Consider the following 111,198-nt stretch of genomic DNA (forward strand, 5'->3'; position numbering starts at 1 on the left):
TTGGCGGACAGCACCGTGGCGATGGCTGCCGTCAGTGTGGTCTTGCCATGGTCCACGTGGCCGATCGTGCCCACGTTTACGTGGGGCTTGGTGCGTTCAAACTTACCTTTTGCCATTTCAATTCTCCAAAGAGCAATCCCTGTGTAGTGGTTTTACGTCTGCATCTGGTTGCTGAATCACCCCGCACAGGAAACAGGGTGGCACCGGATCGCAGACAAAACAAAGCCCGGGCCACTGGGGCCCAGGCGAAGTGCTTACTTACTTAGCGCGTGCTGCCATGATGGCTTCAGACACGTTGCGAGGTGCTTCGCTGTAGTGCTTGAATTCCATCGAGTACGTAGCGCGGCCTTGCGTTGCGGAACGCAGGGTCGTGGAGTAGCCGAACATTTCAGACAGCGGCACTTCAGCGCGGATGGCCTTGCCACCGCCCGGGATGTCGTCCATGCCCTGCACCATGCCGCGACGGCTGGACAGGTCGCCCATCACGTTGCCGGCGTAGTCTTCAGGCGTTTCCACTTCCACGGCCATCATGGGTTCCAGAATGACCGGACCGGCCTTCTTGCAACCTTCCTTGAAGCCGAAGATGGCAGCCATCTTGAACGCCAGTTCGTTCGAGTCCACATCGTGGTACGAACCGAAGTGCAGCGTGACCTTGACGTCGACCACGGGGTAACCGGCCAGCACGCCTTGCGTGACAGCTTCGTTGATACCCTTTTCCACGGCGGGAATGAACTCGCGAGGAACCACACCGCCCTTGATCGCGTCCACGAACTCGATGCCCTTGCCGGCTTCGTTGGGTTCGATCTTGAGCACGACGTGACCGTACTGACCCTTACCACCGGACTGACGCACGAACTTGCCTTCGGCTTCTTCCACGGTCTTGCGGATGGTTTCGCGGTAAGCCACTTGGGGCTTGCCCACGTTGGCTTCCACGCCGAATTCGCGCTTCATGCGGTCCACGATGATTTCCAGGTGGAGCTCGCCCATGCCGGAAATGATGGTCTGGCCGGATTCTTCGTCGGTCTTCACGCGGAAAGAAGGATCTTCAGCAGCAAGACGCTGCAGAGCGATGCCCATCTTTTCCTGGTCGGCCTTGGTCTTGGGTTCCACAGCTTGCGAAATCACAGGCTCAGGGAAAATCATGCGCTCGAGAATGATCTGCGAGCTCACGTCGCACAGGGTTTCACCCGTGGTCACTTCCTTCAGACCCACGCAAGCAGCGATGTCACCGGCGCGGATTTCTTCCACTTCCTGGCGTTCGTTGGCGTGCATCTGCACGATACGACCGATACGCTCTTTCTTGCCCTTGATGGGGTTGTAAACGGTATCGCCCTTGGTCAGAACGCCCGAGTACACGCGTACGAAGGTCAGCTGACCCACGAACGGGTCAGTCATCAGCTTGAACGCCAGCGCAGAGAACTTCTCTGCGTCGTCGGCCTTACGGGTGACGGGATTCTCGTCGTCGTCCGTGCCGGTCACATCAGGAATGTCCGTCGGTGCAGGCAGGTAGTCGATCACGGCGTCCAGCATGCGCTGCACACCCTTGTTCTTGAACGCGGTGCCGCACAGCATGGGGTGGATCTCGGTGGCGATCGTGCGCGTACGCAGGCCCAGCTTGATCTCGGCTTCGGAGAGGTCGCCCTCTTCGAGGTACTTGTTCATCAGGTCTTCAGAGGCTTCGGCAGCCGCTTCGACCATCTTCTCGCGCCATTCCTTGGCGGACTCCACCAGGTCAGCTGGGATTTCTTCGTAGCTGAACTTCATACCCTGAGAAGCTTCGTCCCAGATGATGGCCTTCATCTTCAGCAGGTCCACCACGCCGGTGAACTTGTCTTCGGCGCCGATCGGGATCACGACGGGCACAGGGTTGGCCTTCAGGCGCAGCTTCATCTGGTCGTAGACCTTGAAGAAGTTGGCACCGGTGCGGTCCATCTTGTTCACGAAGGCCAGACGAGGCACCTTGTACTTGTTGGCTTGGCGCCAGACGGTTTCCGACTGGGGCTGCACGCCGCCCACGGCGCAGTACACCATGCAGGCGCCGTCCAGCACGCGCATGGAACGTTCCACTTCGATCGTGAAGTCCACGTGGCCGGGGGTGTCGATGATGTTGAAACGGTGCTCGGGGTAGGTATTGTCCATACCCTTCCAGAAGCAGGTCGTGGCAGCCGAGGTGATCGTGATGCCGCGCTCTTGCTCTTGCTCCATCCAGTCCATGGTGGCAGCACCATCGTGCACTTCACCAATCTTGTGGCTCACGCCCGTGTAGAACAGGATACGTTCGGTGGTCGTGGTCTTGCCAGCGTCAATGTGGGCCGAGATACCGATATTGCGGTAGCGCTCGATGGGGGTATTGCGAGCCATGGTGGATCCTTGATGGGTCGTATTGGAGAGGGTGTCGGGCAGCCATACTGGCAAGAAAGCCCGTCAATTTTGTGACTGCCTGAAATCGACACAAGGCTGCGGGCAAAACGCCAGCAGCCTTGGACCTATATCAGGGCAAATCCGCGTTTTAGAAGCGGAAGTGGCTGAATGCCTTGTTGGCTTCGGCCATGCGGTGCACTTCGTCACGCTTCTTCATGGCGCCGCCACGGCCTTCGGTGGCTTCCAGCAGTTCGTTGGCCAGGCGTTGGGCCATCGACTTCTCACCGCGCTTGCGGGCGGCTTCCTTGATCCAACGCATGGACAGAGCCAGACGACGGACAGGACGCACTTCCACGGGCACCTGGTAGTTGGCACCGCCCACGCGGCGGGACTTCACTTCGACCATGGGCTTCACGTTGTTGATGGCAACGGTGAAGGCTTCCAGCGGGTCCTTGTCAGGGTGCTTCTTCTCGATCAGTTCCAGGGCGCCATAAATGATGCGCTCTGCAACCGCCTTTTTGCCGCCTTCCATGATCACGTTCATGAATTTGGACAGCTCTACATTGCCGAACTTGGGATCCGGCAGGATTTCACGTTTGGGGACTTCGCGACGACGTGGCATTTTTTACCTCTATCTTTGCTTCAGTTGGCATCTTTTCAGACACCGCGAGAGCCAATCAAGGACTCCCACTTACTCGACCCGCGCAGAACACCTGCGTTTGGGGCCACTACGCTGCTTCACCGCGCCACGCGGGAGACAGCACCGAAAATTCTTTTGTGCAAAAGCGCAGGGCTTACTTGGCCTTGGGCTTCTTGGCACCGTACTTGGAGCGGGCTTGCTTGCGGTCTTTCACGCCTTGCAAGTCGAGCGAACCGCGCACGATGTGGTAACGCACACCAGGCAAGTCCTTCACACGACCGCCGCGAACCAGCACCACGCTGTGTTCCTGCAGGTTGTGGCCTTCACCGCCGATGTAGGAGATCACCTCAAAACCGTTGGTCAGGCGCACCTTGGCGACCTTACGCAGAGCGGAGTTAGGCTTCTTAGGCGTCGTGGTGTACACACGGGTGCACACGCCACGGCGCTGTGGAGAGTTTTCCATCGCAGGGCTCTTGGACTTGGTCTTTTCGACCTCGCGCCCCTGACGGACCAGTTGATTAATGGTTGGCATGAAATACGTCCCTAAACGTGAATTTGCTTCGTGAAAGCGAAAACGTGAATCCCTTCGGAAATTCCGAAAAGCCTTCTAATGTAGCAGCAAGCCCCCAAACGGGCAAGCGCTACGCGGTTTCCCTTGGAAACCCAGGCACAAGACAGAGGCGGGCAGCCGTCGAAAGCGCGCGGCCCAAGCCGAGACCGTCGCGCAAGGGCCGCCAAGCCGCGAAGGGGTGAAAACGCGACAGCACCTCAGGGGGATGCACCTTATTTAATCCAGAGGCGAATGGCGTCCCAGGCACGGCCCAGAATGCCCGCCTGCTCCACAGCCTCCAGCGCCACCAGAGGCACTTCGCCCACAGACTGGTCACCCAGCATGACCTTGAGGGTGCCGATGGCCTGGCCCTTGGTGTAAGGCGCCACCAGCGGGTCGGGGCGGGCGATCTGGGTGGTGATCTTGCCGGCGCTGCCTGCGGGCACGGCGACCACGATGGCTTCCTCACGGCCGATTTTCAGCACGCTGTCCTTGCCCTTCCAGACGGCGGGTGTGGCCACGGGCTTGCCCGCGTCGAACAGCTTGACCGCCTCAAACGCGGTGTAGCCCCAGTTCAGCAGCTTCTGGCTTTCGTTCGCACGCGCGTTTTCACTCGCCGCACCCAGCACGATAGACAGCAGGCGGCGCTGGCCCACCCCGGGGAATTCACGCTTGGAGGTAGCCACCAGGCAATAACCCGCCGCAGCGGTGTGGCCGGTCTTGAGGCCGTCCACCGTGGGGTCGCGGAACAGCAGCGAATTGCGGTTGCTGCCATTCGATACCGGGGTGCCGGGGTAGCTGTACTGCTTGGTGGAGTAATAGTGCATGTACTCCGGGAAGTCCTTCATCAGCCGCATGGCCAGCACGGAAAGGTCGCGCGCCGTGGTGATGTGGCCGGGCTCGGTCAGGCCTTCGGGGTTCTTGTAGCTCGTGCCCTTCATGCCCAGCGCCTGGGCCTGGTCGTTCATGAGCTTGACGAAGTTCTCGGCCGTGCCACCCACGCCTTCGGCCAGCGCCATGGTGGCGTCGTTGCCAGACTGCACGATCATGCCTTTGATGAGGTCTTCGACCGGCACCTGCATCTTGGGGTCGATGAACATGCGCGAGCCAGGCATCTTCCAGGCGCGCACGCTCACAGGCAGCTTCTGGTCCAGCGCTATTTTCTTGGAGCGCAGTGCGTCAAACACCAGGTAGCCCGTCATGAGCTTGGTGAGCGAGGCCTGCTCCACCGGCGCGTCAATGTCCTTGGCGGCCAGCACCTGGTTGGCGGTGACATCCACCAGCATATAGGTGCGTGCGGCGATTTCAGGGGGCTGGGGCGCCTGGGCATATGCACCGAAGGCAGCAGGGGCCACCGCAGCAAAGACGGCCAGGGATCGCAACGCAGACAGGATTCGTTTCATGGGGCAGGAAGGGGCTGGAGAGGCTCAAAAAAATGGAGTGGAAGAAAAGGCAGGCGAGGGAGGATGGCGGGCGGCCGGAGCCAGTCCGGGCGGCGCCCCTCAGGCGCCCGATTGCAGGTGGCGGACCACCAGATTCTTCAGAAGCGGCAATTGTCCGTGAAAGAAATGCCCCCCCGCAGGGACGACTGTGACAGGCAGTATCTGGGGCCGGGCCCAGTCCATCACGGCAGACAGCGGCACGGTGTCGTCCTGCTCGCCGTGCACGACCAGCGTGCGCAGCTGGGCTTCGGGTGGCACCGGGGCCACGGTGAAGCGGCTGGCGGCCGTGCCGACCAGCACGGCTTTTTCCACGCGACCTGTAGGCCAAAGGGCGGCCAACGCATGGCTGGTAACAAACGCACCGAAAGAAAACCCCGCCAGCGCGATGGGCTGGCCCTGAGCGGCGGGAGCCACCTGCTCCACCACCGCCAGCAGGTCCTGCAACTCACCCCGGCCTTCGTCGTACACGCCGGCCGTGGCGCCCACGCCGCGGAAGTTGAAGCGCACCGCCGTCCAGCCACACTGCACAAACGCGCGCGCCAGGGTCTGCACCACCTTGTTGTCCATGGTGCCGCCAAACAGCGGATGCGGGTGGGCAATGATGGCGACGCCACGGGGCGCTGCGCCATCGGCCAGGGTGGCGCTGTCGCGCACGGCCTCGATGGCGCCTGCGGGGCCGGACAGGGTCAGGCGTTCGGTCTGGGCATTCACGGATTTGCTACTCAATCAATAGCAACAGGGGCATGATCCACTAGCGCCTGATGCCAAAATCGTTCCAAGACAGGGATGGAGCCGCGCTCAGCGGCCAAGTTCCGCCGGCGTGACCAGACGTTCCACCACCTGGCCGTTCTTGAGGTGCGATTCGACGATTTCGTCGATGTCCGCCGCATCTACGTACGTGTACCAGGTACCCTCGGGGTACACCACGGCCACGGGGCCGCCCACGCAGCGGTCCAGGCACCCGGCCTTGTTCACACGCACCTTGCCGGCACCCGCCAGCCCAGCGGCCTTGACCTGCGCCTTGCAGCGGTCAAAACCCGCCTGCGCGTTGTGATGGGCACAGCTGTCTTCACCGTTGGTGCGCTCGTTGAGACAGAAAAAGATGTGGCGCTGGTAATAACCGGACGCTGCGGCCGGTGCGGAAGGGGTGTCGCTCATCCCTGCATTTTACGGACCCACGCCCCACGGAACCGTCGGAGCTTAGCCCCAAGGCCCTGCGCGGCAATACAAGCACGAGAAGCTGCCGCTCTGCGACTCAAGGGGCGCCCTCTCGCCGGGACACCCGAAACACCACATACAGCAGCGCCACATAGGGCCACAGCCAGCCCAGCCACTGGCCCAGGCCATAAAAGCGGATGAAGCGGCCCTGCTCCCAGATCTGCAGGGTCTGGGCAAAGTAAGCGCTGGTGGGCGCCTGATTCAGCAGCGCCAGGTGCCAGGTCAGCGCCAGCAGCAGCACGGCGGCACAGGCCCGGCGCGGCAGGGCCAGCATCAACAGGGCCAACGCCAGCGCCGCCCACACCCCCACGCGCACGGGCAGGTCCATCCATTCCCAGGCATGCACCGGCCCCCAGCTCAGTGCCGCAGACAGCGCGGTGAGCGTCACCCCCGCGCCCACCACCGCCAGCGCAAACAGGGCGCGCCGCCCCATCTGGCGGATCACGCAATACCCCAGCAGGCAAGGGATGAGCAGCCCCAAGATGACGCAGAGCAGCTCGCCACTGGGTGACAGCGGGTCCAGCTCCGTCTCGCGCAGGGGCAGCCAGTCCAGAAATGGGGTGTCGGCCAGCAGGTCGATGAGCGCGGCCTCCAGCCGCTCCAGCACCTGGCCCAGGCCAAACGGCACCGCAGCCGGAAACAGCAGCGCCAGCGGCCACAGCGCCAGCAGCACCATGCCGCCCGAAGCGTCGGACACGAACCAGCGCGCCCGAAAGTCGCTCCAGCGGTCCAACGCCCCCAGCCGCTCCAGCAGGGCGGCACTCAGCGCCCCGGCCAGCGTGCCCAGCGCGTTGAGCGCCAGGTCCAGGTTGGACGGCACGCGCCGGGGCAGGTAGATCTGCAGGAACTCCATGCACAGCGACAGCAGCGTGCCCGCCAGCGTGGCCAGCGCCACCGCCCACAGCACACGCCGCCAGCCCGAGCGCAACATGCCCAGCGCCAGCAAAAAGCCCAGGGGCGCATAGCCCACCAGATTGGTGACCACGTCAAACCCCGTCCAGTACGGCGGAGGCAACCGGGCCAGCAGGAAGACCAGGGGGTCGATGCCCTGCTCGCGCCACCCGTCAAACGGGAACAGGCTGGCAAAAACGATCAGCGCCGTGTACGTCAGCGCGAGCGGCCAGGCAGAGGTTTTGTGCATGCGCCCTCTGCGTCTCCATCAAAAGGGTTTGACCACCACCAGCACCACGGCCACCAGCAGCAGCAGCACCGGCGCTTCGTTGAACCAGCGGAACCACACATGGCTGCGGCGGCTGGTGCCGTCGGCCAGCTTGCGCAGCAGCACGCCGCAGGCATGGTGGTAGCCGATGACCAGCACCACCACGGCCAGCTTGGCGTGCATCCAGCCATTGCCAGGGCCCCGGCCGATGCCGTAACCCAGCCACAGCCACAGGCCCAGCCCCAGCGCAGGCACCGCCAGCAGGGTGGTAAAGCGCATCAGCTTGCGCGCCATGAGCAGCAGGCGGTCGCGCTCGGCGGCCGAGCCGGGCGCCACCATCGCCAGGTTGACGAAGATGCGCGGCAGATAGAACAGACCAGCAAACCAGCTGGCCACGAAAACGATGTGAAAGGCTTTGACCCAGAGCATGGGGGCAGTTTACGGTGCCCTGCCTGCTGGCCGGCGCTGCACCAAAAAAAAGCCCGGCAGATCCGCCGGGCCGGGAAAGCCTGTTCCGCATCGCTGCAGCCCAGGTCCCGCTCAGGGAGGAAAAGCGGGGGGCGGCAAGCCGCCCGGCACCAATCTAGCACTCGCCACGGGGGGTTACAAGCGGCTTTTCCACAGCGCGCAGGAGCGCCAACGACCACCGCCCCATCCCCCGCGCAACCGGGGCTCCGGCTTGGCCCTTCCAGAGCGTGGCGCCGCCCCCATGCCAGGCGCACGGTGTCCCAGGGAGGGCTTCATAATCTGGTGATGCATCTCCAAAGCCCTGCCCCCTTCCCCCAGAACCGCCCCCGTCGCCTGCGCCGCGATGCCTTCACCCGCCGCCTGGTGCGCGAGAACGTGGTCACCGCCGACGACCTGATCTACCCCGTGTTCGTGCACGAGGGCCAGGGCCGCAGCGAGGCCGTGACCTCCATGCCCGGCGTGGACCGGCTGAGCCTCGATCTGCTGCTACCCGTGGCCGCGGACTGCGTGAAGCTGGGTATTCCGGTGCTGGCGCTGTTCCCGGCGATTGACCCGTCGCTCAAGACACCGGACGGCAAGGAAGCCCTGAACCCCGACGGCCTGATCCCGCGCGTGGTGCGGGCGCTGAAGAAGGAGTTTCCCGACCTGGGTGTGATGACCGACGTGGCGCTGGACCCCTACACCAGCCACGGCCAGGACGGCGTGCTGGACGAGACCGGCTACATCATCAACGACGAGACGGTGGAGATCCTCACCGGCCAGGCGCTCACACATGCCGAGGCGGGCGTGGACATCGTCGCCCCCAGCGACATGATGGACGGCCGCATCGGCGCGATCCGCGAGGCGCTGGAGGTGCAGGGCCACATCCACACCCGCATCATGGCCTACAGCGCCAAGTACGCCAGCGCCTTCTACGGCCCGTTCCGCGACGCGGTGGGCACGCGCGGCGCCCTGGGCAAGGCCGACAAGAACGTCTACCAGATGGACCCAGGCAACAGCGACGAGGCCCTTCGCGAGGTGGCCATCGACATCGCCGAAGGCGCTGACATGGTGATGGTGAAACCCGGCATGCCCTACCTGGACATCGTGCGCCGCGTGAAGGACGAGTTCAAGGTGCCCACCTTCGCTTACCAGGTGAGCGGCGAGTACGCCATGATCAAGGCCGCCGCAGCCAATGGCTGGCTGGACCACGACGCCGTGATGATGGAAAGCCTGCTGGCCTTCAAGCGCGCGGGCGCCGACGGCGTGCTGACCTACTTTGCCCGCGACGTGGCACGCAAGCTACAAAAATAATAGCTGCCAGCGCATATTCCACTAGCGCTACGTGCGCTTTTGACTGAAAACCACGGTGTCCATGCGCATCTTTCATATCCACAGCAGCGGCGTACAGGAGCTGACGGCCCTGCCCCACCACCTGCCAGAACAGGGCTTTGTGTGGATTGCCTGCGCACGCCCGGCCTTCCAGCTGCGGCTGGCCGAAATTCAGCAGCACCTGCAGCTGCTCACGGGCCTGCAGCTGGTGGACCTGCACGTGTCCGACCTGCTCAACGCCCAGCTGCCCTCGCACTACGACTACACCTCGCAGTACGACCTGCTGGTGTTCCGCCGCCTGGCCACCGCGCAGGGAGATGCCGCGCAGCCTACCCCTGCCCCACCCGCCGTTGCGGCAGAGCCCGACAACCCCAACGCACCCGTCAAACGCAGCGGCCCGCCCGTGCTGCGGCGCATCGACACCAGTCCCGTGGGGTTTGCGGTGTTTGACCAGTTGCTGCTGACCGTGCACCCCACCGACTGCGCGGTGCGCGATGCCTACGCGACGCGACTGCTGGCCGCGACGCCGGCCAATGGCACCAGCGCCAGCCACGCTGCGCACGGCAACGCCCACGCCAGCCCCGGCATGGGCGAGGGCCGCAGCAGCCCGATCTCGGGCGCCCGGCTGCCCACCAGCCCGGCCGACCTGATGCTGCGCGTGGTCAACCAGATGGTGGACGGCTACCTGGACCTGCGCCGCGAGCTCACGCGCCAGCTGGACCACTGGCAGACCGAACTGCTCAAGCCCCGCGCCCGGTACGTGAACTGGACCTCCCTGCTCGAAGCACGCCTGTCGCTGCACATGCTGGACGAGATCTGCGAAGACCAGCGCACCGCCGTGCAGGACTGGATCGACGCGCTGGAAACCTGGGCCCTGCCCGACACACCGGCAGGCCTGCGCGAGCTGGACCTGCTCAAGGTGCGCAGCCGCGACGTGCTGGAGCACATAGAGCGCGTGGTGCACCACGTGCGGCGCCTGGAGCAAAGCACCGAAACCGCCGTACAGATGCACTTCTCGGTGCAGAGCAACCGCACCAACGACATCATGCGCACCCTCACGGCGCTCACGGCCGTGTTTTTGCCGCTGAACCTGATTGCGGGCATTTTCGGGATGAACTTCGAGTTCATTCCACTGGTGCACAAGGCCGATGGCTTCTGGTGGGCCATGGGGTCGATGGTGTTCATCGCGCTGTCGCTGGTGCTGCTGTTCTGGCGCAAGCGGTATCTGGCCAGGACAAGATAGGAACATCCCCCTGAGGCCCTTCGGGCCTTCCCCCTTCTCTCGGCTTCGCCGGGAAGGGGGACGATGCCCTCGCTGCGGGGCGGCCCTTGCTTGGCATCCCTGGCTTGGGTCAGCGCCCGTATCAGCGTGCGTCACCCAAAAACAGGAAGGGTCATGCGTTCCAGTGCCTTATGGCCGGGCCACCCCAAACAACCCCGCCGCGTTGTCCCACGCCACCTTGCGCGCCACATCGGCGGGCAGGCCGCCCAGCCACTGGCGGTAGCCCTGCATCAGGCTTTCGTAGTGCTGCCAGCGCTGGTTGACCCAGGTGTCCGAGCCGACCACGAAGCGCGTGGGGTACTTGAGCAGCAGCGCGCGCCAGGCGGGGCACAGCTGGTTGTCGTCGCACACCAGGCCGGGGCGGTACGAGAGTTCGCCCACCAGGCCCGGGTAGCGGGCCATCAGGGCGTCCACCCGCTCCACAGGCGCGCCGCCAATGCCGGTGTGGGCCCAGATCAGCCGGGCCTTCTGGCCTTGGGACGGGGTGTTGGCCATCAGCAGGTCGATGGCGGTGTCGTCCACATGGGCCAGCACCACCAGGTCACGCTGTTCGGCCAGGGCCATGAGCTTTTTGGCCACGGGGCCGTTGGCGTTGGCACTGTCGTAGAGATGGAATTCGCCCAGGCCCCGGTACGGGCCGGCCGGTGTGCCCCGGGCCAGTTCGGTCTGCACCATGTCGTAGATGGTGTCGTCGGCAAACCAGCCGGTGTAGTCGGCACGGTTGCGGTACAGCCGCACAAACGGCACCACCATCACACCGGCCTCACGGGTCTGCGGCAGGCCCGCCAGGGTGAGCGACCCGGCATTGGGCCGCGAGTTGGCCACGATGGCGCGCACGCCGCTGGCCTTCATGCGCGCCAGCACATCGGCGGGTGGGTGCGGGCCTGAGCGGCCGTCCCAGGCTTCCTCGTTGTAGTGCAGGTGGGCGTCGAACAGGGGGCCGGTGTAGTCGGCCGCGTGGGTGGTGGTGCATAGCGCTATCAAACTCATAGCTGCCAGCGCATGACGGACTAGCGCTTGGGACCAAAAACGCCTGAAATCCGCCATGATCACCCCCGTTGGTCGTTCGCTATCGTGTCGCGGTCACTGGGGCGGTCTCAGCCCAGGTGCTTGGCAAAAAAGGCCAGGGTGCGCTCGCGGGCCGTGTTGGCGGCGGCCTCGTCGTAGCTGCCGCGCTGGTCGCAGTTGAAGCCGTGGTCGGCGGCGTACACATGCACTTCGACCTCCGGGTGGGCCTTGCCGAAGGCCTGCACGCTATCGAGTGGAATCCAGTGGTCGCGCTCGCCAAAGTGGGCCAGCACCGGCACCTTGGGGGAGCGAGCCACTTCTTCTGGTGTGGTCACGCCACCGCCGTAGTACGGCACGGCAGCCGACAGGCCCTGCAGCTGGCAGGCCGAGCGCCAGGTCAGCAGGCCGCCCCAGCAGTAGCCCACGATGCCCACCTTGCCGCCGCTGTGCTGCGCGGCGTAGTCGATGGCGGCCTGGATGTCGGGCATCACGCCCGGCGCGGGCAGGGCCTCGACGGCGGCCTTCAGGCCCATGCCGGCCTGCATGTCGTCACCGGTGTAGCCCAGCTCCACCCCCTGCTGGACGCGGTGGAAGGTGGACGGCGCCACGGCCAGGTAGCCGCTGGCGGCATAGCGGTCGGCCACCGAGCGGATGTGCGAGTTCACGCCAAAAATCTCTTGCAGCACCACCACGGCGCCACGGGGGGTGCCCTCGGGCCTGGCCACCCAGGCGGGGGCCACAAAACCGTCACTCGATGTCAGATCAACAAACTGTCCCATGCTGAATGCTCCTTGGATTTGGTACGTATGGTGCGCAGAGGCTTTGCGCTATGGGTGAGGGCGCTGCGCGGCGGGGTGCAGAACCTGTTCCAATGCGCCATTCTTGCAGGAGACCCCACCCCATGGAGAAGATCGCACTAATCACCGGCGCCAGCCGGGGCATTGGCGCCGCCACCGCACGGCTGGCCGCAAAACATGGCTGGGCCGTGGCCGTCAACTACCTCGCCAACGAGGCGGCCGCCCAGAGCGTGGTCGATGCCATCCGTGCAGATGGCGGCACCGCCATCACCGTGCAGGCCGATGTGGCGAACGAGGCCGACATCCTGGCCATGTTCCAGGCGGTAGACACGCAGCTGGGCCGCATCAGCGCCCTGGTCAACAACGCCGGCGTGGTGGACGTGACCGCCCGGGTGGACGAGATGGGCACCGAACGCCTGCGCCGCATGTTCGACACCAACGTGATCGGCAGCATCGTCTGCGCCCGCGAGGCCGTGCGGCGCATGAGCACGCGCCATGGCGGCAGCGGTGGCGCCATCGTCAACGTGTCCAGCGCCGCCTCGCGCCTGGGCTCGGCCCACCAGTATGTGGACTACGCGGCGGCCAAGGGCGCCATCGACACCTTCACCATCGGCCTGGCGCGCGAGGTGGCGGCCGAGGGCATCCGTGTGAACGCCGTGCGCCCGGGCCTGATCGAGACCGACATCCACGCCAGCGGCGGCCTGCCCGACCGGGTGCGCGACCTCTCGCACCAGGTGCCCATGCAGCGCGGCGGCACGGCCGACGAGGTGGCCGAGGCCATCGTCTGGCTGATGTCCCCTGCAGCGAGCTACACCACCGCCACCTTGATGGATGTGTCGGGCGGGCGCTAGGAGAGAAGGCCCGGAGCCACCCGTGGCAGGCACGCTGCAATGCAGCATGCTTGGCCGCCAAACGGCGCAGAAAACACCGCATACTCGCGCACAGCCCGGGCTGCGCCACCCTCATCTGCCGTTGGCCTGAGCCCCCCGAAGAACCACCCTGCCCACTTGCCCTTGGGAGCGCCCTGATGGACCTCAAACCCCTGATCACCCTGCTGGCCATCGTGAACCCGCTGGCCATCGTGCCGTTCTTCATCCACTACACGCAGGGCTTCTCGTACCCGCAGCGGCGCCGCACCATCCAGGTGGCCAGCTTCAGCGTGTTCTGCGTGATTGCAGCCTGTGCGCTGCTGGGCCTGCAGATCCTCGACTTCTTCAACATCTCGCTGCAGAGCTTCCAGGTGGGTGGCGGCATGTTGCTGCTCATCAGCGCGATGAACATGCTCAACGCCCAGCCCGCCGAGGCCAAGCCCAGCACCAACGAATACGAAGAAGGCGCCGAAAAGGCCGCCGCCGGCAGCAGCATTGCCGTAGTGCCGCTCACCATTCCGCTGCTCACCGGCCCGGCCAGCATGTCCACCGTGGTGATTTATGCCGACCGCGCGCAGACCTTCTGGCAGCACGCCGCGCTGGTGGGCTACGGCGTGGTCATCGCGCTGGCCACGGCCGTGTGCTTTGCGCTGGCCGACCCCATTGCGCGCGTGCTGGGCAAGACCGGCATCAATGTGATGACCCGCCTGATGGGCCTCATTCTGGCTGCGCTGGCCGTGGAAGTGATGGCCGACGGGCTGGGCAAGCTGTTCCCCATCCTCGTCGCACGCTGACCCTCCATGTCCGCCCGCCTGCTGCTGCTCGAAGACGACCCCGCCATCGCCCGCACCGTGGCCTATGCGCTGGAGCGCGATGGCCTGACCGTCACGCACAGCCTGCTGGTGCACGACGCGCGCCAGCAGCTGCAGAGCGCACGGTTTGACCTGCTGGTGCTGGACGTGGGCCTGCCCGACGGCAGCGGCCTGGACCTGCTGCGCGATGTGCGCAACACCGCGCCCACCGCCGCCCTGCCCGTGCTGATGCTCAGCGCCCACGGCGAAGAAATCGACCGCGTGCTGGGCCTGGAGCTGGGTGCGGACGACTACCTGACCAAACCCTTCAGCCCCCGCGAACTGGCGGCGCGCGTGAAGGCGCTGCTGCGCCGCGCCGGCCACGGCAACGGCAACGGCCACCCGGCAGCGCCCGCCGCCACGGCCGCCGCGCTGTTCCACGACGACGAGACGGGCCAGCGCATCAGCCTGCGCGGCCAGGCCCTGCCGCTGACGCGGCGCGAGTACCGCCTGCTGTCCCACCTGCTGCGCGGCGCAGGCCGCATCCACTCGCGCGACGCCCTGCTGGCCGCTGCCTGGGGCGACGACAGCGAAAGCACCGACCGCACAGTGGACACCCACATCAAGACCCTGCGCGCCAAGCTGCGCGAGCTGGACCCGGCGCGCGAGTACATCAGCACGCACCGGGGCATGGGATATTGCCTCGATTTGCAATAAAAAGCGGCCCTACCGCTCGTCGGTATTGGGTTTATAGCTATCTATTTTTATGAAGTACTTGCGCCGTTGCTTGAAAGCACTGGGCTGGCTGATGCTGGCCCTGGGGGGATTGGTCGCCGTGTGCCTGGTGGCCCTGATCGCAGCCAACTGGAACGATGACGCCCTGAGCGAAGCTGCCCTTCGGGCGCTGCAGTACACGCCGCCCACAGAGCAAGCCCTGGAGGGCAACGGCTATTTAATCTTGATGGGGCTGGACGCACCCGCCGGGGGCGATGCCATCGGTGATGCCATGGCACTGGGCCGCCAGCGCCTGGCGCGCGCAATCGAGCGCAGGCGCTGGGTGGAGGCCCATGGTGACCGGCAGGAAGGGACGCCCGCAAGGATTCCGCCACCACACGATGCGGGTGAAGACGTTTTGCCGACGCGCTTGCGTTGCCCTACGGAGGCTGCGGACTGCTTCGCCTGGTACGCAAGGCATGAAGTGGAGATTGCCAGCTTGGCGCACACGCAGTCCGCCGTCTTGCAGCGCTTAACGGGGATCACCAGCGCAGCCCGCTTCAGCAATCCGGCGCCCGCCTACTTGCATGCCGAACACGCGCCCTTCGGAGTGCTGGTACGCGCTCATGAACTCTGGCTGGCCCAAGCCTCTCTGGCATGGAACCAAGGGCAACAACTGCAGGCCATGGACATGGTAGGGCAGGCGGTTCAACTGCGCCGCCGCTTGGCCAGCGGAGCCGATACTTTGGTAGCCGCCATGATCGCCATCGCCATGCAGCACCGCGAGCTACGCTGGTTCAGCGCTGCAAGCGCACTGAGTGCGCAGCCCCCACCAACGGCGGTCACCGAAGCCATCGAATCTCTGCTTTCGGTACCGACAGAGTCTCTGGCACCGGCGCTGGCGGGCGAGATGCGTTTTATTGCCACTGCCTTCTATCTGTACCGAAACGCTGGCTTGACCGCCGAACCTGCTCAGGCACCCCCGACGTGGTGGCAGCGAACGTTCCATAAGATGAGCAACCTGGGTTTTCTCCCGCATCACACCCTCAACTTATCGATCGAGAATAAGCAGCAGGTGCAGGCCCTCAGCAGCCTGCCTGCCCACCAGCTGCAGACGGCGTTTTCTGAGGCATCAAGGCAATGGGCAGAAGACGGACCCTGCTCGCTCTGGATGCATTTTCGCAACCCTGTCGGCCGATGCTTGGCGGTCATCGAAACGCCCAGCTACCAAGGATATGCGCAGCGGATTGCCGACATCGATGGCTATCGCCGCCTTGTCCTGCTGCAGCACCGCGTCGCCGTAGAACAGGTCGCCCCGCCCGACATGCCCGCCTGGCTGGCGAAGTCAACCGAGGCGCTGCGCAATCCCTACACCCTGCAGCCTATGCAATGGGACGCAGCCACCAGCAGCCTCGTGTTTGAAGGCCGCGAGAAGCAGAACCAGAACCCTGGCCGATCCTCGACCTATCGCGTCCGCTTGCGGGGGTGACACCGGCGTGAAATCTGCCGCCTGCGCTCGCCCAGCAATACCCTGCAACTACTGTTTTTATAGAAGGCCCCGCTGACCCATGCGCCTCGGCATCCGCCTGCTGTTCGCCTTCTTCCTCATCAACGGCATCGCTGCGTTCTTTGTGCTGCGCGTATTCATGGCCGAGATCAAGCCCAGCGTGCGCGAGGTGATGGAGGACATGATGGTGGACACGGCCAACATCCTGGCCGAGCTGGCCAGCGAGGACCTGGCCGCCGGGCGGCTGGCAGTGGATGCCAACAACAGCAGCACCAGTCCGTTTGCGCAGCATGTGCGCCGCTATGCCACGCGGCCCATCGACGCGGCGATCTGGGGCTTTTCCAAACAGTCGCTGGACTACCGCATCTACGTGACCGACACCACCGGGCGCGTGTTGTTCGACTCCGAAAACCGTGCCATCGGTGCCGATTATTCGCAGTGGCGCGACGTAGCCCGCACGCTGCGCGGCGAGTACGGTGCGCGCTCTACGCGCGACGTGGAAGATGACGACACCAGCGGCGTGATGCATGTGGCCGCGCCCATCTACGTCAACAGCCAGATCGCGGGCGTGCTCACAGTGGCCAAGCCCACGCGCACGGTGCAGCGCTTTATCGACCGGGCCGAGCGCAAGGTGTTCATGGGCGGACTGCTGCTGCTGGCGCTCTCGGCCGCCGTGGGCGTGGCGGTGACGCTGTGGATGGTGTGGAACGTGCGCCGCCTGCGCGACTACGCCCTGAGCGTGCAGGGCCCGGCCGACGGCGAACGCCACGACCCGAACCTTCCGCCCCCCACGGCCCTGGCCGTTCCCGAGGTGCCCGGCGAGCTGGGCGACCTGGCCCGCGCCATGGACCGCATGCGCGCGCGGCTGGAGGGACGCGACTACATCGAAGGTTATGTGCGTGCGCTGACGCACGAACTCAAAAGCCCCGTGGCCGCCATCCGGGGCGCAGGCGAGCTGCTGCAGGACGAGCTGCCCGCCGCCGACCGCACCGAGTTTGCGACCCAGGTGGTGCAGCAAAGCGAGCGCCTGCAGCGCATCATCGACAGGCTGCTGGAGCTGTCCAAGCTGGAGCAGCGCCAGCACGCCGAAGGCCGCGCGGCGGTGGCGCTGCACGACTGCGCCGAGGCCGCCATTGCCCAGACCCGCGCCCGCGCCGGGCAACGCGGCATCAGCCTGACACTGGAAGGACACGGCAGCAGCGGCCCGTGGGAGGCCGAGCTGGTGACGCTGGCGCTGACCAACCTGCTGGACAACGCGATCGACTTTGCGCCCGCAGGCAGCACGGTGCGGGTGGAACTGGACGGCGCCACGGTGGCCGTGCAAGACAGCGGCCCCGGCGTGCCCGACTACGCGCTGCCGCGCCTGGGCGAGCGCTTTTTCACCACCGCACGGCCGGGCGGCGAGCGCAGCGGATCGGGCCTGGGGCTGGCGATTGTGCAGCGCGTGATGGCGCTGCACGGCGGCCAGATGGTGGCGCGCAACACGGCGCCAGGGCTGCGGGTGGAATTGGTGTACCGCGCGGCCTGAGCAGCGAAAGCCACCGCCAGCGGTCCCCACTTCACACTGGCCTCACAAACTTCATAGCGCCCTCACAGCGCGCCACAACACTGCCTCCACAACATCATTTGTGGAGGAACCCTTGCTCAAACACCCCTTGTTCACCAAGCTGGCGGCGCTGACCGCCATCACCGTGTTGCTGCTCTTTGGCCTGGGCCTGATCGAAGACGTGGTGCGCGACCGGCTGCGCTACCGCAGCATCACCGCTCAAAGCGTGGCCGAGAGCCTGGCCGGGCCGCAGACGCTGATGGGGCCCATGATCCACAGCGCCTGCGTGGAAAGCTGGGACGAGGAGGCGGGCAAGGGCGACGAGCGCCGCATGGTCGAAAGGCGCCGCGAGTTCATCCTGACCGCCATGCCCGAGCAGCTCAAGCTCGCCACCGGCGCCGCGATGGAAGAACGCGCACGCGGGCTGCACAAGGTGAACACCTACAACCTCAAGGCCAACGTGACGGCGCAATGGGGTTCGCTGGCCAGCCTGCTGCCCCAGAGCAGCATGAAAAACTCACGCATGCACTGCGGCGCACCCATTGTGATGATGGCTGTGGGCGACGCGCGCGGCATCCGCACCGCGCAGTTCGCGATGGGTAGCCAGACGCTGGCCCTCAAGCCCGGCACCTTCCACCCCACCTACAGCCGGGGCCTGCACGCGGTGCTGCCCGAATCCGTGCGTGGCAAGGCCGATGGCCTGACCGCCACGCTGGACCTGGAACTGGTGGGCACCGAGCGCCTGGCCATCGTCCCGCTGGGCGGCAACACCGAGGTGCTGATGACCAGCAGCTGGCCCCACCCGTCGTTTGCCGGACGCTTTCTGCCGTCGGAGCGCGAGGTCAAAAAGACCGGCTTTTCGGCCCAGTGGCGCCTGTCGTCGCTGGCCACCACGGCCCAGGCCGACATTGCGAACGGCAAGCGCATCTGCCTGGGCGCGGATGAGGGCAGCGACTATGCACACAGCGGGGCCACGCCGGGCGACTGCGCCGACAGCTTCAGTGTGGCCTTCATCGACCCGGTGAACCCCTATTCCCTCTCGGACCGCGCGACCAAGTACGGCGTGCTGTTCATCGCCCTCACCTTCGTGGCCGTGGGCCTGTTCGAGCTGATGAAAAAGCTGCGCGTGCACCCGGTGCAGTACCTGCTGGTGGGCAGCGCGCTGTGCAGCTTTTTCCTGCTGCTGGTGAGCCTGTCGGAGCATCTGCCGTTTGGCATCTCGTACGCAGTGGCCGCCAGCGCGTGTGTGCTGCTGCTGGCCTATTACGCCAGCCACATGCTGGGCGGGCTCACGCGCGGGATTCCGCTGGGGGCGGGCATTGCGCTGCTGTATGGCCTGCTGTACGTGCTGCTGCAGCTGGAGCAGACAGCGCTGGCGGTGGGTGCGATTGCGCTCTTCCTGGTGCTGGCGGCTGTGATGGTGCTGACACGCAAGGTGAACTGGTACGGCCTGTCGCAAGGCGGCACGCCCCCGCGCGCCACCATGCCGCCCGTGCAGCGCCCCGCAGCCCCCCCCGCGGAGGCTGCATGAACGCCACCGCGCAGACCACCCGCTGGGCCCAATACCTGGCGCAGGCCCAGGCACTGGCGCCGCCCGCCAGCACCGGCCCCGCAATGGGCCCTGCGCTGACCGCCGCCGAAGCGGCCCGGGTGCAGCGCCACCGCGACCAGTTGATGGCGGCCCTGCGGTCGCAGGACCGGCTGGCCTTGCACTGCGCCAAGCAGCAGGTGCTGGACGCAGCCTTTTGCCCCCACCGTGCCGAGGCGGACCACGACCATGGAGGGCCTGCGGGCGGCGCTGCAGATTCGCCCGCCCTGCGCAAGGCGCTGCGCGACCTGGCGTGGCGCACCGCAGCCTTGCTTTTGCCGCGCCGCCCGGAGTTCTGAAGGTGTCCCAGGGGGCCGCGCACAGGCCTCTGGGGCAAAATTTCTAATAGAAATGGCCGATAGCGCTAGTGCAATATGCACCAGCAGCTATCAAAAACAGAGCATCTACACCACCACGGTGCGGCTGCGCCCCTCGCGCTTGGCGGTGTAGAGCGCGGAGTCCAGCAGACGCAAGGTGATGTCCAGCGGCCGCAGCGGGTCGAACAGGGTGAGACCCATGCTGACCGACAGCACCAGCGCCGGCTCAATGCCGGGCAGCGGGTGGGCTGCCAGCGCCGCATGCACACGCTCTGCCACCACCTGCGCCTGGTCGATCCCGGTGGCGGGCAACAGGGCCAGAAACTCCTCGCCGCCCCAGCGCCCCAGCACATCGGCCGCACGGAAGACTTCGCGGCACAGCGTGGCAAACAGCTGCAGCGCCTGGTCGCCCACGTGGTGGCCGTACACGTCGTTCACGCGCTTGAAGTGGTCCAGGTCCATCATCAGCAGACAAGCGGGCTCATTGCCCCGCTGCAGCAGCGCCCATTCCTGGCGCAGGCGGTCGGTGAACGAGCGGCGGTTGGCCAAGCCGGTCAGCACATCGGTGTGGGCCAGCACGGCCATCTGGTGGCGCGCCGCCTCCAGTTCCACCAGCATCTGGCCCTGGCGGTCGTTGGCACGCTTGAGCTCCAGCAGCCGGATCACCTGACGCGCCAGGGCGGAGAGCAGGTCCTGCACCTTGGCAGACAGCTCGCGCGGCCGGTGGTCCAGCACGCACAGCGTGCCCAGCACATAGCCATCGGGCGTGACCAGCGGTGCCCCTGCATAAAAGCGCAGCGGGTTCTTTTGCGTGACGATGGCGTAGTGCGCAAAACGAGGGTCTTGCGCCAAATCGGGCACGATGAAAACGCCCGACTGCCGGATGGCGTAACGGCACACGGACTCGCTCAGCGGGGTCTCGCGCAGCGCAAACCCACGGGCGGCCTTGAACCACTGCCGCCGGTTGTCCAGCAGACTGATCAGGGCCACGGGCGCTTCGCAGATGTAGCCCGCCAGGTCGGCCAGCTCGTCGTAGGCGGGCTCCATGGGCGTGTCGAGAATTCCGTAGCGCTGCAGTGCTTGCAGGCGGTCGGTGTCGTCGCAGGGGTCGTCAGAAGGGGTGGTGTCGGCCATGACGCGAAGCGGCCGCGCCGCCCCCATTTGCCTTGAGATGGATCAGCATGCCACACAAGCCGGACGGCTGCACGGGTGGAAGCCCGATGGCCCCCGGGAGCACGCCAGGGCGGTGCTCTGGCCGTGCGTGCCTGCCTCTCGTTTGTTCGTTCAGCGTTCGCTGAGCCTGCCGCTGCGGGCAGGCCGGGAAGGTGCGCCGGTCAGGCAGCCACAGCGGGCGCGCTATCACGTTGGGCAGCGGGCTCGCTGGCACCCGGGGCATCGGCGTCCGAACACGTGGCCCCACCGCAACCGTGTATCAGCGCACCCGGCAACGCACCGGGAGCGTGCACCACGCCCGTTGCGGGGTCAAACCCCACGCGGCGCAGGTGCAGGGCCAGCGATGCATCCATGCTCTGCGCGTGCTGCGGAAACCACAGCGCCAGCTCGCTGGCCATGACGCGCAGCACCTTCAGGTCGCCCTGCTCGGCGCGTGCCGTGCCTTCACGCATCACCTGCAGCACCACCTTGTGCTGCATGCTGTGGCAGTTGCCCGATGCAAAGCGGGTGGAGGCCATCCAGTCGTCTTCCTGGCCAAAATGCTGCTCGGTGTGCTCCACCAGCGCGCGCCAGCGGGGCAACAGCTCCGCGTCGCTGGCCTGGTCCACAGCGGCCAGCAAGTCGACGAACTCCCGGTGGGTGTCATCCATCAGGGGCAGGTCGAGGTTCAACGCATCAGACCATTCGAGGTGGGCCATGGGACTCCTTGGGCGGGCAGATCAAACGAAGGTGCGAGCTTAGAAGCCCCGGCCTGGCTGGGCGTTGATACAGGTCATGACATGGCGCCATGCGATGGCCGGGCGCGCCGGGCCGCGCGCATCGCTTCTCCAGAAACAGCAAGACCCTGCACCGCGCAGCGGGCAGGGTCTGGTCATGCTCAGCCTGGGATCAGGTCAGGCGCCCAGCGCCCACACCCGATCAGCTTTGGCCGTACATGCGCTTGGCGTCGTCCACGCACTTGGACTTGAGGTCGCCAGTCATGGTTTCGCAACGCTCTTTGGCAGCCTTGTAGTTGGCCTCGTTCTTCTCGGCCGCAGCGTCCTTGCGTGCCTCGGCCACGTTGGCGGACTTCTCGGCAGCGCTATCGGCAGGCTTGGCCTGGGCGGCTGCCACCTTGGCGTTTTCCTTGGCCTTCACATGCTCAGCCTTGGCGTCCTTCACACACACGTCCTTGGCGTTGCCGGTCAGGTCGTCGCACTTTTCCTTGGCGACGGCGTAGGCAGCGTCGGCACGGGCTTCGGCGACCTTCTGGCTGGCCTTGGCACTGGGCTTGTACTGCGCTTCGAGTTCGGCCTTGGCCACGTCCTCGGTGCCCTTGGCTTCCTTCACACAGATGTCCTTGGCGTTGGCCTTGAGGGCGTCGCATTTTTGCTTATTCATCTTGTAGTCCGCCGAAATGCTGTCCTTGGAGGCCTTGTGCTCTGCAGGGGTCATGGCAAAAGCGGTGGTGGCCATCAGACCTGCGGCGCAGGCGGCGATCAGGGTGCGTTGGAATGTCATGGGTTTCTCCTCGGGTTCGATTGAGTGCAATCGGATGAAATCTTGGGGGACGGTGTGCCAGGGCAACCCTGGCGGGGGCGCAGGGTGCGAAGCGCGGAGTGCGCGCGCCGCAGCGGCGCTATCAGTCGTTGAAGCGGAAGTCAGGATGGCGGTCCTGCCACTCCTTGAGCTGCTTTTCGGCCACGTCACGGGCAATGCCCTGGCGCTCCTGTAGCTTGCCCAGGAACTGTTCGCGCTTGCCGTCAATGACATCGAAGTCGTCGTTCGTGAGCTTGCCCCACTGCTCGATCATCTTGCCCTTGAACTGCTTCCAGTTGCCCTTGATGGTGTCTTCATTCATGGTGTAACTCCTCATAAGAACTTCGCTTCAGCCATCCACTCGGAGTGCGTGGAACATTTGCGTGATGCGATGGAGCCCACTGTAGAAATGAATCTGCCCAGCCCCCGTAGTCCAGGCAAGGCAGCCCGCGTCAGCACAGGACTACGGACGTGACGGACATCGCCGATGCAACGGCACCCGCCCTCTGGCGGATGCCCGACAAGAGCTCACCGGGGGTACAAAGTGTTGCAATCGCCCATCAGTCAGCGCATCGCCTGCGGGCCCCTTACCATGGCATGTTTCGCTTGGTAACACTTGTGTTTCCAGAAGGGCACAGCCTGTGATTTAGTCGTGGCTGTGCCTGCGCGACTGCGCACTTTTCACCACGACCAACATGACACATCCATACGAGGCGACTCTGACAACTGCGGTTGCAGAGGCACCAGAGGGCCTGCCCCTCCCCCCCGAACAAACCCACACCGCCAGCAGGGACCACGCGCCCTTGTTGACCGCGCTGTTTGCATCCACTGCCCTGGCCGCCTGCGGTGGTGGCGGTGGCGACGGCGCGCCGGGTACAGGAGCACCCAGTGCGCCGACGCCATCCACCCCCTCGCTGGGCAACTACGCCCATCCATCGGCCACGACGGACAACGAGGCCGCCCGCTTTCTGCTGCAGGCCCAGTTCTCGGCCTCGACCGCCGAGATCGCAGCCCTGCGCGCCACCACCTATGCCGACTGGCTGGACAGCCAGTTCAGCGCGGGTCTCAGCCAGGGCGGCTGGGACTGGCTGAACCAGCGCGGCTACGCAGACATCAGCAACGACACGGCCTACTACGACAACTCCTACCCCGCCGACTACATGATCTGGTACCAGCTCATGAAGTCGCCTGACGGGCTGCGCAAGCGTGTGGCGCTGGCGCTGTCCGAGATCTGCGTGGTCTCGCTCAGCGGCGTGGACATCACCTGGCGCTGCCATGCCATGGCCTGGTACTGGGACCAGCTGGTGAACAACGCCTTCGGCAACTACCGCTCCGTGCTGGAGAACATGACGCTGAACGCGGCCATGGGCTACTACCTCAACACCCGTGGCAACCAGAAGGAAAACCCCGCCACGGGCCGCCAGCCCGACGAAAACTATGCCCGCGAGGTCATGCAGCTGATGTCCATCGGGCTGGTCGAGCTGAACCTCGACGGAACCCCCAAGAAAGACGGCGCTGGCAAGCCCATCGACAGCTACACCATGAACGACGTGACCAATCTGGCACGGGTGTTCACGGGCTACGACTACGACCAAACGCAGAACGTGCCCACCACCGTACCAGGCACCACACGGGTGGTCTCCAACACCACCTTTGCGCGGCTGCCCATGGCGCTCAATGCATCGCGCCATTCCACGCTGGCGGCCACCTTCCTGGGCACCACCGTGCCCGCCAACACGCCGGGCGCTGCGGCGCTCAAGACCGCGCTGGACACCCTGTTCAATCACCCCAATGTGGGGCCCTTCATCGGCAAGCAGCTGATCCAGCGCCTGGTCACCAGCAACCCCTCGCCCGCCTACGTGGCCCGGGTGGCTGCCGCCTTCAATAACAACGGCGCAGGCGTGCGGGGTGACCTGCGCGCAGTGGTCAAGGCCATCTTGCTGGACGACGAGGCACGCTCGCCCGCCGGGCTGACCCAGCCTGGCTTTGGCAAGCTGCGCGAGCCCATGCTGCGCTTTGTGCAGTGGGGCCGCACCTTTGGCATCAACTCAGTGCAGGGCAGCTGGAAGATCGGCGACCTGAGCGACCCTGGCTCGCGCCTGGGCCAGAGCCCGCTGCGTTCGCCCTCGGTTTTCAACTTCTTCCGCCCAGGCTACGTTCCGCCGTCCACGGCGCTAGCGGCTGCGGGCGCCGTGGCACCCGAGTTCCAGTTGGTCAACGAGAGCAGCGTGGGGGGCTACCTCAACTACATGCAGGGCGTGATCCGCAACGGCATCTTTGTGAATGCCCCGGAGCTGCCCAACAACGGCAGCACCTCCAACAACGGATACGACATCAAGGCCAGCTACACCAACGAACTGGCCATCGTGGCGGATGCGGACGCGCTGGTCGCACGGATCAACCTGCTGATGTGCGCAGGCCAGCTGTCCACCGCTACCGTCAAGCTCATTGCGGACGCACTGAAGGCAACGCCCGTCACCGCCGCAAGCACCGACGCTGTCAAGCTCGACCGGGTGGCAGCAGCCGTCTTCCTGGTCATGGCTTCGGCCGAGTACCTCGTTCAAAAGTAAGCCCCGCCATGCACCTGCTTCAACCCGAACTCCACACCCGCCGCGCGTTCCTGCGCCGCTCCACCCAGCTGGGCCTTGCGGGCACAGCCCTGCCCTTCGCGCTCAACCTGGCTGCCATGGGCGAGGCTGCGGCCTTCAACGCCACCGACTACAAAGCGCTGGTCTGCGTGTTCCTGTACGGCGGCAACGACTATGCCAACACCGTGGTCACCTACGACGACGACAGCTACAACCGCTACAACACCATCCGGGGCGGTGGCTCAGGTCAGGCGGCAGGTGGCATCGCGCTGGCCAAGGCAACCCTCACCCCCACGCTGCTGGCACCCACCACGCCGCTGCCGGGCGGCCGCCAGTACGCGCTGCACCCGGCCATGACGGGGCTGGCGGGCCTGTTCAACAGCGGCAAGGCGGCCGTGCAGCTCAACGTGGGCCCGCTGGTGGTGCCACTGACCCGCGCGCAGTACAACAGTGCCGACCGCGCCACCTACCCCGTGCCGCCCAAGCTGTTCTCGCACAACGACCAGCAGTCGGTGTGGCAGTCATCCTCGCCCGAGGGCTCCACCGTGGGCTGGGGCGGCAACATCGGAGACTTGGCACTGTCCTCCAACGGCAATTCGCTGTTCACTTGCATCTCGGTCACGGGCAATGCGGTGTTCCTGTCGGGCGACTCGGCGCTGCAGTACCAGGTCAGCACCAACGGGGCCGTGGCCATCAACGGTGTGAAGAACCGGGTGTACGGTTCTTCAGCGGTGCAGAGTGCGCTCGCGTCGCTCATCCAGCAGCCACGCACGCAAACGCTGGAGAACGAATACAACCGCGTGACCACCCGCGCCGTGACAGCCGAAAGCCAGATCACCAACGGGATCGCGGGCGTGACGCTGGCTACCACCTTCCCCAACAACAACTCCCTGGCCAACCAGCTCAAGATGGTGGCGCGCCTCATTGGCGCGCGCACCAGCCTGGGCAGCAAACGCCAGGTGTTCCTGGTGTCGCTGGGGGGCTTTGACCTGCACGACAACCTCATCGCGCAACAGCCGGTACTGATGCAGCGCGTGAGCGAGGCCATGACCGCGTTCTACAACGCCACGGTGGAGTTGGGAGTGGCCGACAAAGTCACGGCGTTCACCGCGTCCGACTTTGGCCGCACGCTCAGCTCCAACGGCGATGGCTCGGACCACGGCTGGGGCAGCCATCACCTGGTGGTCGGCGGAGCCGTCAAAGGCAAGGCCTTCTACGGCAGCGCGCCGCCGGTCAGCATCACCAACACGGCCGCCCCCGAAGACCAGTGGCACGTGGGCCAGGGCCGCCTGCTGCCGTCCACCTCGGTGGACCAGTACGCCGCCACCCTGGCCAAGTGGTTTGGCGTGGCCGACAACGAAATGGCGGGAGTGCTGCCCAACATCACGCACTTTGGCGCAGCGGCAGGCCGGCCGGACTACCCAGTGGATCTGGGGTTCCTGTAACTCGATGGAGCCCCCGTGACCCGGGGGCCTGCAGGTCGCGAACACGGCAGGGGCCTGGGCCACCACCCGGCTCCCCAATAATGGCAGCATGACGACTCCCTCTGCTTCCCCGCTTCGCCCCCGCGTGGTCATCATCGGTTGCGGGTTCGGCGGCCTTGAAGCCGCCCGGGCTCTCAAAAGCGCGGCGGTGGATGTGACCCTGGTGGACAAGACCAACCACCACCTCTTCCAGCCCCTGCTCTACCAGGTGGCCACGGCCGGGCTGTCAGCCCCGGCCATTGCGGCGCCCATCCGGCACCTGTTCCGGCAGCAGCGCAACGTGACCACCTTGCTGGGCGAGGTCATCCGCATCGACGTGGGCCAGCACTCCGTGCATCTGGCAGACGGCGCCACGCTGCCGTATGACCACCTCATCGTGGCCGCCGGCGCCACGCACAGCTACTTTGGCCGCGACGAGTGGGCGGCCTATGCGCCCGGGCTCAAGACGCTGGACGACGCGTTCGAGATCCGCCGCCGCGTTCTGCTGGCGTTCGAGGCGGCCGAGAAGGAGCCCGACCCCGTACGCCGCGCAGACTGGCTCAACTTTGTGGTCGTGGGCGCAGGCCCCACGGGCGTGGAGATGGCCGGCACGCTGGCAGAGATTGCGCGCCACACGCTGCCTGGCGAGTTCCGCCACATCGACCCCGCGAGCGCGAAGATCATCCTGCTCGAAGGCGGTGCACGCGTGCTGCAGGCCATGCCTGAGGCCCTGAGCCAGCGCGCCAAGGAACAACTGGAAAAGCTGGGCGTGGACGTTCGCCTGGGCGCCCGCGTCACCGCCATCGACAGCGATGGCTTGAAGGTCGAATCGCCTGCAATCGCTAGTACATCAAGCGCAAGCAGCTATCAAATAAATAGCAAATGCATTGTATGGGCAGCGGGTGTAGCTGCGTCACCCCTGGGCCGCCACCTGGCGGATGCCACCGGTGCCAGCACCGACCGCGCGGGCCGCGTGGTGGTGGAGCCCGACCTGACGCTGCCGGGCCACCCCGAGATCAGCGTGATCGGCGACCTGGCGGCAGCCAAGAGCCACGTGGCAGGCCATGAGCCCACGCCCGTGCCCGGCGTGTCGCCGGGCGCCAAGCAGATGGGCCGCGCCACGGCGGCCAACATCCTGCGCCGCCTGGCGGGCCAGCCCACCCAGCCGTTTCGCTACCGCGACTACGGCAACCTGGCCACCATCGGCCGCAACTCCGCCGTGGTGGACCTCACATCGCCCGCCGGGCCAGTGCGGTTCTCAGGCTACTTTGCGTGGTTGTTCTGGCTGTTTGCGCACGTGTACTTCCTGATCGGCTTTCGCAACCGGCTGGTGGTGCTGCTGGACTGGGCCTGGGCGTACTGGAGCTTTGCACGCTATGCGCGGGTGGTGACGGGCATTGAACGCCATGAGACCGCGCCCCCGTCCCCGATACCGCCGGGCACCTGACGGCCACGCGCGCTGCGTGGCGCAGCGGCCAAAGCCAGTGCCTTGCCTGCAGGCTCTCGCCACAAAGACCTGTTGCGTTACTGCCCCACCTGCTCCACCCACGCTGCCAGCTCACTGGCCAGCTGGCCCGACGCCGCTGCCAGAGCGGCCACGCCGCCCGCCGCATCGGCCGACTTGGCGGGCTGCTGCACGATGAACACGCGCTGGCCGCGCAGCGATTCGCCCGCCGGGGTCAGCTCGACCACCGTGGCGCGCAGGCGCACCACCCCGGCGCTGTCGCTGGGACTGGTGAACAGGTGGCTGAACTCCTCCAGCTCGGTGCGCAGCACCAGGGGCAACTTGTTGCCCTGGGCGGGCTCGCGGGCCTGGGCGGCGCCGTCGTCGGCCTTGAGCACGGCGCGGCGCTGGCCCAGTTGCTCGCGCAGGCGCTGCTGCAGCAGCTGTGCAGGCGGCTGGCTCCAGCGGGCCTGGCTGTAGGGGCGCAGCTGCTGGGCGTCGGCATAGGCCAGGCGGTACAGCACGGCGTTCCCCCCCTCGGGCAGGCCGGGGGCATCCATATCGGCCATCGCCAGCGGAGGCAGGGGCGCACGGCGGTCGGTAGGCACGGTGGCCAGCGGGCCGGGGCCAAAGTCATACAGCACGGGGCGGGCCGGAGGCGCTGGCAGGGCTGAGCAGCCCGTGAGCAGCAGCACCGCCGCCAAACCACAGCCCCACAGCACGGTAGCGCTAGATGAATATGGCTTGGTTGCTATATTTTTAATAGTATTCATGTTCACTCCTCACAGAGGGCCTGCGCCAACAATGCAGCGCGGGAGGGGGTCCAGCTCACGGGGCGCTGCCAAAACCTGGCTCGCCCGGCCCGGGCGGGATGCGGCCCGAGCCGTAGATGAACAGCTGCGGGTTGTCGCTGATGCCCCCGGCCGCGCGGCCCATCTGGCGGGCAGCGCGGGCCGTGTCGTCGGCGGCGCGGTTCACCCGGGGCAGGGTGGCGGTGCTGAACTGGTCGGCGGCGCGCGCCAGGGACTGGGTGCCAGCGGTGATCTGGTCGATGGCGCCGCCCTCGGCGTTGAGCCGCTGGTTGGTCTTGCCTAGGTCCACCGCCAGGGCCGACACACTGGCGCCCGCCTGCTGCAATGACTGCAGGGTCTGGCGCGCATCGCTGGCCAGGGGCGGCAGCGCGGCCAGGGCCGGGTCCAGGCGCTGGGCCACGGTGGCATCGAGCCGCTGGGTCAGGGTGTTGACGCTGCCGGCGGCCTGGCCGATGCTGGACAGCGCCTCGGTGAGCTTTTGTTGGTTGTTGTCGCCCAGCAGCTGGTTGATGCGGCGCGTGGCCTCTTCGACCTGGCCGAGGATGGCGGGCGCCTGTTCGGCCAGCTTGCCAAAGGGCGAGGGCTTGAGCGGCAGGCGCGGCAGGCCGCTGGGGCCGGGGGGCAGCTCGGGGTAGGGCTTCTCGGCATCGTCCAGTTGCACGTGTGCCAGGCCGGTGACGCCCTGGTAGCCCAGCACCGCAAAGGTGGTGGGGCTGATGGGCGCCTGTTCGTTGACCGCAATACGGATCAGCACGTTGCCGCTCACCTGGGGGTCGAACCCGATGCGCGTGACCTTGCCCACGGCCACGCCCTTGTAGCGCACGGTGGCCTGGGGCTGCAGGCCACTCACGCCGTCGCGGGTGGAGAGTTCGTACTGCTCGTAGTTGGCGTTGTCGCGCGTGAGCCAGATGGCCAGGCCTGCCAGCATGGCGGCCACCACCAGCACAAAGATGCCTGCGGCGAGGGCGTGGGATTTGTTTTCCATCAGGGATGTTCCTTGTCAGGCGCAGGCACGGCGGCGGTCTGCACCGGGGCCTGCTGCACGGGCGGCACGGGGGCCATGGCGCGTTGGCCACGTTCGCCCATGAAGAAGTGCTCGATGAACGGATGCGAAAAGTGCGCCACCTCGTGCGGCGGACCAGTGACGATGACCTTCTTGTCCGCCAGCACCGCCACGCGGGTGCTGAGCGCGAACAGCGTATCCAGATCATGCGTGACCATGATGACCGTGAGCCCCAGCGCCGCGCGCAGCTCTCGCAGCAGCGCGCAGAAGTCGTCAGAGCTGCTCGGGTCCAGGCCCGCCGTGGGCTCGTCCAGCAGCAGCAGCGGTGGGTCCATGATGAGCGCGCGGGCCAGCGCCACGCGCTTAACCATGCCCCCCGACAGGTCGGCCGGCATGCGCGTGGCGTGTTCGGGCTGCAGGCCCACCATCTGCAGCTTGACCAGCGCGGCATCGCGCACCAGGTCGTCGGGCAAGGTGCCCTGCTCGCGCAGCGCAAAGGCCACGTTGTCGAGCACGTTGAAGGCCGAGAACAGCGCACCGTGCTGGAACAGCATGCCCACCCGGCTGGCTGCCCCCTCGCGCCCCATCTCGGACGCGGGCCGGCCCAGCACGGTGACCTGCCCGCGCGTGGGCCGGGCCAGGCCCAGGATCTGGCGCAGCAACACCGTCTTGCCCGTGCCCGACCCGCCCACCAGCGACAGCATCTCGCCGCGCTGCACGGTGAAGTTCAGGTCCTGGTGCACGGTGAAGGTTTCGTCGCCCTTGCCAAACTGCGTCCAGAGGCCTTGCACATCCACGATGGGCGGCTCACCGGGCGCGACGGCGATGTGTTCGGGCTTGGCGATGCGCTCAGTCATATGCCGATGTTCTTGAACGCTATGGCAAACAGCGCGTCCACGATGATCACCATGGTGATGGACGACACCACCGACGCCGTCGTGCCTTCGCCCAGGCTCTGGGTGTTGGGCTTGACGCGCAGGCCCCAGTGGCAGCCGATCAGCGCAATGAACGCGCCAAACACCACCGACTTGGCCATGGCCAGGCCCAGGTTGCCGATCTTTACCGCTGCGGGCAGTGCCTGCACAAAGTACGACGGCGAGATGTCCATGGAGATGTCGGCCGCCAGCATGCCGCCCGCCAACGCCGCCAGCGTGGTCCACACGCTGATGAGCGGCATCGCCAGCGCCAGCGCCAAGGTGCGCGGCATCACCAGCCGGAACCCGTGCGGGATGCCCATCACGCGCATGGCGTCCAGCTCCTCGGTCACGCGCATCACACCGATCTGTGCGGTGATGGACGAGCCGGAGCGGCCCGCCACCAGGATGGCCGCCAGCATGGGCCCCAGCTCGCGGATCAGCGAGATGCCCAGGATGTTGACGATGAACGACTCGGCACCAAACTGCCGCAGCTGCAGGCTCATCAGGTAGGCCAGCACCACACCGATGAGGAACCCCACCAGCGCCGTGATGGGCAGCGCCGTGGCGCCCATGCGGTACAGATGGCCGGACACATCACGCCATGGCCCCTTGCGCGGTGCGCGTGCCAGGCGCCCCAGGTCCAGCACCAGCTGGCCCACCATCTCCAGCAAGTGGCGGGCGTGGTCCACACCGTGCAGCACCAGCACGCCCAGGTGATCGACCTGTTCGCCCAGGCGCCAAGGCTCAGGCGGCGGTGCAACACAGGTGAACTGCGCCACCCGTTCCAGCATGGTGCGCTGGCTGTCGGTGCAGGCCAACTGCACGGGCCAGGCGTGCTGCCAGTGGTTCCACAGCAGCTGCGCGCCCACATGGTCCAGCCACTGCAGCTCCCGCAGGTCCCAGCCCAGCGTGGGGGCGGGGGGTGCGCCGCGCAGTTGGTCCGACACGGCCTCCCATTGCGCCGCGTTGCCCAGCTCGGCCGCACCCCAGCGCCCACGCAGCTGCGCACACGGCCCTTGGGGCGTATCGGCGCGGACGATGTGGGGAGCGTGGTCGGTCATGGGTCTGGCCGCCAGGGCAGCCGCAGGGGTGGGGTCGTCAAGAAGCAGCAAGGAAGAGCGTGCATGGTAGCGGAGCGAATCCTGCGCGCCCTGTCGGACATCAGCCTGTCAAGCACAGACAGGCCGCGATGGCGTGTAATTATTATCAAATCGGCGTCAAGCGCAATCAATACAAGCACCAGCAGCTACTAAAAGTGTAGCAATAGGCACACACCCTATCGACAGGGCCTGCCCCATCCGCACAATGGCCCACCGTTACCACCCTTGATCTGCACCGCCCCTCCTCCATGAGCGACACAACGTTTGACACCATCATCATCGGCGGGGGCACAGCCGGTGCCCTGCTCGCCAACCGCCTGAGCGCTGACGGCCGCCACCGCGTGCTGCTGATCGAGGCGGGCCGCAAGGACGACTACCACTGGATCCACATCCCCGTGGGCTACCTGTACTGCATCGGCAACCCGCGCACCGACTGGCTCTACAACACCGAGCCCGACGCCGGCCTGAACGGCCGCACGCTGCGCTACCCACGCGGCAAGACGCTGGGTGGCTGCAGCAGCATCAACGGCATGATCTACATGCGCGGCCAGGCGCGCGACTATGATCAGTGGGCTGAGCTGACGGGCGACGCCAGCTGGCGCTGGGACAACGCCCTGCCCTACTTCCGCCGTCACGAGGACCACTGGCGCCTGGACCAGCCTGGCAGCGTGAACGAAAATTTCAAACGCCTGCACGGCAACAAGTCCACCGGCAGCACCGGCGAGTGGCGGGTGGAAAAGCAACGCCTGCGCTGGGACGTGCTCGACGCCTTTGCCCACGCCGCGCAGCAGGCCGGCATCCCCGCCACCGACGACTTCAACAGCGGCAGCAACGAAGGCGTGGGCTACTTCGAGGTCAACCAGAAAAGCGGTTGGCGCTGGAACACCGCCAAGGCCTTTTTACGCCCCACCTGCTATGGCCGGCCCAACTTCGAGATGTGGACCAGCGCGCAGGCGTCCAAGCTCATCCTCGAAACCCAGCCCGACGGCACCCAGCGCTGCACCGGCGTGGTGGTGTGGGATGGCCACGAGATGGTCACGGCCCGCGCGGCGGGCGAGGTGATCCTGAGCGCAGGCGCCGTCAACTCGCCCCAGCTGCTGCAGCTGTCGGGTATTGGCCCGGCTGCGCTGCTGCGCCAGCACGGCGTGGATGTGAAGGTGGACCTGCCCGGGGTAGGCGCCAATCTGCAGGACCACCTGCAGATCCGCGCAGTGTTCAAGGTGCAAGGGGTGCAGACGCTCAACACCATGGCCAACTCGCTGGTCGGCAAAGCCAAGATCGGGCTCGAATACGCGCTCAAGCGCAGCGGGCCCATGAGCATGGCGCCTTCGCAGCTCGGTGCGTTCACCCGCAGCAGCCCCGACCAGCTCTATCCCAACATCGAATACCACGTGCAGCCGCTGTCGCTCGATGCGTTTGGCGAGCCGCTGCACGGCTTTCCGGCCTTCACCGCCAGCGTGTGCAACCTCAACCCCACCAGCCGGGGCACGGTGAACATCAAGAGCGCCGATTTCAAGGCCGCGCCTGCCATCGCGCCCAACTACCTCTCCACCCCCGAAGACCGCCAGGTGGCCGCCGACAGCCTGCGCGTCACGCGCCGCATCGTGGCCCAGCCCGCGCTGGCCAAGTACCAGCCGCAGGAGTGGAAGCCCGGCGTGCAGTTTGAAAGCGACGAAGACCTGGCGCGCCTGGCGGGCGACATCGCCACCACCATCTTCCACCCCGTGGGCACCACCAAGATGGGCCGCGACGGCGACCCCATGGCCGTGCTGGATGCGCAACTGCGGGTGCGCGACGGACGCGGCGGCGTGGTGGCCGGCCTGCGCGTGGTGGATGCGGGCGCCATGCCCACCATCACCAGCGGCAACACCAACTCGCCCACGCTGATGATGGCGGAGAAGGCGGCGGAGTGGATCATCCAGGCAAGGCGGGCGGCGTGAGTACCATCGCGCCGATGTACTCCTCCACTTTCATCTTTGCCACCAAACAGTTCGACGACGCCTTTCACCGCCTGGACGAGGCGATTGCCACCGCCGCCCGTTCCATCGACGGCTACCTGGGCGAGGAGTCCTGGACGGATACGGGCAACGGCCTGGTGTCCAACGTGTATTACTGGCAGTCGCTGGAAGCCTTGCAAACGCTGATGCAACACCCCGCGCACCTGAAGGCCAAGGCCGCGCAGGCGCAGTGGCTCAATGGCTACCAGGTGGTGATTGCGCAGGTGCTGCGCACCTACGGCGACAACCAGCTGACCGGGCTGCTGCCCACGGCCGGGCTGTTCACGCAAGGCACTGCGCCCCACTGATCTTTGCAAGCCCCGGCGCCCAGGTCGCTGCAGCGTTCAGCGGATGCCGCCCACATAGCGCGGCACCTCGGGGGCGGGCTCAGGCGTCGGTGCGGGGCGCGAGCGCACAGCCTGCGCCGCCACATCCAGCAGCGGACGGCGCGGCGCTGCAAGGGGAGTGGCGTGCAGGGCGTGCTCCAGGCGGTCGGCCCACTCGGCCAGATCGGGCGCGTTGTCGTCCACAGCGCGCTGGCGCGCAAACCGCACGATCTCTAGCGCATATTCCACATTGGCCGCCATCCATTCGGTGTCGGTCACACGACCCGTTTTGCGCCGCAACAACACATGCAGGTGAGCGGCAATTGCCAGCTTGTCGGAATCGGACATGGTCGGCTCCTTAATGCATTGGGGTCATCCATCGGACTGCACCTGCTTGCCCGCGTTGCGCAACGATGCAGGAGCGGGGAAGGCCTGCCGGGTCTCTCGAGGGCCCATTCAGGCGCCCAGGCGCTCGCGGTGCTGGGCAATGTCCAGCCCCGTCTGTTCGCTCTGTTCGTCCACCCGCAGGCCCATCGCAAAGTTGATGACCCACAGCAGTGCGGCCGTCACCACCAGGCTGTAGGCCGCCACGGCGCCCACGCCGATGGCCTGGGTCAGCAGGCTACCCGCCACCCCGCCCACGGTCTTGCTGGCCAGCACACCGGTGAGCAGTGACCCCACGATGCCGCCAACGCCATGCACGCCAAATACGTCGAGCGAGTCATCCACCCGCAGCAGCCGCTTGAGCCCCGTCGCGCCCCAGTAGCAGGCCAGCCCGGCCACCAAGCCAATCACCACCGCCGAGCGCAGCGTGACAAAACCAGCGGCGGGTGTAATGGCCACCAGCCCCGCCACCAGGCCGGAGCACAACCCCAGCAGCGACGGGCGCCCGCGCACCACCCACTCGCCCAGCATCCACGACAGCGCCCCGGCCGCAGCGGCCAGGTGCGTCACTGCCATGGCCAGCCCGGCACGCCCATCGGCCGCGACAGCAGAGCCTGCGTTGAAGCCAAACCAGCCCACCCACAGCATGCCCGCACCCGCCATGGTGAGCCCCAGGTTGTAGGGCTCAAACGGCTCGCGCCCATACCCCGCGCGGCGGCCCAGAAACCAGGCGCACACCAACCCCGCCACGCCCGCGTTCACGTGCACCACCGAGCCGCCCGCAAAATCCAGCGCGCCCATCTGCGCCAGCCAGCCGCCCGGCTCCCACACCCAGTGCGCCACCGGCGCATAGACCACGAGCGTCCACAGGCTGATGAAGACGAGCATGGCCGAAAACCGCATGCGCTCCACGAACGCGCCCACCAGCAGCGCGGCTGTGATGATGGCGAACGTGAGCTGGAACATCGCGTACACAGACTCTGGGATCAGCGGCGCAATGTGGCTCACGGACAGCTTGCCCGCCTCCAGCTGGAAGGCGAGCCCGGCAAAGCCAGCACGGTCCCAGCCGCCAAGCCAGGCGCTGCCCGGTGTGAACGCCAGTGAATACCCCAACGCAAACCACAACAGGCTGACCAGCGCTGCAATCGCGACCACGCTGGCCATGGTGTTGAGCACGTTCTTCCTGCGCACCATGCCTGCGTAAAACAGCGCAATGCCTGGCAGCGTCATCAGCAGCACCAGGGCGGTGGAGGTCATCATCCAGCCGGTATGGGCGGCATTCACCGTGTCCTGCGCCACCAGGGTGGGGCGTGTGAGGGCCGCCGCTACTGCGGGAGCCTCTGGCACGCTCTGGGCCAGTGCACAAGTGCGCAGCCCCAGACACAACGACACGACCGCAAACACCCGGTGGTTGACTGCACGCATGCACGCTCCCTTTCGCAATTTGTTACAAGCGCATTGCACGAGCCATGCCAGCCAGGTGCCACCGAATCGGAACACCGGGCGCCCCCGCAACTCGTCCGGCGCCCAACAACGGGGGGCGGGAAACCCCCAATGCACCAGCAGGGTGCAGCCGTTACAGTTGCGGCACTCGAAAGCGCGCTTCGGTGTGCCAAGCGAGGGGCCCGAGGAGACAACCTTTCTACCAACAACCACATTCCAAACACCCAATGAGGTGTGCACCCTTTCAGGCGCTGGCGATCCCAGCGCCTTTTTCTTGCCCGTTCGATCCTGAACAGTCCTGAATCGATAGCAGGCCCGGTGCGACAATCCTGCGATGGAATGGATTTTGATGACCCTGGCCTCGCTGCTCGCGGGCTTTGTGGATGCGATCGTGGGAGGCGGTGGACTGGTGATGGTGCCCGCGCTGTTTGCAGCTTTTCCGGGCGCGCCCCCAGCCACCCTGCTGGGTACCAACAAGGCGGCCTCGGTGTGGGGCACCGCCATGGCCACCTGGCAGTACAGCCGCAAGGTGCAGATCCGCTGGTCCGCCATGCTGCCTGCTGCGGCTGCTGGTTTTGCGGGCTCGTTCGTGGGCGCCTGGGCCGTCACCGTGGTGTCGGCCGACTTCCTGCGCAAGCTGCTGCCCCTGGTGCTGCTGGGCGTGTTGCTCTACACCCTGGCCAAGAAGGAACTGGGGCGGCACCACACCCCCCGGTTTGCGGGCCGGGCCGAGGTGATCGCCGCCTGCCTGATCGGCGTACTCATCGGCTTTTACGACGGGTTCTTTGGCCCCGGCACGGGCAGCTTCTTCGTCTTCTTGTTCGTGCGGCTGCTGGGCTATGACTTTCTGAATGCGTCGGCGTCGGCCAAGCTGCTCAACTGCGCCACCAACATTGCCGCGATTGCGCTGTTTGCCGCCAAGGGCCATGTGTGGTGGCACTTTGCGGTGACGCTGGCCGTGGCCAACGTGCTGGGCAGCCTGCTGGGCACCCACATGGCACTCAAGCATGGCACCGGCTTTGTGCGGGGCATCTTCATCGTGGTGGTGAGCACCCTGATCCTGAAGACGGGGTACGACGCTTTTCTGCGGTAGGCCTGCACGTCCCCCACCAGATGTCGGTTGCCAGGGTGGCACCCAACTTGCAACGCCCTGCAAGGCCTACCACCAGGGCGCTCCGAGGTCATCGGGGTTGCCCTGCATGGCCCGAATGTGAACGCGCGTCCTATAATTTCCGCACGTTTCCGTTTGATGACGAGGCCCATCGCCAATGGCGATGTCCGCATCCACCCGCTCCGGCCTGCCTACCCGCAGGCCGGATTTTTTGTACCTGAACCACCCCCACAGGAACCTGTCATGCAATTTTTCAAGTCTGCCGTTGTCACCGCCGTGGCGCTGTGCGCTGCCCTCGCCGTCCAGGCCCGCACGCTGGACGAAGTCAAGAAGGACGGCAAGATCATCGTGGCCACCGAGGGCCAGTTTGCCCCCTTCAACTACTTCGAAGGCACCAAGCTCACGGGTTTCGAGGTGGAAGTGGCGGAGCTGGTGGTCAAGAAGATGGGCCTGAAGCTCGAATGGAAAACGCTCGGCTTTGACGCCCTGCTGACCGGCCTGGGCCAGAGCCGCTGGGACGCCGTGATCGCCTCGCACGGTGTGACCGACGAGCGCTCCAAGGCCGTGACCTTTGCCAACCCCCACTACTGCTCGGGCGGCATCATCGTGGCCATGGACGACAAGATCCGCAACGCCAAGGACCTGACCGGCAAGGTCGTGGCCGTGCAAACCGGCACCAGCTACCTGGAGCAGGTCAAGAAGGTCAGCGGCGTGAAGGAAGTGAAGAACTTCCCGCAAGACACCGACGCCCAGCGTGCCCTGATCTCCAAGCGCGTGGACGCCTGGGTCAGCGACAAGTTCGTGGCCAAGGAAGCCGCTGCCAAGAACGCCAAAGCCGGCTTCAAGCTGGGCGACATGCTGTTCATCGAGCGCATCGCCCCCGCCATGGCCAAGGGCAACACCGGCCTGGCCGATGCCTGGAACAAGGCGTTCACCGAAGTGCTGGCCGATGGCAGCTACGCCGCCGTCTCCAAGAAGTATTTCAACGAAGACGTGCGCTGCAACTGATGTGATGGCACATGGGGTGCGCAGAGGGCTCGGGCCAGCTGCGCACCCTTTGCCGTTTCTGGTGGCGGGCGCATGATCGCCCTGCCCCAGTCCGATTTCCAACCAAGACCTTCTGGTCGTCTGATCCATGCTTCTCGCTCTTTGGCCACAAAGCTGGTCCCGACAGCAGCGCAGCAATGCCACGCTGGTCGCTGCACTGGTGGTGATGGTGCTGGCCCTCTCGTTGCTGGGCCAATTGCTGTCGTTCTTCCCTGACCCCATCGGCCCCAATGCCCAGGCGTTTTCTGAAGGTGCGCGCACCACGCTGTGGCTCACGCTGGTCAGCGGTGCCGTGGGCCTGGTGCTGGGCACAGCTGCGGCGCTGGCCCGCACCGCCCGCTGGACGCCCGTGCGCTGGATTGCTGGCGTGTACATCTGGGCGATTCGCGGCACACCGCTCTTGGTGCAGATCCTGTTTGTGTACTTTGCGCTGCCGGTGCTGGTGCCAGGGCTGAACCTGCCCGACTTTGCCGCCGCCGTCGTGGCGTTGGGACTCAATGTGGGCGCCTACAACGCCGAAGCCCTGCGCGCGGGCCTGCTGGCCGTGCCACGCGGGCAGACCGAGGCCGCCCGGGCGCTGGGCCTGGGCCGCATGCATGTGTTCATGGACGTGGTGTTTCCGCAGGCGTTCAAGATCTCGTTGCCGCCGCTGGTGAGCAACTTTGTGGCGCTGCTCAAGGACTCTTCGCTGGCCTACGCCATCGGCGTGGTGGAGCTGACCAACGTGGGCAACCGCATCCAGTCGGCCACGTTCCAGCCCATCGCCACGCTGACCACGGTGGCCATCACCTACCTGCTGCTGACCACACTGGTCACACAGATCTCCAACGCCGTCGAGTACCGCTTTGACGTGGAGGGCCGCAACCAATGAACTCCAACGTTCCACCCAAGCCCTACATCGTGGCCGAGCGCGTGTGCAAGTCGTTTGGCGCGCACCAGGTGCTCAAGGACGTGTCCACCGTGTTCCACACCGGCGAGGTGACGGTGATCATTGGCGCCTCGGGCTCGGGCAAGAGCACGCTGCTGCGCGCCATCAATCGCCTGGAGCCCCACGACAGCGGGCGCATCACCATCGATGGCGTGGAGGTGTGCGACGACCTCACCACCCTGCAGCGCCAGCGCTGCGAGGTGGGCATGGTGTTCCAGCAGTTCAACCTGTTCGGCCACATGAGCGTGCTGGACAACGTGACGCTGGCGCCCCGCCGCATTCGCCGCACCCCGCGCACCCAGGCCAACGACGAGGCCATGCAGCTGCTGCGCCGCGTGGGCATGCAGGACCATGCGCACAAGTACCCCTGGCAGCTGTCGGGCGGGCAGCAGCAGCGGGTGGCCATTGCCCGCGCACTGGCCATGCAACCCAAGGTGATGCTGTTCGACGAGCCCACCTCGGCGCTGGACCCCGAGATGGTCAAGGAAGTGCTGGACGTGATGCGCGGCCTGGCCCGTGGCGGCATGACCATGATCGTGGTCACCCACGAAATGGGCTTTGCGCGCGAGGTGGCAGACCGGGTCATGTTCTTCGACCAGGGTCGCATCGCGCACGATGCGCCGCCGCAGGAGTTCTTCAGCAACCCGGCCAACGACCGCATCCGCGCGTTCCTGGGCCAGGTCAGCCACTGAGCCCCGTCCGCACCGGACTGCACTGCAACGCAGAGGCCGCCGGGCAACCGGCGGCCCTTTTTTCTTTTTTGGTATTTAGGAATTTGTCGATGCGTACTGAACGCTGGGGCCTGATGGCCCTGCTGGCTGTGACCGTGGTGTGGGGCACCACCTTCCCGGCGATGAAACTGCTCTCGGCGCACCTCGACGCACTGCAGATCATCTGGCTGCGGTTTGTGATCGCACTGCTGGTGCTGGCGCCGCTGTGGCGCGGCATGCTGCGCCACGAGCGGCGCTGGGGCTGCGCGCTGGGGTTGCTGCTGTTCCTGGCGTTCTGGCTGCAGATCGAGGGCCTTGCACGCACCAGCAGCAACCGCAATGCCTTTGTCACCGGGCTCAACGTGCTGGTGGTGCCGCTGATCGCCATGGCAGCGCTGGGGCGGCGCTACGGCTGGCGCCTGTGGGGCGCCTGCGTGATGGCGCTGGCAGGCATGGCGCTGATGTTCCACGAGAACGAGCCCTGGAACCTGGGCGATACGCTGACGCTGGCCAGCACCGTGTTCTATGCGCTGTACATCCTGGCGCTGGAGGAATGCGCGCGCCGCACGGCCGCACAGCCCCTGCGTGCCACCCGCATGGCCGCCGCGCAGGCCACAGTGATGGCACTGGCCTCCACTGCGCTGTTGCTGGTGCAAAGCGGCAACATGGAGTGGCTGCACTCTGCCGCCCAGCTGCCGGTGGACGCCTTGCTGGCCTTGCTGTACCTGGGCCTGCTGGCCAGCGTGGTGGTGGTGACGCTGCAGGCCTGGGGCCAGCAGCGCGTGGACGCCATGCGCAGCGCCATCGTGTTCGGGCTGGAGCCGGTGTTTGCCGCACTCACGGCGTGGATGTTGCTGGGCGAGCAGCTGGGCTGGGCCGGGCTGAGCGGGGCGGCGCTGATTGTGGCGGCGCTGGTGTTCAGCCAGCTTCAGCCGTCACCGCGCGCTGCCGGTGCCTAGCAGGCGCTTTTGAAGCAAAAACAGCTTGTAGCGCTAGTCGATACTGCGTCAATAGCTATCAATTTAATAGCAATCCAGCGCCAGATCAAGGAGCGACCAACGGCACCTCGCTGGCCTTGCGGGGCTTGCCCATGGGCGCACTGGCCAGGCCCTTTTGCACGGCGGCGATGTCTTCTTCGCTGGGGTACTCGCCCAGCAGCCAGTAGTCAAACACGCGCCGCGCAATCGGGGCGGCGTGGGCAGCACCAAAGCCTGCGTTCTCCACAATGGCGGCCAGGGCGATGGTGGGGTTCTCGGCCGGGGCAAAGGCCGCAAACAGCGAGTGATCGCGCTGGTGCTCCTCCAGCGCCTTGGCGTTGTACTTCACGTTCTGGCCCATGGTCACGGCCTGGGCGGTGCCCGTCTTGCCGGCTGAGGTGTAGGGCGCGCCCATGAACACCCGCGTGCCCGTGCCGCCCTTGTTCACCGCCACCAGGGCATTGCGCACCAGCTCCACGTTTTTGGCCTGGTAGCCCAGGTTGATGCCAGGGGGCTGCACGATCTCGGTGATGGCGCCGGTGACCGCATTCTTCACCGCCTTGGCCATGTGGGGGCGATAGCGGATGCCCCCGTTGGCCAGCGTGGCCTCGGCCAGTGCCAGCTGCAGCATCGTGAAATTGTTGTAGCCCTGCCCAATGCCCAGCGACACCGTTTCGCCCGGGAACCAGCGTTTCATGTCGGCGCGTTTGTAGGTGTTGCGCTTCCACTCGGTGCTGGGCAGCGTGCCCCGCACTTCGCCGTTGAGGTCGATGCCCGTGGACTGGCCGAAACCCAGCGGCTTCATGAAGTCGTGGATGGCATCCACACCCATGTCCACGGCCAGCGAATAAAAGTAGGTGTTGCTGGAGAACTGGATGGCACGGTGCATGTCCACGCCCCCCAGCCCGCCCTCGTGGCTGCGGAAGGTGTGGCCGCCGAAGGTGTAGAAGCCGGGGTCGTTCACCACCAGGCTGGGCGAGCGCTTGTTCAGCTGCAACGCCGCCAACGCCATGAAGGGCTTGTAGGTGGAGCCGGGCGGGTAGGTGCCGCGCAGGGCGCGGTTGAGCAGCGGCTTGTCGATGGACTCATTGAGCGCGGCCCAGTTTTCGGCGTCAATGCCTTCGACAAACAGATTGGGGTCGAAGGTGGGCTTGCTCACCAGCGCCAGGATCTCGCCATTGCGCGGGTCGATCGCCACCAGCGCTCCGCGGCGGCTGCCATACAGCTCTTCGATGAGTTTTTGCAGCTTGATGTCGATGGACAGCATCACGCTGTCGCCGGGGGTGGCGGCGTGGCTGGAGAGCTTGCGCACGGCACGGCCACCCGCCGAGGTTTCCATCTGCTCCACACCGGTCGCGCCATGCAGGGCCGACTCGAAACTGTGCTCGATGCCGAGCTTGCCGATGTACTCCGTGCCCCGGTAGTTGGCCTCGTCCTCCGAGTCCTGGATGCGGGCCTTCTCGGTCTGGTTGATGCGCCCGATGTAGCCAATCGCATGGCTGGCCACGTCGCCCAGCGGGTAGTTGCGAAACAGCCGCGCCTTGATGTCCACACCCGGAAAGCGGTAGCGCTGGGCGGTGAAACGCGCCACCTCCTGATCCGTCAGGCGGGTGCGGATGGGCAGGGATTCGAAGTTGCGCGACTCTTCCATGAGCCGCTTGAAGCGGCGGCGGTCACGCGCCTGGATGTCCACCACCTTGGCCAGGGCATCGATGGTCTCGTCCAGCACGCCGGCACGCGAGGGCGTGATCTCCAGCGTGTAGGCCGAATAGTTGGTGGCCAGCACCACGCCGTTGCGGTCCAGGATGAGCCCCCGGTTGGGCACGATGGGCACCACGGCCGTGCGGTTGCTCTCCGCCTGGGCTGCCAGGTCCTCATGGCGCACCACCTGCAGGTACACCAGGCGCGCCGCGACCAGGCAGAACGCCGCCATCACCACCAGGCCCACCACCAAGGCGCGCACCCGGAACCGCGAGGCGTCGGCTTCGCTGCTGCGCACCTCGGTCATGGCCTCACCCCTGAAAACACGGCCCAGAAGCTGGCTGCCTGTGTGACTGGCGCGGCCCAGGCCAGGGGACGCCGAGCAAGGGTCGCCCCGCCGCGAGCGCGTCGCCGCCCTTCCCGCAGTGCGCAGCGCTGCGAGAGAGGGGTGAGGCAGCGCTGCCGCTCTGGGGGTTGTTGCCTCATGTTCACAACGGCCGGTTCTGGTCTTTGTCGGGCGGGCGGCGCTGGGGCGCCAGCAGCACCCAGCTGGCCAGCGGCCACAGCAGCGCTTCCAGGAACGGGGCCAGAAAGCTCCAGAACCCCGGGAAAATTCCGCCCGCCGCCATGCGCAGCAGCAGCTCGATGGCATGGGCAACGGCAAACAGCGGAAACACCTGCAGCGCTTGCGACGGCACACTGAACCACAGCAAACGGCGGTGGATGGCGATAGCTCCGAACGACAGCACGGTGTAGGACAGCGCATGCTGGCCCAGCAGCGCAGACTGGCTCACGTCCATGCACAGGCCCAGCACGAAGGCCGCCCCCATGCCAATGCGCAGCGGCTGGTGCACGCCCCAGAACACCAGCAACACCATCAGCAGATCAGGCATCCACACCACGCGGCCCAGCGGCAGCATGTTGATGGCCAGACCCGCAGCCAGACTGGCCCAGATGAACACCGGGTTCACCGGCATCAGCAGGGGCTCACCCCGCGGCATGATCATCGCGAGCCTCCTTGTGTCGGGGTCATCGGGGCAAGGCGGCGGCTCATTTGCGGCCCCCGCGTTTGTTCGCGGGCGCGGCGGGGGCCGCATCCGGGCGGGGCAATTCGTTGTCGGCCAGGGGCTTGAGCACCACCACATGGCGCGCACCCTGCACCTGCGCCAAAGGCACGCAGTAGATGCGCGCAAACGCGGAGTCGGCACGACGCTCCACCTTCACCACGCGCGCCACGGGCAGGCCCGGCGCATACAGGCCGTCCACGCCGCTGGTGGTCAGCAGGTCGTCTTCGCGGATGTCCGCGTTGGCGGGCATGAAGCGCAGCTCCATGCCACCACCATGGCCCGCCACCGGATCGCCATAGGCCACGCCACGCACGCCGGTGCGGATGTTCAGCACCGGAATCGCCTGGTCACGGTCCACCAGCAGCGTGACTTCGCTGACCAGCGGAAACACGCGGGTGACCTGGCCCAGCACACCGGCCTCGTCCATCACCGGAGCGCCCAGCTCCACGCCGCCCAGCTGCCCCCGGTCCAGCACCACGCGGCGCGTGTAGGGGTCTGCGGTGTCATAGATGACTTCGGCCGCCTGTGCAGGGGTCTGGAGCCGGTCGCGCAGCTCCAGCAGTTTGCGCAGCCGCTGGTTTTCCATGGCCAGCTGGTCGGCCTGGTTGGCGCGCTGGCCCATCACGGTCATCTTCTTGCGGGCGGCATCCAGGTCTTCTTGCGCGGTTTGCAGCGACTGGAAATAGCTGCGCCCGTGGCTGGCGAACTCCACCGGCTGCAGCATGAGCCACTGCACCGGGTACAGCACCGTGGCCACGGCCTGACGGAAGGGGCCGGTAATCTGAAAGCGTGCGTCGGCCACCATGAGGAACAGCGCCAGCGCACTGAACACGGCCAAACGCGACAGGGCCGAAGGGCCCTGTTTGAAGAAAGGGGGAGCGCTGCGCTCCAGAGTACCCAAGGGCATGGTGCGCAGCGGTCAGGATCTGCCGCGGGGAGCGGGCTCCACGGGCGGGTGCTCAGAAACAAGCATTGGAGCAGGTGCAGTCATGCAATTCAGAGCGCAAAAAAAGTGCCTGCAGCATACAGGCCTGCCGACTTACTCGCTCGTGAAAATGCTGCCCAGGCGGTCCATGCGCTCCAGGGCGATGCCGCAGCCGCGCACCACGCAGGTCAGCGGGTCTTCGGCCACCAGCACGGGCAGGCCGGTTTCCTCGGCCAGCAGGCGGTCCAGGTCGCGCAGCAGAGCGCCGCCGCCGGTCAGCATCATGCCCCGGTCGGCAATGTCGGCGCCCAGCTCGGGAGGGGTTTGTTCCAGCGCGTTCTTCACGGCCGAGACGATCTGGTTGAGCGGGTCGGTCAGGGCTTCCAGCACTTCGTTGGACGAAATGGTGAAGCTGCGTGGCACGCCCTCGCTGAGGTTGCGGCCCTTGACTTCCATCTCGCGCACTTCGGAGCCCGGGAAGGCCGAGCCGATGTTCTTCTTGATGGCTTCGGCCGTGGGCTCGCCAATCAACATGCCGTAGTTGCGGCGGATGTAGCTGATGATGGCTTCGTCGAACTTGTCGCCACCGACGCGCACACTGCCCTTGTAGACCATGCCGCCCAGCGAGATCACGCCGACTTCGGTGGTGCCGCCGCCGATGTCCACGACCATGGAGCCGCTGGCTTCCGACACCGGCAGGCCCGCGCCAATACCGGCGGCCATGGGCTCTTCGATCAGGTAGACCGCCGTGGCGCCTGCGGCCTCGGCCGCGTCCTTGATGGCGCGGCGCTCGACTTGCGTCGAGCCGCAGGGCACGCAGATGATGATGCGCGGGCTGGGGGTGAACAGCGTGCGCGGGTGCACCATCTTGATGAACTGCTTGATCATCTGCTCGGTGATCACGAAGTCGGCGATCACGCCGTCCTTCATCGGGCGGATGGCTTCGATGTTGCCGGGCACCTTGCCCAGCATGGCCTTGGCCTCGTGGCCTACGGCCTGGATTACTTTCTTGCCATGGGGCCCGCCTTCGTGGCGGATGGCGACAACGGAGGGCTCGTCGAGCACGATGCCTTTGTCGCGGGCGAAGATGAGGGTGTTGGCTGTGCCAAGGTCAATGGCCAGGTCGGTGGAGAAATACCGACGGAAAGCTCCGAACATTCAAAAATCCTCTCGGGCACGGCATGCGCGTCGGCCTGCCATCGCCAGGTATTCAGGGGGGTGTTTATGGGCTTTTTTCACGCAATTGACTCCCATTCCAGGAGCTTTGCGGCAAAGCCGGGATAATACCCCATCCCCTGTGAATAACTCCCTCCGGCGCAGCCCGGATCACAGCTTTACTTCTGGTTTCTCTAGATTCTCCTCCCTATGGCACTGACCCCCCAGGACATCGGCCGCATTGCCAACTTGGCGCGGCTTGAGCTGACGCCCTCCGAAAGTGAGCGCATGCTCACGCAGCTCAATGGCTTCTTTGACATCGTGGAACAGATGCGGGCTGTGGATACCTCGGGCGTCACGCCCCTGGCCCACCCCGTCGCAGCTATCCAGGACGTGGCCCTGCGGCTGCGCGAGGACGTGGCCAGCGAGCCCAACCAGCGTGAAGCCAACCAGCAAAGCGCCCCCGCCGTCGAACGAGGCCTGTTCCTCGTGCCCAAAGTGATCGAGTAAGAGCCCCGCCGCATGACTTCCACCGCATTGCATGACCTGGGCGTGGCCCAGCTGGCCACCGAGCTGCGCGAGCGCCGCGTCTCGGCCGTCGAGGCCGCCCAGCATTTCCTCGCCCGCGCGCAGGCCCACCAGAACCTGGGCGCCTACGTGGCCGTGAACCCGGACATCACCCTGGCCCAGGCCCGCGCCCAGGACGCCGCCATTGCCGCAGGCACCGCCGGCCCGCTGGCGGGCGTGCCAATTGCGCACAAGGACATCTTTGTCACCAAAGGTTTCCCCAGCACCGCAGGCTCGAAGATGCTCGCGGGCTACCAGTCGCCCTTTGATGCCACCGTGGTCACCAAGCTGGCCGACGCTGGCGCCGTGACGCTGGGCAAGCTCAACTGCGACGAGTTCGCCATGGGCTCGGCCAACGAGAACTCCGCCGTCGCCCCCGTGGGCTTTGACGCCCCCGCCCCGGTGCGCAACCCCTGGGCCACAGACCGCATCCCGGGCGGCTCGTCCGGCGGCAGCGCCGTGGCCGTGGCCGCGCGCCTGGCCCCGGCCGTCACCGGCACCGACACCGGCGGCTCCATCCGCCAGCCCGCGTCGTTCTGCGGCATCACCGGCATCAAGCCCACCTATGGCCGCGCCAGCCGTTACGGGATGATCGCGTTCGCTTCCAGCCTCGACCAGGCCGGCCCCATGGCCCGCTCGGCCGAAGACTGCGCACTGTTGCTGTCCGCCATGTGCGGCCCGGACCCGGACCGCGACTCCACCAGCCTTGACGTGCCCGCAGAGAACTTCAGCGCCAAGCTCAACGACAGCATCGATGGCCTGCGCATCGGCATCCCCGCCGAGTTTTTTGGCGAAGGCCTGGCGCCCGATGTGCGCGCCGCCGTAGATGGTGCCCTGAAGGAATACGAAAAGCTCGGCGCCAAGCTCGTGCCCATCAGCCTGCCGCGCACGCAGCTGTCCATTCCGGTCTACTACATCATTGCTCCGGCCGAGGCGTCGTCCAACCTCTCCCGCTTTGACGGCGTGAAGTTCGGCCACCGCGCCAAGGACTACACCGACCTGGTGGACATGTACAAGAAGACCCGAGCCGAAGGTTTTGGCGACGAAGTCAAGCGCCGCATCATGATCGGCGCCTACGTGCTGTCACACGGCTACTACGACGCCTACTACCTGCAGGCGCAGAAGATCCGCCGCATGATCGCCGACGACTTCCAGAACGCGTTCAAGGATTGCGACGTGATCGCAGGCCCCGTGGCCCCCACCGTGGCCTGGAAGCTGGGCGACCATGGCAACGACCCTCTGGCCGACTACCTGGCCGACATCTTCACCCTGCCCGGCTCGCTGGCAGGCCTGCCCGGCATGAGCGTGCCCGCCGGCTTTGGCGAAGGCGGCATGCCCGTGGGCCTGCAGCTGATCGGCAACTACTTCCAGGAAGCCCGCCTCCTGAACGCTGCGCACCGCCTGCAGCAAGCCACCGATTTCCACCTCCGCCAACCCGGAGGTCTGTGACATGACGACCAGCAAATTGATCCACGGTTATGAAGTCGTTATCGGCTTCGAAACCCACACCCAGCTCGCCACGCAGAGCAAAATTTTCAGCCGCGCGCCCACCGCCTTTGGTGCCGAGCCCAACACCCAAGCCTGCGCGGTGGACCTGGCCCTGCCCGGCACCCTGCCCGTGATGAACCGCGAGGCTGTGGCTTGCGCTATCAAATTGGGACTGGCCCTGGGCTCCCACATTGCGCCAGTGAGCATTTTTGCGCGCAAGAATTACTTCTACCCCGACCTGCCCAAGGGCTACCAGATCAGCCAGTTCGAGATCCCGGTGGTGCAGGGCGGCGAGGTGGAATTCTTTCTGGGTGACGAGAAGAAGACCGTGCGCCTGGTGCGCGCCCACCTCGAAGAAGACGCGGGCAAGTCCTTGCACGAAGACTTCATTGGTCAGAGCGGCATCGACCTGAACCGCGCGGGCACACCACTCCTGGAGATCGTGACAGAGCCCGACATGCGCTCGTCCGAAGAGGCCGTGGCCTATGCCAAGGAACTGCACAAGATCGTGACCTGGATCGGCATCTGCGACGGCAACATGCAGGAAGGCAGCTTCCGCTGCGACGCCAACGTATCGGTGCGCAGGCCCGGCCAGCCGCTGGGCACGCGCCGCGAGATCAAGAACCTGAACTCGTTCAAGTTCATGCAGCAGGCCATCGACTACGAAATCCGCTGGCAGATCGAGCAGATCGAAGACGGCCACGCGATCCAGCAGGCCACCGTGTTGTTCGACCCAGACACGGGCGAAACGCGCGCGATGCGGACCAAGGAAGATGCAGCGGACTACCGCTACTTTCCGGACCCCGATCTGCCTCCTCTGCACATTTCAGAGCAGTGGGTGCAGGATGAACGTGCGCAAATGGCCGAATTGCCTCGCACCATGGCCACCCGTTTTGTGGCGGACTATGGCCTGCCCGAGTACGACGCCACCACACTCACGCAGAGCAAGGCCATGGCGGCATACTTTGAAGCGGCGGCCAAGGTATGCGGGCAAGCCAAGCTGGCTTCCAACTGGGTGATGGGTGAGCTGTCACGTCGCCTAAATTTGGAAGAAATTGGCATCGAACAAGCAAAGGTGAGCAGCACTCAATTGGGTTCGCTGATCCAGCGTATCAACGATGGCACCATTAGCAACAACGCAGCTAAGCAGGTATTTGAAACGCTATGGGATGCCGGTCTGATTGCAGGGCAGCCGATCTCTGACGGATACGTTGATCGCGCCATAGAAGATCTCAAAAAGATCGATGAGATCATCGAATCGAAGGGCCTCAAGCAGATGAACGACTCCGGAGCGCTGGAGAAGATCATCGACGAGGTGATTGCCGCCAACGCCGACAATGTGGCGCAGTTCCGCGCAGGCAAGGACAAGGCGTTCAATGCGCTGGTGGGCCAGATCATGAAGGCCAGCAAAGGCAAAGCCAATCCGACGCAGGTCAACGAGCTGTTGCGCGCCAAGCTGGCGGGCTGACGCACGCCGACTGACACGCAAACAACAAAGGGCCGCAGGGCCCTTTGTTGTTTGGATCTCTCGGTGCACTTCGTAGGCCAAGGGCCGGGGGAACGTTCCCAGCGCACACGCCCTACCGCGTGGCAGCTGGTGTGGCGTCGCTGGCGGGCACTGCACCGGTCGAAGGCATACGCTGCGCCTCCCACAGCTTGCGAAGCTGAGCCAACTCCACATCAAAGCGCTGGTGCACGCGTCGCTTTTCCTGGTCTTGCCCTGCAATGAATCGCTGTTGCTCGGCAATGCTGTCTTCGTTCTCGGCGATCTTGCGGCGCAGTGACATGGGGGCCTTGTTGGGGTCCTTTTTGTAGAACTCCATCTCCACATCAAAGGCCTTGCGCTGCTGCGCCAGCTCTACGAGGCGCTTTTCGGCGGTAGCCGTCACATCGTCCACCAGCTGGATGGCCGCAGCGCGCTCCGCATCGTGCGTGGCCTTGTCAGGGTAACGGGCCGTCAGCGCGCGTTCGCGGCGGCGGTCTTCCAGCTCGCGGGCACGGGCTTCGGCCTCCTTGCGGCGCTGTACCTCTTGCGCGGCTCGCTCCTGCTCGGTCAGCGAGGGGCCGATCTGCCGCCGCACGATGCCCGAGGGACCGAGCTCGCGCTGCTCCCGGTCCAGGCATTCGGCGATCGGCCGGTCGGCCGTCAGGCGTCGGCCATTGCGGTCCACGCAGGTGTAGATGCCACTCGATGTCCCGGGGGCTTGCGCCCATGCCAAATCAGCGCCCAGGGTGGCCAACAGAAACCCGCCCATGATCCACGCCGATTTGCTCAAATCATCTACCCCTCGTTGACGCCATACCGCTGGCGGTAGGCCAGCACCTTCTCGTGGTGGGAACGCATCCCCTCTTCCCCATTTTGCTCAAGGAAGAGCAATAAGTCTGCCAGCCGTGCGATGGCGCACACCTGCATGCCCAGCTGGTTGCGCACATACTGCACCGCGCTGTGATCTACGTCCTGCCCATTCTCGGTGGCTTTTTCCTGGCGGTCCAGCGCAATAGCTACCGCGTGGGGCGTGGCACCAGCGGCTCGGATGATGGCGATGGACTCACGGGCGGCCGTGCCGGCTGACATCACATCGTCCACGATGAGCACCCGGCCCTCAAGGGGTGCGCCGACCAGCGTGCCGCCCTCGCCGTGGTCCTTGGCCTCCTTGCGGTTGTAGGCAAAGGGCACGTTGCGCCCCAGGCGCGCCAGCTCCACCGCCACCGTGGCAGCCAGCGGAATCCCCTTGTACGCAGGGCCAAACACCATGTCGAATTCGATGCCGCTGGCCAGCAGGGCTTTTGCATAGAATTCCGCGAGCCGCCCGATCTTGCGGCCGTCGTCGAACAGACCGGCATTGAAGAAGTAGGGGCTCAGACGCCCTGCCTTGGTCTTGAATTCACCAAACCGCAGCACGCCCGACTCGACGGCAAAACGGACGAAATCCTGCGCCAGCTGGCCCTGTTCGGGGGTTTGCACGCCAACATCCACCATGGGGAAATCCTTGTTCAAGTTAACCAGCCTCAATCTCAATGGCATCCGCTCGGCCACCAGCAAAGGCGTGGAAAGCTGGATGGCAGCCACGCGGCCGGATTGTATTTGTGTGCAGGAAGTCAAGGCCCAGGCCGCCGACATGGCCAACCGGTTCGAACGCATGGCGGGTCTGCAGGGTCACTTTCACTTTGCACAAAAGAAGGGCTATTCCGGTGTGGGGGTCTACACCCGGCACGAGCCTTCCGATGTAGTCATTGGCTATGGATCTACAGAGTTCGATGCAGAGGGCCGATATGTCGAGCTGCGTTTTGATACGCCCGCCCGCAAGCTGTCCATCATCAGCGCGTACTTTCCCAGCGGATCCTCGGGCGAAGAGCGCCAGCAGGCCAAGTTCCGCTTTCTGGCCGAGTTCCACCCCCATCTCATGCGCCTGAAGGCCGAGCGCGACTTCATTCTGTGTGGCGACATCAATATTGCGCACCAGCAAATCGACCTCAAAAACTGGCGCAGCAATCAGAAGAACAGTGGTTTTTTGCCCGAAGAACGCGCCTGGATGACAAAGTTGTTGCACACAACTGATGAAGGCGGCGGCATCATAGACGTTTACCGTCAGTTACAACCTACCGCCACCGACACCGCCTACACCTGGTGGAGCAACCGCGGCCAGGCGTATGCCAACAACGTGGGTTGGCGGCTGGACTACCACCTGGCCACCCCTGCGCTCGCGGCGCTGGCGCGCGCAGAACATATCTACAAGGGTGAAAAGTTCTCGGACCACGCACCCATCACGGTGGATTACGCACTGACCCTATAAGCCCCAGACACTCTGTCCCGATGACCGACGCCAGCACCTCCGCCCCACCCCCCGCCCACAGTTTCCGCCCCCAAAGCGCCGAGGCGCTGTGGCGTCAGATCTCCACCCCCCACCCCACGGTGGGCAAGGCGCGGCACCTGGGCGAGGCGTTGGTCCACGCAGGACTGCTGTCCACCCCAGACCTGGCGGAGGGCCTGCAGGCGCAGCAAGAAGAGCGCGGCAATGGCGTGCAACGGCCGATCGGCCAGATTCTGGTGGACCGGGGGGCGCTCACCCAGGACCAGTTGCGCGGCGTCATCGCCACGTGGCTGGGCGAATACACCGTGCATCCGGGCGATATCACACCCGAGGCATCGGCACTGGCACTCATCCCCCGTGCCGTGGCCGAGCGTGAATCCGTGCTGCCCCTGATCGCACGCGAGGACGCGCTGGTGCTGCTGATGGCCGACCCTTGGGACCGCGTGCTGATCGACGAGATCCGCTTTCTGACCCAACGGCGGCTGATCCCGCTGCAGGCAGCGCCCGGCACGCTGATGCCAGCCATCCACAAGGCCTACCGCACCCGCCCTGCCGACGCGGGCAGCGCTGTATCGGGCGCACGCGCCACCTCGCAGGAGCTGCTGACCAACCTGGCCACTGCGTCACCAGACGCCGACACCGAGCAGGCCGATGTGATCAGCGAGTCGGACAACACCCTGGTGCGGCTCATCAACTCGGTGATTGACGAAGCCATCAGCCACCGCGCGTCCGACATCCACATCGAGACCGAGCCAGCCCCGCACAACGTGCGTGTGCGCCTGCGCATCGACGGCGACCTGGTGCCTTACCTTGAGCTGCCCGCGCGCTACCGCTTTGCGATGGTGGCGCGCATCAAGATCATGGCCAGCATGGACATCTCGGAGCACCGCAAGCCGCAGGATGGCAAGATCGACTTTGCCCGCTTCGGTGGCCCCCCGGTGGAGCTGCGCGTGGTCACCGTGCCCACCTCGCGCGGACTGGAAGACGTGGTGCTGCGCCTGCTGGCGGGCGCCAAGCCGCTGCCACTGGAGAACATCGGCCTGAGCCAGCCCAACCTGCTGGCGCTGCGCGCGGTGGTGCAGAAAAGCTATGGCCTTGTGCTGGTGTGTGGCCCCACGGGCTGCGGCAAGACGACCACGCTGCACTCGGTGGTGCGCGACATCAACACCGCCGGCCGCAAGATCTGGACGGCAGAAGACCCCATCGAGATCACGCAGGAGGGCCTGCGCCAGGTGCAGGTGAACCCGCGCATCGGCTGGACCTTTGCCGCGGCCATGCGCACCTTTTTGCGCGCCGACCCGGACGTCATCATGATCGGCGAGATGCGCGACGAGGAGACTGCGCGCATCGCCATCGAGGCCTCGCTCACCGGTCACCTTGTGCTGTCCACCCTGCATACCAACTCGGCGCCCGAGAGCATTGCACGCCTGCTCGAAATCGGTCTGGACCCCTTCAACTTCTCGGATTCGCTGCTCGCCATCCTGGCACAGCGCCTGGTGCGGCGCCTGTGCACCGCCTGCCGCGAGCCGCGTGTGGCCGACGACGAGATGCTGACGGGCCTGGCGTCTCAGTACCTGGAGAGTGGCACCCACAACACCGCCGAGGCGCGCCAGGCGCAGATCGGGCGCTGGCGCCAGCAACACGGCGGCGCCCAGGGCGAGCTGCGGATGTGGCGCCCGGTGGGGTGCGCCAAATGCGAAGGCCACGGCTACCACGGCCGCCTGGGCATCCACGAGCTGATGATGAGTGACGAAGCCATTCGCCAGCACATCCGCCATCGGGCCCCCGCCTCGGACATCCGGCACTCGGCACTGGCCGCCGGCATGCTGACCTTGCGCCAGGACGGTATCGAAAAGGTACTGCAAGGCCTGACCGACATGAGCGAAGTGGTAGCCGCAACCAACCTGTAGCCTCAACAGTCACCTACCAGCCCGAAAATACCGTCAACAATTGTCAAAACCACCCATCTTGCGGCAATTTTCCATTGGACGGCCGCCGGTTTTCCTGCTTTCACGGGCATAGTCGAACCGAGCCAGCCGCCGCACCCGGAGCCAGTCCGGGCCCCTGTGCGCCGGCAGGACGTGAAAGTGGTGACGATGTTGTTCCGACTCCTGGCTGCCCTGCGGGCCCGCGCAGGCACCTCCTTGACTGCCGCGGTGGGCACCCTGAGCCTGTGCCTGCCGCTGTGGGCCCATCCTGCACCCGTGTGCCCGGCACCCCAGGGCCGCAGCGTGCTGCAACTGCAGCCTCCCGGAGAAGGTCGGTCGCAGGCCTGCGACCCGCAGGCTCTGGAGCGACTGCCCGCACGCGACATCACCACCACCCTGCCCCCCGCACTGGGTCTGGCCGGTGAACACCGCTGGACCGGGGTGCCACTGCGCCACCTGGTCATGCAGCTCGGCGGCAATGAACACAGCCGCATTGTGCTGGCCGCCTTGAACGACTACGCGGTCGAGATCCCCTGGAGCGACCTGGTCCGTTACGACCCGGTGCTGGCCTACCGGCGCGACGGCCAGCGCATGGGCATCCGCGACAAGGGACCGCTGATCCTGATCTACCCGTTTGACGCTCACCCTGATTTGCAGCAGGGCCAGGACTACGTCAATCGCACCATTTGGCAGGTCCATGCAGTCTCCGTCCGCTAAGTCACAGGCCACCGGGCACGGCGCTGGTGGCGGCACCAACGGAACTGGCACCACCAGAAGCCCACGCACCACCTACCGGCTGCTGGCCGTGGTGGTGGCCATGGCCCTGGGTACGTCGGCTGCCCTGTGGTGGACGCTGCGCCAGGCCCAGGACCTTGCACGGCCCCACCAGCAAAACGACCTCTGGTACATCGCCAGCGTGCACAACGAATTGGCGCGGGTGAGCCTGCTGGCGCGCCAGCTGCGGGCCCAGGAAGCCAGTGCGCAGGAACTCAGCGACCGGCTGGACGTGCTGTACAGCACCCTCGACACCAGCGGCCGGGGCCCACGGGTAAGCACCCAGCTGCGCGAGGCACTAACGGGCACCGCACAGGATCTTGACCAGCTGCGCACCCAGGTCGAACAATGGTCAGACCAAGCCACGGTCCGCCCGGCTGACCGCGCTGCAACAACGCCCCCCGCCGCCCGCCGTGTCGCTGAAGACATCACCCGCCAGTCCGACACGCTGCTGGAGCGCATGCGCCAGGCCGTGGCCACGGTGCACCTTTTCAGCACCCAGCAAACCGACCGTGCGCGCCAGCAGCTGCACCAGCGCTTCGTCGTGCTCAGCGTGGTGCTCAGCGCCCTGCTCGTGGGCACCACGCTGCTGATTGCCAGGCTGGTGCAGGACGCACGCTCCGCCGCAGCTGCATCCCGGCAGCTGGCGCAAACCAACCGGCTGCTGGAAGACCGCGTAGCCCGGCGCGCACGCAAGCTCGAAGAAAGCCGCGCGCTGCTGGGCTTCATTCTGGACACCAGCCCCAGCGACGTGCTGCTGGCCGAGGTCGAGAGCGGCCGCGTGCATTTCATCAACCACCGGCTCACCGAGCGCCTGGGACTGAAGGCGGCACCGCAGACCCTGTTTCTGCCCGACCTGCTGCACGACCCAGAAACACGCCAGCGCTTCATGCAGACTCTGGACCAATACGGCCAGGTCGATGCCATGGAGGCACAGATCGGTACCCATACGCCGCGCTGGAGTTCCCTGTCGGCCCGTCTCATCGACGTCGAGGGCCAGTTGGCCCACCTGCTGTGGGGCTTTGATATCAGCACCCACAAGGCCCTGGAGGCCCAGCTGCGTGAACTGGCCACACGCGATGCGCTCAGCGGCCTGCTGAACCGCAGGGCCTTCATGGAGCGCAGCACGGCATTGTTCGACCACTGCCGCCGCCATGGGCAGCCCTGCACGGTGCTGATGATCGACATCGACCACTTCAAGCGCATCAACGACCGGCACGGCCATCAAATGGGCGACACCGCCATCCGCGCCAGCGCCGAAGCCATTGGCCAGGCGCTGCGCGACGCCGACCTGCTGGGCCGCCTGGGTGGAGAGGAATTTGCCGCCCTGCTGCCCCACGCCAGCGCCGACAGTGCGCGGCAGGTCGCGGAACGCATCCGGGGCGCCATCGCACAGCTGGGCCTGGCGTCGCCTGCAGGGCATCCGGTCACGTTCACCATCTCCATCGGCATGGCTGCCAGCGAGCGCCACCACACAGGCATCGAGCCGCTGATGGCTGATGCCGACGCGGCCCTGTACCGCGCCAAGGCCGCCGGCCGCAACCGGGTGCTGGCCCACGAGGCCGCACTCACCCAACCTTGATCCCACCAACTACACAACGACCATGAGCCTGCGCCTTTTGATTGTGGATGACAGCCGCATGTCCCGCCTGATCCTGCAGGGCCTGGTGCAACAGGCCCACCCCGACTGGACCATCGTGCACGCCAGCAGCGGCGAAGAGGCCTTGCAACTGGTGCGCGAGAGCCCCGTGGACCTGGTCTCCATGGACTTCAACATGCACGGCATGAACGGCCTGGATGCCGCACTGGCATTGCGCCAGCTGCTGCCCCAGGTGCCCATTGCCATCCTCACGGCCAATGTGCAGACCGCCGTGCAGGAGCGCATTGAGGAAGCGGGTATGGTGTTCATTGCCAAGCCCATCACCCCCCATGCCGCCCAACAGCTCACCGCCCTCGCAGGAGCCTGACATGCCCATTCAGCTAGACGCCGAACAGATCGATGCACTCAGCGAGATCTTCAACATCGGCGTAGGCAAGGCCGCCGCCGCCATGGGCAGCTTGCTGCGCGACGAGGTGCTGCTGTCGGTGCCGCATGTCAGCGTGTTCACCGTGAGCGAGGCGGCGCAGCAACTGGGCACCCAGGGCCACCCCATGTATGGCGTGCGCCAGCCGTTTCGGGGGGTGCTCAACGGCGACGCCCTGCTGATTTTCCCGGGGCACCGCAGCCTGGAGATCGTGCGTATCGTCGCCGGGCAGAACGTGCCGAGCGAAGACCTGAGCGCCATCGAGCAGGATGCGCTGACGGAAGTGGGCAACGTGATGCTCAACGCCTGCATTGCAGCCCTGTCCGACCTGCTGGGGCACGAGTTCGAGCTGAGTCCTCCGCGTTTTGACATGGGCGACAGCCGCACCATCCTGGGCACCCGCATACAGAACCATCTGGTGGTGTTTTTGCACATCCGCTTTGAGCTGCTGAGCAGCCAGATCGAAGGCTTTGTGGTGTTCGTGCTCAACACCACATCTCTCGAAGGCCTGCGGACCGCGGTCGACCGGCTGCTCGGACGCCCCGTGGACGCAGACTGAGGGCACAAGGCACCTCAGACCGGGCAGCGCGCACGCCCTGTGCGACACTCGCGCCTGTCGCTTTCAGGCCCTGCCGCCACCGCGCAAACCCGCTGCCCAACCCATGGCTAGCGGCCCTCGCGCGATGGGTTATTGCCTCCACCCCATGCTCCGCTACCTCACTGTCCCCGTCACCCCCTTTCAGCAAAACGCCTCGATCATCTGGTGCGACACCACGCAGCAGGCCGCAGTTATCGACCCGGGCGGCGACCTGGACACCTTGCTGGCAGAGGTGGAAAAGCGGGGGCTGCAACTGGCGCAGATCTGGCTCACCCACGCGCACATCGACCACGCGGGCGGCACGGGTGAGCTGGCCCAGCGCCTTTCGCTACCCATCGTCGGCCCCCACCCGGGCGACCAGTTCTGGATCGACGGTCTGCCGCAGCAAAGCGCGATGTTTGGCTTTCCTCCCGCCCAGCACTTCACCCCCACGCGCTGGCTGCACGACGGCGACACCGTACAGATCGGCAACGAGACGCTCGCTGTGCGCCACTGCCCCGGCCACACGCCGGGGCATGTGGTGTTCCATGCGCCACAGATCGACCGCGCATTTGTGGGCGACGTGCTGTTTGCGGGCAGCATTGGTCGCACCGACTTCCCCCAGGGCAACCACCAGCAGCTCATCGACAGCATCACACAGCGCCTGTGGCCCATGGGCAACCAGACGGTGTTCATACCGGGCCACGGCCCCGAGAGCACCTTCGGGCGCGAGCGCCAGAGCAACCCCTATGTGGGTGGCACCTAACCCCCTGGCGCAAACGCTCCTACATTCATAGCACACCAGGCATATTCCACTAGCGCAATCGACTGGTTTGGCTTGAAATCGGTCGCCAGGCCGCTTGCGTGCGGCCCCGATCAGACCCCGGGATACCGCCCAGTTCGGCGCACCCACTGGGCCGCCGGGGGCTACGATGGGGCGGTTTGCCACCCCTGCAGGCCGCCCGTGCCCCTGTGCCATGACCCCATCGAACGCGCCGCGCCCCCCGCTTGAACCCCAGCGCGGCTCCAGCCTTGCGGGCAAGGCCTACTGGGCCATGGTGCAGCGGGTCGCGCTGACGGCAGCGGCCATCGACGCGGGCTACATCCTGCTGTTTCTGTGGCTGGGCTCGATGCCGCTGGCAGCCGTCAATGTGTTGAGCATCGCCATGTACCTGGGGGCCTACCGGCTCATCCAGAAGCGCTACAACACCGCTGCACTGGCCCTGATCTGGCTGGAGGTGATCGGGCACTCGGCCCTGGGCTCGCTGCTCATCGGCTGGGAGAGCGGCTTTCACTATTACCTGCTGATGTTCATCCCCGCCATCGTGATCGCCAACACGCGCGGCTATGCCGCGCCCATGGTGCTGGCCCTGCTGGCCTACTACCTGGGCCTGCACATGCTGAGCGACGCCGTGGGGCCGCTGGACCCGCTGCCCGAGCAGGGTGTGAAGATCGTGAACTGGGTGCACATCTGCGTGGTGTTTGCCATGTCGGCGGCGCTGTCGGCGTTCTACCGCCGCACCATCCTCATTGCCGAGGCGCGCCTGCGCAAGCAGGCCACGCGCGACCCGCTGACCGGCCTGGCCAACCGCAGCCACTTTGACGCGCAAGCCACCGAGGCGCTGGAGCGCAGCCAGCGCAGCGGCGTGCCGGTGACGCTGCTGCTGTGCGATGTGGACCACTTCAAGCGCGTGAACGACCAGTACGGCCACGCCGTGGGCGACCAGGTGCTGGTGGCCATGGGCCAGGTGCTGGCCGACAACCTGCGCGAGGGCGATGTGCTGGCGCGCTGGGGTGGCGAAGAGTTCCTGGCACTGATGCCCGCCAGCCCGCTGGACGCCGCCAGCGCCACGGCCGAGCGCATCCGCGCCGCTGTGGCCCGGGCACCGCTGCCCGTCGGCCCCGAGCCCTTGGCCCTGACGCTGTCGTTTGGCGTGGCCCTGGTGCACGGGCCCGACGACCTGCAGGCCGCCATTGCCCGCGCAGACCAGGCGCTGTATGTCGCCAAACACGCGGGGCGCAACCGGGTGCAGCTGGCGGGTGAAGACGCCACCGATGCAGTGGCGGCCAGCGCTTAAATACGCTGGCTCGGCGGTTCAACCGTTGCGGCGCGCGGCCTCGTACAGGCCTTGCACCTTGGGCACGTTCTGCTCCAGCTCGCGAATGCGCGCGGGGCCCGATGGGTGGGTGGACAAAAACGCCAGCCCGCCTTGTTTGCTGCCGCTGGCATTGCCCATCTTCTGCCACAGGCTCACGGCGGCCGACGGCTGGTAGCCCGCGCGCGCGGCCAGCTCCAGCCCCACCAGGTCGGCTTCGCTTTCGTCCGAGCGGCTGAACTGCAACGTGAGCAATTGCCCGCCCAGGCCCGCAGCCGCCTGCCCCAGGTCGCCCAGCCCCAGCAGCTGCGAGCCCAGTCGCAGCGCCAGGTTGGTGCCCTGCGTCTTGGCAATGCGCTCGCGTGCGTGCTCACGCAGCGCATGGGCCATCTCGTGGCCCATGATCATCGCGGCCTCGTCGTCGGTGAGCTTGAGCTGGTCGAGGATGCCGGTGTAGAACGCAATCTTGCCGCCGGGCATGCAAAACGCATTGATCTGCGAGCTGCCGATCAGGTTGACCTCCCACCGCCACTGGCGGGCGCGGTCGTTCCAGGGCGTGGCGTACGGGATCAGCCGCTTGGCGATGGCGTGCAGGCGCTGTAGCTGGGGGTGGTTGTCGGGCGCCAGCGCGCGCTTGGCGCGGGCCTGCTCCAGCATCTGGCGGTACTGCTGGGCGGCAGACTGCTCCAGCGTCTCGGCGGGCACGAGCTTGCGCAGGCTGGATGCCGAACCCACGTCCACCTGCGCCAGCACCGGCGTGGCCGCAGCGGCGCCCGCAGCCAGCAGAAACGCGCGGCGTGCGGACCAGGGGGACGACGGCGCGACGGAAGGAGCGGGGCAGAAAAGACACATACAAGGCAATCCCAGAAGGAATAATGAGCAGCGCTGGCACACAACACACCAGAGCCTGCCGCGCAGATGGAGGCTGACAGGATGGCTACAAGGGTGCGTCGGCGATGATAGACAAAACCCCCCGCTCGCCCATGTCAGACACCTCCACATCTTCCACCCCCAGCCTCGCTCCCGCTACCGCCCCGGACAAGCCCCCGCGCACCCCCTGGCTGCAAACCCTGCGCGTGTACCTGGAGCCCGCCAGCCTGCGCATGCTGACGCTGGGTTTTTCGGCCGGGCTGCCGCTGCTGCTGGTGCTGGGCACGCTGAGCTTTCGCCTGCGCGAGGCGGGCATCGACCGCAGCACCATCGGCTACCTGAGCTGGGTGGGCCTGGCCTACGGCTTCAAGTGGGTGTGGGCGCCGCTGGTGGACCGCATGCCCATCCCGGTGCTCACGCGGCTGCTCGGGCGGCGGCGCAGCTGGCTGCTGCTGGCACAGCTGGTGGTGGTGGCGGGACTCATCGGCATGGCGCTGGCCGACCCGCGCCTCACACTGGGCCCCATCGTGTGGTGCGCGCTGGCCGTGGCGTTTGGCTCGGCCACGCAGGACATTGCGCTCGATGCCTTCCGCATCGAATCGGCCGACGCCAACCACCAGGCCGCGCTGGCGGCGTCGTACCAGACGGGTTACCGCCTCGCGATGATCTGGGCCGGAGCCGGTGTGCTGTGGATTGCAGCGCGCTCCGAGGTCGCGCCCGCGGCCGGCCAGGCCGTGGCCCTGGGTGCCGCCGCGTACCAGAACGGCGCCTGGCAGGCGGCCTATCTGGCCATGGCGGCGTCGATGGCCGTGGGCGTGGTCACCGTGTTGTTTTCGCGTGAGCCCGCGCCCGTGGCGCTGCCCCCCGCCAAGAACGCTGCCGAGTGGATCCAGGGCGCACTGGTGGCCCCGTTTGCCGACTTCCTGCGCCGCTACGGCTGGCATGCGGCGCTCATCCTGGCGCTGATTGCCGTGTACCGCATCAGCGATGTGGTGATGGGCATCATGGCCAACCCGTTCTACGTGGACATGGGCTTCACCAAGGACGAAGTGGCCGCCGTGACCAAGATCTACGGCGTGATCATGACGCTGGCGGGCGCCTTCGTGGGCGGCGTGTTGTCCATGCGGTTTGGCGTGATGCGCATCCTGATGCTGGGCGCCATCCTGAGCGCGGCCAGCAACCTGCTGTTCGCCTGGCTGGCGGGCCACGGGCACGATGTGACGGCGTTGATTGCCGTGGTGTCGGCCGACAACCTGGCCAGCGGCATCGCGTCGGCCGCGTTCATCGCCTACCTGTCGAGCCTGACCAACGTGAGCTACTCAGCCACGCAGTACGCGCTGTTCAGCTCGATGATGCTGCTGCTGCCGAAGTTCGTGGCGGGCTTCTCGGGCGACTATGTGGATGCGTTTGGCTACGCCCAGTTCTTCACCTCCACGGCGCTGCTGGGGCTGCCGGTGCTGGTGCTGGTGTGGCTGGCATCGCGCATCCAGAAGGTCGGTGGCGCCTGATTCATATGCCCAGAAAGCTACCAAATCAATAGCAACTTCTGAAGCCTCTCGCCACCCGGTTTACCGGAACTTTACGGGGGCTTCAACACGGGGAGACGGCTTGGCCGGACCATGAAGACAGTTTCAAAGCCTCGCTACTACACTGCCCCCATGAGCTCCCAACTGCTGATGATCGAAGACGACGCCCGCCTCGCGCAGATGGTGGGCGAGTATCTGGGCCAGTCGGGCCTGCAGGTCACGCACCGTGCCGATGGCAAGAGTGGCCTGGCGCAGCTGCAGGGCCCTGATGCCGGGCCGCTGCCCGACTTGGTGATCCTGGACCTGATGCTGCCCGACATGGATGGACTGGAAGTGTGCCGCCGCATCCGCTCGCTGCAGGGCAACGCGGCGCAGGTGCCGGTGCTCATGCTCACCGCCAAGGGCGACCCCATGGACCGCATCATCGGGCTGGAGCTGGGTGCTGACGATTATCTGCCCAAGCCCTTTGAGCCCCGTGAGCTGCTGGCCCGCATCCGCGCCATCCTGCGCCGGCGCACGGATGGTGGCGGCGCGGCAGCCGCCACCCAGGTGCTGCGCTTTGGCACGCTGGAGATCGACCGCGACGCGCGCACCGTGACCGTGGCGGGGCAGCTGGCGGACCTCACCTCCTACCAGTTCGACCTGCTGGTGGCATTGGCCGAGCGCGCGGGCCGGGTGCTCACGCGCGACCAGATCATGGAGGCCGTGCGCGGCCGCGAGCTGGAGGCGTTTGACCGCTCCATCGACGTGCACATGGGCCGCATCCGCGCGGCCATCGAGGCCGACGCCAAGAACCCGCGCCGCATCCTCACGGTGCGCGGTGTCGGTTATGTGTTTGCCAAGCAGCAAGATTGACCGCTGACGCAGCCCCCGCTGCCTGCGCTGTCGCCCCACGCATGTCCTTGTCCAACCCTTTTTCCCGCCGCCTCTATTTGCGCATCTGGCTCGCCGTGGTCGGCGGCATGGCGGTGCTGACGCTCACCGTGGGCTGGGCCTGGCGCATTGCCGAGGAACAAAAGGCCCAGAACAACCAGCCGTTTGTGCCGCCCTCGCGCGAGATGGCGGTGCGCGACCCGGCGGGCAACCTGGTGCTGCGCGGCATGGCCACGCGCCAGCCGTCCGAGCCGGGCGAGGTGGTGGAATTCCACATCGAGGCTGAAAACGGCCAGATCTTCACCCTGCAGATGGCGCCCCGCCAGCCCCGCATGGGCCGCAACGGCGGCCGGCCCGGGGGGCCCGGCCAGGACGAGGCGGCTTTCTGGACCCGTCCGCCCTTCGGCTTCTTGTGGCTGCTGGGCATCGTGGGTCTGGCGGTAGCCGTGGGCGTGTACCCCATCATCCGCCGCCTCACGCAGCGGCTGGAGGCCTTGCAGCGCAGCGTGAAGAAGTTTGGCGAAGGCGACCTGTCGGTGCGGGTGCCCGAGCAAGGCCAGGACGAAGTGGCCGACCTGGCGCGCCAGTTCAACGCAGCGGCCGAGCGTGTAGAAACCCTGGTCAAATCACACAAGTCGCTGCTGGCCAATGCCTCGCACGAGCTGCGCTCGCCCCTCACCCGCATCCGCATGGGGCTGGAGTTGATGGGTGGTCAGCAGCCCTCGCCCGCGTTCCGCGAAGAGATCCTGCGCAACATTGCCGAGCTGGACCAGCTGGTGGACGAGATCCTGCTGGCCAGCCGCCTGGATGCGCGCGAGGCCGACGTGGGCACGGTGGAACTGGTGGACCTGATTGGCCTGGCCGCCGAGGAATGCGCGCGCGTGGATGCCGACCTGGACGTGAGCGCGAGCCCCGACTCACTGGAGGTGCGCGGCGTGGCCAAGCTGCTGCGCCGAGCCATCCGCAACCTGCTGGAAAACGCGCGCCGCTACAGCAGCGGCGAGATCACCGTGGTGGTGTACCGCCGCCATGGCCATGCCGAAGTGCATGTGTGCGACCACGGCCCGGGGGTCCCCACCAACCAGCGCGAACGCATCTTCGAGCCTTTCTACCGCCTGCCGGGTGCCAGCGAACGCGCGGGTGGCGTGGGACTGGGCCTGGCCTTGGTGCGCTCGATTGCCGGGCGCCACAACGGCAGCGTGCACTGCCAGGACCGGGCCGACGGCGCCAGCGGCGCCTGTTTTGTGCTGGCGCTGCCGCTGGCGCCGGCAACGCACTGATCAGAGCGCTTTCGGGCGTAGCGCCAACGGCCAGCGCCACGCCATGGCGGCGAACAACACCGCGCCCACCCCCAGCGCCGCAGCCGCCACGGCCAGCCCATACACAAACCCTTGGCTCTGCGTTGCCGTATGGTGCAGCATCCAAGCCACCATGGGTGGGCCCACGATCTGCCCGATGCCATAGGCGGCGGTGAGCAACCCCGGAAAACTGTCACCCGCTGCAGGCCACACGCGCCGCGCCTCCTGCAGGGCATAGAAGGTGATGGCGGTGAACGGCAAGCCCAGCAGCAGGCTGCCCAGCGCAAACCCCGCAGGCCCCGGCCACACCAGGCTGAGCGCGATGGCCCCAGCCTGCACGATGTAGGCCGCCATCAGCATCCAGCGACGGTCCCACGCGGCCGGGGTGCGGGTGGACAACGCCGCGCCCAGCGCCACGCCGGCACCAAACAGCGGCCAGAACAGGTCCGGCCAGGGCGACCCGGTGGGCAACGCAGCGCGCGCAATCACCGGCAAAAAGGTGGCAGTGACGATGTAGCCCAGCCCCGCGAGCCCATAGGCCAGCGTGAGCCCCGCCCTCGCCCAGGGCCCGTGACCGGGGGTGGCGCCGTCCACCGCGGGGCCGGCAGCCGTCGCCGACGCGGGCCATGCCACGCCCTGCAACACCGGCCATATAGCGGCGCACAGCCCCACGCTGAGCAGCCCAAACACGCCCCAGCCTGCCGCTGCGGGCCACTGCAGGGCCACCATGGCACTGGCCGACAGGCCGGTGAGCACGATACCCAGCCCCGGCCCACAAAAGATCAACCCGCCCAGCGCGGGCTGGCCCAGCGCTACCAGCCGCAGCATGCACCACACCGAGACGTTCAAGAACACCAGCGCACAGGCAACCCCGGCCGCAAACCGCAGCGCGGGCCAGGTGCCTGGCAGCGGCAGCGCCATGCCCAGCGTGAGCAGCACCGTGGCCGCGAGCCCCCAGCGCGCCAGCCGCGCCGCATGCCACCTCTGCCGCGCACGGGGCGCCACCCAGGGCAGCGCCATGCAGGCCAGCGCCCCGATCAGGTACCCGAGGTAGTTGGCCGTGGCCAGCCAGCTGCCGCCGGCCAGCGTGACCACGCCGTCGTGCAGCATCATGGGCAGCAGCGGGGTGAAGGCAAACCGGCCCACGCCCATCGCCACCGCTAGCGCGGCCATGCCCGCCAGTGCTACAGCCAGGGGACGGTCTTGGGGGGCAGAGCGCGGTTCCATGCAGGCGGCTTCCAGTCTATGATTCTGTTTTGAGATTTATTTTTTATTAATCATCTCATAACAAGAATATTGATGGACCTTGCCGCACTCGAAATTTTCCGGGCCGTTGCGCTGGAAGGCAGCGTGACCCGCGCTGCCGAACGGCTGGGCCGCGTGCAGTCCAACGTGACCACGCGCGTGCAACAACTGGAGGAACAGCTGGGCGCCACGCTGTTTCTGCGCGAGGGCAAACGCATGGTGCTGACGCCTGCCGGGGAGGCGCTGCGCGGCTATGCCGACCGCCTGCTGGCGCTGGCCGAAGAGGCTCGCCAGTCGGTGCACCCCGGCCAGCCCGGCGGCCGGTTGCGCCTGGGCGCCATGGAAAGCACGGCCGCCGCACGCCTGCCGCAGCCGCTGGCCCGGCTGCATGCGCAGTGGCCGGGGCTGGTGCTGGAGCTGTCCACCGCCCCCTCGCGCCAACTGGTGGAGCAGGTGCTGGCCCACACCATCGACTGCGCGCTGGTGGCCTGGCCGCCGCCGGGCATCGACGCCGACGCGCCGGTGGAGCGCACCGCCGTGTTTGCCGAGGCCTTGCTGCTGGCCCTGCCCGCCGACCACCCGCCCGTGCACACGCCCCTGGACTTGCAGCTGGACACCTTGGCCGCATTCAGCCCCGGCTGCACCTATCGCCGCATGGGCGAGGCCTTCATGCAACAAAAAGATGGCAGCCCGCCGCGCGTTCTGGAGCTGGCCTCGTACCACGCCATCCTGGCCTGTGTGGCCACCGGTCGCTGTGCGGGCGTGGTGCCCCAGGCCGTGATCGACCTGATGCGCGAGCCGCCTGCGCTGCGCTTGGTGCCCCTGGCCACCTGCGACACGGTGCTGGTGCACCGGCGCGGCTACCAGTCGCCGGCGCTGGATGCGCTGCGGACCGCACTGACCTCCGGCGAAGCACACCGCCCCGCCGCATCGACCTGACCCCTCCCCCACAGATCGCACAAGGAGCCCCCATGCCCGCCGCCTTCACCACCCACCTGGACCTTGCGCTGCCCATCATCCAGGGCCCGATGACCGGGTCGGACACACCCGCACTGGCCGCCGCCGTGTCACAGGCCCGTGGCCTGGGCATGCTGGGCTGCGGCATGCGCTCGCCCGCGGCCATGGCCGAGGCCGCCGCTGAGGTGCGCCGCCGCACCGACCGGCCCTTTGGCATGAACCTGTTTGTGCAGGCCACGCCCACGCCGGACGACGCCACGGTGCAAGCCGCACTGCAGCGCCTGGCGCCGTTCTACGCGGAGTTCGGCCTAGTGCCTGAGCGGCCCGCACAGTGGTGTGAGGACTTCGCGGCACAGTTCGACGCCCTGGTGGCCGCACGCCCGGCCGTGGCCAGTTTTACCTTCGGCATCCTCACGGCGGCGCAGGTGGCACGGCTGAAAGCGGTGGGAAGTACGGTGGTTGGCACCGCCACCACGCTGGCCGAGGCGCAGGCCTGGGCCTCCGTGGGCGCGGATGCTGTGTGCGCATCGGGCATGGAAGCCGGGGGGCACCGGGGCACCTTCCTCACGCCCACACAGCCCGGTGCCACCGGCGCGACGCCGTCATTGGCCGACTTTGCGGCCAGCATGGTGGGCACGCTGCCGCTGGTGGCGCAGTGCGTGCAGGCCCTGTCCATCCCAGTGATCGCTGCGGGCGGCATCATGGACGGGCACGGCATTGCGGGTGCTCTGGCGCTGGGCGCCCAGGCGGTGCAGATGGGCACGGCATTCTTGACCTGCCCTGAATCGGCCATTGGGCCCGCCTACCGCGAAGCGCTGACACACGCGCAGGCCACCGACACGCGCACCACCCGCATCTTCTCGGGCCGGCCGGCGCGCGGCATCGTCAACCGCATGATGCAAGCCCTGCAGGTCGACGAGGCCACCGTGCCGCCCTACCCCGTACAGAACGCACTGACCGGAGCGCTGCGCCGTGCGGCTGCCCAGGCTGGCCGGGCCGACTGCCTGTCGCTGTGGGCGGGCCAGGGTGTGGCCCAGGTACGGCCCATGCCTGCGGCACAGCTGGTGGCGTTGCTGGCCCAGGAGTGGCAGCAGGCCACCGCGCCGCGTGGCGACTCCACGGCCGCCCATCAATCACTATCATTTTTATAGCGCAAGGTGCATATGGAACATGCGCCTGCAGCCAAAATCGCTTTAGAAAACCCACGCAGTAGCCCCCGAGATGAGCAGGGTGCTAAAAACTGGCGCGCTGTGAAACCAGTGCCACCGTGGAGCTGGCTTTGCCAAGCCACGGGTGGCGTCTCCCTCTCGCAGGAAAGTGGGAAGGTGCGAAGCACCTCAGGGGGTGCCTCACTGCCTCCAGGGCAGTTCGCGCGCAGGGCCCTGGATCATGGGCGGCTGGGCGTTGAGGGTTTCGCCCGCCAACACCCGCTCGTACATGCGCAGGTAGTTGCGGGCCATGCGCTCGGCGCCAAAGTGCTCCATCACATGCTGGTGGCAGGCGCGCGGGTCAAAGCGGTTGCCCCGCACCGCCTCAGCCAGCACCGAGGCCTGGTCTGACAGCACGCCGCACTGCACCGGCACCAGCTCGGGCAAGGCGCCGTAGGGTGTGGAAAACACGGGGCAGCCGAAGTACAGGCTCTCGATCACCGCCAGCCCGAAAGGCTCGTGCCAGCGCACCGGAAAGATCAGTCCGCGCGAGGCGTTGAGCAGGCCCGTCTTCTGCGTGCCGCCCACCATGCCGTGAAAGTGGATCTTGCGCGACAGCGTCCAGCGAAAGCCGCGCTTGAAGTTGATGCGGTTGCCGCCCAGCACGTCCAGCTCCACCCCGGCCATCTTGGCCACCTTGATGGCGCCGCGCACGTTCTTCACGCCCCAGGCCGCCTTGCCCAGGAAGTGGTAGTGCGCACGCGGGCGGTCAAAGTCCACCGGGCCATAACCGGCCCAGTCCAGCCCGTTGTAGACGAATTCGCTGGAGCCATAGCGCGCCGCGTGGTCGCGCGACAAAAACACCGTGTTGCGCGGCAGCGGCTTGGGCTTGCGGGCGTTGCCGTGCTCGGTCACCAGGTAGGGTTTGGACAGCTCGGAGCGCGGGTTGAACTGGAAATGCGTGATGTCCACGTCGGACGGGATCTGACCATCCCAGGGCTCGTCGGGCCGGATGGGCAGCACCTGGCCGAAGTCGCAGGTCGATCCCTCGGGCACCAGGTAGCTCACGCGGTGGCCCTGCTGCACCAGCGTCTTGCCCAGGTCCCAGATCACGCGCTCGGTGCCGCCGTAGCCATAGACGGGGATGGGGGAGTTGTTGACCAGCAGGATGTGCATGGCAGAGGTCCTTCAGGAAATGGCTGCGGCTTGCCCGGGTGCCTGCAGGCGCTGGCGCTCGCGGCCTTGCAGGATGGCCAGCACCAGCATGCCCATGAACAGGTAGAACATGGTGCCGCTGTTGTGCCCCAAAAACACCTGGGTCGTGCCAAAGCCCATGTACGACACGGGCAACAGCACCCCGATCATGCGCAGGCACAGGCCCTCGGTATCCAGCACGCCCGCACGCCCCGGGAACACGCGGCGCCGCGTGGGCCAGAACAGCACCAGGGGCACACCATAGAAAAACAGCAAGACCACCACACCGGGGATGCCGCGCTTGACAAAAATGTCCAGCAATTCGTTGTGGGCGTGGCTGAACTGCAGAACAATCGGGTGGGCCTCGCCGGCAGCCACCCGCCGCTGCTTCTCGGCCTCGTAGCCATAGCGGCCCCAGCCGGTCCAGGGGCGGTCCAGGCCCATGCGCCAGGCCAGGCCCCAGTGCGCCAGGCGCTGGCCCACCGAGCTGGCCGCGTCGCCCCGCGACTCGTACTGCGTGATCTCCTGCCGCGCCTCGTCCACCCGCAGGCGCACTTCGTTGGCCTTGAAGGCCATCAGCCCGGCCGCGCCGGCCACGACCAAGACGCCGCCCACAATGGCCAGCCTGCGCTGGCCACAGCGGGCCTGCAGCCAGGCGCACAGCAGCAATGCCAGCGGCAGCACCACCCAGCCCCCGCGCGACTCGGACAGCAGCGACCCCTCCAGGCCCAGCAGAATGCCCACCACCCAGCCCCCACGCTGCCAGGGCTTCCAGCGGTCCCACAGCACCAGCAGCGCAACCGAACACATCAGCCCCAGCAACAGGCTGAGTCCGCCGTACTGGATGGCATTGGTAAAACCATTGGCGCGCGGCAGGTGCAGCACCATGGCCTGGTACATGCCGATCAGGCCCGCGCCGCAAGCGCCCACGGCGATGCCGGCCCAGAGCCAGCGCGCCTGCGGAGGGTAGGCCAGCACGTACAGCAGGCACGGCAGCGCCAGCAGATACTTGGCGGGCCGGTCCAGGTTGGACCAGCTGCCCTGGGCCGGGTCAAAGTCGAGGGCCCAGACCGTGCCCATCGCCACGATAGAGGCAAAAAGCAGCCAGGCATCGCGTCCCGGCCGGCGCCGCAGCCACACCCCGGCGGTGGCCAGGCTGCACAACAGCAGCACCACCGCCCCCCAGGAATAGCCCGAGCGCACCCACAGCGCCATGCCCGGCACCATGAAGGCGGCCACGCCCGACAGGCGTACAAAAATTTCGTCAGCTTTGGTCAACGGCGCACGCTCTCGCTCAATTGCTGGTGGTCGTACTCCAGCGCGGCGTACCGGAAGAACGCCTCCAGCGCCACAAACAGACAATACAGAAAACCTGCCCCGCCACAAAGAAAGCCCAGCCGAAACACATACAGGCGCAGGAACATGCTGGTGCCCGAGGCCAGGCCCCGCACCACGCCGCCCTTCTTGCCAGCGGCCGCGCGCTTGGCGGCACCGAGCATCGCGTACTGGGTGAGCTTTTCCAGGCTACCCCGCACCGTGGTGCGGGAGTAGTGCAGCAGCCGCGCCTCGATCCGGCGGCGCGGCACCGTGCCACCGCCCGGCGGTGGCAACAGCTCGGCCTGCTCGTGCACTACGCCCGTGAACTCGCGGACCATGGCGCGCACGAACAGGCGCTCGATCTGCGACTGGGAGCGGAAGTACTTGAGCTCGTGCCCATACGCCACCATGCGCCAGCGAATGGTCCACACAGCCTGCGCGCCAGAGCGCACGATGGCCTGCAGCTCATGGGCGAACGCAGGCGTCATCACCTCGTCGGCATCCAGAAAGAAGATGTAGTCGCCCCGCGCGTGGGCCAGCAGCCGGTTGCGCTGCACGGCAAAGCCCTGCCAGTCGGGGTAGTTGTGGACTTCCGCACCCAGGCGCTGGGCCACGGCCACGGTGTCATCGGTGCTGCCGCTGTCCACCACCAGCAACTGGTCGGCAAACGCAGCGCTTTGCAGGCAGGCTTCAATGCGGTGCGCCTCGTTGAGGGTCAGCACCGCAACGGTCAACGTGGGCGGCGCCGATGCGCCGCCGGTTGCAGCTGGCATCAATCAGTGACCAGCGTGTACATGCTCGCCGGCTTTGAGGCGATAAACAGTTCCACAGTACGGGCACTTGGCTTCACCCGTGCGGGCCACGTCCAGGTACACCTTGGGGTGGCTGTTCCACAGCTTCATGTCTGCCTTGGGGTTGGGACAAAAAACGCCACCCTGGGCGTTCAGGTCTTTGGCCAGGAGTTCAACGGTAGCTTGCGACATGTTCTTCAGACCTTGCTCAGCCAGTGGGCGTATTTCGGGTTGCGGCCACCGACGATGTCGAAGAAGGCGCTCTGGATTTTTTCGGTGATCGGGCCGCGCGATCCGCTGCCCAGCTCGATGCGGTCGAGTTCGCGGATGGGCGTCACTTCGGCGGCCGTGCCGGTGAAGAAGGCCTCATCGGCGATGTACACCTCGTCGCGCGTGATGCGCTTTTGCACGATCTCCAGGCCCAGGTCCTTGGCGATGTGGAACACGGTGTTGCGGGTGATGCCGTTCAGGGCGCCGGCAGACAGGTCGGGCGTGTAGATCACGCCGTTCTTGATGACAAAGATGTTCTCGCCCGCACCTTCGGACACAAAGCCCGAGCTGTCCAGCAGCAGGGCTTCGTCGTAGCCATCATCCAGCGCTTCCATGTTGGCCAGGATGGAGTTGGTGTAGTTGCTCACCGCCTTGGCCTGCGTCATGGTGATGTTGACGTGGTGGCGCGTGTAGCTGCTGGTCTTGACGCGGATGCCGCGCTTCATGCCCTCTTCGCCCAGGTAGGCGCCCCAGGCCCAGGCGGCCACCATGAGGTGGATCTGGTTGCCCTTGGGCGAAACACCCAGCTTTTGCGAGCCGATCCAGGTCAATGGACGCAGATAGCAGGATTCGAGCTTATTTTCGCGCACGACGGCCTTCTGGGCCTCGTTTACTTCTTCCTTCGTGAACGGGATCTTCATGCGCAGGATCTTGGCGCTGTTGAAGAGGCGGTCGGTGTGCTCTTCGAGGCGGAAGATCGCCGTGCCGTCGGCCGTGTTGTAGGCGCGCACGCCTTCAAAGGCGCCGCAGCCGTAATGCAGGGTGTGGGTCAGCACGTGGATCTTGGCGTCGCGCCAATCGACCATCTGGCCGTCCATCCAGATCTTGCCGTCACGGTCGGCCATCGAGGGAACTACGGGGCTCATGGGTGTCCTTTGGTTGCTGTGGGTCGCAAAACCAGGATTTTACGGGGCTGCGGGCGGCGCGCCTTCTCCATCAGCGGCAGGGTTGTCCTGGGGGCGAACCAAGGTCCACGCCACCAGCTTGCCCTGCTGGAACTCGCAGGTCACGTGCGAGCGGGTGCCGTCGGTCCAGCGGTAGACCTCGGGCTGGACGTTTTCGGCCGATACACGCTCGCCCAGGGCCTGGGTCATGGCCACCACGTGCATGAGGTTCACACCCTTGGTCAGCCGGGCGTTGAGCATCACGGCGCTGCCCACGTACCCGATGGGTCGCTTGGCGGCCTTTTGCATCACGCTCATCAGCCGCGTGAAGTGCAGCAGCCCCCACATGAGCAGACCGCCAACCACGGCAGCCACCCCGGCCCAGCCGTAGGCATAAAAACCAAAGCCGATCAGGGACACGGCCCCCAGGGGCACCAGGATATTGCGCAAGTTCATAGGTCGAGATTGTCTTATGGCGCCATGGGCACGGCGCTGTGGGCATTGCGTAGATGCTATTTACAGCCCGCGCACCACGTTCATGGCCTCTTCCACCCGCTCCACGGCGTGGATGGTCAGCCCCTCGATGGGTTTTTTGGGCGCATTGGCCTTGGGCACCACGGCCACGCTGAAACCCAGCTTGGCGGCTTCCTTCAGGCGCTCCTGGCCGCGGGGAGCGGGCCGCACTTCGCCGGCCAGCCCTACTTCGCCAAAGGCCAGAAAACCGCGCGGCAGCGCCTTGCCGCGCAGGCTGGAGGTGATGGACAACATCACCGCCAGGTCGGCTGCGGGCTCGCTGATGCGCACGCCCCCCACCGCATTCACAAACACGTCCTGGTCCATGCAGGCCACCCCCGCATGGCGGTGCAGCACGGCCAGCAGCATGGCCAGGCGGTCCTTGTCCAGGCCCACAGACAGGCGCCGGGGGCTGGGGCCGCCACTGTCGACCAGCGCCTGTATCTCCACCAACAGCGGGCGTGTGCCCTCCAGCGTCACCATCACGCAGCTGCCGGGCACGGGCTCGCTGTGCTGCGAGAGGAAGATGGCGCTGGGGTTGCTCACGCCTTTGAGACCCTTCTCGGTCATGGCGAACACGCCGATTTCGTTGACCGCGCCAAAGCGGTTCTTGATGGCCCGCACCAGGCGGAACTGGCTGTGCGTGTCGCCTTCGAAGTACAGCACCGTGTCCACCATGTGTTCCAGCACGCGCGGGCCCGCCAACGCACCTTCCTTGGTCACATGGCCCACCAGAATGACGGCGATGCCCGTGCCCTTGGCCATGCGCGTGAGGTGCGCTGCGCATTCCCGCACCTGGGCGACGGAGCCGGGCGCGCTGGTGAGCTGGTCGGAGTAGGTGGTCTGGATGGAGTCGATGACCACCACGGCGGGCTGCGTGGCCTCGACGGTCGCCAGGATCTTTTCGAGCTGGATCTCGGCCAGCAGCTGCACCTGGCTGCCGTCGATGCCCAGGCGCCGCGAACGCAGCGCCACCTGCGCTCCGCTCTCCTCACCCGTCACATACAGCGTGGGCAGGCCCGCGCGCTGCAGCGCGTCCATGGCCTGCAGCAGCAGGGTCGATTTGCCAATGCCCGGATCGCCCCCGATGAGCACCACGCCCCCTTCCACAATGCCGCCGCCCAGCACACGGTCCAGCTCGTCGATGCCGCTGGGGGTGCGGGCCACGTCCTGGGCCTCGATGGCGGCCAGCGGCAGGACGGGCTGCGCATTCGCCAGGCCCGCGTAGCCTTGCGGCGTGCTCAGGCGGTTCTTGCCCGGCCCGGCCTCGGCCACCTGCTCGATCAGCGTGTTCCAGGCGCCGCAGGACGGGCATTTGCCCAGCCAGCGCGGGCTGGTGCCGCCGCACTCGGTGCAGGTGAACGTGGTTTTTTCTTTGGCCATGGCAGGTGTCGGTGAGGCGCCCCGATGCAGGGGCAGCCGACTATAGCGGCCATGCCAACATCGATCCGCCGCAGCCCGTACGATGGCGGGCTTGGCACCGCACGGAGTTGACATTGCAGACACCCACCAATCGTTTCAAACAAGCCATGGCCCAGGGTCAGGCGCAAATGGGCCTGTGGCTCGGGCTGTCCGACGCCTACAGCGCCGAAATCCTTGCGGGCACCGGCTACGACTGGCTGCTGGTCGATGGCGAACATGCACCCAACGACCTGCGCTCCATCCTGCACCAGCTGCAGGCCATTGCCAGCGCCACCAGCGCCCTGCCCCCCGGCACGCAGGCGCCCCATCCCATCGCCCGGGTGCCGGTGGGTGACACGGCACTGATCAAGCAGTACCTGGACATTGGCGCCCAGACCCTGCTGGTGCCCATGGTCGATACGCCCGAGCAAGCACAGCAGCTGGTGCGCGCCACGCGCTATGCGCCCGAGGGCGTGCGCGGCATGGGCAGCGCGCTGGCCCGCTCGTCGCGCTGGCAGGCTTACCCGCAATATGTGCACGAGGCCAACCAGCAGATCTGCCTGCTGGTGCAGGCCGAGACGGTGGAGGCCATGGCCCACCTCGATGCCATTGCCGCCACGCACGGCGTGGACGGCGTGTTCATCGGCCCGGCCGACCTGTCGGCCTCCATGGGCCACCCGGGCAACCCAGGGCACCCTGATGTGCAGGCCGCCATCCACGACGGCATCAAGCGCATCCTGCGCGCGGGCAAGGCGCCGGGCATTCTGGCCACCACCGAACCCCAGGCGCGCCAGTGGCTGGCAGCCGGTGCGCTGTTTGTGGCCGTGGGCGTGGACACCATGCTGCTGGCCAGCGCTGCGCAAGATTTGCTGGCGCGCTTTCGCACCGGCGCCGGAGGCACGCCATCGCGCCCTGCGGGCTACTGAAGCGCACAAGACGCCACATACCCATTCATCACCCCCTTACCGGAAGACAAAGGCACAACCACCATGAAAGTTTGTATCTACGGCGCAGGCGCCATCGGCGGCTGGCTGGGCGTAGCCCTGGCGCAAGCGGGCCACCCGGTCAGCATGGTGGCGCGTGGCGACACGCTGCGCTCCCTTCAGGCCGAGGGGCTGCGCATGCGGCGCGCTGACGGCTCGCTGGCGCGAGTGGCCGTCACGGCCCACAGCGACCCGGCAGCGCTGGGGGTGCAAGACCTGGTCGTGGTCGCCGTCAAGGCCCCGGGACTGCCCGACGTGGCGCGCGCCATGGCGCCCTTGATCGGGCCCGACACCATCGTGCTGACCGCCATGAACGGCGTGCCGTGGTGGTTCCTCGACGGCTTTGGCGGCGCGGCGCAGGGGTGTGCCCTTGAATCCGTGGACGCGGGGGGAGTGATTGCCCAGGCCATCCCTGTGCGCCATGTGGTGGGCAGCGTGGTGCACACCAGCTGCTCGCTGGAGGCACCGGGCTTCGTCAAACAGCACTTCGGCAACCGCCTCATCGTGGGCGAGCCGGACGGCAGCCGCAGCGCGCGCCTGCAAGCGCTGGCCGACACGCTGCAGCGCGGCGGCATTGATGTCGAGGTGTCCACGAACATCCAGAAAGACATCTGGTTCAAGCTGTGGGGCAATCTCACCGTCAATCCCATCAGCGCCCTCACCGGCGCCACCACCGACCGCATCCTGGACGACGACCTGGTGCGCGGCTTTGTGAGCGCCGTGATGCTGGAAGCCAAGGCCATTGGCGACCAACTGGGTCTGCCCATCGACCAGCAACCCGAAGACCGCCACGCCGTCACGCGCAAGCTGGGCGCGTTCAAGACCTCGATGCTCCAGGACGTGGAGGCGGGCAAGCCCATGGAGATCGACGCCCTGGTGGGCGCGGTGCGCGAGCTGGGCCAGATCACCCACACGCCCACGCCGCACACCGACGCCCTGCTGGGCCTCACGCGGCTGATGGCGCGCACGCGGGGCCTGTACTGAGTCATTTCAAGCAAAATCGGCTGCAGCCGCCAGTGGAATATGCGCCAGCAGCTATCCAATTCGTAGCAAACCAACCATGACCCAACTCACGCTGTACTACACCCCCGGCACCTGCGCGCAGGCCGTGCGCATCGCTCTGGAAGAAGCGGGCGCCCCCTACGACCTGGTGCGCGTGGACTTCGCCGCTGGCCAGCAACGCACGCCCGAATACCTGGCGGTGAACCCCAAGGGCCGCGTGCCCGCGCTGGCCACGCCGCACGGCACGCTGACCGAAACCCCCGCCCTGCTGGCCTATGTGGCACAGAGCTTTCCGCAAGCGCGCCTGGCGCCCGCCGACGCGCATGGCTTTGCGCGCCTGCAAGAGTTCCACAGCTACCTCGCGTCCACCGTGCACATCGCCCATGCCCACCGCCCCCGCGCCAGCCGCTGGGCCGATGAACCCGAAGCCCAGGCGGCCATGCAGCGCAAGGTGCCGCAGAACATGACCGACTGCTTCAATCTCATCGAAACCTACTACCTGCCGCAAGCGGACCAGGGGCCCTGGGTGATGGGCGAGCAGTACACCGTGGCCGACGGCTACCTGTTCACCATCGGCACCTGGCTGCACAGCGATGGCGTGGACATCGCCCAGTTCCCGAAGGTGTTTGCACACACGCAGCGCATGCTGCAGCGCTCCGCCGTACAGCGCGCAATGGCCTGATACGCCGCCTGCGGACGCAAAAAAGCCCCGGCGCTTCTGACTGCAAGCGCCGGGGCTTTTTGCTGGCAACCGGGATCAGTTCACCTTCAGATACCGCCAGTCGATGCGGTTGTCCGCGCGGTGGATGATCTCCACCTTCTTGGTGCCCGCCCACGGAATCACCTGGTTGTACAACGGGATGTGCGAGACCAACTCGTGCTCCTTGATCAGCGCCTGCTCGATCAGGCCGTTGCGCGTCGCAGTGTCCGTTTCCTTCTTCACGCGCTCGATCAGCGCATCCATCTGCGGGTCGGAGAACCGGCCCAGGTTGAAATTGCCGTCCCCACCCGCGCCCGTAGTGCGCACCAGCGACTGCAGGCTGTAGAACGCGTCGAACGTGGGCACGCCCCAGCCCAGCAGGTAGATGCTGGCTTCGTTGCGCTGGATCATCGGGAAGTACGTGGCAAACGGCAGCGAGCGCAGCTTGGCCTTCACGCCCACCTTGGCCCAGTGCGAGGTGATGGCCTGGCACAGCTGCTCGTCGTTGATGTAGCGGCCCGCGCTGCAGGCAAAGTCCACTTCAAAGCCGTTGGGGTAGCCCGCATCGGCCAGCAGCTTCTGCGCGGCCTTGGGGTCGTAGGGATAGCGCACGTCGGCCTTCTTGGTCCAGCCGTTCACCTGGTTGGCGATCAGCGTGCCAGTGGGTTGGGCCAGGCCACGCAACACCACGCGCTGGATGGACTGGATGTCGATGGCCTGGTACAGCGCCTTGCGCACGCGCAGGTCCTTGAGCGGGTTCTTACCCTTCACGTCCGAGCCGGGCAGCTCGTCGCGGAACTGGTCCAGGCCCAGGAAGATGGTGCGGTACTCCGGCCCCTCCAGCACCTGCAGGTTGGGCGTCTGCTTGATGCGCGCCAGGTCCTGCAGACTGGGGTCGATCACAAAATCCACCTCACCCGACAGCAACGCCGCAGTGCGCGTGGCGTCGGCCTTGATGGGGGTGTAGATGATTTCGGTCAGGTTGGTGGGGTACTTGCCCTTGCCCCACCAGTTCGGGTTGGGCTCCAGCACCACGCGCTGGTCGGGTGTCCACTGCTTGAGCTGGTAGGGACCGGTGCCCAGCGCATTGCGGTGGGCAAAGTTTTCGTCCTTGGTCTTGATGTCCTTGGGCTCGACCGACTTGTTCTTTTCGGCCCAGGCCTTGCTCATGATGCGCAGCTCGGTGAGCTGGTTCACCAGCACCGGGTTGGGCAGGTCGGAAATGATGTCGATGGTGTAGGCATCGACCTTTTCCACGCGGTCGATGCCCTGGGTGTAGACGGCAAAGTTGGAGCTTTTGGCCTTGGCCCGCTCCAGTGAAAACTTGGCATCGTCGGCCGTGAACTCGCTGCCATCGCTGAACTTCACGCCCTTGCGCAGCGTGAGGCGTAGTTGGGTGGGCTTGATGAGCTTCCACTCGGTGGCCAGCGAGGGCTCGGGCTTGAAGGTCTTGCTGTTGTATTCCACCAGCGTGTCGTACACCGCACCGTGCATGGTGTTGTTCACGCCCACGTTCTGGGTGTGGATGTCCCAGGTGGAAATATCCACCGAGCGGGACCAGCGGAAGGTCTTGGCCTGTGCGGCCAGAGGCAAAGCCGCAGCAATGGCGGCGGCCAGGAGAAGGTGTTTGAAGCGCATGGAAGGGAGGATAGGCAAAAACGCCAAAAAATGCTGAATGGCCTGACTATCCCCCAAGCTGCACAACAAGGGAACGAACTTATCGTTCTTAGCTTAGAGCCATCACCCCCGCCAGCACCAGCATGGTGGTGGCCGTCACCGCATCCAGCACCCGCCACGCAGCCGGGGTGGCAAACAACGGCGCCAGCCAGCGGGCACCCAGGCCGATCAACAAGAACCACAGCGCGCTGGCCAGCGAGCCGCCCGCCGCAAACAGCGCACGCCCCCAGGCCGGGTACGGCGTGGCCATGGTGCCCAGCAGCACCACGGTGTCCAGGTACACATGGGGGTTGAGCCAGGTCAGAGCCGCCACGGTGGCCAGCGTGGCGCGCAGGCTGGCGCCGGGGCCGCTGGTGGCGACCAGCAACGGGCCGGGGCGCAGCGCCCGTGTAGCCGTCTGCGCTGCGTACATCAACAGGAACAGCGCGCCCGCCCAGCGCATGAGCTGCGCCCACTCCGGCCGGGCCAGTAGCACGCCGCCCATGCCCCACACGCCTACCTGCAGCAACACCGCGTCCGACAGCGCGCACACCAGCACCACGGGCAGCACATGCTCGCGCCGAAGGCCCTGGCGCAACACAAACGCGTTCTGCGCGCCGATGGCCATGATGAGCATGGCGGTGGAAGTGAAACCGTGAACGAAGGCAGTGGAGACCATGGGCACGGATTCTGGCCAATGGCCTGCGTTAACGCCAGCTATACTTTTTAACGATCCGTCAGAATGGCTAACCTTCCATGCAACTCGACTCCGCCCAGCTCAACGCCTTTGCCACGGTGATCGATGAGGGCAGCTTCGAGCGAGCGGCGGCCGTGCTGCATGTCACGCGCTCGGCGGTGTCGCAGCGCATCAAGCTGCTGGAAGAGCGCGTGGGACAGGTGCTGGTGCGCCGCGCCACGCCCTGCACGCCCACCGAGGCCGGGCAGGCGCTGTACCGCCACGCGTGCGAGGTGGCGCTAAGCGAGGCCGATGCGCTGGCCACCATTGGCGGGGGCCAGCACAGCACCACGCGGCTGGCGATTGGTGTGAATGCCGACTCGCTGGCCACCTGGTTCCCCCACGCCATGGCGCAGGCGGCCGAGGGGCAGGCCATCACTTTCGACATCCATGTGGAAGACCAGGACCACTCGGCCAACCTGCTGCGCGAGGGTCGCGTGATGGCCGCCGTGACGGCCGACCCGCAGCCCGTGCAGGGCTGCCAGGTGCTGCCGCTGGGCACCTTGCGCTACCGCGCGCTGGCGAGCCCCACCTTCGTGCAGCGCCACTTTGCGCAGGGCGTGAACGCCACCACCCTGGCGCAGGCACCGATGCTGGTGTTCAACCGCAAGGATGCGCTGCAGGCGCGTTTTGTGGGCCGCATCACGCGCCGCAAGCTCGCACCGCCCGTGCACTGGCTGCCTGAGGCGCACGCCTTCGTCAAAGCCACCCGCGCCAGCCTGGGCTGGGGCATGACGCCCGACCCGCTGGTGGAGGATGACCTGAAGACTGGTGCGCTGGTCGAGCTGATTGCAGGCAAGCCGGTGGATGTACCGCTGTACTGGCAGTGCTGGCGCCTGAATGTGCAGGCGGTGCAGAAGGCGGCGGCGCTGACGCTGCTGCGCTGAGAGAAAGGCGGCGAGTGAAGCCGCGAACGCCAGTTACGCGGCGTTCGCCAGGTCCTCGTGGTGGTCCGCCGCCCCGCGCTTCCAGTAAGCGGAGATGCGCATGCGTTTCGGGTCCACACCCGGCTTGCCCAGCACGGCACGGCGCACGGCGGCCATGTCGCTGTGTTCGCCAGCCGCCCAGACAAAGCCAGCGCCGGGCGGCAGCGCCAGGGCTTCGACGGCGGCAGGCAGCGCGCTCACCCACTGCAGATCCACTTGCGCCGCACTCGCCAACACCCGCTGGTCGGCCGGGTTGTTCAGCTGGATGCGCACGGTGGCCACCGCGCTGGCGGGCAGCTCGGCCAGGCGGCGGGCGATGGCGGGCAGCGCGGTTTCGTCGCCCAGCAGCCAGTGCCAGTCGAAGCCCGTGGGCACCACCATGCTGCCGCGCGGCCCGGCAATGCCCACCCACTGGCCCACGGTGGCGCTAGCGGCCCAGTCGGTGGCAGGGCCTGCGTCGTGCAAGGCGACCTCTATGTCCAGCTCGCCCGCTGCGGCGTCAAAACGCGCTGGGGTGTAGTCGCGCAGCACGGGGCGCGGGCCATCGAACACGGGGCGGCCGTCCTGCAGCGTGGGCAAGGTGGGCCGGTCCTGCCCGGGCGAGGGAAGGATGAGCTTGAGGTGGTCGTCGAACCCGGCGCTCACAAACCCTGCCAGCTCGGGGCCGGCCAGGGTCAGCCGCACAAAGCCGGGGCTGACCTGGGTGCGGCGCACCACCTGGAGGTGGCGGCCCTGCAAAGGGTGGCGAATGCGCTCGATGGTGAGGAAGGGGGCCGTGGCGGCCAGGGGCAGAGGTGCGTTCATGGCGTAAAATGTTGATTTAATCAACCAAATCATCCGCCATTCAGTTGACTTTGTCAACCGATAGCCACGCCATGCCCCCACGCGCCCGCCCCGATGTGTTTGAAGCCCTGCACGACCTGATGCACGCCTACCGGGCGCGCATGGTGCGCGCGATGACCTCCGTGCACCCCGACCTGACCTTCAACGAGGTGCGCGCGCTGAACTTCATTGGCCGCCACCCCGGAGCCACGCAGAAAGAGCTGGTGCGCCACAGCGGCGCCGACAAGGCCCAGGTGGCACGCATGCTGGGCCTGCTGCAGGACAAGGGTTGGCTGGAGCGCCAGCCCCACGCTGAGGACCGGCGCAGCCTGTGCCTCACGCTGAGCGCCGAGGGCCAGGCGCTGTACCAGGCGCTGCAGGCCGCGCGGCAAACCCTGTCGGCCCAGGTGCTGGCGGGCTGCGACGACGCCACCCAGGCGCAGCTGCTGGCCCTGCTGGCGCGGGTGCGGACCAACCTGGATGCGCTGCCGCCCGTGGAGCCCGGCGAGGACTGCGGCCACGGCACGGGCCGGTCCTCCCGTTAGGGGCTCCACAAGCGGTTTCAGGCGCTTTTGAAGGGATTTTTGCCCCAAGCGCTAGTGCAAATTGCCTGGACAGCTATCAAAACAAGAGCAATTCACCGTCCCTGGATCACGCGCAACGCCTCGGGCAACGAATGCACATGGGGCAGGAAGTGGTCGATGGTGGCGCCCAGCAGCACGGCGCAGACCAGCGCGCCCAGCAGGGGCTTCCAGGTCAGGCGCACGGCGGCGCTGAGCCAGCCTTCGCGCTCCACCCCCACGGCGGCGCGGGCCGTGGCCACCGAGAAGGCAATCTCCACAGCCACGGTGAGCAGCACATCCCAGCCAAAGAACAGCATGGCGAGCGAGCCCGCCCCCAGGACCAGCGCCGCGCCAATGAGAAAGATGGCCACCACGGGCACGACCACCACGGCGCCCTCGTCGGCGCTGCCCAGCGCATCGGCCGCGCCCCCGGCAATGTCGCCCAGCACACTGGAGTCGCTGCCGGAGCCCCCGCTGGACAGGCCTTGCGTCCACCCGCCCCCAAAGTCCCCCGATGCGCCGCCGCCGCCAAAATCGCCACCGCCCGTGCGGGGCAGGGGCACCTGGCCGCCCCCGGAGGGGCCATTGCCACTGGGCCAGGAGATGTCCGGCAATTCCACACTGCTGCCGTCGCCCGCCGACCCGTCCCGACGCACCAACCGTGCCGCCCAGGCGCGCAGCACCAGCAGATAGCCGACGTAGCCCACCGACAGCGTCACCAGGTACCGCAGCGCCAGCGAATCCACGCCCAGCACCATCTGCAGGTGCGAGGTGGCCCACATCAGCAGCAGCGTAAAGCTGCCGATCAGCAACCCATGCCAGCGCAGGCTGTAGCGCTGCTGCAGGGTGCGCGCCACCGCGCCGTGGTGTGGCATGCGCACCGAGCGCCAGGTGGAGCTGCCTTTTTTCTTGGAACCGGAGGAGTTGCTGCGGGGTGTGGCCATGGAAGGAGCGCGCTGCGCGCGGTGGCAAACAGACGGCGCCATTTCACACCAGTTTCAGGCCGCGCCCCACGCCGGCTGGCCCTGCCGCGTGAACTTGTGCGCGAACCGCGCCCTGTCGTACTCCAATGGAGGGGGACTTCAGGCCCCGGCATCCACCACCACCGGCACGCGTTGCGCCAGGGCGCACATCAGCTCGTAGCCCACAGTGCCTGCCGCCTGCGCCACCTCGTCGATGGACAACACCACACCATTGCTGGCCCGGCCCCACAGCGTGACCTCGCTGCCAAAGCCCACATCCACACCCGCTTGCTGCAGCGGCGTGAGGTCCACCGTCACCATGTCCATGCTCACCCGCCCCACCAGGCGTGTGCGCACGCCGTTCACCAGCACCGGCGTGCCGGTATCGCAGTGGCGCGGGTAGCCGTCGGCATAACCGCAGGCGGCAATGCCGATGGTGAGCGGGCCGTCGGCCGTGAAGCGCGATCCATAGCCCACGGTGTCGCCTGCCTGCAGCTGCTGCATGCCAATCAGGCGCGTGGCCAGCGTCATGGTGGGTTGCAGGTTCCAGTGGCTGGCGTTGTGCTCGGGGAAGTCGGGCGCGCTGCCATACACCACGATGCCCGCGCGCACCCAGTCGGCACGCACCCCCGCCTGGGCGGCGTGGCGCAGGATGGCGGCGCTATTGCTCAGCGTGCGCTCGCCCGGCAGGTCCTGGGCGGCGGTGTTGAACGCGGCCATCTGGTGCGCAATGCCGCGCGGGCCGTCGGCGTCGCTGAAGTGGGTCATGAACGAAATCTCGTCCACCTGCGGCAGAGCGTTCAGCCGGGCCCAGGCGCTTCGGTAGCGCTGGGGCGTGAAACCCAGGCGGTTCATGCCCGAGTTCATCTTGAGGAACACCCGGTGGGGCACCTGCGTCTTGTGCGCGGCCAGCATGTCGATCTGCTCGTCGCAGTGCACCGCGTGCCACAGGCCCAGGCGCGAGCACAGCTCCAGATCGCGCGGCTCGAACACGCCTTCGAGCAGCAGGATGGGGCCGCGCCACCCCAGGTGGCGCACGCGCTCGGCCTCGGCCAGGTCCAGCAGCGCAAAACCGTCGGCGCCGCGCAGGCCCTCGTACACCCGCTCAAGGCCGTGGCCATAGGCATTGGCCTTGACCACCGCCCACACCTTCGCGTCCGGAGCCGACTGGCGCACCCACTCCAGGTTGTGGTGCAGGGCCATGGTGTGGATGGTGGCGGCAATGGGACGGGGCATGGGACAGACCTGATGAAGCGAGGGATTTACCGGGGGACCAGCGCCGGATTCTGGCACTGTGGCCGTTTATCCGCGTGATATAACCGCCTGTCCCTCGCTACGATTCCTCACATTTACCAGGGCATCAGCCCAACTGATGCTCTCACCAGCCATTCGATGAAGCGCGGTTTTTACACCATCATGTCGGCGCAGTTTTTCAGCTCGCTGGCCGACAACGCACTCTTCGTAGCCGCTGTGGAACTCCTGCGCACCGGGGGCGCCCCCGAGTGGCAGCGCGCGGCCCTGGTGCCGATGTTCGCGTTGTTCTATGTGGTGCTGGCGCCCTTTGTGGGCGCCTTTGCCGACGCGCTGCCCAAGGGCAAGGTCATGTTTGTCAGCAACGCCATCAAGGTCGCGGGCTGCCTGATGATGCTGTTTGGCTCGCACCCGCTCATGGCCTACGCCGTGGTGGGGCTGGGTGCTGCGGCCTACTCGCCCGCCAAGTACGGCATCCTGACCGAGCTGCTGCCCGCGTCCCAGCTCGTCAAGGCCAACGGCTGGATCGAGGGCCTGACCATTGCATCGATCATCCTGGGCGTGCTGCTGGGCGGCCAGCTGGTGGGGCAGCAGCTGTCGGGCATGCTGCTGGGCTTTGACTTCCCCGTGATCGACACCGGCGTGGACACCCCCGCCGAGGCCGCCATTGCGGCGCTGATTGCGGTCTATGCGCTGGCTGCCTGGTTCAACACCCGCATTCCGCACACCGGGGTGGAGATGCGCCCCCTGCGCGCCGACCCGTCGCGCAGCGTGCTGGCCAACGCGCTCAACCTGCTGCCCGACTTCTGGGCCTGCAACAGCCGCCTGTGGCGCGACAAGCTGGGCCAGATCTCGCTGGCCACCACCACCCTGTTCTGGGGCGCCGGTGGCAACCTCAAGTTCATCGTGCTGGCCTGGGCCGCCGTGGCCCTGGGCTACAACACCACCCAGGCCTCGGCCCTGACCGGCGTGGTGGCCATCGGCACTGCCGTGGGTGCCGTCGTGGCATCGATGCGCATGCGCCTGGACATGGCCACCCGCGTGATCCCGCTGGGCATTGCGATGGGGCTGCTGCTGATCCTGATGGTGTTCATCAGCAACATCTGGCTGGCCATTCCCTTCCTCATCGTGCTGGGCGGCCTGGGCGGCTACCTGGTGGTGCCCATGAACGCGCTGCTGCAGCACCGGGGCCACAACCTCATGGGCGCGGGCCGGTCGATTGCCGTGCAGAACTTCAACGAGCAGGCCTGCATCCTGGGGCTGGGGGCGTTCTACAGCCTGTCGCTCAAGCTGGGCCTGTCAGTGTTTGGCGCCATCACCACCTTCGGGCTGGTGGTGGCGGGCATCATGTGGGTCATTCGCCGCTGGCACCAGCGCAACTGCGTGAACCATCGCGACGAAGTGAACCATCTGCTGGACATCGCGCGGCACGATACGCATCACTGAGCAGCCCCCTGAGCGGCTGCGCCGCTTCCCCCGGTGGGGGACGCACCCAGTGGCCTGGCAAAGCCAGTTCCACGGGTGCACTGGTAGTGAAACGTGCCAGTTTCGACGGCTGCGCGTATGGCATGGCGCCAACTGCTACATAATTTATAGCTATCAGCGCATATTCCACTAGCGCTACAGCCTGTTTTTGCCTTCAATGCAATCTCCACTCCCCTTTGCCGCCCTGCTGTTCAACGCCTTTGTCTGGGGGCTGGCGTGGTGGCCGTTCCAGCACATGCACCAGGCGGGGCTGCACCCCTTGTGGGCCACGGCCTGCATGTATGCGGTGGTGCTGCTGGCGCTGCTGGCATGGCGCCCCGGCATCTTGCAGCAGGTGCGCGCGCATCCGCAGCTGTGGCTGCTGGCGCTGGCCTCGGGCCTGAACAACGTGGCCTTCAACTGGGCCGTGACCATTGGCGACGTGGTGCGCGTGATCCTGCTGTTCTATCTGATGCCCGCCTGGGCCGTGCTGCTGGCCTGGCGCATTCTGGGCGAGCGCCCCACACCGGCGGCGCTGCTGCGCCTGGCGCTGGCCTTTGCCGGCGTGTTGCTGGTTCTGCTGCCGGTGGATGCGCCCGCATCGCGCCTGCTGCAAAACCTGTCGCTGGCCGACGCTCTCGCACTACTGGGCGGTTTCATGTTCGCGCTCACCAACGTCACGCTGCGCCGCCTGCACACCGTGCCGGGGCCCGCGCGCATGTTCTCGATGTTTGGGGGCTGCATGCTCATGGCGCTGGCCGTGGCCAGCATCGGCCTGCAAGTGGGCGTGGTGGAGCCCTTCCCCGCATTCAACAGCACCTGGGTCGTCACCGGCCTGCTGCTGGCCGGGGTGTTGATGCTGGGCAACTGGGCACTGCAATTTGGCGCCGCCCGCCTGGCGGCCGGCACCACGGCGCTGGTGATGCTGTCCGAGGTGATGTTTGCCAGCGTGTCGTCAGCCCTGCTCGGCGCGGCCACGCTGAACACGCGCACCGTGCTGGGGGGAGCGCTGATCCTGCTGGCTTCGCTGCTGGCGGCGCTGCAGTTCCGCCGACCGGGCGCTGCAGACCCTCATTGATGGATTGACCCGCCTGCGCACAGGCCTCTGCAGCTGGGGCTACGATGGCCCGTCATCCCCACCCGGAGAACCCGCATGTCCACCAGCATCTACGACTTTGAAGCCCTGCAGATGAACGGCCAGGCCGTGCCCCTGTCGCAATACCGCGGCAAGGTATTGCTCATCGTGAACACCGCCAGCGCCTGCGGCTTCACGCCCCAGTTCGGCGGGCTGGAAGAACTGCACAAGGAATACGCAGACAAAGGCCTTGTCGTGCTGGGCTTCCCCTGCAACCAGTTCGGCAGCCAGGACCCGGGCAGCAACGACGAGATCGCCAGCTTTTGCCAGCTGAACTACGGCGTGAGCTTTCCGATGATGGCCAAGATCGACGTGAACGGCGCCAACGCCTCGCCCCTGTACCAGTGGCTCACCGCCGAGGCCCCGGGCCTGCTGGGCAGCAAGGCCATCAAGTGGAACTTCACCAAGTTCCTCGTCGGCAAGGACGGCCGCGTGATTCGACGCTACGCGCCACAGGATGCGCCGAAGAAGCTGGCGGGGGATATCGAGGCGGCGCTGGCGGGTTGAGACAAACTGCCCTGCAACTCCGCTTCAGTACCGGGGCAATGCGGCGCTGGCGATCCTAGGCATTTGTACCAATCTGGGTCCAACGGCTGTTTGCGGCCAGGAGCGGACATTCAGTGCTGCGCCCTTTTCACCTCTACTAGACACACCATGGAAACACCCAACGAACGCAAAGAACGAATGTGGCAAGAATTCCAGAAAAAGTCCGGGCTTGGAAAACCAAGCAATGATTTCAGGGCACTGCTCGGTGTGATTGCTGTCATTCTCGGCGCTCTAGTCGTGGCAGCTATCTTTCGGTAGTCTGGCTCATATCGGCCAGGAGCAGCCACCTAGGAAAGAACGAGATGAGTGTAGGCAACGATCTTGTAACCAAGCACCTGCGGCGCCCCTTTAGTGCCAGGGAGCGAGGCTGGGCAGAGGTTGGATTGGGCGTGTCTGTGGGGTTGTTGACTTGGCTCGAATACAACGAGCCGTCCACGAGACCTTTTACGGGTCGATGGGGTTGGCTCAAAGAGTTTATGTACTCACACTTGGGCGCCAATGGGGTCGCGATCGGCTTCGGTCTGATCGGCTTGATGCTCACGCTATGGGGGGCCTATGAAGTGGCGACTTCGCGGCGAAATGAAGGAAGCAAGCTGCGTTGATTGAGCGCTAACGGGCCATTTCTCGGGAGTCTGCTTTGGGCCCACAGCCGTCTTCCGGCGCTTTACTCCTCAGGGATCTACTCCTGCCCCGGCGCAGCCGCACCCTCCACCGCTCGCCCTTCCATCTCCCCCTCCACCTTGCGCAGCAAGTCCGCCAGGGTCTTGCCGGGCTCGTGCCGGAACTGCTCGTCCAGCACGGTGATGGCAGAAATGCGGTCGATGCGAAAACCCCGAAAGTCATTGCGCAGCTCGCACCAGGCCGACAGTGTCCAGACCTTGCCCCAGTAAAAGCAGCCCAGCGGGCGCAGGCGGCGCAGGCTGGGGCGGCCGTTGACGTCGGCGTAGTCCACCTGCACCACGTGGCGGCTGTGCACTGCCTCGCGCAGGGCTTGCAGGGTGGCCTGGGCGCGCGGGTCCAGGCCGACGGGCGGGGCATACAGGGCCTGGGCCTCGGCCGCCACGCGCGCGGCGGGGGGCAGCACGGACAGGATCTTGCCCAGGGCGCCTTCCACCTCTCGGGCCAGCCCGGCATCCAGCCAGGTTTGGGCCAGACGGGCGGCAGCTACCAGCGCATTGGCTTCACCCTGGCTGAACATCAGCGGCGGCAGATCGAAGCCCGCGCCCAGGCGGTAGCCCACACCGGCTTCGCCCTCAATGGGCACGCCCTGGTGCTGGAGGTCCGCCACGTCGCGGTAGATGGTGCGGGCCGAGACTTCAAGTCGCTCGGCCAGGAAGGCGGCGGTGGACAGGCGCCGCCCCCGGATGAGCTGGACGATCTGGAACAGGCGGTCAGCGCGGCGCATGAACGTGCCCCCCGGGGCGAGCTGCAGCCGACCAGATGGGCAGTGTCAGGACGCAGAACTCAGCCATGGCCTTTGCTCTGCTGCGCCAGCGCGTCGTCGATCTGGGAGGCGCGCACAAACGCGGGGCGCTGCCTGAACGGCTGCACAAACTGCTCGAACGCGGGGCGGCGTTCGATGGTGCCGAACTGCATGCCCCAGATCAGGTGCGCGCCCACATACAGGTCGACGGCCGTGAAGTGGTCGCCGCACAGATGCGGGCCCTGGCTCACGGCTTGCTCCATGGTGTTCATCACATCGGCGTAGCTGCCGTAGCCCACCATGGCCGCCCGTTCGGCGGGTGCCAGCAGGTTCAGCGCCTTGGCGGTGGCGGCGCTCTCCAGCGGACCGGCGCAAAAGAACAGCCAGCGGTAGTACGCAGCGCGTGCAGGTGTCCCCACAGGGGGCGCCAACGATTTGTCGGGGAACAGGTCGGCCAGGTAGGCGCAGATGGCCGCCACCTCGGTGACCACCACCTGCCCATGCCGCAGTGCAGGCACCTTGCCCATGGGGTTGATGGCCAGGTAGTCGGGAGCCTTCATGGTGGTGCCGTATTCAAGCAGCACGGTGTCGTAGGGCACACCACACTCTTCCAGCATCCAGCGCGCGGTACGGCCTCGGGACATGGGGTGGGTGTAGAACGTCAGGGCGGCAGAAGATGTGTTCATGGAGGCTCCTGGTTCGTTCAGGTCATGCGCGGGGCGCACTGGGGGCGATGCCGATATGGATGGCCACGCGGTCCGGGCCTTCATACAGCTCGAAATCGGTGCCAAAGCGCCGTGGCACTTGCGGGTGGGCCGCAAAGTAGCGCCAGACCTCGCCCCAGGCATCGATCACCATCTGCGGCATTGTGCCGTGGCCGTGGAACACCAGATAGTCGCCCGCCTGCACCGCGATCTGCACAGCCCCTGGCACCGAGGTGACGGGCGGTGGCACAGCCACGCCAGCAGTGACATCAAAGGCGCCGTGTTCGTCGGATTCGTAGTCGCTGTAGACGCCGAAGATGCGGCCATCCTCACCACGGCCGGGCAGGTTGCGCTCCCAGCTCTGGCTGAAAAAGCGGTCCCACAGACCTCCAATGCGGGCGGTGGCGGGGTCCATCTCGTCGCGGTTGCGGGTGCGTACCGTCAGTCCAGTGACATGGAACGCGGCAACCGGGGTCATGGTGGGGGTTGTTGTCATGGTCAAGCTCCTCTCTGTATCGGGCCTGGCATGTTGCAGCCCGGCTGCTGACAACATGGTGTCAGTAGCCTGTCTGCAGCGTCGTAACGAGCCGTGACACGCGCAGGCGCCGACGGGGCCCCGCCGCAGGACCCCATCTCGGCCGACGAGAAGATGACGGAAACCGCTGCCAGCACGCCATGACAAGCGAGGGCAGAGGGAGCGTTGTGCCGCCCCCCGCCCAGTACGGGCCGGTCAGGCTGCGGCGGCGGAGTCGCCAGGCTCCACGGCGGGAGCAGCAGATACCGCAGCAGCAGCTGCTTCTGCAGCCGCCCGCCGGCGGGCGCGCTCCAGCTGCTGCCCCACCGTGCGGGGCACCATGCCGTACATGTCGGCAAAGGCGTCCAGCGTCTGGCCGCTGGCGTCAAAGGCACGCAGCAGGGCTTCGTCCTTGGCGTTGCGGGCCGACCATTCGGCAAAGGCTTCTTCCAGAATGGCGTTGGCGGCTTCGTCGCGGCTCAACACCAGCGCGGTGTAGGCCTCGCGCGTGAGGCCCGAGGCCTCGAACGCGGTCATCATGCGGTTGCGCAGCTTGGGCAGCAGGTCTTCGGTGGCGCGCGCCTTCTTGCGGCGGTAGACCTCCAGCAGCGCATGGTGCACATGCTCCGGGGCCATGTCTTCCACGGGCTGGCCTTGCAGGTCGTGGCGCTTGTCGCCTGCCGCCACGCTTTGCAGATAGCGCGTGGAGCGGGTGTGCAGGCCCAGCGCCACCTTGAGCGCCTCGCGCTCGAACAGCTCGGGGTGGGCCGCCAGGATGTCCTGGAAGATGCCGCGCTTGAGCGGACGGAACACGGCGCCAAACAGGTGGGGGTAGAGCCCCGCCAGCTGCTCCAGCGCGGGGTGCACGCGTTGCGGCGCGCGCGTGCCTGCGCCCGGGCCACCTGCGGGCGCTGCAGCGTCTGCCGCACCGTCGGCGCTTGCATGGCCCTGCGGCGCCTGGCGCCCTTCGGGTTTGCGGCGGTTGCGGCCGCCCCGGCGCGAGCCGTCCTGGCGCCGCTGGGGCGCACCGGCTTCGACCGACGCAGCAGGTTCAGAGGCCGCCACGGCGACCGCAGCAGCCTCGGTTGGCACAGGCGCTGCCTGGGGAGCGGCAGGCGCTACAGGCGCGACGGGTGCGGTTTGGGGTTGTTCTTGTGCGGACACGGAGTCGGTCATGGCGGTGCAGTTCAGGGGCAAAAAGGGGGCGACAAAACCCTCGATCATGCCAGCCTCGGGTCAGCGGGCACCAAACAGCCCTGATTCCAGCGCGCGCCGGGAGGGTCCGGCGCCTCGCCCAGCGCGCCATCAACCTGTGCGCAGGGCCTCGTCCAGCACCTCCACCCAGTGCTGCACGGGTGTGCCCGTGCCACTTTGCAGGTGCGTGATGCAGCCGATGTTGGCAGAGAGGATCATGTCCGGTGGCTGATCGCCAAAGGCCTCAGCGAGCACGCCGAGCTTGCGGTCGCGCAGCTGGTACGACAGGTCTGGGTTGAGCACCGAATAGGTACCGGCCGAGCCGCAGCACAGGTGGGCATCGTTGCGCGCGGTGCGCAGCTTGAAGCCCAGCTGGTTAAGATGCGCCTCCACCCCCCCGCGCAGCTTCTGACCGTGCTGGAGCGTGCAGGGGGGGTGGTAGGCGTACAAGGTGTCCGGCTGGTTCACACGGCCCTGCAGCTTGTCGGCCAGCTCGGGCAGCATGGCGGGCAGCAGCTCTGACAGGTCGCGCGTGAGGGCGCTGATGCGCTCGGCCTTGGCCGCGTATGCCGCATCGTCCTTCAGGATGTGGCCGTATTCCTTGACGGTGACGCCGCAGCCCGAGGCGTTCATGACGATGGCCTCGACCCCACCTGCGTCCACCATCGGCCACCAGGCGTCGATGTTGGCGCGCATCTCGGCCATGCCGCCAGCCTGGTCGTTGAGGTGGAACTTGACGGCGCCGCAGCAGCCCGCCTTGGATGCAATCACGGTCTGGATGCCCACGGCGTCAAGCACACGGGCGGTGGCGGTGTTGATGTTGGGCATCATGGCCGGCTGCACGCAGCCAGCCAGCATGAGCACCTTGCGCGCATGCTCCCGCGTGGGCCAAGCCCCGGCGTCCTGGCGCGCAGGCACCTTGGCCTTCAGCGCCTCGGGCAGCAGGCCGCGCACCATTTGTCCGGCCTTCATGGCGGGCGCGAACAGGGGTGATGGCAGGCCCTCCTTCAGCGCCCAGCGCAGGGCTTTTTCGCCCAGGGGGCGGGGCACTTTTTCATCAACGATCTTGCGGCCGATGTCCACCAGGTGTCCGTACTGCACGCCGCTGGGGCAGGTGCTTTCGCAGTTGCGGCAGGTCAGGCACCGGTCCAGGTGCATCTGGGTTTTGCGTGTGGGTGTCTCGCCTTCAAGCACCTGCTTGATGAGGTAGATGCGGCCGCGCGGTCCGTCCAGCTCGTCGCCAAGCAACTGGTAGGTGGGGCAGGTGGCGGTACAAAAGCCGCAGTGCACACACTTGCGCAGGATGGATTCGGCTTCCAGGCCATCGGCGCGGGCGCGGTATTCGGGGGAGAGCTGGGTTTGCATGGATGGCAGCCTGGGCGAGGAGACAAAAATTTCGGCGTGGATGCGTCAGCGCGTGGCGGGCGGGTCCGCTGGCGGGGCCAGGCTGGGATCGCCCGGCGCGGCGGGCGCCAAGGGCTTGCGCAACGGGTGGCGCAGTCTGGCGCGGTCGGCCCACAGGGGTGGCAGCGACAGGGCCAACAGCACCAGCGCCAGCGGCACCACAAACACAAAGCCCACATGCTTGAAGCCCGCAGCACCCGCAATACCGCCCACCAGGAACATGCCCACCAGTCCTGCAAACAGCCGCAGGCGGGCCTGGTTGGCGCGCACTTGCGATTCGGGCGCGGTGCCGGTGCGGTTCCAGTAGAGCATCTTGCCCATCTCGATGCCCAGGTCCGTCACCACGCCGGTCATGTGGGTGGTGCGGATCTGGGACGAGGACATCTTGGTCACCGTGGCGTTCTGCAGGCCCATGATGAAGGACAGCAGCAGCACCGTCATGGGCACGGCGAACGGCGTGGGCCAGCTGAGCGTGATGGCGCCGATCAGGCCGAACAGCAGCATGAGCACGGACTCCAGCACCAGCGGCAGCGCGTAGGTGCTGCGCAGCCTGCGCTGGCGCGCCCAATTGATCATGATGGCGGTGGTGCCTGCGCCCGACATGAAAGCCCACAACGCGCCCAAGGCCCCCAGCACCAGCTTCATCTGGCCCAGCACCAGGTTGTCGGCCAGCGAGGACAAAAAACCGGTCATGTGCGAGGTGTACAGGTGCACCACCAAAAAGCCGCCCGCGTTGACCGCGCCAGCGTTGAACGCCAGCAGCAGGCCCAGCACCTGGTTGCTCGCAACTGTGCGGTGGTGTCCGGTGAGGTGAAAAAGGCGTCGCATGACCAGGGTAGCGGCTGTGACTCTGAGGGGGGTTGCCTTGCCTACCAGGCCCGCGCCATGCGGCCGGGATTGAAGATGCCCACCGGGTCAAAGCTGTGCTTGAGGCGGGTGTGGATTTGCTCCAGCGCCTTGGATTGCAAGTCAAAAGAGCCGCTAGCGCTGGATTTATTTGCCTCAGCAGCTATAAAAACAGAAGCACTCCCCCCCACTGCCCGGGCGGCTTCGCGCAGGGCGTCGCCTGCGGACTCGGGCGCCTGCACCCAGCGCAGCGCGCCATGCCATTCCACCAGCGGCTGCACGCCGCCCGGCAAGGCCAGCACCGGTGCGGTGGCAGGCACCGACAGGCGCCACAGGGCGTGGCCGGGCTGCCCAGCGCGCGCAGTGAACCAGGGCAGGGTCTGCTCGCGGCAGGCTGTCCAGTCGGCGGCCACCGTGGCGTTGTCCATGCGCGTGCCGCCCATCGACTTGCAGGCGGCCTCGACCGCCGCCACGGCGCCGCGCAGGCGCACATACAGCGTGCCCACGCTACCGTCTTGCACCCAGCAGCTGGCGTTGAGTGGCAATGGCTGGCCGCCCCAGGCGTGCAGCTTGCGCAAGGCGTCGGCCTGGTTGATGCCGTCAAACCGCAGCGTGGCCTCGCCGGGCGCCACGGGCAGCACCTTGAGGCTGACCTCGGTCAGCAGGCCCAGCGTGCCCCAGGCACCGGCCATCAGGCGCGCAACGTCGTAGCCCGCCACGTTCTTCATGACCTGGCCGCCAAAGGTGAGCAGCTCGGCCTTGCCGTTGAGCAGGGTCACCCCCAGCAGGTAGTCACGCACCGCCCCCACGCTGGCGCGGGCCGGGCCCGACAGGCCGGCTGCCACCATGCCGCCCACCGTGGCGGCGTCCGAAGCGGTCTTGGCGAAATGCGGGGGTTCAAAAGGCAGGCACTGGCCTTGTTCGGCCAGCGCGGCTTCCAGCTCGGCCAGCGGGGTGCCGGCCCGCACGGTGACGACCAGCTCGCTGGGCTCATAGCTCACGATGCCGCGCAGTACCCGGGTGTCCAGCACTTCGCCGTGCAGCGCCAGGCCATGGAAGTCCTTGGTGCCCCCGCCACGGATGCGCAACGGGGTCTGGTCGGCGGCGGCAGCGCGCACGCGCTCAGTGATCGGGGCAAGGGAAAAGTCCATCCGTGCATCGTAGCGGCAGCGGTCGGCCGCATGGCATACAGGAGGCGTGAATTTTTTGAACAGCGGACATGCAAAGGACTGGCGGATGCCCTGGGGTCTTTTATCCCCTGGCGCGCCAGTCCTACACGCGTCACCCACCGGTACGAAAAAAGCCCGCCGGTGGTCGGCGGGCTGAAGTAACCAGAGGAGTAACTCGCTTGTTCTTATTGCGACGCCACGGTGCCACCAGACACCGCAGCGCGTAGGGCGCAGAGCGATCAGCGGTTGTACGCCGTTTCGCCGTGCGAGGTGATGTCCAGACCTTCGCGTTCGTCTTCTTCCGAGACACGCAGGCCCACCGTCAGGTCAACCACCTTGTAGGCCACGAAGGACACCACGCCCGACCACACGATGGTCAGCAGCACGGCCTTGGCCTGTGTCCACACCTGGGCAGCGATGGAGTAGTCGGCAGAGGTCACCATGGTGGCGGTCACCCAGTCGGCCACGTAGCCAGGGCCACCCAGACCAGGGGCGTTGAAAACGCCGGTCAGCAGGGCACCCACGATACCGCCGATGCCGTGCACGCCGAACACGTCGAGCGAGTCGTCCGCACCCAGCAGCTTCTTGAGGCCGTTGACACCCCACAGGCAGGCAAAACCACCCACCAGACCGATGACCAGCGCACCGCCGATACCGACGTTGCCTGCAGCCGGCGTGATGGCCACCAGGCCCGCCACGGCACCCGACGCTGCACCCAGCATCGAAGCCTTGCCGCGCATCAGCGCTTCACCCATGCACCATGCCAGCACGGCAGCAGCGGTAGCCACCAGCGTGTTGATGAAGGCCAGGGCTGCAAAACCGTTGGCTTCCAGGGCAGAGCCGGCGTTGAAACCGAACCAGCCCACCCACAGCAGCGAGGCACCGACCATGGTCAGCGTCAGGCTGTGAGGCGCCATGGCTTCCTTGCCGTAACCAATGCGCTTGCCCACCATGAACGCACCCACCAGGCCCGCCACAGCGGCGTTGATGTGCACCACGGTACCGCCAGCGAAGTCCAGAGCACCCCACTGCCAGATCTGGCCGGCCTTGCTGGTCATGGCGTCGGCCACTTCCTTGGAGGCGTAGGCATCAGGACCCATCCAGAACCACACCATGTGGGCGATCGGCAGGTAGCTGAACGTGAACCACAGGACCATGAACAGCATGACGGCGCTGAACTTGATGCGCTCTGCGAACGCACCGACGATCAGGGCGCAGGTGATGCCGGCGAACGTGGCCTGGAAGGCGGCAAACACCACTTCCGGAATCACGACACCCTTGCTGAACGTGGCCGCGTTGGCAAACGTGCCTGCGGCGTTGTCCCAGATGCCCTTCATGAACAGCCGGTCGAAACCACCGATGAAGGCACCGCCTTCGGTGAAGGCCAGGCTGTAGCCGTAGATGAACCACAGCACCACGATCAGGGAGAACGTGACCATCACCTGCATCAGCACGGACAGCATGTTCTTGCTGCGCACCAGGCCACCGTAGAACAGCGCCAGGCCGGGCAGGACCATCAGGATCACGAGGATGGTGGAGGTCATCATCCACGCGGTGTCACCCTTGTTGGGGACAGGAGCAGGCGCTTCTGCGGCGGGCGCTGCAGGCGCAGCGGCGGCAGCAGCAGCCGGTGCAGCCGCAGCGGCAGCAGGGGCTTCAGCCGCTGGTGCAGCCGCAGCGGGTGCCGAGGCCTCTGCCGTGGCGGGCGCCTGGGCGAGGACAGCCGATCCGCCGGATAGCAGACTCAGCCCCAGAATGAAGGAAGCAAGCAGTTTTTTCATGGCGTTTCTCTTCTTGTATGGGATGCGGCCTCGCCCTTACAGGGCTTCCTTGCCGGTTTCGCCAGTGCGGATGCGCACCACCTGCTCCAGGTGGGTCACGAAAATCTTGCCGTCACCGATCTTGCCGGTGCGAGCTGCGGTCTCGATGGACTCGATCACGCGGTCCACCAGGTCGTCGGCCACGGCGGCCTCGATCTTGACCTTGGGAAGAAAGTCCACCACGTACTCTGCACCGCGGTACAGCTCGGTGTGGCCCTTTTGGCGGCCAAAGCCCTTGACTTCGGTCACCGTGATGCCTTGCACGCCGATGTCGGAGAGCGCTTCGCGCACTTCGTCGAGCTTGAAGGGCTTGATGATGGCTGTCACCATTTTCATTTTCAGTTCCTCCGGAATGGGCGCCACCGGCGCCCATTGAGACTTACAGGGTTTTGGTGAGCGTGACGATCACGCGCGACTTGTTGACCGGGCCGTAGAAGGCCTTCTTGGTGGCGCCAACCACGGCAGCGCCGAGGGACACGCCGCCGCCGAAGTCGTACGAACCGCCCAGGCTGTAGTCCATGAAGTTGGGGGCCGTGATGTCACCACCAAAGCGGGTGAAGCCGACCGACGCCTTCAGCGTGGTGCTGGGGGCCACTTCCTGGGCAAACGCCAGGTTCAGGTAGCCGGTGTTGCGGCCCTTCATGCCAGGACCTGCGTAGGCAAAGTAGTCCTTGGACAGGGTGTGCGAGTACTTGGCCGTCACGGGGCCGAAGGTGGCAGCGCCATAGACTTCGGTGGTGTTGCCCGCGCTGTTGCCGGGGTAGATGTAGGTCAGCAGGCCCACGTCCAGGTCCACGTCACCGGCCTTGAACTTGTAGCCGCCGTAGATGTCGGATTCGAGCGAGTTGCCGGTCAGCCAGTTGACGCTGGAGTTCCAGTTGCCCACGTAGAAGCCGGTTTCACCGAAGGTGTAGTCAAAGCCGCCTTGCAGTGCGGGCTTGACGGCCTTGACCTTGGACGTGTCCTGGTCCTGGCCACGGAACTTGTAGTTCGTGGTCAGGCTGACGTTGGCGGTGAGCTGGGCGCTGGCCAGCATGGGAAGGGTTGCAACAAGGGCAACGCCCAGGGTCTTGATGATGGCGCGGGTCATGTTTCCTCCGGTTGGACAAAGTAGGGACAAGCGCTTTAAGCACGGACCGTGCCACACCAAGGTGCACGGCGCGCTGCACGGTTGCGTTGCGTTACAACAATCCCCAGTACAGTGGCGGTGACCGCGTCCGGCATGTTGCACCCAACTGGTGCAGACACCCAACGGGTCGCGCTAAAAAACCACAAAACGCACCCATCTGGGGAGAAATCGCTTCATGAGTCTTGCTTTGGTGCAAAGCCGCGCCCTTCTGGGGCTGCAGGCGCCTGCAGTCACCGTCGAAGTGCATCTGGCCAACGGTTTGCCCAGCTTCACGCTGGTCGGGCTGGCCGAGGTGGAGGTGAAAGAAGCCCGCGAGCGCGTGCGCTCCGCGCTGCAGAACGCGGGGCTGGAGTTCCCGTCGAACAAGCGCATCACCGTCAACCTTGCCCCCGCCGACCTACCCAAGGACTCGGGCCGCTTCGATCTGCCGATTGCGCTGGGCATCCTCGCCGCCAGCGGTCAGGTGGACGCCAGCCGCCTGGCAGGCTACGAGTTTGCAGGCGAGCTGTCGCTGTCCGGCGAGCTGCGCCCCGTGCGCGGCGCGCTGGCCACCAGCCTCGCGCTGCAGACGCAGCAGATCGACGCCCAGCTGGTGCTGCCGCCCGGCAGCGCCGAAGAGGCCGCCCTGGTGCCCGCCGCGCGCGTCGTGCGTGCGCGCCACCTGCTGGATGTGGTGCGGGCGTTCCTGCCACCCGGCAGCACGGCCGGTGGCGATGCCGACGTGGCCAACGACGGCTGGACCCGCCTGCAGGCCACCGCGCTGGCCGCCAGCACCACCGGGCCCGACATGGCCGACGTGAAGGGCCAGGCGGGTGCCAAGCGCGCGCTGGAGATTGCAGCGGCCGGCGGCCACAGCGTGCTGATGGCCGGGCCGCCGGGCTCGGGCAAGTCGATGCTGGCGCAGCGTTTTGCCGGGCTGCTACCCGCGATGACGGTGGAAGAAGCCCTGGAGAGCGCTGCCGTGGCCAGCCTGGCCGGCCGCTTTCGCCCGGAGGCCTTTGGCGTGCGACCCACCGGCCAGCCCCACCACACGGCCAGTGCGGTCGCGCTGGTGGGCGGTGGCTCGCCACCACGGCCGGGCGAGATTTCGCTGGCCCACCAGGGCGTTCTGTTCCTCGATGAACTGCCTGAATTTCCCCGCGCCGCACTGGAGGCCCTGCGCGAGCCGCTGGAAACCGGCCACATCACCATCGCGAGGGCAGCGCAACGCGCGGAGTTTCCGGCCCGGTTCCAGATGATCGCAGCCATGAACCCGTGCCCCTGCGGCTTTCTGGGCTCCACGCAGCGGGCCTGCCGCTGCACGCCCGACCAGGTACACCGCTACCAGGCCAAGCTCAGCGGACCGCTGCTGGACCGTATCGACCTGCATGTGGAGGTGCCCGCACTGCCCGCAGAGCAGCTGGTCAAGGCGGCTGCGGGCGAGTCCACCGCCAGCATCCGTGCCCGGGTGGAGCAGGCCCGCTCCAAGGCCATCGCGCGCCAGGGCACCACCAACCAGGCGCTGCAGGGACAGGAGATCGACGCCCACCTGCACCTGGACGATGCCGCCGCCAAGTTCCTCAACACCGCCGCCGCGCGCCTGGGCTGGTCGGCCCGCAGCACGCACCGGGCGCTGAAGGTGGCGCGCACCATCGCCGACCTGGCGGGCGCGCCCACCACCGAGGTCAGCCATGTGGCCGAGGCCGTGCAATACCGCCGCGTGCTGCGCAGCCCGGTGTGAGAGGCGCCTGCTGCTATGCAGGGAATTCTGCTGCGTTGACAGCGATTGATATCAAATTGATAGCATCAGACGCATATACAACCGGCGCCTGTGGCTGATTTTGATCAAAAAGGGGGCGCTCCGCGCCTTCGGGGCGCGTCACGCCGGTCGCGTGGGCCCGGGCGCCCGGCACAATCTCCCCCCATGTCCAGCGTCCGCTCCCCCAAGAAATCCCCGTCGGTCCCCGCCCCCACAGACACCGCAGCCCCCGCCAACGAGCCCGTGGACACCGGCTTTTTGCGCACGCTGGTGGGCTACAACACGCGGCGCGCGGCGCTGTCCATCATTGCCGTGTTCATGGAACGCATGGCCGTGTACGACCTGAAGGTGGTGGATTTCTCGGTGCTGTCGCTGGTGGCGCACAACCCGGGCATCACCTCACGCCAGCTGTGCGCCACGCTCAGCGTGTTGCCGCCCAACATGGTGGGCTTGATTGCGGCGCTGGAACGGCGCGGCCTGATCGAGCGGCGCCCGCACCCGAGCGATGGGCGCGCCATGGGCGTGCACCTGACGCCCGCCGGGGTGGAACTGACGGCGCAGGCCGAGCAGACGGCCGCGCAACTGGAAGAAGACGCCACCAACCGCCTGACGGCGGCCGAGCGCAAGACGCTGATCCGGCTGCTGCAAAAAGTCTACGACTGATCCAGCGGCCGCTCAGCCGGCCACAAGAGGCCTGGATGCGTATCAGGCGGCCGGCGCTGCCGGGCCCTTGTCCAGCCCCAGCAAGCGCACCGCATTGCCCTTCAGGATGCCGGGCATCACCTCGGGCTTGAAGCCCGCTTCCTGGAAGTCCTTCATCCAGCGCTCGGGGGTGATCAGCGGATAGTCGCTGCCGAACAGCACGCGGTCCTTCAGCAGCGTGTTGGCGTACTGCACCAGCTGCTTCGGAAAATACTTGGGACTCCAGCCCGACAGGTCGATCCAGACATTGGGCTTGTGCGTGGCAACCGACAGCGCCTCGTCCTGCCACGGAAAGCTGGGGTGGGCCATCACGATCTGCATGTCGGGGAAGTCGATGGCCACATCGTCCAGGTGCATCGGGTTGCTGTACTCCAGCCGCAGGCCGCCGCCGCAGCGCATGCCGCTGCCGATGCCGCTGTGGCCGGTGTGGAAGATGGCGGGCATGCCGTATTCGGCGATCACCTCGTAGATGGGCCAAGCCATCTTGTCGTAGGGGTGGTAGGCCTGCACCGTGGGATGGAACTTGAAGCCCTTGATGCCGAACTCCTCGATCAGGCGGCGGGCTTCGCGCGCACCCATCTTGCCCTTGTGGGGGTCGATGCTGGCGAAGGCCGTCATCATGTCGCTGTTGGCCTTGGCGGCCTCGGCGATCTCTTCGTTGGGGATGCGGCGGCGGCCCATCTTGGACTCGGCGTCCACGGTGAACATCACCAGGCCAATCTTCTGCTCGCGGTAGTAGGCCACCGTCTCGGCAATGGTGGGGCGGCGGCCGTTCTTGAAGTACTTGTCGGCGGCGCGGTCGTACTCCTCGCCGTAGTTGTCAAACGGGTTCCAGCAGCTCACCTCGGCGTGGGTGTGGATGTCGATGGCGATCAGATTGGCGTGGTCCATGCGTGTCTCCTGGGTTGGCGCCCGCCGGTGCAGCGTCAAACCCCCAGCATGCGCCACGGCGCGTGACGCAGATCAAGGGTAAACACCAATAAAAAACGGGCTTGGCTTGCTTGAATTGGTTATGAACTATAACCACAATTCAACCAACACGAAAGCCTCTATGACCCATCCAGACATCCATTTCGAGCTGCGCGGCGACCACCAGGAAGTGGCCGTGATCCGCCTGACCCGTGCGGCCAAGCGCAACGCGCTGAACGACGGCCTGATCCTTGCGCTGCGCGACCTGTTCGAGAAAATGCCCAGCACCGTGCGCGCCGCTGTCATTGATGGCGACGGCCCCCATTTCTGCGCCGGGCTGGACCTGTCGGAGCTCAAAGAGCGCGACGCCGGCCAGGGCCTGCACCACTCGCGCATGTGGCACGCCGCGCTGGAGCGTGTGCAGTACGGCCCCGTGCCGGTCATCGCCGCGCTGCATGGCGCCGTGGTGGGCGGCGGGCTGGAGCTGGCCAGCGCCTGCCATATTCGTGTGGCCGACGAGTCCACCTTCTACGCGCTGCCCGAGGGCTCGCGCGGCATCTTTGTGGGCGGCGGCGGCGCAGTGCGCATCCCCAAGCTCATCGGCGCTGCGCGCATGACGGACATGATGCTCACCGGCCGCGTCTACAACGCGCAGGACGGCGAGAAGGTGGGCTTTGCCCAGTACCTCGTGCCCGAGGGCCAGGCCTTTGCCAAGGCCTTCGAGCTGGCCGTGCGCGTGGCGCAGAACGCGCCGCTGACCAACTACGCGCTGATGCACGCCCTGCCCCGGATTGCCGAGCAGCCCGCCGACCAGGGCTTCTTCACCGAAGCCATGATGGCTGCCATCGCCCAGAGCGCCCCTGAAGCCAAGTCCCGCCTCGCCGACTTCCTGGAAGGCCGCGCCGCCAAGGTCCGCAAGGACTGAGCCCGCCCCCAGTCACCCCTTGCCCCTGCTGGAATCCACTATGAGCGACCTCTCCACCCCCCTCGCCCCGGCCCGCTACCGCCCCGTGACCTTCGGCGTGACCCGTGTCAGCCTGCGTGACGGTGTACCGGGCGTGCGTTACCTGCAGGCGGACCTGCCCCTGGGCGCCTTTGCCCGCCGCGTGACGGACTACCTGGTGCACTGGGCGGAGACCACGCCCGAGCACAGCTTTCTGGCACGCCGCGAACAACTGCCCGGCGGCAAGACAGGTGACTGGCAGCATGTGAGCTACGCCCAGGCGCTCGACGCCGCGCGCAGCATCGGCCAGGCCCTGCTGGACCGGGGCCTGAACGCAGAGCGCCCGGTGGTGGTGCTGAGCGAGAACACCGTCGAACACGCGCTGCTGGCGCTGGGCTGCATCTACGCCGGTGTGCCCTACTGCCCCGTGTCGCCCGCCTACGCCACCGTGAGCCAGGACTACGACAAGCTGCGCCACGTCATCGACACCCTCACCCCCGGCCTGGTGTTTGCCGCCGACGGCGCACGCTACGGCAAGGCCATCGCAGCCACCGTGGCGGCCGATGTCGAAGTGATCCTGGCCCAGGGCGCGCTGGAGGGCCGCAAGGCGGGCACCTTCCAGAGCCTGCGCCACACCACCGCCACCCCGGCGGTGGACGCGGCCATGCACGCCACCGGCCCCGGCACCATCGTGAAGTTCCTGTTCACCAGCGGCTCCACCAAGATGCCCAAGCCGGTCATCAACACCCAGCGCATGTGGTGCGCCAACCTGCAGCAGATCTCGCTGTCGCTGCCGGTGCTGGCCGAGGCCCCGCCCGTGCTGGTGGACTGGCTGCCGTGGAACCACACCTTCGGCAGCAACCACAACTTCGGCCTCACGATGATGCATGGCGGCACGCTGTACATCGACGACGGCAAGCCGACGGCCGCACTGATTGGCGAGACCCTGCGCAACCTGCGCGAGATCGCACCCACGGTGTACTTCAACGTGCCCACCGGCTTTGAAATGATTGCCGAGGCCATGAAGACCGACGCCCAGCTGCGCGCCAACCTGCTGTCGCGCGTGCGTCTGTTCTTTTACTCGGGCGCCGGCCTGGCCCAGCCCGTGTGGGACAGCCTGCACGCCACGCAAGAAGCCGCCATTGGCGAGCGCATCGTGATGTGCACGGGCCTGGGCATGACGGAATCCGCCCCCTCGGCCATGTTCTGCAACAGCCCCGACGTGCGCTCCGGCCACATCGGCGCGCCCGTGCCTGGCATGGTGCTCAAGCTGGTGGAGGTGGACGGCAAGACAGAGGTGCGCTACCGCGGCCCCAACGTCACGCCCGGCTACTGGCGCTCCGACGCTGCCACGCGCGACGCGTTTGACGACGAAGGCTACCTGTGCACCGGCGACGCCGTGAAGTGGATCGACGAGAACAACATCCACCGAGGCCTGGCGTTTGACGGCCGCATTGCCGAGGACTTCAAGCTCTCTACCGGCACCTTCGTGAGCGTGGGCCCCATGCGCGCCAAGATCATCGTGGCGGGCGCACCCTACATCCAGGACGTGGTGCTCACCGGCCTGAACATGAAAGAAGTGGGCGCCCTGCTGTTCCCCTCCCCCGCCTGCCGCGAAGTCGCCGGCCTGGGCCCGGACGCCCCCTGGGCCGACGTGGTGGCCCACCCCGCCGTGCGCCAGCGCATCGAGGCGGTGCTGGACGGGCTGGCCCGCGAAGCCACCGGCAGCGCCAGCCGCGTGGCCCGCGCGCTGCTGATGGCCGAGCCGCCCTCCATCGACAAGGGCGAGATCACCGACAAGGGCTCCGTCAACCAGCGCGCCGTGCTCAAGCACCGCGATGCGCTCGTCACGGCCTTGCACGACGACACGGCACCGGGCATCCTCAAGCCCGGCGCCTGAAACCCCACCCCGAACAGGACAGACCCACCATGCAGATTCAAGGACAAGCCGCCCTCGTGACCGGCGGCGCATCGGGCCTCGGCGAGGCCACCGCACGCGAACTGGCCCGCCTGGGCGCCAAGGTGGCCGTGCTCGACCGCAATGCCGAGCTGGCCGAAAAGGTCGCCGCCGACATTGGCGGCGTAGCGTGCCCCTGCGACATCACCGACGCCGCCAGCGTGACCGCCGCGCTGGAAAAGGCCGCTGCCGCCCACGGCCCCGCCCGCATCCTCATGAACGTGGCGGGCATTGGCAGCGCCAAGCGCGTGGTGCAGCGCGACGGCAGCGCCGCACCGCTGGAAGACTTTGTGCGCGTGATCAACATCAACCTCATCGGCAGCTACAACGTGAGCCGCCTGTTTGCCGCCGCCTGCAGCAAGCTGCCCGTGCTGGACAACGGCGAGCGTGGCGTGATGATGTTCACCGCATCGGTGGCTGCCTTTGATGGCCAGGTGGGCCAGCAGGCCTACAGCGCCTCCAAGGCGGGTCTGGCCGGCATGACGCTGCCCATGGCGCGCGACCTGGCGCAGCACGCGATCCGCGTGTGCACCGTAGCGCCCGGCCTGTTTGCCACACCGCTGATGAAAGAGCTGCCCGAGGCCGTGCAACAGTCGCTGGCGGCCAGCATCCCCTTCCCGCCACGCCTGGGCAAACCCGAAGAGTTTGCCGAGCTGGCTTGCCATATCGTGACCAACGGCCACCTGAACGGCGAAGTCATTCGCCTGGATGGCGCCCTGCGCATGGCGCCGCGGTAAACGATCAGCGCCACACATCAGTAAATAACAAGAGGGCGCGAAAGCGCTCCAGCTTGACCCCCGAGATTTCCGTCAGACACACACCAGGAGACATCAGCATGACCACCACCCGCCGTCAATTCGTTCAGGCCCTTGGCGCCAGCGCCGCGCTGGGCGCCTTCCACCCCTTTGCCGCCCATGCCCAGGTGGACCAGGTGAAGGTGTACTTCGGCTTCCCCGCCGGCAGCTCGGGCGACACCGTGGCCCGCCGCGTGGCCGAGAAGTGGGCTGGCAGCGCGTTCAGCAAGAACCCTGGCGTGGTGGAAAACAAGCCCGGCGCGGGCGGCCGCATTGCGCTGGAGACGCTCAAAGCTGCGCCCGCAGACGGCTCGGTGCTGGCCGTGGCGCAGGTGTCGGCCCTGGCCAACTACCCGCACATCTACAGCAAGATGAACTACACCGACAAGGACTTCGCGCCCGTGTCGATCGCAGCCATCATGCACCACGGCCTGGCCGTGGGCCCCATGGTGCCCGCCAGCGTGAAGAACGTGAAGGACTTCCTGGCCTGGGCCAAGGCCAACCCCAAGGACGCCAGCTACGGCTCGCCCGGTGCAGGCTCCACGCCCCACTTCCTGGGCGCGCTGCTGGGGATCAACAGCGGTGTGGACCTGCGCCACGTGCCTTACCGTGGCTCCATCCCTGGTGTGACGGACGTGGTGGGCGGCCAGGTGGCTGCCATGGTCACGCCGCACGGTGACTTCATCGCCAACTACAAGGCCGGCAAGCTGCGCATCCTGGCCACCTCGGGCCCCAAGCGCTCCATCTACGTGCCGGATGTGCCCACGTTTGCCGAACAGGGCTTCCCTGAGCTGACCACCGAAGAATGGTTTGGCTTCTACGCCCCGGCCGCCACGCCCAAGCCGGTGATTGCTGCTGCCAACGCCGCCATCAACGCTGCGCTGAAGGAAAAGTCGGTCATCGACAGCCTGGCCATCGTGGGTCTGATGCCCCATGGCTCCACCCCTGAAGAACAGGCCCGCTGGCAAAAGGCCGAGTACGACAGCTGGGGCCCGCTGATCAAGAAGATCGGCTTCACCGCAGAGTCCTGATCCCCCCTGCGCCGCAGGTCCGGACTGACCCCAGTCCGGGCTGCCGCATGGCAAAAAATACAAGAAAACAGCCGCTAGCGCCCATCCACAAAGCGCAGAAAGCTATCCAAAAGAGAGCAAACCATGCAAGCCCGCCAGACCCTTGCCGACATCCAGCACCTGCTGACCACCGTGCTGAAGGCGCCCACGCGCTGGCAGGGCCTGGCGCCGTTTGCAGATACCGATGGCGACCTGGCGGCCCAGGTGCTCGACGAGGCGGCCAAGTTCGTGGACAGCGCCATCGCCCCGCTGCAGCGCAGCGGCGACGAAGAAGGCTGCCGCTTTGACGGCGGGCAGGTGCACACCCCCGCAGGTTTTCGCGATGCGTACCAGGCCTTTTGGCAAGCGGGCTGGCCGTCGCTGTCTTGCGCGCCCGACGATGGCGGCCAGGGCCTGCCTGCGGTGCTGGAGTGTGTGCTGTTTGAATGGCTGGCCGGCGCCAACCACGGCTGGACCATGGCCCCCGGCCTGCTGCACGGCGCGTACGAATGCATCAAGCACCACGCCAGCGACGAACTCAAGGCGCAGTACCTGGAGAAGGTCGCCACCGGCGAATGGCTGGCCACCATGTGCCTGACCGAAGCCCATGCGGGCAGCGACCTGGGAATGGTGCGCACACGCGGCGTGCCCCAGCCCGACGGCAGCGCGCGGGTGAACGGCAGCAAGATTTTCATCTCCGGCGGCGAACACGACCTGACGGACAACATCGTGCACCTGGTGCTGGCCCGCCTGCCCGATGCGCCTGCGGGGCCCAAGGGCCTGTCGCTGTTCCTGGTGCCCAAGATTCTTCAGGATGGAAGCCACAACGCCGTGGTCTGCGAGCGCATCGAAGAAAAGATGGGCCTGCACGGCAGCCCCACCTGCGTGATGCGCTTTGACGACGCCACCGGCTGGCTGGTGGGCGAGCCGAACAAGGGCCTGAACGCCATGTTCGTGATGATGAACGCTGCCCGCCTGCACGTGGGCCTGCAAGGCATTGGCCTGCTGGAAGCCGCCTGGCAAAAGGCCAGCGCCTACGCCGCAGAGCGCCGCCAGATGCGCGCGCCAGGCGCCAAGGACACCAGCCTCATTCAAGACCACCCCGCCATCCGCCGCATCCTGCACACACAGCGCGCTTGGATCGACGGCGGCCGCGTGCTGGCCTACCACACCGCCCTGCAGCTCGATGTGGCCAAGCACAGCACCGACGCGGGTGAACGCGCCGCCGCGCAGCGCTGGTGCGCGCTGGTCACGCCCGTGCTCAAGGCTGCACTCACCGACCAGGCCTTTCACGGCGCCAGCGCCTGCCTGCAGGTGTTTGGCGGCCACGGCTATGTGCGTGAATGGGGCATCGAGCAGATCGTGCGCGACGCGCGTGTGGCCATGATCTACGAGGGCACCAACGAGATCCAGGCCATCGACCTGCTGGTGCGCAAGGTGCTGGCCGATGGCGGCCAGGGCCTGGCAACGCTGCTGACCACACTGCCCGGCGCAGCCCCCAGCGCCGCTGCCAGCGCACGCCGCCATGCCCTGGTGGAGATCACGCAGACCCTGGCGATTGCCGCCCAGTCCGACCCCGAACTGCCCTACTGGGTGGCCGACGACTACCTGCGCGCCGTGGCGCTGGTGCTGCTGGAATGGGCCTGGGCCCAGATCGGCGCCGCCCGCCCCCACCGCGCGGAACAATCCACGGCCACCACAGACCGCTGGACCACACCCGCCCAGGCCTTCGCCCAGTGGGTGCTGCCCGAGTTCGATCTGCGCACCACCATCCTGCGCCAGCGCATTGCCCAGGCGTTTGAATTCAGGCCACAGGAGGCCGCAAGCGCATGATTCATATGCACGAGCAGCTCCTGATTCAGTAGCAAAACACAAGCTTCATCCATCTCCCACCCACAGCGTGTTGAGGCCACGTTGCGGGGTTCCTTGCGCCTCAAAAAAACCACTGGAGACAACACCATGCGCTTGAAGATGAGAAGAAACCGGATGCGTGCCCACCACCCCCTGGCACTCTCGGCCGCAGCCGCCGCCTTGCTCATGGGCTGCGGCGGCTCGTCCGATGCCGCTCTGCCCCAGCTTGCGGCGGCCACACCGGCAACCCTGCAGTCGTGCGCCACGCTGGCCAGCAGCCTGGCGTTGCCCGACACGCGCATCACCTCGGCCGAGCAAGTGCCCGCAGGCCCGCTGACGCTGCAGGGCGTGACCACCCAGGCGCCCGCACACTGCCTCGTCAAAGGCAAGATGAAAGAGCGCACCGGCCCGGTGGACGGCGCCAGCTACGCCATTGGTTTTGAAATGCGCATGCCCGTGGAGTGGAACGGCCGCTTTCTGCACCAGGCCAACGGCGGCCTGGACGGCAGCGTAGTGCTTGCGCTGGGCTCGGTGAGCGGTGGTGCCCCCGTGGCGCCCGGCCTGGTGCAAGGCTTTGCGGTGCTCAGCTCTGACGCAGGCCACGGCGCACCCACGCCCTTCTTTGGCGTGGACCCGCAAGCCCGGCTGGACTACGGCTACCAGGCCGTGGGCACCCTCACCCCCATGGCCAAGAACCTCATCAAGAGCGCCTACGGCAAGGCGCCCGACCGCTCGTACCTGGCCGGCTGCTCCAACGGCGGCCGCCACGCCATGGTCGGCGCATCGCGCTATGCCGACCAGTACGACGGCATCCTGGCGGGCAACCCCGGCTTTCACCTGCCCAAGGCCGCCACCACCCAGCTGTGGAAGGCCCAGCAATACGCCAAGGTATCCACCAAAGACGCGGCCACCGGCCTGCCCGACCTGAACACCGCCGTGAGTCCGGCCGAGTTCAAACTCATCAGCAGCAAGATCGTCGCCAAGTGCGACGCGCTGGACGGCGTGGCCGACGGCCAGGTCAACGACGTGGCCGCCTGCCAGACCGCCTTCAACCTGCAGACCGACGTACCCACCTGCACCGGCGCGCGCGACGGCTCGTGCATCACCAGCGAGCAAAAGGGCGTGCTGGCCAGCATCTTTGCGGGCCCCAAGAACAGCAAGGGCGAAGCGCTGTACACCGGCACCTGGTTCGACCCCGGCATTGCGGGCGCCAACTTTGCATCGTGGCACTTCGGCGCCCCCGCCACGCGCGACGCCGGTGCAGTGGCCTTCATCTTCACATCGCCCCCATCCAGCGTGGCCGCGTTCACCGCCATCCCCGGCATGCAGTACGCGCTGAACTTCAGCATGGAGACGGACTACCCCAAGATGTTCGCCACCACCGCGCAATACGCCGAGTCGCCCTGGTCGTACATGACCCCGCCCAACGAAGCCGACCTGAGCGCCCTGAAGAACCGGGGCGCCAAGATGATCGTCTTCCACGGCGTGGCCGACGGCGTGTTCTCGCCCATGGACACCGCCAACTGGATGGACCGCCTGCAGGCCAACCACAGCGGCAAGGCCGACGCCTTTGCCCGCCTGTTCCTGGTGCCCGGCATGAACCACTGCTCCGGCGGCCCCGCCACCGACCAGTTCGACATGCTGGCCCCGCTGGTGGCGTGGGTGGAACAAGGCAAGGCGCCCGAGAGCGTGACGGCAAAGGCACGCGGTGCGGGGGCCAATGTGGTCAACGCCGAGCTGCCCGCCAGCTGGTCTGCCAACCGGACACGGCCACTGTGTGTATACCCCAAGGTGGCACGCTACAACGGCACGGGGGATGTGGAGATTGCGAGCAGTTTTAGCTGCAAGTGATGGGGGATTGAAAGTGTGAAGCCCGGCTTGTGCCGGGCTTTTTTCTTTGGGCGAATGGGTGAACGAAAGCGCTGCCACGTGCGGCCCCGAAAGCCCCAGACTGTTCGACCCGAGTTACACACTAGTGAGAAGCTATTCGCCCAGATTCATTGGCCGCCACGCTGCGTTACTCGTTCAGGAAGCTCCCCGCGCAGGGCGGGCAATGCACGCAAAGGCGCTGTGATTGTGGATAGATTCGAAATTCTCCACCTTGACAACATACGCGCCCACGCGATGCTCGCCATTGAGCGCCGCAGCAACATCGCGCACCATGTCCTCCACAAATTTGGGGTTCTCATATGCACGCTCTGTGACGAATTTTTCATCCACACGCTTGAGCAACCCATAAACCTCGCAGGAACTGCTGCTTTCTGCAATGGCGATCAGATCCTCAACCTCGATCGGCTCTAAGACCTCGACTTCTATGGAAATGTGCGAGCGCTGGTTGTGTGCTCCATACACCGATATATCCCGAGAGCAAGGGCACAGACTTGTCACGGGAACGACCACCTTCAGCCACAAGGCATACAGACCTTCAGCAGACACACTTGCACGCCACTGAACGTCGTGGTCGAGCAAACTGCGCACACATGAAACAGGCGCGGTTTTTTCGACAAACCACGGGAAACGCATTTCGATGACCCCGGACTGCGCATTCAGCCTGCCCAGCATCTCTCGGAGTAACCCACAGAAACCCGCTGCATCCAGAGCACCCGACTGTGCCTGCAGCAATTCGACAAACCGTGACATGTGCGTACCCTTGACCTCAGCAGGTAATGCCACGGTCATGGCCCACTGCGCAACGGTGTCGGCGACCCGATCACGGCTGCGTACCTTGACGGGATAGCGCAGGCCTTGGATACCTACGGCGCCAATCTCGAGACCCCGAGTCTCCGCACTGCTCTGAACATCGGGCAGGAGCATATTTTTTTCAGGTGCATTCATTCGAACTTTCTCCACGCTGTCACAGCGATTTCAAGTACTGAGCCAGATCCGCCACATCCTGCGCGCTGAGCCCTAAGCCCAACCGAGTGTTGTAGGTCTTCGCCACATCGTCCAGCGTGGCGGCTGAGCCGTCGTGAAAATAGGGGGCGTGCTGCCAAGCCCCCTTCAAAGGCGTGGTGCGGTACTGGCGGGTAGCGGAGCGAGAGGCGTAGCTGGGGCTCTCGGGTTCCGCCATGGAGTCGGCTGGTGGATGCAGGCGTGAGTTCGCATCCGTGAAAGTACTGCCGCTATGACAGGTCACGCATTTTCCGGTCCCCTTGAAAACGGCCTGGCCCCGCTTTGCGGCGGCTGTGTCAAAACTGCCCGCAGGTGCAGGCGGCGCCTGAAGCGTGAGCTGATAGGCCTGCAGCGCAGGCAGTTTGGAGCTCACCAGGTCCTCTCGGCCATGGACGACGCTCAGATTCAGACGCGGCTCCGAAACCGCTCCAAGCCCGCCCATTTCGGCCACGGCAACATAGCGGTTCCAGTAGGCGATGTCCTCGCCATCGCCGGTAAACGTGATCCGGTGGATACCCTCCAAGCCATAGGCAGGCGGAATGACGACAGGTTTGCTCAGACCATCGATGTTGTGGCGCGGGTCAAACTTGCCTGGTCCCCAGGAATTGAGTGCGGCCTTTGTTGCAGCATCCACGGCCGGAGACAAGGCGATGATCGCCCCCGGATTGAGATCGCGGTTGGGCCAGCCGTCCAGGCGCTTGCCAATGCCCTTGGCGAAGGAGTTGTCCACTGTCGAATGGCAAAGGGCGCAGGTGATGCCGACACGAACGAGCTTGTCCACCCCGTTGACCGTCTCCACGGTCCCTCGGACACCGACCACCGCATCGAGCTTGAGCAGCGCCACCGTGGTGGCTGGATCCTTAAGGTCCACGCTGCCGTCTTGGATGCCTGCCACCACGGCAGCGGGAAGCGCCTCTGCATCCACCTTGAGCCCAACGGACAAGGCAGTCACGGGATCGACCGCTGCCGCGATGACCTCGTGCAGTCCGAGCGCATCGGTCCATTGAGCCTCATCGCCAAATGTGTCATATCGGAAGATGTTCCGCCCCTGTGCGACCAGCGCCGCATGGGCGGCATCTGGGTCATCGACCGCAGCGCCCCCTCCGCAAGCGACGACAGCCGCTGCGGTCACACCGATCGCTATTGCAAGACGCCATACCGACGAGCGGCGTGTCCAACAACCTGCATATTTCATATCTTTACTCCCAACCGTCCATAGATTCCGGCATCCCAGCAGCGCGACTGAATGCCAGATCGACCCTCGCGCCCGCGACAGCGCTAAGGAATTGGCTTGCACGCAGCGCCGGGATGCGAAGCCTCCTTCAGCCAGGCGATCAGGTCCGACCGCTCGGCTGCATCTTTCACGCCGGCATAGCCCATGGAGGTTCCTGGTAAGGCTGTCATGGGGTCCTTCAAGAAAACGTTGAGCGACTTCTCATCCCAGACCCACTGGCTCTCTCGCATAGCTTTGGAATAGGCGTTGTACCCGGGAGCGGTGCCAGCACGGCGCCCAAACAGCCCGCAGTGCTGGGGGCCGGTGCGATTACCCTCTATGGCGTGGCAGGCGGCACAACGCGCGTACACCTGCTCACCGCGCGCCAGCGCTGCGACGTCCGGCGCCGCACTTGCACCGACGGCGATCAGGCCGCCCGCTAGCCCTAGCGCCACGATAAGCCAGCGCGGCTTCATGACATGAAAGCCGAAGGCACAGGAGACTCTCCCAGGACCTGGCGCAGCACGGCCCAGTGCATGGCCTCGTCGCCCAGGATGCTCGCGGCGACCTGTGCCAACGCGCGATCCGCAAACAGAGGCACGGCGCCCAGGTATGCCGAGATGGCGCCGCGCTCCAGACCGGCCGCGAAGCGCAGCACGTCGGCTTCCACCTTGAGCTTTTCCACGGGAAACTGGTATTTATCCTTGGCCGCCACGGGCTTGCCGCCCAGCTTTTGCACGGTGCTAGCAATGGCAGCTGCATGCTCCTTGTGGTGACCCTGGAACGCCACGGCCACCGGCAGCACCGCCTTGCTCAGCAGGCCGCTTTCCGCGCCCACCTGATAGGCCGCCACCGCCTCCAGTTCCGCGCCAAGAGCGGTATTGAGGATGCGCACATCGGCCTCAAGCTCCTGGGCGCTCACCTTGGCACCGGCGGCCAGCGCGTCGTGCCCGCCGAGTAAAGCCACTGCGCTGGCCGACAGCACGGCGGCACCGGATGTCGACATGGCACGTCGGCGCGAGAGAAACAAGGCCTGCGAGGGGACGTAAATGGAAGTGCTCTTCATGGTTTTCTCCGTGGGTTGATGAACCGTTGCGCCGGCACCTGGAACGGCCGGCAAATTTGAACAAGATGGCTCTGGCCAGGCGCGGCGCTGCAGGCCATACGCGCGGTACGGCCAGACGAGACGGCGTCGCCAGGGGATGTTTTGGCCGCGCTCAGTGCTGCGCAATGAGATGGCGCTGCTGCAGCTCGACCACCACATGGCGCACGACCTGGTCGCAGCGCTCGC

The 111,198-nt window shown here is 66.5% G+C and carries 110 protein-coding genes (1 of these 110 only partly in view); 53 read left to right on the forward strand and 57 right to left on the reverse strand.

The genetic code is table 11. From position 1 onward, the window contains the following. The 9 genes from AC1Q64_RS11535 to AC1Q64_RS11575 all read right to left on the reverse strand — a co-directional run. Window positions 1-116 (reverse strand): GTP-binding protein (locus AC1Q64_RS11535; RefSeq protein ID WP_244273727.1); only part of this gene is annotated, 116 nt, incomplete at its 3' end. Window positions 117-258: 142 nt separating this feature from the next. Then, window positions 259-2,361, reverse strand: coding sequence for an elongation factor G (gene fusA / locus AC1Q64_RS11540; RefSeq protein ID WP_291438625.1), 2,103 nt, complete (start codon window positions 2,359-2,361; stop codon window positions 259-261). 148 nt (window positions 2,362-2,509) lie between these two features. Further along, entirely contained in the window at window positions 2,510-2,983 is a 474-nt protein-coding gene (gene rpsG / locus AC1Q64_RS11545; protein WP_005798541.1) for a 30S ribosomal protein S7, read from the reverse strand. Window positions 2,984-3,155: 172 nt separating this feature from the next. Continuing rightward, window positions 3,156-3,533 (reverse strand): 30S ribosomal protein S12, encoded by a 378-nt coding sequence (gene rpsL / locus AC1Q64_RS11550; protein ID WP_015012185.1) that lies wholly within the window; start codon window positions 3,531-3,533, stop codon window positions 3,156-3,158. A gap of 251 nt (window positions 3,534-3,784) precedes the next feature. Next, complete coding sequence (locus AC1Q64_RS11555) at window positions 3,785-4,954, reverse strand: D-alanyl-D-alanine carboxypeptidase family protein (RefSeq protein ID WP_492251425.1); 1,170 nt, start codon at window positions 4,952-4,954, stop codon at window positions 3,785-3,787. 99 nt (window positions 4,955-5,053) lie between these two features. Further along, a complete protein-coding gene (locus tag AC1Q64_RS11560; RefSeq protein WP_492251426.1) occupies window positions 5,054-5,704 on the reverse strand; it encodes an alpha/beta hydrolase in 651 nt (216 codons plus the stop codon). Between the two features lie 87 nt (window positions 5,705-5,791). Next, window positions 5,792-6,151 (reverse strand): (2Fe-2S) ferredoxin domain-containing protein, encoded by a 360-nt coding sequence (locus AC1Q64_RS11565; RefSeq protein ID WP_492251427.1) that lies wholly within the window; start codon window positions 6,149-6,151, stop codon window positions 5,792-5,794. Window positions 6,152-6,248: 97 nt separating this feature from the next. Beyond that, a complete protein-coding gene (locus AC1Q64_RS11570) occupies window positions 6,249-7,352 on the reverse strand; it encodes a VanZ family protein (RefSeq protein WP_492251428.1) in 1,104 nt (367 codons plus the stop codon). A gap of 18 nt (window positions 7,353-7,370) precedes the next feature. After that, entirely contained in the window at window positions 7,371-7,799 is a 429-nt protein-coding gene (locus AC1Q64_RS11575) for a CopD family protein (protein WP_291438642.1), read from the reverse strand. A gap of 324 nt (window positions 7,800-8,123) precedes the next feature. On the opposite strand from AC1Q64_RS11575, the gene hemB reads away from it, so the two are divergent. Both hemB and AC1Q64_RS11585 read left to right on the forward strand, forming a co-directional pair. Continuing rightward, the gene (gene hemB / locus AC1Q64_RS11580) at window positions 8,124-9,131 is read left to right on the forward strand and encodes a porphobilinogen synthase (RefSeq protein ID WP_291438644.1); all 1,008 of its coding nucleotides are present in this window, start codon (window positions 8,124-8,126) and stop codon (window positions 9,129-9,131) included. A gap of 61 nt (window positions 9,132-9,192) precedes the next feature. Continuing rightward, window positions 9,193-10,392, forward strand: coding sequence for a magnesium transporter CorA family protein (locus tag AC1Q64_RS11585; RefSeq protein WP_492251653.1), 1,200 nt, complete (start codon window positions 9,193-9,195; stop codon window positions 10,390-10,392). Between the two features lie 168 nt (window positions 10,393-10,560). Here AC1Q64_RS11585 and AC1Q64_RS11590 read toward each other — a convergent pair whose 3' ends face one another. Both AC1Q64_RS11590 and AC1Q64_RS11595 read right to left on the reverse strand, forming a co-directional pair. Further along, complete coding sequence (locus AC1Q64_RS11590) at window positions 10,561-11,421, reverse strand: amidohydrolase family protein (RefSeq protein ID WP_492251429.1); 861 nt, start codon at window positions 11,419-11,421, stop codon at window positions 10,561-10,563. Between the two features lie 107 nt (window positions 11,422-11,528). Next, window positions 11,529-12,218, reverse strand: a complete 690-nt coding sequence (locus AC1Q64_RS11595; protein ID WP_492251430.1) for a dienelactone hydrolase family protein — start codon at window positions 12,216-12,218, stop codon at window positions 11,529-11,531. Window positions 12,219-12,340: 122 nt separating this feature from the next. Between AC1Q64_RS11595 and AC1Q64_RS11600 the strand changes: the two genes are divergently transcribed. From AC1Q64_RS11600 to AC1Q64_RS11630, 7 genes are all read left to right on the forward strand, one after another. Beyond that, complete coding sequence (locus AC1Q64_RS11600) at window positions 12,341-13,087, forward strand: SDR family oxidoreductase (RefSeq protein ID WP_492251431.1); 747 nt, start codon at window positions 12,341-12,343, stop codon at window positions 13,085-13,087. Window positions 13,088-13,263: 176 nt separating this feature from the next. Next, on the forward strand, window positions 13,264-13,899 hold the full coding sequence (locus AC1Q64_RS11605; RefSeq protein ID WP_055402029.1) for a MarC family protein: 636 nt from the start codon (window positions 13,264-13,266) through the stop codon (window positions 13,897-13,899). A gap of 6 nt (window positions 13,900-13,905) precedes the next feature. After that, complete coding sequence (locus AC1Q64_RS11610) at window positions 13,906-14,613, forward strand: winged helix-turn-helix domain-containing protein (protein ID WP_492251432.1); 708 nt, start codon at window positions 13,906-13,908, stop codon at window positions 14,611-14,613. A gap of 49 nt (window positions 14,614-14,662) precedes the next feature. Beyond that, the gene (locus AC1Q64_RS11615; protein ID WP_291437821.1) at window positions 14,663-16,099 is read left to right on the forward strand and encodes a hypothetical protein; all 1,437 of its coding nucleotides are present in this window, start codon (window positions 14,663-14,665) and stop codon (window positions 16,097-16,099) included. A gap of 79 nt (window positions 16,100-16,178) precedes the next feature. Continuing rightward, window positions 16,179-17,645, forward strand: coding sequence for a two-component system sensor histidine kinase CreC (creC, locus tag AC1Q64_RS11620; protein WP_291437822.1), 1,467 nt, complete (start codon window positions 16,179-16,181; stop codon window positions 17,643-17,645). A 112-nt stretch (window positions 17,646-17,757) separates the two neighbouring features. Beyond that, entirely contained in the window at window positions 17,758-19,194 is a 1,437-nt protein-coding gene (creD, locus tag AC1Q64_RS11625; protein WP_492251433.1) for a cell envelope integrity protein CreD, read from the forward strand. After that, a complete protein-coding gene (locus AC1Q64_RS11630; RefSeq protein WP_492251434.1) occupies window positions 19,191-19,550 on the forward strand; it encodes a hypothetical protein in 360 nt (119 codons plus the stop codon). The genes creD and AC1Q64_RS11630 overlap by 4 nt, the downstream gene beginning before the upstream one ends. Window positions 19,551-19,655: 105 nt before the next feature. Here AC1Q64_RS11630 and AC1Q64_RS11635 read toward each other — a convergent pair whose 3' ends face one another. From AC1Q64_RS11635 to AC1Q64_RS11650, 4 genes are all read right to left on the reverse strand, one after another. Continuing rightward, window positions 19,656-20,702 (reverse strand): GGDEF domain-containing protein, encoded by a 1,047-nt coding sequence (locus AC1Q64_RS11635; RefSeq protein ID WP_291437825.1) that lies wholly within the window; start codon window positions 20,700-20,702, stop codon window positions 19,656-19,658. A 200-nt stretch (window positions 20,703-20,902) separates the two neighbouring features. Next, on the reverse strand, window positions 20,903-21,439 hold the full coding sequence (locus AC1Q64_RS11640) for a hemerythrin domain-containing protein (RefSeq protein WP_291437826.1): 537 nt from the start codon (window positions 21,437-21,439) through the stop codon (window positions 20,903-20,905). Window positions 21,440-21,659: 220 nt separating this feature from the next. Then, window positions 21,660-22,241 (reverse strand): hypothetical protein, encoded by a 582-nt coding sequence (locus AC1Q64_RS11645; RefSeq protein WP_492251435.1) that lies wholly within the window; start codon window positions 22,239-22,241, stop codon window positions 21,660-21,662. Window positions 22,242-22,362: 121 nt separating this feature from the next. Further along, window positions 22,363-22,581 carry a CsbD family protein gene (locus tag AC1Q64_RS11650; protein WP_056057504.1) on the reverse strand — a complete coding sequence of 73 codons (219 nt, stop codon included), beginning with the start codon at window positions 22,579-22,581 and terminating at the stop codon, window positions 22,363-22,365. A 373-nt stretch (window positions 22,582-22,954) separates the two neighbouring features. Here AC1Q64_RS11650 and AC1Q64_RS11655 point away from each other — a divergent pair, with 373 nt between their 5' ends. The 3 genes from AC1Q64_RS11655 (at window position 22,955) to AC1Q64_RS11665 (ending at window position 27,757) form a co-directional block, all read left to right on the forward strand. Next, window positions 22,955-24,829 (forward strand): DUF1800 domain-containing protein, encoded by a 1,875-nt coding sequence (locus AC1Q64_RS11655; RefSeq protein WP_492251436.1) that lies wholly within the window; start codon window positions 22,955-22,957, stop codon window positions 24,827-24,829. Between the two features lie 8 nt (window positions 24,830-24,837). Next, window positions 24,838-26,292 carry a DUF1501 domain-containing protein gene (locus tag AC1Q64_RS11660; RefSeq protein ID WP_492251437.1) on the forward strand — a complete coding sequence of 485 codons (1,455 nt, stop codon included), beginning with the start codon at window positions 24,838-24,840 and terminating at the stop codon, window positions 26,290-26,292. Window positions 26,293-26,380: 88 nt separating this feature from the next. Then, complete coding sequence (locus AC1Q64_RS11665) at window positions 26,381-27,757, forward strand: NAD(P)/FAD-dependent oxidoreductase (RefSeq protein WP_492251438.1); 1,377 nt, start codon at window positions 26,381-26,383, stop codon at window positions 27,755-27,757. Window positions 27,758-27,834: 77 nt separating this feature from the next. Here the strand turns inward: AC1Q64_RS11665 and AC1Q64_RS11670 are convergent, their stop codons facing one another. The 4 genes from AC1Q64_RS11670 to AC1Q64_RS11685 are packed head-to-tail and all read right to left on the reverse strand — an operon-like array spanning window position 27,835 to window position 31,547. Then, a complete protein-coding gene (locus AC1Q64_RS11670; RefSeq protein WP_492251439.1) occupies window positions 27,835-28,527 on the reverse strand; it encodes an ABC-type transport auxiliary lipoprotein family protein in 693 nt (230 codons plus the stop codon). A 55-nt stretch (window positions 28,528-28,582) separates the two neighbouring features. Beyond that, complete coding sequence (locus tag AC1Q64_RS11675; RefSeq protein ID WP_492251440.1) at window positions 28,583-29,551, reverse strand: MlaD family protein; 969 nt, start codon at window positions 29,549-29,551, stop codon at window positions 28,583-28,585. Next, complete coding sequence (locus tag AC1Q64_RS11680) at window positions 29,551-30,426, reverse strand: ABC transporter ATP-binding protein (RefSeq protein WP_492251441.1); 876 nt, start codon at window positions 30,424-30,426, stop codon at window positions 29,551-29,553. The genes AC1Q64_RS11675 and AC1Q64_RS11680 overlap by 1 nt, the downstream gene beginning before the upstream one ends. Further along, window positions 30,423-31,547, reverse strand: coding sequence for an MlaE family ABC transporter permease (locus AC1Q64_RS11685; protein ID WP_492251442.1), 1,125 nt, complete (start codon window positions 31,545-31,547; stop codon window positions 30,423-30,425). Before AC1Q64_RS11685 ends, AC1Q64_RS11680 begins: the two co-directional genes overlap by 4 nt. A 287-nt stretch (window positions 31,548-31,834) precedes the next feature. Between AC1Q64_RS11685 and AC1Q64_RS11690 the strand changes: the two genes are divergently transcribed. Together AC1Q64_RS11690 and AC1Q64_RS11695 are read left to right on the forward strand one after the other, a co-directional pair. Continuing rightward, the gene (locus tag AC1Q64_RS11690; RefSeq protein ID WP_492251443.1) at window positions 31,835-33,526 is read left to right on the forward strand and encodes a GMC family oxidoreductase; all 1,692 of its coding nucleotides are present in this window, start codon (window positions 31,835-31,837) and stop codon (window positions 33,524-33,526) included. A 14-nt stretch (window positions 33,527-33,540) separates the two neighbouring features. After that, a complete protein-coding gene (locus AC1Q64_RS11695; protein WP_056057483.1) occupies window positions 33,541-33,891 on the forward strand; it encodes an antibiotic biosynthesis monooxygenase family protein in 351 nt (116 codons plus the stop codon). A gap of 36 nt (window positions 33,892-33,927) precedes the next feature. On the opposite strand, the gene AC1Q64_RS11700 is transcribed toward AC1Q64_RS11695, so the two are convergent. Both AC1Q64_RS11700 and AC1Q64_RS11705 read right to left on the reverse strand, forming a co-directional pair. After that, window positions 33,928-34,257 carry a hypothetical protein gene (locus AC1Q64_RS11700; RefSeq protein ID WP_492251444.1) on the reverse strand — a complete coding sequence of 110 codons (330 nt, stop codon included), beginning with the start codon at window positions 34,255-34,257 and terminating at the stop codon, window positions 33,928-33,930. Window positions 34,258-34,365: 108 nt separating this feature from the next. Further along, on the reverse strand, window positions 34,366-35,718 hold the full coding sequence (locus AC1Q64_RS11705; RefSeq protein ID WP_492251445.1) for an ammonium transporter: 1,353 nt from the start codon (window positions 35,716-35,718) through the stop codon (window positions 34,366-34,368). Window positions 35,719-36,070: 352 nt separating this feature from the next. Between AC1Q64_RS11705 and AC1Q64_RS11710 the strand changes: the two genes are divergently transcribed. The 5 genes from AC1Q64_RS11710 to AC1Q64_RS11730 all read left to right on the forward strand — a co-directional run bounded on the left by AC1Q64_RS11710 (window position 36,071) and on the right by AC1Q64_RS11730 (window position 40,491). After that, window positions 36,071-36,829: a sulfite exporter TauE/SafE family protein gene (locus AC1Q64_RS11710; protein ID WP_015012153.1), complete on the forward strand. Its 759-nt coding sequence runs from the start codon at window positions 36,071-36,073 to the stop codon at window positions 36,827-36,829. A 261-nt stretch (window positions 36,830-37,090) separates the two neighbouring features. After that, entirely contained in the window at window positions 37,091-37,855 is a 765-nt protein-coding gene (locus AC1Q64_RS11715) for an ABC transporter substrate-binding protein (RefSeq protein WP_291438669.1), read from the forward strand. A gap of 127 nt (window positions 37,856-37,982) precedes the next feature. After that, window positions 37,983-38,765 carry an amino acid ABC transporter permease gene (locus tag AC1Q64_RS11720; protein ID WP_056057473.1) on the forward strand — a complete coding sequence of 261 codons (783 nt, stop codon included), beginning with the start codon at window positions 37,983-37,985 and terminating at the stop codon, window positions 38,763-38,765. Next, entirely contained in the window at window positions 38,762-39,514 is a 753-nt protein-coding gene (locus tag AC1Q64_RS11725; protein WP_056057470.1) for an amino acid ABC transporter ATP-binding protein, read from the forward strand. The genes AC1Q64_RS11720 and AC1Q64_RS11725 overlap by 4 nt, the downstream gene beginning before the upstream one ends. An 89-nt stretch (window positions 39,515-39,603) precedes the next feature. Next, a complete protein-coding gene (locus AC1Q64_RS11730) occupies window positions 39,604-40,491 on the forward strand; it encodes a DMT family transporter (RefSeq protein ID WP_056057465.1) in 888 nt (295 codons plus the stop codon). Between the two features lie 85 nt (window positions 40,492-40,576). On the opposite strand, the gene mrdA is transcribed toward AC1Q64_RS11730, so the two are convergent. From mrdA to AC1Q64_RS11750, 4 genes are all read right to left on the reverse strand, one after another. After that, window positions 40,577-42,517, reverse strand: coding sequence for a penicillin-binding protein 2 (gene mrdA, locus AC1Q64_RS11735; RefSeq protein ID WP_056057463.1), 1,941 nt, complete (start codon window positions 42,515-42,517; stop codon window positions 40,577-40,579). A gap of 181 nt (window positions 42,518-42,698) precedes the next feature. Next, complete coding sequence (gene mreD, locus AC1Q64_RS11740) at window positions 42,699-43,217, reverse strand: rod shape-determining protein MreD (protein WP_056057460.1); 519 nt, start codon at window positions 43,215-43,217, stop codon at window positions 42,699-42,701. Window positions 43,218-43,260: 43 nt separating this feature from the next. After that, the gene (gene mreC / locus AC1Q64_RS11745; RefSeq protein WP_056742141.1) at window positions 43,261-44,184 is read right to left on the reverse strand and encodes a rod shape-determining protein MreC; all 924 of its coding nucleotides are present in this window, start codon (window positions 44,182-44,184) and stop codon (window positions 43,261-43,263) included. A 132-nt stretch (window positions 44,185-44,316) separates the two neighbouring features. Next, a complete protein-coding gene (locus AC1Q64_RS11750; RefSeq protein WP_008907364.1) occupies window positions 44,317-45,360 on the reverse strand; it encodes a rod shape-determining protein in 1,044 nt (347 codons plus the stop codon). Between the two features lie 207 nt (window positions 45,361-45,567). Here AC1Q64_RS11750 and gatC point away from each other — a divergent pair, with 207 nt between their 5' ends. Genes gatC through gatB form a run of 3 tightly spaced genes read left to right on the forward strand, consistent with a single transcriptional unit; the run spans window position 45,568 to window position 48,880 of the window. Then, window positions 45,568-45,867 carry an Asp-tRNA(Asn)/Glu-tRNA(Gln) amidotransferase subunit GatC gene (gene gatC, locus AC1Q64_RS11755; protein ID WP_008907365.1) on the forward strand — a complete coding sequence of 100 codons (300 nt, stop codon included), beginning with the start codon at window positions 45,568-45,570 and terminating at the stop codon, window positions 45,865-45,867. A 12-nt stretch (window positions 45,868-45,879) separates the two neighbouring features. Next, window positions 45,880-47,373 (forward strand): Asp-tRNA(Asn)/Glu-tRNA(Gln) amidotransferase subunit GatA, encoded by a 1,494-nt coding sequence (gene gatA / locus AC1Q64_RS11760; protein ID WP_492251446.1) that lies wholly within the window; start codon window positions 45,880-45,882, stop codon window positions 47,371-47,373. A gap of 1 nt (window position 47,374) precedes the next feature. Further along, complete coding sequence (gene gatB / locus AC1Q64_RS11765; protein WP_492251447.1) at window positions 47,375-48,880, forward strand: Asp-tRNA(Asn)/Glu-tRNA(Gln) amidotransferase subunit GatB; 1,506 nt, start codon at window positions 47,375-47,377, stop codon at window positions 48,878-48,880. A 112-nt stretch (window positions 48,881-48,992) separates the two neighbouring features. Here the strand turns inward: gatB and AC1Q64_RS11770 are convergent, their stop codons facing one another. Together AC1Q64_RS11770 and pyrE are read right to left on the reverse strand one after the other, a co-directional pair. Beyond that, a complete protein-coding gene (locus AC1Q64_RS11770) occupies window positions 48,993-49,688 on the reverse strand; it encodes a DUF4124 domain-containing protein (protein ID WP_291439915.1) in 696 nt (231 codons plus the stop codon). Between the two features lie 5 nt (window positions 49,689-49,693). Continuing rightward, window positions 49,694-50,392 (reverse strand): orotate phosphoribosyltransferase, encoded by a 699-nt coding sequence (gene pyrE / locus AC1Q64_RS11775; protein ID WP_291439917.1) that lies wholly within the window; start codon window positions 50,390-50,392, stop codon window positions 49,694-49,696. Between the two features lie 10 nt (window positions 50,393-50,402). Between pyrE and AC1Q64_RS11780 the strand changes: the two genes are divergently transcribed. From AC1Q64_RS11780 to AC1Q64_RS11815, 8 genes are all read left to right on the forward strand, one after another. Beyond that, window positions 50,403-51,206, forward strand: a complete 804-nt coding sequence (locus AC1Q64_RS11780) for an exodeoxyribonuclease III (protein WP_492251448.1) — start codon at window positions 50,403-50,405, stop codon at window positions 51,204-51,206. A gap of 20 nt (window positions 51,207-51,226) precedes the next feature. Next, window positions 51,227-53,134, forward strand: a complete 1,908-nt coding sequence (locus AC1Q64_RS11785; protein WP_492251449.1) for a GspE/PulE family protein — start codon at window positions 51,227-51,229, stop codon at window positions 53,132-53,134. A gap of 186 nt (window positions 53,135-53,320) precedes the next feature. Next, complete coding sequence (locus AC1Q64_RS11790) at window positions 53,321-53,869, forward strand: putative pterin-binding protein (RefSeq protein ID WP_492251450.1); 549 nt, start codon at window positions 53,321-53,323, stop codon at window positions 53,867-53,869. Continuing rightward, the gene (locus tag AC1Q64_RS11795) at window positions 53,850-55,508 is read left to right on the forward strand and encodes a GGDEF domain-containing protein (protein WP_492251451.1); all 1,659 of its coding nucleotides are present in this window, start codon (window positions 53,850-53,852) and stop codon (window positions 55,506-55,508) included. Before AC1Q64_RS11790 ends, AC1Q64_RS11795 begins: the two co-directional genes overlap by 20 nt. Window positions 55,509-55,530: 22 nt before the next feature. Then, entirely contained in the window at window positions 55,531-55,893 is a 363-nt protein-coding gene (locus AC1Q64_RS11800; RefSeq protein ID WP_492251452.1) for a response regulator, read from the forward strand. A gap of 1 nt (window position 55,894) precedes the next feature. After that, window positions 55,895-56,509, forward strand: coding sequence for a chemotaxis protein CheC (locus AC1Q64_RS11805; RefSeq protein ID WP_492251453.1), 615 nt, complete (start codon window positions 55,895-55,897; stop codon window positions 56,507-56,509). A 145-nt stretch (window positions 56,510-56,654) separates the two neighbouring features. Beyond that, window positions 56,655-57,293 (forward strand): MBL fold metallo-hydrolase, encoded by a 639-nt coding sequence (locus tag AC1Q64_RS11810; RefSeq protein WP_492251454.1) that lies wholly within the window; start codon window positions 56,655-56,657, stop codon window positions 57,291-57,293. A 211-nt stretch (window positions 57,294-57,504) separates the two neighbouring features. Then, complete coding sequence (locus tag AC1Q64_RS11815) at window positions 57,505-58,605, forward strand: GGDEF domain-containing protein (RefSeq protein WP_492251455.1); 1,101 nt, start codon at window positions 57,505-57,507, stop codon at window positions 58,603-58,605. 18 nt (window positions 58,606-58,623) lie between these two features. Here the strand turns inward: AC1Q64_RS11815 and AC1Q64_RS11820 are convergent, their stop codons facing one another. Next, window positions 58,624-59,475 carry a M48 family metallopeptidase gene (locus AC1Q64_RS11820; RefSeq protein WP_056742161.1) on the reverse strand — a complete coding sequence of 284 codons (852 nt, stop codon included), beginning with the start codon at window positions 59,473-59,475 and terminating at the stop codon, window positions 58,624-58,626. Window positions 59,476-59,606: 131 nt separating this feature from the next. Between AC1Q64_RS11820 and AC1Q64_RS11825 the strand changes: the two genes are divergently transcribed. The 3 genes from AC1Q64_RS11825 (at window position 59,607) to AC1Q64_RS11835 (ending at window position 63,172) form a co-directional block, all read left to right on the forward strand. Continuing rightward, a complete protein-coding gene (locus tag AC1Q64_RS11825; RefSeq protein WP_492251456.1) occupies window positions 59,607-61,001 on the forward strand; it encodes an AmpG family muropeptide MFS transporter in 1,395 nt (464 codons plus the stop codon). Window positions 61,002-61,151: 150 nt separating this feature from the next. Further along, window positions 61,152-61,874 (forward strand): response regulator, encoded by a 723-nt coding sequence (locus AC1Q64_RS11830; protein WP_056057318.1) that lies wholly within the window; start codon window positions 61,152-61,154, stop codon window positions 61,872-61,874. A gap of 41 nt (window positions 61,875-61,915) precedes the next feature. Continuing rightward, the gene (locus AC1Q64_RS11835) at window positions 61,916-63,172 is read left to right on the forward strand and encodes a HAMP domain-containing sensor histidine kinase (protein ID WP_492251457.1); all 1,257 of its coding nucleotides are present in this window, start codon (window positions 61,916-61,918) and stop codon (window positions 63,170-63,172) included. Here the strand turns inward: AC1Q64_RS11835 and AC1Q64_RS11840 are convergent, their stop codons facing one another. Beyond that, entirely contained in the window at window positions 63,173-64,417 is a 1,245-nt protein-coding gene (locus AC1Q64_RS11840; RefSeq protein WP_492251458.1) for a YbfB/YjiJ family MFS transporter, read from the reverse strand. It lies immediately after the preceding gene. 72 nt (window positions 64,418-64,489) lie between these two features. On the opposite strand from AC1Q64_RS11840, the gene AC1Q64_RS11845 reads away from it, so the two are divergent. Further along, the gene (locus tag AC1Q64_RS11845) at window positions 64,490-65,374 is read left to right on the forward strand and encodes a LysR substrate-binding domain-containing protein (protein ID WP_291437963.1); all 885 of its coding nucleotides are present in this window, start codon (window positions 64,490-64,492) and stop codon (window positions 65,372-65,374) included. A 32-nt stretch (window positions 65,375-65,406) separates the two neighbouring features. Further along, entirely contained in the window at window positions 65,407-66,543 is a 1,137-nt protein-coding gene (locus AC1Q64_RS11850) for an NAD(P)H-dependent flavin oxidoreductase (protein ID WP_492251459.1), read from the forward strand. A gap of 198 nt (window positions 66,544-66,741) precedes the next feature. Here the strand turns inward: AC1Q64_RS11850 and AC1Q64_RS11855 are convergent, their stop codons facing one another. Genes AC1Q64_RS11855 through radA form a run of 7 tightly spaced genes read right to left on the reverse strand, consistent with a single transcriptional unit; the run spans window position 66,742 to window position 72,892 of the window. Continuing rightward, on the reverse strand, window positions 66,742-67,716 hold the full coding sequence (locus AC1Q64_RS11855) for a glycosyltransferase (RefSeq protein ID WP_291437965.1): 975 nt from the start codon (window positions 67,714-67,716) through the stop codon (window positions 66,742-66,744). Between the two features lie 12 nt (window positions 67,717-67,728). Beyond that, the gene (locus tag AC1Q64_RS11860) at window positions 67,729-69,012 is read right to left on the reverse strand and encodes an O-antigen ligase family protein (protein ID WP_492251460.1); all 1,284 of its coding nucleotides are present in this window, start codon (window positions 69,010-69,012) and stop codon (window positions 67,729-67,731) included. Further along, window positions 69,009-69,824 carry a glycosyltransferase family 2 protein gene (locus tag AC1Q64_RS11865; protein WP_492251461.1) on the reverse strand — a complete coding sequence of 272 codons (816 nt, stop codon included), beginning with the start codon at window positions 69,822-69,824 and terminating at the stop codon, window positions 69,009-69,011. Before AC1Q64_RS11865 ends, AC1Q64_RS11860 begins: the two co-directional genes overlap by 4 nt. Before the next feature lie 3 nt (window positions 69,825-69,827). Then, the gene (locus tag AC1Q64_RS11870; RefSeq protein WP_291437968.1) at window positions 69,828-70,034 is read right to left on the reverse strand and encodes a zinc-finger domain-containing protein; all 207 of its coding nucleotides are present in this window, start codon (window positions 70,032-70,034) and stop codon (window positions 69,828-69,830) included. Between the two features lie 5 nt (window positions 70,035-70,039). Continuing rightward, window positions 70,040-70,978 (reverse strand): branched-chain amino acid transaminase, encoded by a 939-nt coding sequence (locus AC1Q64_RS11875; protein ID WP_291437969.1) that lies wholly within the window; start codon window positions 70,976-70,978, stop codon window positions 70,040-70,042. Between the two features lie 39 nt (window positions 70,979-71,017). Beyond that, complete coding sequence (locus tag AC1Q64_RS11880) at window positions 71,018-71,452, reverse strand: glycerate kinase (protein WP_291437970.1); 435 nt, start codon at window positions 71,450-71,452, stop codon at window positions 71,018-71,020. Between the two features lie 60 nt (window positions 71,453-71,512). Continuing rightward, window positions 71,513-72,892, reverse strand: a complete 1,380-nt coding sequence (gene radA, locus AC1Q64_RS11885; RefSeq protein ID WP_056057287.1) for a DNA repair protein RadA — start codon at window positions 72,890-72,892, stop codon at window positions 71,513-71,515. Window positions 72,893-73,005: 113 nt separating this feature from the next. Here radA and hpaI point away from each other — a divergent pair, with 113 nt between their 5' ends. From hpaI to AC1Q64_RS11900, 3 genes are all read left to right on the forward strand, one after another. Next, entirely contained in the window at window positions 73,006-73,836 is an 831-nt protein-coding gene (gene hpaI / locus AC1Q64_RS11890; protein ID WP_492251462.1) for a 4-hydroxy-2-oxoheptanedioate aldolase, read from the forward strand. A gap of 63 nt (window positions 73,837-73,899) precedes the next feature. Beyond that, window positions 73,900-74,877 carry a 2-dehydropantoate 2-reductase gene (locus AC1Q64_RS11895; RefSeq protein ID WP_492251463.1) on the forward strand — a complete coding sequence of 326 codons (978 nt, stop codon included), beginning with the start codon at window positions 73,900-73,902 and terminating at the stop codon, window positions 74,875-74,877. Window positions 74,878-74,953: 76 nt separating this feature from the next. Next, a complete protein-coding gene (locus tag AC1Q64_RS11900) occupies window positions 74,954-75,577 on the forward strand; it encodes a glutathione S-transferase family protein (protein ID WP_492251464.1) in 624 nt (207 codons plus the stop codon). 75 nt (window positions 75,578-75,652) lie between these two features. Here AC1Q64_RS11900 and AC1Q64_RS11905 read toward each other — a convergent pair whose 3' ends face one another. Then, window positions 75,653-77,233: an ABC transporter substrate-binding protein gene (locus tag AC1Q64_RS11905; RefSeq protein WP_492251465.1), complete on the reverse strand. Its 1,581-nt coding sequence runs from the start codon at window positions 77,231-77,233 to the stop codon at window positions 75,653-75,655. An 88-nt stretch (window positions 77,234-77,321) separates the two neighbouring features. Then, window positions 77,322-77,930 carry a LysE/ArgO family amino acid transporter gene (locus AC1Q64_RS11910; RefSeq protein ID WP_492251466.1) on the reverse strand — a complete coding sequence of 203 codons (609 nt, stop codon included), beginning with the start codon at window positions 77,928-77,930 and terminating at the stop codon, window positions 77,322-77,324. Window positions 77,931-78,007: 77 nt separating this feature from the next. Here AC1Q64_RS11910 and AC1Q64_RS11915 point away from each other — a divergent pair, with 77 nt between their 5' ends. Next, complete coding sequence (locus tag AC1Q64_RS11915) at window positions 78,008-78,874, forward strand: LysR family transcriptional regulator ArgP (protein WP_492251467.1); 867 nt, start codon at window positions 78,008-78,010, stop codon at window positions 78,872-78,874. A 33-nt stretch (window positions 78,875-78,907) separates the two neighbouring features. Here AC1Q64_RS11915 and AC1Q64_RS11920 read toward each other — a convergent pair whose 3' ends face one another. Next, window positions 78,908-79,717 carry a siderophore-interacting protein gene (locus AC1Q64_RS11920; RefSeq protein WP_492251468.1) on the reverse strand — a complete coding sequence of 270 codons (810 nt, stop codon included), beginning with the start codon at window positions 79,715-79,717 and terminating at the stop codon, window positions 78,908-78,910. Window positions 79,718-79,788: 71 nt separating this feature from the next. Between AC1Q64_RS11920 and AC1Q64_RS11925 the strand changes: the two genes are divergently transcribed. After that, window positions 79,789-80,280: a MarR family winged helix-turn-helix transcriptional regulator gene (locus AC1Q64_RS11925; protein ID WP_492251469.1), complete on the forward strand. Its 492-nt coding sequence runs from the start codon at window positions 79,789-79,791 to the stop codon at window positions 80,278-80,280. 92 nt (window positions 80,281-80,372) lie between these two features. Here AC1Q64_RS11925 and AC1Q64_RS11930 read toward each other — a convergent pair whose 3' ends face one another. Continuing rightward, window positions 80,373-81,242: a hypothetical protein gene (locus AC1Q64_RS11930; RefSeq protein WP_492251470.1), complete on the reverse strand. Its 870-nt coding sequence runs from the start codon at window positions 81,240-81,242 to the stop codon at window positions 80,373-80,375. Between the two features lie 138 nt (window positions 81,243-81,380). Continuing rightward, window positions 81,381-82,496, reverse strand: coding sequence for an alanine racemase (gene alr, locus AC1Q64_RS11935; RefSeq protein ID WP_492251471.1), 1,116 nt, complete (start codon window positions 82,494-82,496; stop codon window positions 81,381-81,383). A 156-nt stretch (window positions 82,497-82,652) separates the two neighbouring features. On the opposite strand from alr, the gene lplT reads away from it, so the two are divergent. The 5 genes from lplT (at window position 82,653) to AC1Q64_RS11960 (ending at window position 86,258) form a co-directional block, all read left to right on the forward strand. Then, the gene (gene lplT, locus AC1Q64_RS11940; RefSeq protein ID WP_492251472.1) at window positions 82,653-83,957 is read left to right on the forward strand and encodes a lysophospholipid transporter LplT; all 1,305 of its coding nucleotides are present in this window, start codon (window positions 82,653-82,655) and stop codon (window positions 83,955-83,957) included. 196 nt (window positions 83,958-84,153) lie between these two features. Next, window positions 84,154-85,053 carry a DMT family transporter gene (locus AC1Q64_RS11945; RefSeq protein ID WP_492251473.1) on the forward strand — a complete coding sequence of 300 codons (900 nt, stop codon included), beginning with the start codon at window positions 84,154-84,156 and terminating at the stop codon, window positions 85,051-85,053. A gap of 75 nt (window positions 85,054-85,128) precedes the next feature. After that, window positions 85,129-85,617, forward strand: a complete 489-nt coding sequence (locus AC1Q64_RS11950) for a glutathione peroxidase (RefSeq protein WP_492251474.1) — start codon at window positions 85,129-85,131, stop codon at window positions 85,615-85,617. Window positions 85,618-85,764: 147 nt separating this feature from the next. Continuing rightward, window positions 85,765-85,914 (forward strand): hypothetical protein, encoded by a 150-nt coding sequence (locus AC1Q64_RS11955; protein WP_492251475.1) that lies wholly within the window; start codon window positions 85,765-85,767, stop codon window positions 85,912-85,914. A 44-nt stretch (window positions 85,915-85,958) separates the two neighbouring features. Further along, the gene (locus AC1Q64_RS11960; RefSeq protein ID WP_492251476.1) at window positions 85,959-86,258 is read left to right on the forward strand and encodes a hypothetical protein; all 300 of its coding nucleotides are present in this window, start codon (window positions 85,959-85,961) and stop codon (window positions 86,256-86,258) included. A 77-nt stretch (window positions 86,259-86,335) separates the two neighbouring features. On the opposite strand, the gene AC1Q64_RS11965 is transcribed toward AC1Q64_RS11960, so the two are convergent. The 10 genes from AC1Q64_RS11965 to AC1Q64_RS12010 form a co-directional block, all read right to left on the reverse strand. Beyond that, window positions 86,336-87,061, reverse strand: coding sequence for a helix-turn-helix transcriptional regulator (locus AC1Q64_RS11965; RefSeq protein ID WP_492251477.1), 726 nt, complete (start codon window positions 87,059-87,061; stop codon window positions 86,336-86,338). A gap of 59 nt (window positions 87,062-87,120) precedes the next feature. Then, entirely contained in the window at window positions 87,121-87,765 is a 645-nt protein-coding gene (locus AC1Q64_RS11970; RefSeq protein WP_492251478.1) for a glutathione S-transferase family protein, read from the reverse strand. A gap of 22 nt (window positions 87,766-87,787) precedes the next feature. After that, window positions 87,788-88,279 (reverse strand): GyrI-like domain-containing protein, encoded by a 492-nt coding sequence (locus tag AC1Q64_RS11975; RefSeq protein WP_056057233.1) that lies wholly within the window; start codon window positions 88,277-88,279, stop codon window positions 87,788-87,790. Window positions 88,280-88,513: 234 nt separating this feature from the next. Next, the gene (locus tag AC1Q64_RS11980) at window positions 88,514-89,473 is read right to left on the reverse strand and encodes a ProQ/FINO family protein (protein ID WP_492251479.1); all 960 of its coding nucleotides are present in this window, start codon (window positions 89,471-89,473) and stop codon (window positions 88,514-88,516) included. A 129-nt stretch (window positions 89,474-89,602) separates the two neighbouring features. Beyond that, window positions 89,603-90,856 (reverse strand): glycolate oxidase subunit GlcF, encoded by a 1,254-nt coding sequence (gene glcF, locus AC1Q64_RS11985; RefSeq protein ID WP_492251480.1) that lies wholly within the window; start codon window positions 90,854-90,856, stop codon window positions 89,603-89,605. Window positions 90,857-90,901: 45 nt separating this feature from the next. Next, a complete protein-coding gene (locus AC1Q64_RS11990; protein ID WP_492251481.1) occupies window positions 90,902-91,723 on the reverse strand; it encodes a YoaK family protein in 822 nt (273 codons plus the stop codon). A 41-nt stretch (window positions 91,724-91,764) separates the two neighbouring features. Then, the gene (glcE, locus tag AC1Q64_RS11995; protein ID WP_492251482.1) at window positions 91,765-92,892 is read right to left on the reverse strand and encodes a glycolate oxidase subunit GlcE; all 1,128 of its coding nucleotides are present in this window, start codon (window positions 92,890-92,892) and stop codon (window positions 91,765-91,767) included. A gap of 257 nt (window positions 92,893-93,149) precedes the next feature. After that, on the reverse strand, window positions 93,150-94,691 hold the full coding sequence (gene amt / locus AC1Q64_RS12000; RefSeq protein WP_108498100.1) for an ammonium transporter: 1,542 nt from the start codon (window positions 94,689-94,691) through the stop codon (window positions 93,150-93,152). Window positions 94,692-94,727: 36 nt separating this feature from the next. Then, complete coding sequence (glnK, locus tag AC1Q64_RS12005) at window positions 94,728-95,066, reverse strand: P-II family nitrogen regulator (protein WP_015012094.1); 339 nt, start codon at window positions 95,064-95,066, stop codon at window positions 94,728-94,730. 43 nt (window positions 95,067-95,109) lie between these two features. After that, on the reverse strand, window positions 95,110-95,820 hold the full coding sequence (locus AC1Q64_RS12010) for a TorF family putative porin (protein ID WP_492251483.1): 711 nt from the start codon (window positions 95,818-95,820) through the stop codon (window positions 95,110-95,112). Between the two features lie 214 nt (window positions 95,821-96,034). On the opposite strand from AC1Q64_RS12010, the gene AC1Q64_RS12015 reads away from it, so the two are divergent. Together AC1Q64_RS12015 and AC1Q64_RS12020 are read left to right on the forward strand one after the other, a co-directional pair. Continuing rightward, window positions 96,035-97,579, forward strand: a complete 1,545-nt coding sequence (locus tag AC1Q64_RS12015) for a YifB family Mg chelatase-like AAA ATPase (RefSeq protein WP_492251484.1) — start codon at window positions 96,035-96,037, stop codon at window positions 97,577-97,579. A gap of 183 nt (window positions 97,580-97,762) precedes the next feature. Further along, a complete protein-coding gene (locus AC1Q64_RS12020; RefSeq protein ID WP_056057218.1) occupies window positions 97,763-98,260 on the forward strand; it encodes a MarR family winged helix-turn-helix transcriptional regulator in 498 nt (165 codons plus the stop codon). A 42-nt stretch (window positions 98,261-98,302) separates the two neighbouring features. On the opposite strand, the gene AC1Q64_RS12025 is transcribed toward AC1Q64_RS12020, so the two are convergent. Then, window positions 98,303-99,190, reverse strand: a complete 888-nt coding sequence (locus AC1Q64_RS12025) for an amidohydrolase family protein (protein ID WP_121941677.1) — start codon at window positions 99,188-99,190, stop codon at window positions 98,303-98,305. Window positions 99,191-99,350: 160 nt separating this feature from the next. On the opposite strand from AC1Q64_RS12025, the gene AC1Q64_RS12030 reads away from it, so the two are divergent. From AC1Q64_RS12030 to AC1Q64_RS12055, 6 genes are all read left to right on the forward strand, one after another. Then, entirely contained in the window at window positions 99,351-100,133 is a 783-nt protein-coding gene (locus AC1Q64_RS12030) for a crotonase/enoyl-CoA hydratase family protein (protein WP_108626295.1), read from the forward strand. A 40-nt stretch (window positions 100,134-100,173) separates the two neighbouring features. Continuing rightward, window positions 100,174-102,051, forward strand: coding sequence for a feruloyl-CoA synthase (locus AC1Q64_RS12035; protein WP_492251485.1), 1,878 nt, complete (start codon window positions 100,174-100,176; stop codon window positions 102,049-102,051). A gap of 29 nt (window positions 102,052-102,080) precedes the next feature. After that, window positions 102,081-102,845, forward strand: coding sequence for an SDR family NAD(P)-dependent oxidoreductase (locus AC1Q64_RS12040; RefSeq protein ID WP_099731539.1), 765 nt, complete (start codon window positions 102,081-102,083; stop codon window positions 102,843-102,845). Window positions 102,846-102,943: 98 nt separating this feature from the next. After that, window positions 102,944-103,933 carry a Bug family tripartite tricarboxylate transporter substrate binding protein gene (locus AC1Q64_RS12045; RefSeq protein ID WP_056057208.1) on the forward strand — a complete coding sequence of 330 codons (990 nt, stop codon included), beginning with the start codon at window positions 102,944-102,946 and terminating at the stop codon, window positions 103,931-103,933. 123 nt (window positions 103,934-104,056) lie between these two features. After that, window positions 104,057-105,784, forward strand: a complete 1,728-nt coding sequence (locus AC1Q64_RS12050; protein WP_492251486.1) for an acyl-CoA dehydrogenase family protein — start codon at window positions 104,057-104,059, stop codon at window positions 105,782-105,784. A 126-nt stretch (window positions 105,785-105,910) separates the two neighbouring features. Further along, on the forward strand, window positions 105,911-107,653 hold the full coding sequence (locus AC1Q64_RS12055) for a tannase/feruloyl esterase family alpha/beta hydrolase (RefSeq protein WP_492251487.1): 1,743 nt from the start codon (window positions 105,911-105,913) through the stop codon (window positions 107,651-107,653). 174 nt (window positions 107,654-107,827) lie between these two features. On the opposite strand, the gene folE2 is transcribed toward AC1Q64_RS12055, so the two are convergent. From folE2 to AC1Q64_RS12080, 5 genes are all read right to left on the reverse strand, one after another. Continuing rightward, window positions 107,828-108,637: a GTP cyclohydrolase FolE2 gene (folE2, locus tag AC1Q64_RS12060; protein WP_492251488.1), complete on the reverse strand. Its 810-nt coding sequence runs from the start codon at window positions 108,635-108,637 to the stop codon at window positions 107,828-107,830. Window positions 108,638-108,656: 19 nt separating this feature from the next. Beyond that, complete coding sequence (locus tag AC1Q64_RS12065) at window positions 108,657-109,889, reverse strand: c-type cytochrome (protein ID WP_492251489.1); 1,233 nt, start codon at window positions 109,887-109,889, stop codon at window positions 108,657-108,659. A gap of 83 nt (window positions 109,890-109,972) precedes the next feature. Continuing rightward, on the reverse strand, window positions 109,973-110,383 hold the full coding sequence (locus AC1Q64_RS12070; RefSeq protein ID WP_492251490.1) for a c-type cytochrome: 411 nt from the start codon (window positions 110,381-110,383) through the stop codon (window positions 109,973-109,975). Further along, window positions 110,380-110,973 (reverse strand): ferritin-like domain-containing protein, encoded by a 594-nt coding sequence (locus AC1Q64_RS12075; protein WP_295944407.1) that lies wholly within the window; start codon window positions 110,971-110,973, stop codon window positions 110,380-110,382. The genes AC1Q64_RS12070 and AC1Q64_RS12075 overlap by 4 nt, the downstream gene beginning before the upstream one ends. 151 nt (window positions 110,974-111,124) lie before the next feature. After that, window positions 111,125-111,198, reverse strand: partial view of an RNA polymerase sigma factor gene (locus AC1Q64_RS12080; protein WP_492251491.1) — the 3' portion only. Its footprint extends 646 nt past the window's final position; 74 of the gene's 720 nt are visible here — the last part of the coding sequence; the start codon falls outside the window, past its right edge; its stop codon occupies window positions 111,125-111,127.

The organism is Acidovorax sp. GW835-FHT14G06 (assembly GCF_058793595.1).

Coding starts and splice junctions, on each gene's coding strand:
- AC1Q64_RS11695 (WP_056057483.1), top strand. CDS start 33,541: ATGTACTCCTCCACTTTCATCTTTGCCACCAAACAGTTCGACGACGCC.
- AC1Q64_RS11955 (WP_492251475.1), top strand. CDS start 85,765: ATGGAAACACCCAACGAACGCAAAGAACGAATGTGGCAAGAATTCCAG.
- hemB (WP_291438644.1), top strand. CDS start 8,124: ATGCATCTCCAAAGCCCTGCCCCCTTCCCCCAGAACCGCCCCCGTCGC.
- AC1Q64_RS11605 (WP_055402029.1), top strand. CDS start 13,264: ATGGACCTCAAACCCCTGATCACCCTGCTGGCCATCGTGAACCCGCTG.
- AC1Q64_RS11845 (WP_291437963.1), top strand. CDS start 64,490: ATGGACCTTGCCGCACTCGAAATTTTCCGGGCCGTTGCGCTGGAAGGC.
- mrdA (WP_056057463.1), bottom strand. CDS start 42,517: ATGACCGAGGTGCGCAGCAGCGAAGCCGACGCCTCGCGGTTCCGGGTG.
- AC1Q64_RS11575 (WP_291438642.1), bottom strand. CDS start 7,799: ATGCTCTGGGTCAAAGCCTTTCACATCGTTTTCGTGGCCAGCTGGTTT.
- AC1Q64_RS11705 (WP_492251445.1), bottom strand. CDS start 35,718: ATGCGTGCAGTCAACCACCGGGTGTTTGCGGTCGTGTCGTTGTGTCTG.
- AC1Q64_RS12050 (WP_492251486.1), top strand. CDS start 104,057: ATGCAAGCCCGCCAGACCCTTGCCGACATCCAGCACCTGCTGACCACC.
- AC1Q64_RS11850 (WP_492251459.1), top strand. CDS start 65,407: ATGCCCGCCGCCTTCACCACCCACCTGGACCTTGCGCTGCCCATCATC.
- AC1Q64_RS11590 (WP_492251429.1), bottom strand. CDS start 11,421: ATGAGTTTGATAGCGCTATGCACCACCACCCACGCGGCCGACTACACC.
- gatC (WP_008907365.1), top strand. CDS start 45,568: ATGGCACTGACCCCCCAGGACATCGGCCGCATTGCCAACTTGGCGCGG.
- rpsL (WP_015012185.1), bottom strand. CDS start 3,533: ATGCCAACCATTAATCAACTGGTCCGTCAGGGGCGCGAGGTCGAAAAG.
- gatB (WP_492251447.1), top strand. CDS start 47,375: ATGACGACCAGCAAATTGATCCACGGTTATGAAGTCGTTATCGGCTTC.
- AC1Q64_RS11945 (WP_492251473.1), top strand. CDS start 84,154: ATGCAATCTCCACTCCCCTTTGCCGCCCTGCTGTTCAACGCCTTTGTC.
- AC1Q64_RS11970 (WP_492251478.1), bottom strand. CDS start 87,765: ATGAACACATCTTCTGCCGCCCTGACGTTCTACACCCACCCCATGTCC.
- mreC (WP_056742141.1), bottom strand. CDS start 44,184: ATGCCCTTGGGTACTCTGGAGCGCAGCGCTCCCCCTTTCTTCAAACAG.
- AC1Q64_RS11855 (WP_291437965.1), bottom strand. CDS start 67,716: ATGCACATCCTGCTGGTCAACAACTCCCCCATCCCCGTCTATGGCTAC.
- AC1Q64_RS12025 (WP_121941677.1), bottom strand. CDS start 99,190: ATGGACCACGCCAATCTGATCGCCATCGACATCCACACCCACGCCGAG.
- AC1Q64_RS11880 (WP_291437970.1), bottom strand. CDS start 71,452: ATGAACTTGCGCAATATCCTGGTGCCCCTGGGGGCCGTGTCCCTGATC.
- glnK (WP_015012094.1), bottom strand. CDS start 95,066: ATGAAAATGGTGACAGCCATCATCAAGCCCTTCAAGCTCGACGAAGTG.
- lplT (WP_492251472.1), top strand. CDS start 82,653: ATGAAGCGCGGTTTTTACACCATCATGTCGGCGCAGTTTTTCAGCTCG.
- AC1Q64_RS11910 (WP_492251466.1), bottom strand. CDS start 77,930: ATGGTCTCCACTGCCTTCGTTCACGGTTTCACTTCCACCGCCATGCTC.
- AC1Q64_RS12030 (WP_108626295.1), top strand. CDS start 99,351: ATGACCCATCCAGACATCCATTTCGAGCTGCGCGGCGACCACCAGGAA.
- AC1Q64_RS11980 (WP_492251479.1), bottom strand. CDS start 89,473: ATGACCGACTCCGTGTCCGCACAAGAACAACCCCAAACCGCACCCGTC.
- alr (WP_492251471.1), bottom strand. CDS start 82,496: ATGCCCCGTCCCATTGCCGCCACCATCCACACCATGGCCCTGCACCAC.
- AC1Q64_RS11660 (WP_492251437.1), top strand. CDS start 24,838: ATGCACCTGCTTCAACCCGAACTCCACACCCGCCGCGCGTTCCTGCGC.
- AC1Q64_RS11720 (WP_056057473.1), top strand. CDS start 37,983: ATGCTTCTCGCTCTTTGGCCACAAAGCTGGTCCCGACAGCAGCGCAGC.
- AC1Q64_RS11635 (WP_291437825.1), bottom strand. CDS start 20,702: ATGGCCGACACCACCCCTTCTGACGACCCCTGCGACGACACCGACCGC.
- AC1Q64_RS11915 (WP_492251467.1), top strand. CDS start 78,008: ATGCAACTCGACTCCGCCCAGCTCAACGCCTTTGCCACGGTGATCGAT.
- AC1Q64_RS11990 (WP_492251481.1), bottom strand. CDS start 91,723: ATGCGACGCCTTTTTCACCTCACCGGACACCACCGCACAGTTGCGAGC.
- AC1Q64_RS11895 (WP_492251463.1), top strand. CDS start 73,900: ATGAAAGTTTGTATCTACGGCGCAGGCGCCATCGGCGGCTGGCTGGGC.
- glcE (WP_492251482.1), bottom strand. CDS start 92,892: ATGGACTTTTCCCTTGCCCCGATCACTGAGCGCGTGCGCGCTGCCGCC.
- AC1Q64_RS11805 (WP_492251453.1), top strand. CDS start 55,895: ATGCCCATTCAGCTAGACGCCGAACAGATCGATGCACTCAGCGAGATC.
- AC1Q64_RS11615 (WP_291437821.1), top strand. CDS start 14,663: ATGAAGTACTTGCGCCGTTGCTTGAAAGCACTGGGCTGGCTGATGCTG.
- gatA (WP_492251446.1), top strand. CDS start 45,880: ATGACTTCCACCGCATTGCATGACCTGGGCGTGGCCCAGCTGGCCACC.
- AC1Q64_RS11965 (WP_492251477.1), bottom strand. CDS start 87,061: ATGCGCCGCGCTGACCGCCTGTTCCAGATCGTCCAGCTCATCCGGGGG.
- AC1Q64_RS11835 (WP_492251457.1), top strand. CDS start 61,916: ATGTCCTTGTCCAACCCTTTTTCCCGCCGCCTCTATTTGCGCATCTGG.
- AC1Q64_RS11715 (WP_291438669.1), top strand. CDS start 37,091: ATGCAATTTTTCAAGTCTGCCGTTGTCACCGCCGTGGCGCTGTGCGCT.
- AC1Q64_RS12015 (WP_492251484.1), top strand. CDS start 96,035: ATGAGTCTTGCTTTGGTGCAAAGCCGCGCCCTTCTGGGGCTGCAGGCG.
- AC1Q64_RS11730 (WP_056057465.1), top strand. CDS start 39,604: ATGCGTACTGAACGCTGGGGCCTGATGGCCCTGCTGGCTGTGACCGTG.
- AC1Q64_RS11630 (WP_492251434.1), top strand. CDS start 19,191: ATGAACGCCACCGCGCAGACCACCCGCTGGGCCCAATACCTGGCGCAG.
- AC1Q64_RS11675 (WP_492251440.1), bottom strand. CDS start 29,551: ATGGAAAACAAATCCCACGCCCTCGCCGCAGGCATCTTTGTGCTGGTG.
- AC1Q64_RS11800 (WP_492251452.1), top strand. CDS start 55,531: ATGAGCCTGCGCCTTTTGATTGTGGATGACAGCCGCATGTCCCGCCTG.
- AC1Q64_RS11960 (WP_492251476.1), top strand. CDS start 85,959: ATGAGTGTAGGCAACGATCTTGTAACCAAGCACCTGCGGCGCCCCTTT.
- AC1Q64_RS11900 (WP_492251464.1), top strand. CDS start 74,954: ATGACCCAACTCACGCTGTACTACACCCCCGGCACCTGCGCGCAGGCC.
- AC1Q64_RS12045 (WP_056057208.1), top strand. CDS start 102,944: ATGACCACCACCCGCCGTCAATTCGTTCAGGCCCTTGGCGCCAGCGCC.
- AC1Q64_RS11810 (WP_492251454.1), top strand. CDS start 56,655: ATGCTCCGCTACCTCACTGTCCCCGTCACCCCCTTTCAGCAAAACGCC.
- AC1Q64_RS12070 (WP_492251490.1), bottom strand. CDS start 110,383: ATGAAGCCGCGCTGGCTTATCGTGGCGCTAGGGCTAGCGGGCGGCCTG.
- AC1Q64_RS11555 (WP_492251425.1), bottom strand. CDS start 4,954: ATGAAACGAATCCTGTCTGCGTTGCGATCCCTGGCCGTCTTTGCTGCG.
- AC1Q64_RS11610 (WP_492251432.1), top strand. CDS start 13,906: ATGTCCGCCCGCCTGCTGCTGCTCGAAGACGACCCCGCCATCGCCCGC.
- AC1Q64_RS12020 (WP_056057218.1), top strand. CDS start 97,763: ATGTCCAGCGTCCGCTCCCCCAAGAAATCCCCGTCGGTCCCCGCCCCC.
- AC1Q64_RS11665 (WP_492251438.1), top strand. CDS start 26,381: ATGACGACTCCCTCTGCTTCCCCGCTTCGCCCCCGCGTGGTCATCATC.
- amt (WP_108498100.1), bottom strand. CDS start 94,691: ATGAAAAAACTGCTTGCTTCCTTCATTCTGGGGCTGAGTCTGCTATCC.
- AC1Q64_RS12075 (WP_295944407.1), bottom strand. CDS start 110,973: ATGAAGAGCACTTCCATTTACGTCCCCTCGCAGGCCTTGTTTCTCTCG.
- AC1Q64_RS11795 (WP_492251451.1), top strand. CDS start 53,850: ATGCAGTCTCCGTCCGCTAAGTCACAGGCCACCGGGCACGGCGCTGGT.
- AC1Q64_RS11645 (WP_492251435.1), bottom strand. CDS start 22,241: ATGACATTCCAACGCACCCTGATCGCCGCCTGCGCCGCAGGTCTGATG.
- AC1Q64_RS11700 (WP_492251444.1), bottom strand. CDS start 34,257: ATGTCCGATTCCGACAAGCTGGCAATTGCCGCTCACCTGCATGTGTTG.
- AC1Q64_RS11790 (WP_492251450.1), top strand. CDS start 53,321: ATGTTGTTCCGACTCCTGGCTGCCCTGCGGGCCCGCGCAGGCACCTCC.
- AC1Q64_RS11655 (WP_492251436.1), top strand. CDS start 22,955: ATGACACATCCATACGAGGCGACTCTGACAACTGCGGTTGCAGAGGCA.
- AC1Q64_RS11950 (WP_492251474.1), top strand. CDS start 85,129: ATGTCCACCAGCATCTACGACTTTGAAGCCCTGCAGATGAACGGCCAG.
- AC1Q64_RS11920 (WP_492251468.1), bottom strand. CDS start 79,717: ATGAACGCACCTCTGCCCCTGGCCGCCACGGCCCCCTTCCTCACCATC.
- creC (WP_291437822.1), top strand. CDS start 16,179: ATGCGCCTCGGCATCCGCCTGCTGTTCGCCTTCTTCCTCATCAACGGC.
- AC1Q64_RS12040 (WP_099731539.1), top strand. CDS start 102,081: ATGCAGATTCAAGGACAAGCCGCCCTCGTGACCGGCGGCGCATCGGGC.
- AC1Q64_RS11650 (WP_056057504.1), bottom strand. CDS start 22,581: ATGAATGAAGACACCATCAAGGGCAACTGGAAGCAGTTCAAGGGCAAG.
- AC1Q64_RS11820 (WP_056742161.1), bottom strand. CDS start 59,475: ATGTGTCTTTTCTGCCCCGCTCCTTCCGTCGCGCCGTCGTCCCCCTGG.
- AC1Q64_RS12010 (WP_492251483.1), bottom strand. CDS start 95,820: ATGACCCGCGCCATCATCAAGACCCTGGGCGTTGCCCTTGTTGCAACC.
- rpsG (WP_005798541.1), bottom strand. CDS start 2,983: ATGCCACGTCGTCGCGAAGTCCCCAAACGTGAAATCCTGCCGGATCCC.
- AC1Q64_RS11685 (WP_492251442.1), bottom strand. CDS start 31,547: ATGACCGACCACGCTCCCCACATCGTCCGCGCCGATACGCCCCAAGGG.
- radA (WP_056057287.1), bottom strand. CDS start 72,892: ATGGCCAAAGAAAAAACCACGTTCACCTGCACCGAGTGCGGCGGCACC.
- glcF (WP_492251480.1), bottom strand. CDS start 90,856: ATGCAAACCCAGCTCTCCCCCGAATACCGCGCCCGCGCCGATGGCCTG.
- fusA (WP_291438625.1), bottom strand. CDS start 2,361: ATGGCTCGCAATACCCCCATCGAGCGCTACCGCAATATCGGTATCTCG.
- AC1Q64_RS11585 (WP_492251653.1), top strand. CDS start 9,193: ATGCGCATCTTTCATATCCACAGCAGCGGCGTACAGGAGCTGACGGCC.
- AC1Q64_RS11840 (WP_492251458.1), bottom strand. CDS start 64,417: ATGGAACCGCGCTCTGCCCCCCAAGACCGTCCCCTGGCTGTAGCACTG.
- AC1Q64_RS11640 (WP_291437826.1), bottom strand. CDS start 21,439: ATGGCCCACCTCGAATGGTCTGATGCGTTGAACCTCGACCTGCCCCTG.
- AC1Q64_RS11570 (WP_492251428.1), bottom strand. CDS start 7,352: ATGCACAAAACCTCTGCCTGGCCGCTCGCGCTGACGTACACGGCGCTG.
- AC1Q64_RS11825 (WP_492251456.1), top strand. CDS start 59,607: ATGTCAGACACCTCCACATCTTCCACCCCCAGCCTCGCTCCCGCTACC.
- folE2 (WP_492251488.1), bottom strand. CDS start 108,637: ATGAATGCACCTGAAAAAAATATGCTCCTGCCCGATGTTCAGAGCAGT.
- AC1Q64_RS11690 (WP_492251443.1), top strand. CDS start 31,835: ATGAGCGACACAACGTTTGACACCATCATCATCGGCGGGGGCACAGCC.
- AC1Q64_RS12055 (WP_492251487.1), top strand. CDS start 105,911: ATGCGCTTGAAGATGAGAAGAAACCGGATGCGTGCCCACCACCCCCTG.
- AC1Q64_RS11930 (WP_492251470.1), bottom strand. CDS start 81,242: ATGGCCACACCCCGCAGCAACTCCTCCGGTTCCAAGAAAAAAGGCAGC.
- mreD (WP_056057460.1), bottom strand. CDS start 43,217: ATGATCATGCCGCGGGGTGAGCCCCTGCTGATGCCGGTGAACCCGGTG.
- AC1Q64_RS11595 (WP_492251430.1), bottom strand. CDS start 12,218: ATGGGACAGTTTGTTGATCTGACATCGAGTGACGGTTTTGTGGCCCCC.
- AC1Q64_RS11710 (WP_015012153.1), top strand. CDS start 36,071: ATGGAATGGATTTTGATGACCCTGGCCTCGCTGCTCGCGGGCTTTGTG.
- AC1Q64_RS11875 (WP_291437969.1), bottom strand. CDS start 70,978: ATGAGCCCCGTAGTTCCCTCGATGGCCGACCGTGACGGCAAGATCTGG.
- AC1Q64_RS11680 (WP_492251441.1), bottom strand. CDS start 30,426: ATGACTGAGCGCATCGCCAAGCCCGAACACATCGCCGTCGCGCCCGGT.
- AC1Q64_RS11670 (WP_492251439.1), bottom strand. CDS start 28,527: ATGAATACTATTAAAAATATAGCAACCAAGCCATATTCATCTAGCGCT.
- pyrE (WP_291439917.1), bottom strand. CDS start 50,392: ATGGTGGATGTTGGCGTGCAAACCCCCGAACAGGGCCAGCTGGCGCAG.
- AC1Q64_RS11905 (WP_492251465.1), bottom strand. CDS start 77,233: ATGCGCTTCAAACACCTTCTCCTGGCCGCCGCCATTGCTGCGGCTTTG.
- AC1Q64_RS11925 (WP_492251469.1), top strand. CDS start 79,789: ATGCCCCCACGCGCCCGCCCCGATGTGTTTGAAGCCCTGCACGACCTG.
- AC1Q64_RS11865 (WP_492251461.1), bottom strand. CDS start 69,824: ATGCCAGCTGCAACCGGCGGCGCATCGGCGCCGCCCACGTTGACCGTT.
- AC1Q64_RS11975 (WP_056057233.1), bottom strand. CDS start 88,279: ATGACAACAACCCCCACCATGACCCCGGTTGCCGCGTTCCATGTCACT.
- AC1Q64_RS12035 (WP_492251485.1), top strand. CDS start 100,174: ATGAGCGACCTCTCCACCCCCCTCGCCCCGGCCCGCTACCGCCCCGTG.
- AC1Q64_RS11565 (WP_492251427.1), bottom strand. CDS start 6,151: ATGAGCGACACCCCTTCCGCACCGGCCGCAGCGTCCGGTTATTACCAG.
- AC1Q64_RS11830 (WP_056057318.1), top strand. CDS start 61,152: ATGAGCTCCCAACTGCTGATGATCGAAGACGACGCCCGCCTCGCGCAG.
- AC1Q64_RS11785 (WP_492251449.1), top strand. CDS start 51,227: ATGACCGACGCCAGCACCTCCGCCCCACCCCCCGCCCACAGTTTCCGC.
- AC1Q64_RS12065 (WP_492251489.1), bottom strand. CDS start 109,889: ATGAAATATGCAGGTTGTTGGACACGCCGCTCGTCGGTATGGCGTCTT.
- AC1Q64_RS11870 (WP_291437968.1), bottom strand. CDS start 70,034: ATGTCGCAAGCTACCGTTGAACTCCTGGCCAAAGACCTGAACGCCCAG.
- AC1Q64_RS11725 (WP_056057470.1), top strand. CDS start 38,762: ATGAACTCCAACGTTCCACCCAAGCCCTACATCGTGGCCGAGCGCGTG.
- AC1Q64_RS11815 (WP_492251455.1), top strand. CDS start 57,505: ATGACCCCATCGAACGCGCCGCGCCCCCCGCTTGAACCCCAGCGCGGC.
- AC1Q64_RS11600 (WP_492251431.1), top strand. CDS start 12,341: ATGGAGAAGATCGCACTAATCACCGGCGCCAGCCGGGGCATTGGCGCC.
- AC1Q64_RS11750 (WP_008907364.1), bottom strand. CDS start 45,360: ATGTTCGGAGCTTTCCGTCGGTATTTCTCCACCGACCTGGCCATTGAC.